Here is a 109,871-nt window from a genome sequence, read left to right on the forward strand (position 1 = left end):
GACGGGGGTCTTGGACTTGCGCAGCGCGTTCAGGAACAGGTCCTGGAGCGAGGTCTGCTTGTCGGCCATGGATGCTTGGTCCTTCTTATTGGCGGGAGGTTCCCCGCGGATGCGCCGTTGCCGGCGTCGATGAAGGCCGCTCGAAGCGGCAGGCCCTAGCTAGGATGCCGGGGACGCGGCGTCCAGATGCGCGCGATCACATCGTCGCCCCGGCCGTAAGCCGGGGTGACGCCGTTCTGCGAGCACGGTCGGAAATCCTGCTCGTTCCCCGGCGCAGGCGGGACCTTTGCAACAGGCTACACCGTGCTCCTGCGAAGGCAGGAGCCCAGAGTTGCAGTTCCAAAAAGGCGTTGTTCTGCGTGGCCCTGGGCTCCTGCCTACGCAGGAGCACGGCGTGGCGTCGATGCCGTTGCACCTGTTTTGCAAAGGCCCCGCGCAGGCCGGGGTCCGGCTGGGCAACATTGCGGGATCGTATGAGCCGATCGTCAGTGGATCGCTTCGGGTCGAGCCCGGGGTAACGGTGGCCTACTCGTCCCGCGTTTCCGTGATCCCCAGCAGCTTCAGCTTGCGGTGCAGCGCGGAGCGCTCCATCCCGATGAAGCTCGCCGTGCGCGAGATATTGCCCGAGAAGCGCCGGATCTGGACGCGCAGATACTCGCGCTCGAACGTCTCGCGCGCCTCGCGCAGCGGCGCTCCCATGATCGCGCTGGCGCCGGCCGCGCCGTCGTTCCCGCCCAGCACCTCGGCCGGCAGCAGGTCGAGGTCGATCCGCCCGATCCGGTCGCCCGGCGCCAAGATGATCGTCCGCTCCACCACGTTGCGCAGCTCGCGCACGTTGCCCGGCCAGTCGTAGGACTGGAGCGCGACCAGCGCGTCGGTCGCGATCTGCGGCACCGGCACGCGCCGCTCGGTCGCGTAATGCGCGACGAAATGCTCGACCAGCGCGGGGATGTCCTCGCGTCGCTCGGTCAGCGGCGGGATCGTCACCGGCACGACGTTGAGACGGTAATAGAGGTCCTCGCGGAACCGCCCCTCCGCGATCTCGTGCGACAGGTCGCGCGCGGTCGCGGAGACGACGCGCACGTCCACCTTCACCACGCGCGTGCCGCCGACGCGGGTGAAGCTCTGGTCGGTCAGCACGCGCAGGATGCGCGCCTGCGTCGCGGTCGGCATGTCCGCGATCTCGTCGAGGAACAGCGTGCCGCCGTGCGCCTGTTCGAGCAGCCCGGTGCGGACGAGGTCGCCCCCCTCCTCCACCCCGAACAATTCCTCCTCGACGCGCTCCGGGCTCATGCCCGCGGTGCTCGCGATCGCGAAATTGGCGTGCGCACGCTGGCTCCAGCCGTGGAGCAGCCGCGCGGCGACCTCCTTGCCGACGCCCGCGGGCCCCATGATGAGGACGCGGCTGCCGGTCCCCGCCACGCGCTTCAGCGTCGCGCGCACCGCGTTGATCGCGGTCGAGCTGCCGGTGAGGTCGGTCCCCCTGCCCGCCGCGGCGCGCAGGCTCGCGACCTCGGCACGCAGCCGCTCGGTCTCGGTCGCGCGCTCGACCATCAGCAGCAGCCGCTCGGCCTGGAACGGCTTTTCGATGAAGTCGGCGGCGCCTTTCCGGATCGCGGCGACCGCGGTGTCGAGCGTCCCGTGGCCGGAAATCACCAGCACCGGGATCGACGGATCGCGCCGCTTGATCTCCTCCAGCAGGTCCAGTCCGTCGAGCCGCGAGCCCTGCAGCCACACGTCGAGCAGCACCAGGCTGGGGCGGCGCGTCGCGATCGCCTCCAGCGCGGCGTCGCTGTCGCCGGCCATGCGCGTGTCATAGCCTTCGTCCTCCAGCACGCCCGCGACGAGTTCGCGGATGTCGAGTTCGTCGTCGACGACGAGGATGTCGATCGCCATGCTTATCCGATCCGGTTTCTGGTGAGGGCGGCGAGCGCGCGGTCGTCGTCCTGCATGGTGGCATCATCGCCGCTCGCCAGCCGCGCCAGCGGCGCGGTGTCGAACGACAGCGTCACGATCGTGCCGCCCCCGGCACGATCGGCGAAGGTCATCGTCCCCAGATGCTCCTCCACGATCTTCTTGACGATGGCGAGGCCCAGGCCCGTGCCCCGCGCGCGCGTCGTCATATAGGGCTCGACGATGCGGTCGCGCTCGACGGGCAGGCCGACGCCGTTGTCGCTGACGGCGATCGTCACGCGTTCGTCGGTCTGCCCCAGCGCCATCGTCACACGACCCTCGCTGGCATCGGCCGCCTCGACCGCCTCGACCGCATTCTTGACGATGTTGGTCAGCGCCTGGCCCAGCTGTCGCCGGTCGCATACCAATGCCGGGCCGGGATCGTCGTGGTCCAGCACGAAGCGGATGCCGGGGTGCGCGACCTCGTGCAGGAACATCGTCTGGCGCGCGATATCGACCAGCGACTCCTCGCGGAACACGGGTTTGGGCATCCGCGCGAAGCTGCTGAACTCGTCCACCATCCGCCGCAGGTCGCCGACCTGGCGCACGATCGTGTCGGTCAGCCGGCCGAAGGTCGTATCCCCTTCCTCCACCTTGCCGCCGTAGCGGCGCTGGAGGCGTTCGGCGGCCAGCTGGATCGGGGTCAGCGGGTTCTTGATCTCGTGCGCGATGCGCCGCGCGACGTCGGCCCAGGCGGCGCGGCGCTGATCGGTCAGCTGCTGCGTGATGTCGTCGAAGGTGATGATCGGCCCGGTGCCGTCCTGCGCGATCCGCACCGCGAAGGTGCGCGGCTCGCCATGCACCGCCAGCTGCACCGTCGCCTCGCGCGCACCGCCCTCCAGCATCGGGGCGAGGGCCGGGGCGACCTCCGCCAGCGGGCGGCCGACCGGCGATTCGTCCAGCCCCAGCAGCGTCTGTGCCGAGCTGTTGATGAGGCGGATGGTACGGTCGCTGCCGTCGATCGAGATGACGCCCGCCGATACCCCGGACATCACCGCCTCGATCAGCGCGCGACGATTGTCCAGCTGCGCATAGGCGGTCACCAGCGCCGTATTCTGCGTATGAAGCCTGGCCGTCATGCTGTTGAAGGCATTGGACAATGTCCCAAGTTCATCGCGCTCCAGCGTATCCGGCACCCGCGCCGACAGGTCGCCGCCCTCGACCCGCCGCGCCGCATCCACCAGCTCGCCCACCGGGCGCACCAGCCGATCCGCGACCGCCAGCGCGATCCACACCGCGACCCCGACGATCAGCAGCGACACGATCAGCAGGGCGGCGTTGAACTGGAGCTGAAGCGTGCGCGCGCGCGCCAGCAGCTGGCGATAATTGACCAGCGCCGCCTCGGCGCGCGCGGTCTGCGTCGTCATCTCCTTGGGATCGGTCACGCGCGCGGCATAGAGGTAGATGTTCTCCGCGCCCGGCAGCCGCGTGAAGACCTGGATCCGGTCGCCGGTGACGATCACCACGCTGCGCCGCTCGCCGTTCAGCCGCGCGATCGCGGCGGGGGTGATGAGCCGCGCCAGGTCGATCTCGTACGGATTGACCACCGCCAGCGTCTGAAGGCCCCCGCGCGGGTTCATCGCGAACAGCGCGCCCTCCGACAGGCTGCGATAATAGACCTGCCGCCCGAAGAAATCGGGGAAGCGGTTGCTGTCGATCGGCTGCTCGCGCAGGAACGCGGACAGATCGTCCGCCATCGTCACCGTCGCCTCGTCCCAGCGCTGGATGATCTGGTCGTAGGAGGTGCGGGTCAGCGACGCCGCATTCTCGAACATCCCGCGCGCGCGGTCGGAATACCAGAATTGCACGCCGTACTGGAACAGCAGCGACGCGAAGATCGTCACCAGCAGCGCCGGCACCGCCGCCACCACCGAGAACAGCAGCACCAGCCGCACGTGCAGCCGCCCCGCCCCGCCGATCGGCGAGCGCGCCGCGCGGCTGCGCGCGATGCGGCGGCCCAGCAGCATCAGCAGCGCGATCCCCGCCACCAGGTTGGCGACCAGCATGAGCGCGACGATTGGGGGCGCCAGCAGCCCCGCCGGATCGCCCTCGCCCTGCACGATGAAGTAGCTGCCGATCCCGATCCCCACCGCCAGGCTCAGCACCGCCAACTCAAGCGCGGGGGTCACGCGGAAGCGGGTTGCCGGTGCCGGTACGGCCAGGGAGGCAGGCGTCGCTTCCGCAGTCATTCGTCCCCCGCTACAACATCGGTGTTGCATGGAGAACACATATTTCGGCGGATCAGTCCTCCGCTGCGACGGGTGGGCGCGCGGTCGCGTCGATCCCCAGCACGTCGAGCCGCTTGCGCAGCGTATTGCGGTTCAGCCCGATCGCGCGCGCCGCGCGCAGCTGGTTGCCGCCGTGCCGCGCCAGCATCGCCTCGATCAGCGGGCGTTCCACCTCGCCGATGACGCGCTCGTAGAGCGAACCGTCCTCCAGCGAACGCGGCTCCTGCCGGGCGAGCCGGTCGATCAGCGCGCGCACCGCCACCTCCAGCCCCGGGTCGGGCGCTGCGGCCGGCGCGGGCGTCGCCGCCCCGCCCCCGATCGTCGCATACACCTCCGCCGCGCCGACATGATCGTCGCGCGACAGCGCCGCGAGCCGGCGCATGACGTTTTCCAGCTCGCGCACGTTGCCGGGCCAGTCATGCCGCTCCAGCACGTCGATCGCTGCGGCATCCAGCGTCTTGCGCGGCAGCCCCGCCTCCGCCGCGCGGTCCAGGAAGTGCCGCGCCAGCTCCGCCACGTCGCCGCGCCGCTCGCGCAAGGCGGGCAGCGCGATCGGCACGACGTTCAGCCGGTAATAGAGGTCCTCGCGGAATTGCCCCGTCGCGACCGCCTGGTGCAGGTCGCGGTTGGTCGCGGCGACGATGCGGACGTCGGCGCGGATCGTCCGCGCGCCGCCCACGGTGGTGAACTCGCCCGATTGCAATACGCGCAGCAGCCGCGTCTGCGCCTCGACCGGCATGTCGCCGATCTCGTCGAGGAACAGCGTGCCCCCCGCCGCCTGCTCGAACCGACCGGCGTTGCGCTGCGCCGCCCCCGTGAAGGCGCCGCGCTCATGCCCGAACAGCTCCGCCTCGATCAGCTCGCGCGGGATGGCGGCCATGTTGATCGGCACGAACGGCGCGGCGCGGCGCGCGCCCAGATCGTGGATCGCGCGCGCCACCAGCTCCTTGCCCGTCCCCGATTCGCCCGAGACGAGCACGGTCAGATCGTTGGAGACGACGCGCGCGATCACGCGGTACACCTCCTGCATCGCGGGCGAGCGCCCGATCAGCGGCAGCGAGGCGTCCTCGCTCGCCTCGTCCGCCGCCTCGCTCCCCGCCCGCCGGGCGAGCGCGGCGGCGACGGTGCGGGTCAGCGTGTCGAGATCGAACGGCTTGGGCAGATAGTCGTAGGCGCCCGCCTCGTTGGCGCGCACGGCGGTGGTCAGCGTGTTGCGCGCCGACAGCACGATGACCGGCAGGCCGGGATGATCCGCCAGCACCCGCGCCGCATTCTCGATCCCGTCGCCATCGGGCAGGACGACATCGGTCAGCAGCACCTGCGGCGGGTGGCTGCGCATCTCGCGCTCCAGCTCAGCCAGGCTGGCGGCGGTGCGCACGTCGTGCCCGGCGCGCCGCAACGCCTGCGCCACGACGGTGCGGATCGAATCGTCGTCGTCCACCAGCAGGACGCGGCCTGTCGCCCCGGACATCAGGCGCGCCGCAGCAGCAGGCGGAAGACGGTCTGATGCGGGCGTCCCTCGCGCGCATATTGCACGATCCCGCCCATGTCGCGGATCAGCTTGTCGACGAGCGCCAGTCCCAGCCCCTTGCCCTCGGGCCGGCTGGAGACGAACGGGTCGAACAGATGCTCGGCGATGTCGTCGGGCGCGCCCGGCCCGGTATCGATGACGCAGATCTCGATCGGCAGCGCCACGCGCGCGCCGTCCTTGCCCGCGGGCACGGTGATGCCGTGGCGGTACGCGGTCGCCAGCGTGATCTTCCGCTCGCCGCGATCGCCGAGCGCGGCGGCGGCATTCTTCAGCAGGTTCAGGATGATCTGGAGCAGCGCATCGCCATTCCCCATCGCCTGCGGCAGCGACGGGTCGTAGCGTTCCTCGATCGTGATGCCGCGCGCGAACCCCGCCAGCGCCACGCCGCGGGCATGCGCCAGCAGCGGGTAGATGTTGAGCGGTTCGACCGCGCGCGGGCGCGTGTCGGTGAAATCCTGCATATGGTCGATCAGCGCCGCGATCCGGTCGACCTCGGCGATCATCAGCCGGGTCAGTTCCTCCTGCGCCGCGCCGTCCGCGATCAGCTGCGCCGCGCCGCGGATGCTCGACAGCGGGTTCTTGATCTCGTGCGCCAGCATCGCCGCCGCCCCCACCGCGCTGCGTGCCGCCGCCGCGCGCTCGGAGGAGATGCCCAGCCGGCGCGAGGCGGCGGCATTGTGCAGCGTGATCGTGCGCCAGCCCGGATGGTCGACCACCTCGGTCTCGATCAGGTCGACGCGGATGCGCACCCCGCGCGGCGTCACCATCTCGGTATCGAACACGGCAAAGGCGTGGCCTTCGCGCCGCTGCGCGGGCTCGGGCAGGTTCAGGATCGTCTGCACCGGCTGCCCCAGCATCGCGCGCTCGGACAGGTTGAGCAGCGTCTCGCACTCGCCGTTCGCGCGCGCGACGCGGTCGTCGGGGTCGACCACCAGCAGCGCCACCGGCAGCGCGGCGAGCAGCTCCGCCTCGTCCGGGCCGCGCATCGACAGCATCACGCCGCGTCCTGCATCCGGTGCGGCGCGTAGAATTCGGCCAGCATCGCCTGCACGCGCCCCGCGTCGGGCTCCTGGTTCACCTTGTTGCGGAACTCCGCCGATTCGGCGATGCCCTTGGTGTACCAGCCGATGTGCTTGCGCGCCATATTGACGCCCGTCACGGTGCCATAGTGCGACAGCATGGCGTCGTAATGCTCGGTAATCACGCGATATTGCTCGTCGATCGACGGGTCGGGGCGTTCCTCCCCGGTCGCCAGCCAGTGCATCACCTGCCCCAGCAGCCACGGGCGCCCATAGGCGCCGCGCCCGATCATGATACCGTCGGCACCCGACTGCTCCAGCGCGGCCTTCGCATCCTCCACGCCGCAGATGTCGCCATTGGCGATCACCGGCACGCGCACCGCGTCCTTCACCCGGCGGATGAACGCCCAGTCGGCCGAGCCCTTGTACATCTGGTTGCGGGTACGGCCGTGGACCGTGACCATCTTCACCCCCAGGTCCTCCGCGATCCGCGCCAGTTCGGGGGCGTTCAGGCTGTCGTGGCACCAGCCCATCCGCATCTTGAGCGTCACCGGCGCATCGACCGCCGCGACCACCGCGCGGATCAGCTCCGCCGCCAGCTTCAGGTCGCGCATCAGCGCGGAGCCGGCGTCGCCGTTGGTCACCTTGCGCACCGGGCAGCCCATGTTGATGTCGATGATCGCCGCGCCCCTGTCGCGCGCCAGCTTCGCCGCCTCGCCCATCTCATAGGGCGTGCAGCCGACCAGCTGCATCGACACCGGCTCCTCCGACAGGTGCCAGGCCGCCTTCTGGATCGACTGGCGCGTCTCGCGGATCGCGGCCTGGCTGGCGATCATCTCGGTCACGTTCAGCCCGCTGCCGTAGCGGCGCACGAGCGTGCGGAACGGCTGATCGGTGACGCCGGTCATCGGCGCGAGCACGACCGGCTGGTCGATCCGCACCGCGCCGATCTGGATGGGGGAAAGCCGTTGCATCACATGACTGCCTGAAAAACGGGCAGGTAGTCGACGCGCGACGCTCTGGCAAGGCGCGCGCGGAACCGCTAGGCGCGGCGCGCATGACAAATGTCGCCCTTATCGTCGCCGCCGGCACCGGCTCGCGCAGCGGCAGCACGCTGCCCAAGCAGTTCGCGCCCGTCGCGGGCCGCGCGATGCTGGCGTGGAGCCATGCCGCGCTGTCGGCACACCCCGCGATCGACCGCGTCCTGGTCGCGATCGGCGCGGGGCAGGAGGCGTTGCTGGAGGCCGCGGTCCCCGGCGCCGCCGCCGTGACGGGCGGCGCGACGCGGCGCGACTCGGTCGCGGGCGGGGGCTCGCGGCGCTGACCGGGCCGGGGCGAATCCTGGTGCACGACGCCGCGCGCCCCTTCCTGTCGGCCGCGGTGATCGATCGCCTGCTCGCCGCGCTGGACGATCATCATGCCCGCGATTCCCGTGCTGCCGGTCGCCGACACGCTGGTCGACACCGCCGGCACGGTCGTACCCCGTGCCGGCCTGCACCGCGTCCAGACCCCGCAGGCGTTCCGTCTCGACACACTAGCCGCCGCGCACGCCGCGTGGGCGGGCGGAGAGGCGACCGACGATGCGCAGATGGTCCGCGCGCTGGGCCATGACGTGGCGCTGATCGAGGGAGATTCGATGCTCGAGAAGATCACCTATCCTGCCGATTTCGCGCGCGCGGGGGCCGCCGTGGAGACGCGCTCCGCCAGCGGCCTTCGACGTCCATCGCCTGGAGGATGGCGAGGAGCTGTGGCTCGGCGGCGTGCTGATCCCGCATCATCAGGGGCTGTCGGGGCACAGCGACGCCGATGTCGCGCTCCACGCCATCACCGATGCGGTGCTCGGCACGATCGCGGCGGGCGATATCGGCACGCACTTCCCGCCCAGCGACCCGCAGTGGCGCGGCGCGGAATCGGGCCGGTTCCTTGCCCATGCGCGCCGCCTGGTGGAGGCGAAGGGGGGCCGCATCACCTTCGTCGACCTGACGCTGATGTGCGAGGCGCCGAAGATCGGCCCGCACCGTGCCGCCATGCAGGCGCGCATCGCGGAACTTCTCGGCCTCACGACCGATCGTGTCAGCGTGAAGGCGACGACGACCGAGCGACTGGGCTTTACCGGACGCGGCGAGGGGATCGCGGCGCAGGCGGTCGCGACCGTCACCGTGCCGCTGGTCGCTGCATGAGGGCGGCGTTCGCGCTCGCCGCCGCCGCGCTGCTCGCCGCGCCCCCGGCGCTGGCGCAGACGCCGTGCCTGTCGTCCGCCGACGCCGAGTCGATCGCGCTCGTGGCGATGCCGGAGATCATCCGCGACGCCGGGCGCGTCTGCGCCGCGCTGCCCGCGCGCAGCCTGCTGCGGCGCATCGACGGCCCGTTCCTCGCCAAATATGACGCGGAGGCGGACCGCGCCTGGCCCGCGGCGCGTACCGCCATCGCGAAGCTCAGCGATCCCGCGGTGGAACTGCTGCTGATGAGCGATTATGCCCGCACGATGCTCACCTCGATCTTCGCGCCGCAGATCACCGGCCGGATCCAGCCGGCCGACTGCCCCACGCTGGACCGGCTCGCCACGTTGCTGGAGCCGCTGCCCGCGCGCAACACCGCCGGGATCGTGGTGGCGACGCTGCAATATCTGAAGGCGGAGAAGGCGCGGGGCAAGCCGGCCAGCATCCCCGACCTGCCGGTCTGCCCGGCCGACGCGAAATGAGCGACCTCACCCTTCCCGCCGCGCTGGTCGACGCCGCGCGCCGCGTGGTGGAGGCCAACCGCGCCGCCGGCCGCCGCATCGCGGTGGCGGAGAGCTGCACCGGCGGGCTGGTGTCGGCCGCGCTCACCGAGATTCCGGGCTCGTCGGATGTGTTCGAGGCAGGCTTCGTCACTTATTCCAACGAGGCCAAGCGCAAGCTGCTGGCGGTCAGCGGCGACGTGCTCGATACGTTCGGCGCGGTGTCGATCGCGGTCGCCTGGAGCATGGCACAGGGCGCGCTGGCGAAGTCCGACGCCGATGTCGCGGTCGCGATCACCGGCGTCGCCGGTCCCGGTGGCGGCAGCGAGAAGAAGCCGGTCGGCACCGTCGTCTTCGCCCGCGCCGAGCGCGGCGGCGACCCGGCGGACGTGGTCGCGGACAAGCGCTTCTTCGGCGACCTGGGCCGCGGCGGGGTCCGGCTACAGGCGGCGCTGTGCGCGCTCGACCTGCTGCTGCCGCCGGAACCCACCTGACCCCCCTCCCTTTCAAGGCAGGGGTCGGGGGTGGGTGGAGGCCGGGTGACACGGCTTCCCATGTCCCCGCGGCATCCATATCGCGAGCACGCCACCCAACCCCCAGCCCCTCCCTCGAAGGGAGGGGGGCAGGAGCTCACACCGCCCGCAGCGCCTGCTCCATGTCCGCGATCAGATCGTCGGCATCCTCCACCCCGATCGAAATCCGCACCAGATTGTCGGTGATGCCCAGCGCCCGCTTGCGCGCGTCGGGCACCGACAGATGCGTCATCGCGGCGGGCGCGCTGGCCAGCGTCTCGGTTCCGCCCAGGCTCACCGCCAGCTTGGCGATCCTAAGCGCGTCGAGGAAACGGAACGCCTCCGCCTCGCCGCCCTTCAGATAGAGCGAGAAGGTCGACCCGCCCCCGCTGCAATGCCGCCGATAGATGTCCGCCTGCCGCCCCTCCGCCTCGGCCAGAAAGCCCAGATACCCGACATGCTCCACCTTTGGGTGGTCGCGCAGATAGGCGCAGACCCTGGCGGCATTCTCGCCCGCGCGGCTCATCCGCAGCTCCAGCGTCTCCAGCGAGCGCAGCAGCATCCACGCGGTGTTGGGGTCGCAGATGGTGCCGATCGTGTTGCGCATCGCGCGGATCGTGTCCATCAGCGCCTTCGACCCCAGCACCCCGCCCGCGACCAGATCGGAATGACCCCCGGCATATTTGGTCAGGCTGTAGACGACCGCATCCGCTCCCTGCTGCAACGGCTTGGCCCACAGCGGCCCCAGGAAGGTGTTGTCGATCGCGATCGGCGGCTTCTCCGCGGCGTTCGCGAAGATCGCGTCGCGGCCCGCCGCCACCGCCTCCACGTCGACCAGCGCATTGGTCGGATTGGCGGGGCTTTCCAGATAGATCAGCGCGACCCGCCCCGATGCCGCCTTGGACAGGACGGCATCGATCTCGTCGCGCGTGGCGCCCGCCGGAAAGTCCAGCCAATGCACCCCGAACCGCCCCAGCACGCGCGCGATCAGCGTTTCCGTCGCGGCGTACAGCGGGCCGGAATGGACGATCGTGTCGCCCGGCCGCACCAGCGACAGGAACAATGTCGCGATCGCGGCCATGCCGCTGGAGAAGATCAGCGCATCCTCCGCGCCTTCCCAGATGCCGAGCCGATCCTCCAATATCTCCTGGTTCGGTCCGTTGAAGCGCGAATAGACCAGACCTTCCGCGCCGCCCGGACGCTTGCCCGTCACCCCTTCGAAATGGCGCTTCCCCGCCGCGGCATTGGGAAAGACGAAGGTGGAGGTCAGGAACACCGGCGGCTTCAGCGCGCCCTCGGACAGCGCGGGGTCGTAGCCGTGCCCCATCATCAGCGTCGCGGGTTTCAGCCTGCGCCCGCCGATCGTGTCCGTCTCCGGCTTGGGCGACACCCGCGCCACCTCGACCCCGGTCAGCGCATCTTCGGTCGGTTCGTCCACGGTCATTGCGCCCGATAGGGGGTGAACGATCCCAGCGCGCAGCTGCCGGTCGGCATCCCGGGCGGCACGCTGACCGTCTGCGCGATGTCGCCGCGGCACAGTCTGGACTGGAACTGCCGCGTCACCAGCACGTCGCCGCGCGCGACCCCCTGACACCCGCCGGTGCTCTGGTTGACGTAGACCAGCTCGTTGCTGACCCGGTAGATCAGCTTGTCGCCGTATGCCGACAGCGACGGCGGGTCGAACCGCGTGTCGATGCAATCGACCGGCTTGCCCGGCGTCTTGCCCGCGATCAGCTTCTGATACTCCGCCTCGGGCGTCTCGCGCCCGGCATGCGCGGTGCCGACCGCCACGGCGCTCAGCGCCGCCGCGACCGCGAAATGGGTGAGGAACCGCATGTCACTCTCCATGAACGTGTCCGCTTCAAACCAACGTCACCCGGAACTTGATCCGGGGTCCCGCTCCTTCCGGGTCGAGAGGGAGAAAGCGGGACCCCGGTTCGAGGTCGGGGTGACGGCTGGAACGTCACCCCTTGAACGCGTCCTTCCCCGCACGCAGCCGCGCCAGTTCCTCCGCACTCCCGGCACGCAGGAACGGGTTCGTCGCCCGCTCCGCCCCGATCGTGGTCGGCACCGTCGCCTCGCCCTCCGCGCGCTGCGCATCCACCTGCGCCATCCGCTCGACCAGCGCCGCATTCGCGCCGTCCACCGACAGCGCGAACCGCCCGTTCGACTGCGTATATTCGTGCCCGCAATAGACCGCGGTGTCGTCCGGCAGCGCGGCGAAGCGCTGCATATTGGCGAACATCTGCGCTGCGTCGCCCTCGAACAGGCGCCCGCACCCCATGGCGAACAACGTATCCCCGGTGAAGATCACGCCGTCCGCGACGAAGTGGAACGCGATATGCCCCGCGGTATGCCCGGGCACCGTCATCACGCGCGCCTCGTGCGCGCCCAGCGACACCGTATCGCCCTCGCCCACCCCGTCGTCCAGCGTGTCGATCCTGGCGCGCTCTGCCTCCGGCCCGGTCACGCGCGCGCCGGTCGCGGCCTTGATCGCGGCGTTCCCGCCGACATGATCGGGGTGCCAGTGCGTCGCCCAGATCGCATCGATGGTCCAGCCGCGCGCGGCGGCGGCGTCCAGCACCGGCTGCGCCTCGCCGGCGTCGACCACGAGCGTCCGCCCGCTGTCGGCATCGTGCACCAGCCAGCTGTAATTGTCGCTCAGGACGGGGAGGCGAACGATCTCCAGCACGTCACCACGTCCCCGTGTTCGGCATCGACACCCACGGTTCGGCGGGTTCCAGCACGCCGTCCTGCAACAATTCGATCGAGATGCCGTCCGGCGTCTTCACGAAGGCCATGTGCCCGTCGCGCGGGGGGCGGTGCACGATATGCCCCGCATCCAACACCCGCTGGCAGGTCGCGTAGATGTCGTCGACGCGGTACGCCAGATGCCCGAAATTGCGTCCCCCGGCATATTCCTCCGGGTCCCAATTGTAGGTCAGCTCCACCTCGGCACGCGCGCGCTCGCCCGGTGCCGCCATATCCTCCGGCGCGGCCAGGAAGATCAGCGTGAACCGCCCCTTCTCGTTCTCCATCCGCCGCACCTCCTTCAGCCCCAGCAGCTCGAAGAAGGCGATCGTCGCGTCGGGATCGGTGACGCGGATCATCGTGTGCAGGTATTTCACTGGGTCGCCTCCGGAAATTGCTTCAGCGCATTGGCGGCCGAACGCCCGGCGGGGGCATCGGGTGCCAGCCGCACCGCCTCGCGCCACGCCGCCGCCGCCTTCGTCGCATCCCCCGACTGCGCGGCGATATTGCCCGCCTCCAACTGGACCGATGCATCGTCGGCCGACCGCCGCAGCGCCTGCGCGATATCGGCGCGCGCGCGGGTGATGTCGCCCTGCCGCCGCGCCAGCGTGGCGGAGAGCAGCCACGCGAGCGGATCGTCTCCCGCGCCGAGCAGCGCCTGGTCCAGGTCGGTGCGCGCGGCCTTCACGTCCCCCACCGCGACCAGCGCCCGCGCGCGGTCCAGATACGCCTCTCCGCGCGGCAGGCCGGTGAGCGTCCCCGCCGCCAGCGCGGCATCCAGCGCCTGCCGCGCCTTCGTCGCGTCACCCGCCGCCAGCCAGGCATTGCCCGATTGCGCCCAGTAATCGGCGGCCGCCGGGTCCTTGGCCAGTTCCGCCGCCCGCGCGGCCTCCGCGAAGACGACGGCCGCCTCGGAGAAGCGGTCCTGCCCCACCAGCGCCAGTCCCAGGCACTGGCGCAGCCGCGGGCTGGCCCCGATCGCACCGCGCGCGACCTGCTCCGCCGCCGCCGGATCGCGCCGCGCCTGTGCCAGGCACGCCTGCTCCGCGGGCGCCAGCGCCTGGGCGGCGATCCATGCCAGCAGCATCATGGCACCACATCCTCGACCGCGCGGATCAGCATCGCGATGTCATCCTCGCGCGACAGGCGGTGGTCGCCGTCCTTCACCAGCCACGTCTGGACGTGCGGCGAGCGGAAGAGCTCCGCCAGATGCACCGCCCGGTGCCACGGCACGTCCGGATCCTGCTGCCCCTGCAACAGCCGCACCGGGCCGTCGAAGGCGATCTGTGCGCCGTGCATCAGCCGGTTGGCCTCGCCCGACTGCCAGAAGCGGCGCGTGTAGACGGTCGGCTGCGGACCGTAAGCGTTGGGGCGCTCCAGCCGGCCATATTGCAGCAGGTACAGTTTCTCCTCCTGGCTGAACCCCCAGTCGGTGAAGTCCGGGGCCGGCGCGACCCCCACCAGCGCGGAGACGCGCTCCGGGCGCGTCAGCGCGGCGAGCAGCATGATCCACCCGCCCATCGACGAGCCGACCAGCACCACCGGCCCCTGCACCGCATGGTCGATCATCGACAGCGTATCGTCGCGCCAGTCGGCCAGCGACTGATCCTCGAACGCGCCCTCGCTCGCGCCGCAGCCGCCATAGTCGAACCGCAGGAACGCCCGCCCGCTCGCCTTGGCCCACGCCTCCAGCGCCAGCGCCTTCGTCCCGGTCATGTCGCTGGCATAACCGGGCAGGAAGATGACGGTGGGGCCGCGCCCCTCGGTAAGATGATAGGCGAGCCGCGGACGCGCGGGCGGGGTCAGGTCGTTCATCCCCCGCGACATAGTCACGCCGTTCGCGTCCGGGAAGCGAGCGCGGCCACCATCTCACCCGCCAGCAGCGTCAGCGTGTCGTCCCGTGCCCCCATCACGACGATCCGGTCGCCCGGGCGGGCCTGTGCCACGCAATGCGCGGCCGCCGCCGCGCGATCGGCGATATGGATCGCCTCGCGCCCCGCCAGCGTCACGTCGTGCACCACGTCCGCGCTGCCGACCTCGCGCGTCACCGTGCCCCCCTGATATACCGGGTCCGGCAGGACCAGCAGATCGCCGTCGCCGAGCTTGGCCGCGAACATCGCCGCCAGTTCGGCGCGCATCACCTTCAGCGGGCCGTACCCGTGCGGCTGGAACAGCGCGATGACGCGCCCCGGAAAGGCGTGCAGCGTGTCCAGCGTGGCCGCGATCTTGTCGGGATTGTGCCCGAAATCGTCGATGACCGCGACGCCGCCCCCCGCGCCGACCATGTCGAACCGGCGCCGCAGCCCCGAAAAGTGGGCAAGGCCATCGATCGCGCGGTCCAGCGGCACGCCCGCCGCCAGCACCGCCCCCAGCGCGGCGAGCGCATTGGCGACATTGTGCCGCCCCGGCACCCGCAACGCGACGCGGCCCTGCCCCACACCACCGCGCGCCAGGTCGAACGACACCGCGAACGGCGCCTCCTCGATCGCGCCCACATACAGGTCGGCGCTCGCGTCCTGCACCGAAAAGCGCGTCACGCGGTCGCGCGGCAATGTCATCGCCAGCCTTGCGGCATCCGCATTGTCGGCGTTCACCACCGCGTGTCGCGCGCGCGACAGGAACCCGCCGAAGAGCACGTTCAGCTCCTCCAGCGACTTGTGGTCCAGGCTGACGTTGTTCAGCACCGCCACCTGCGCGCGATACAGCGCGATCGACCCGTCGCTTTCGTCGACCTCGCTGACGAAGGCATCGCCCTGCCCCACCAGCGCGCTGGCGAAGGGGCGGTCGGGGGCGGCGAAATCCTTCATCACCGCGCCGTTCATGACCGTCGGATCGGCCCCGGCGCGATGCAGGATCGTCGCGATCATCCCCGTCACGGTCGACTTGCCGCTCGTTCCCGCGACCCCTACGGCCAAGCGACTGGCGTTGAACAGCGCCGCGTTGAGCCCGGCGCGCGTCATTCGCCGGCAGCCGAGCCGCGCGGCGGCGACCATATCGGCCACCGTCTCCTCGACCGCGGCGGAGGCGACGACGACCTGCGCCGCATCGGTGATGCCGCTGCCGTCCTGCGGGAACAGCGCGATGCCCCGTGCGCGCAGCTCGTCGAACTTCGCTGGCACCCGCCCCTGATCCAGCCCGCGGTCGCTGCCCGCCACCTCCGCGCCACGCCCTTGCAGGATCATCGCCAGCGGCATCATCCCCGATCCGCCGATACCGACCAGGAAGAAGCGCTGGCCGCGCACGTTGCCGTCATGCATGACGCGGGGCTATCGACGTTTCGGCGCCGGGTGGCAAGTTGTGCGGGAAGGGTCGGACATGCGGATCGGAGTATTGGCGGCCAGCAGCGTGGCGAATCCGGACGTCATCGCCCCCGTCTCCGCCTTCGCCGCGATCGCCTACCCCGACGTCGACCTCGTCTTTCACCCGCAATGCTATGCGAACGACGGGCATTTCGCGGGATCGGACGCGGTGCGTGCCGCCGCGTTCCTGCAATATGCCAACGATCCCGCGTTCGACGCGATCTGGTTCCTGCGCGGCGGCTACGGCTCCAACCGCATCCTGTCGACGATCATGCCGCAGCTGGGCGCGGCGGCGCGGACGAAGGCGTATCTCGGCTATTCCGATGTGGGTTTCCTGCTGGGCGCGCTCTACGCGCGGCGGATCGGCCATCCGGCGCACGGGCCGATGTGCGCCGACATCCGCCGCACGCAGGGGGATCAGACGGTCGCCCGCGCGCTCGGCTGGATGGCGCGACGCGACCGCACCGCGCTCGAACCCGCGCTCGACAACCGCCCCAGCGCCGCCTTCAACCTGTCGATCCTGACCGCGCTGATCGGCACTCCCTATCTGCCCGACCTCGCCGACCATGTCCTGATCGTGGAGGAAGTGTCGGAGGCGATGTACGCGGTCGACCGGATGCTGTTCACGCTCGGCAATGCCACGCAGCTGCGCTCCGTCGCCGGCGTGCGCCTGGGTGCGGTCAGCGCGGTGAAGGACAACGAGCCGGCGTGGAACGAGCCGCTCGACGACATGATGACGCGCTGGTGCCGCGACCTGGGCGTCCCCTATCTCGGCCGCGCGCGGATCGGCCACGTTCAGGACAATTGGGTCGTCCCCTTCGGCGTCGCCTGACGCCGGTCGAGCGACGACAGCGAAAAACCTCCCGGCTTCAGCCGCCTGGCGCCTCCTGCGGATGATGCGGGGTCAGGATCAGCGTCTGCCCCTCGACCCGCAACGATTTCAGCCGCGACAGAAAGTTCATCCCCAGCACGTCGACGTCGCCGAAGGCGGGCGACACCACCACCGCCAGGTCGCGCGCGACCACGTTGCCGAAGCGCAGCTCCGCCACCTCCCCCGTCTCGGCGCGGATGGTTCCGTTGGCGGTCTTCAGCATCACCGGAAACATCGCGGGCTTCACCTCGACGCCCGCGGCCTGCGCCGTCCCGGGCGACAGCGCGGTGATCGTGGCGCCGCTGTCCACCAGCAACCGCCGTTCGACCGCGCCGATCCGCGCCCGGACGTAGAAATGGCCGTCCGGGCTCATCCGGATGCGCGTCTCCCCGCCCGCGACCTGCTGGCTTTCGATGTTCAGCGCCGCGGCGACGCGCGCGAACCACGGATCGAACCGCTCGCGCTCGACCACCAGCACGAACAGCAGCCCTGCGACCACGACCCAGATCGCGACGCTCACCAGCGTCCGCAGCACCGGGACCCGCCGCGCCGCCAGGCTGGCGAGGAACAGCGCACCCAGCAGCATGTAGAAGTGCGGGTTCGCGGTCATCTCCGTCGGCATGACGGACATATAGGATGGCGCCTCCCGCCCCGCTACGCTATGGAGCGCGCGTGATGACGATCGCACCGCTCACCACCAGCACCCGCTGACGCGCGCGCCGCCCGGCGCGACCGCGCACGGGTGCCCCCTTTTCGTCGTTCCCCCATGGCGCTACGCCGCCTCCCGCACAGCACGCAGGAAGACCTTCGATGGAAATGCTCTCGATCACGCTGCCCGACGGTTCGGTCCGCGAGGTCGCCTCCGGCACCACCCCCGCCGACATCGCCGCCGCGATCGGGCCCGGTCTCGCCAAGGCGGCGATCGCCGCGCGGGTGGATGGCGAACTGCGCGACCTGTCGCGTCCGCTCACGTCGGACGCCGCGCTGGCGCTGGTCACGCAGAAGGACGAGGCCGATGCGCTGGAACTGGCGCGCCACGACTTCGCGCACGTCATGGCGGAGGCGGTGCAGCATCTCTTCCCGGGCACGCAGATCACCTTCGGCCCCGCGACCGAGGATGGCTTCTACTACGACTTCGCGCCGAAGGATCGCCCGTTCACCGACGAGGACCTGCCCGCGATCGAGGCCGAGATGCGCCGCATCATCGCCAGGAACGAGAAGTTCACGCGCGAGGTCTGGTCGCGCCAGCAGCTGATCGACACGTGGAAGGCGCAGGGCGAGACGTTCAAGGCCGAATGGGCCGCCGAACTGCCCGAGGGTGAGGAGCTGACGATCTATCGCCAGGGCGCGTGGCTCGACATGTGCCGCGGCCCCCACATGCCCTCGACCGGGCGGCTCGATCCCAACGCCTTCAAGCTGACGCGCGTGTCCGGCGCCTATTGGCGCGGCGATCAGAAGAACGCGATGCTCAGCCGCGTCTACGGCACCGGCTGGCTCAGCAAGAAGCAGCTCGACGCGCATCTGACGATGCTGGAGGAGGCCGCCAAGCGCGACCATCGCAAGATCGGCGCGGAGATGGACCTGTTCCACCTCCAGCCGGAGGCGCAGGGCTCCGTCTTCTGGCACCCCAAGGGCTATATCCTGTGGCGGCAGATGGAGGCGTATATGCGTCGCCGCCTCGACGCCGCCGATTATGCCGAGGTGAAGACGCCGCAGCTGATGGACGCGCGCCAGTGGGAGCAGTCCGGCCATTGGGGCAAGTACCGCGAGAACATGTTCGTCGTGCCGGACGAGATTCCCAATACCGAGGATGAGGGCGCGGTCATCAGCGGCGATGCCGACATGATGGCGCTGAAGCCGATGAATTGCCCGGCGCACGTCCTGATCTTCAAGCAGGGGATCAAGTCCTACCGCGACCTGCCGATCCGCATGGCGGAATTCGGCTGCTGCCATCGCAACGAGCCGCATGGCGCGCTCCACGGCATCATGCGCGTCCGCCAGTTCACGCAGGACGACGCGCATATCTTCGTGCGCGAGGATCAGCTGGTCGAGGAGGTGCGCAAGTTCTGCGAGCTGCTCCACTCGGTCTATCAGGATCTGGGCTTCACCGATTATGCGGTGAAGCTGGCGCTGCGCCCCGAGAAGCGTTTCGGCTCGGACGAGATGTGGGACACGTCGGAGCAGGAACTGCGCGAGGCGGTGCAGGCGTCCAACCTGCCGGACGACATCAAGGCGAAGTTCGAGGAGTTGCCGGGTGAAGGCGCCTTCTACGCGCCGAAGCTGGAATTCCACCTGACCGACGCGATCGGCCGGACGTGGCAGGTCGGCACGATCCAGTCGGACCGCGTCCTGCCCGACCGGCTCGACGCGAGCTATGTCGGGGAGGACGGCAACCGCCATCGCCCCGTCATGCTCCACCGCGCGATCCTGGGCACGTTCGAGCGGTTCATCGGCATCCTGATCGAGCATCACGCCGGGCGCTTCCCGCTGTGGCTGTCGCCGGTGCAGGCGGTGGTGGCGACGATCGTGTCGGATGCCGACGATTACGCGCACGAGGTCGCGGCGAAACTGCGGGCGGCGGGCATCCGCGTGGACACCGACCTGCGCAACGAGAAGATCAATTACAAGGTGCGCGAACATTCCGTCGCCAAGGTGCCCAACCTGCTGGTGGTCGGAAAGCGCGAGGCGGAAGAGGGCAAGGTCGCCCTGCGTCGCCTCGGCAGCCAGGCGCAGACCTTCCTGACGCTCGACGAGGTGGTGGCGATGCTGCGCGACGAGGCGCTGCCGCCGGATTGTCGCTGACGGCATCTTTCAAAATCATCCACGATGCCCTATGTTCGCCGGGCAACCGCTACAGGAGACATACCCATACGTCCGCCCATGATGCGCCGACCCAATCAGGCGCCGCCGATGAACGGCCCCCGCTTCAACGAGTGGATTCAGAGCCCCAAGGTCCGCGTGATCGATCACGAGGGAGAGAACCTTGGCGTGATGTACACGCGCGAGGCGATGGAGCAGGCGAGGGAGCTGGGACTCGACCTGGTCGAGGTGTCGCCCAACGCGGACCCGCCCGTCGCGAAGTTCCTGGACGTGGGCAAGTTCAAGTACGAGGCGCAGAAGAAGGCGAACCTGGCCCGCAAGTCGCAGAAGACGCAGGAGATCAAGGAGATCAAGATGCGTCCGAACATCGACGACCATGACTATGACACCAAGATGAAGAAGGTGGCGGAGTTCATCGGCGAGGGCGACAAGGTGAAGGTGACGATGCGCTTCCGCGGTCGCGAGCTGAGCCACGGGCAGCTGGGCATGAACGTGCTCCAGCGCGTCGCGGAGCAGGTCGCCGAGGTCGCCAAGGTGGAAGCCTATCCGCGCATGGAAGGCCGCCAGATGCTCATGGTGCTCGCGCCCAAGTGATGTGAGGCACCGGGGCGGTGGGCGCCGCCCCGACCCTCCGCTATCTGCCGCAAAGGCGGGGACCCACAGCAGTTGCCGTCTCCCAGCCAGCGGCGGCCGCGGTAGATCCGGCCCCGCGTGTCCGGCATCCATCGCGTCGCGAGACCCACATCCGCGGTCGACAGCGGGGCCTTCGCCAAAGGATCACCCCAAGACACTTGCAGGAAGCCCCTGCGCCCCGGCAAAGGCGCGACCTTTGCAAAAGGCTACACCGTGCTCCTGCGAACGCAGGAGCCCAGAGTTATAGGTCCCATAAGGCGTTGTTCTGCCTGGCCCTGGGCTCCTGCCTGCGCAGGAGCACGGCGTGGGCTCGGCGTCATTGCACCTGTTTTGCAAAGGCCCCGCGAAGGCCGGCGTCCAGTTGGGCGACTTGCCGGCATCTCAATAAGCCGTTCGTCACTGACCCCGGCCCTCCGCGGGACCTTTGTAAAAGGCTACACCGTGCTCCTGCGAAGGCAGGAGCACGGCGTGGGCTCGGTGCCGTTACACCCGCTTTGCAAAGGTCCCGCCTCCGCCGGGGAACAGATTGGACGCTCGCGGAACCCCGCGACCTTCAGGTTCGCACCCAGCCGCGCCCCGCGATCCGCCCACTCCGGCCCCATCGTGGCGGCGAGACGACACCGCATCCTCAAAAATATTACGCGTTACGTAAATCTACTAGACGCCGGAAATCAGCACGTTACAGCGCCCCCGATACCGGACCTTCGAATCCGGATTCATCCGCAAAGCCCTTCGGGAGAGGCCTGTCGACATGCGTCTGACCAACATCCTTCTGTCCACCGCCGCCGCCACCACCGCCTTCATGATCGCCGCGCCTGCCATGGCGCAGGACCAGACCAGCCCCGTCACCACCAATGCCGCGGTCGACGGACAGGCACCCACCGCCGGTGCGCAGACGGGCGATACGCAGGAACTGGGTGCGGGCGACATCGTCGTCACTGCGACCCGTCGCTCGGAGCGGCTGGCCGACGTGCCGATCTCGATCAACGCGGTGAACCAGGAGGCGCTGCAGAACTCCGGCGCCACCGACATCCGCCAGATGGCGCAGCTGGCGCCCTCGCTCAACGTCTCGTCGACCGGATCGGAGGCGAACGCCTCGGCGCGCGTCCGCGGTATCGGCACCGTCGGCGACAATCCGGGGCTGGAAAGCTCGGTCGCGGTCTTCATCGACGGCGTCTATCGCAGCCGCACCGGCTCCGGGCTCAACGATCTGGGCGAGGTCGACCGGATCGAGGTGCTGCGGGGGCCGCAGGGAACGCTGTCGGGCCGCAACTCGTCCGCCGGCGCGATCAACATCTATACCAAGGCGCCGTCGTTCGACCTGGGCGGCTATGGCGAGGCGACCTACGGCAATTACGACGCGGTGCGCGTCGCGGGGGCGCTGACCGGGCCGATCGTCAGGGACGTGCTCGCCTTCCGCGTCGACGGCGTCTACGCGCGCCGCGACGGCTTCTTCCGCGATGTCGTCAACGACACCGATTACAACGATCGCAACCGCTGGTTCGTCCGCGGCCAGCTCTTGTTCGAGCCATCGACCGACTTCTCGGTCCGGCTGATCGGCGACTATACCTTCCGTGACGAGAAGTGCTGCGGCGCGGTCCATGTCGACACGCGCGAGAAGCTGGACCCGACCCCCGGTGTGCCCGGCGACTATACGATCAATCCGAACGGCAATCGCATCGTCGACGTCATCAACCAGATCGCAGGCCTGCGCGGCTATCCCGCCGGCAGCACCTTCCCCGCGGGCAACGATCCCTACAGCCGCCGCATCGCCTTCACGCCGGGCCGCGCCTATTCCAACGTGACGAAGGACTATGGCGGGTCGGCGCAGGTCGACTGGAACCTGGGCGGCGCGTCGCTGACCTCGATCACCGCATACCGCGAATACAAGTCGGGCGGCGCCAGCGACATCGACTATAACGTCCTCGACATCGGCTATCGTCCCGCGGACGGCAACAACTACCGCCAGTTCCACACCTTCACGCAGGAGCTGCGCCTCAACGGCGAGGCGCTGGACAATCGCCTCGACTGGCTGGTCGGCGGGTTCTTCTCGAACGAGGATCTCGAGGTCGTCGACAATCTGAAGTTCGGCCGCGACTATGGCGCCTTCGCCGCGTGCCGCATCGTCGCGACGATCAATCGCGAGGCTGCGCTGCGCGATCCGTCGCAGCGGGGATGCCTGGGCAACACCCCTCTCGCCGCGCTCGGCGGCGCGACGGGGCGGCAGGCGATCGCGGCGGGTCTCGGCGCGGCATCGGGTGTTATCCTGCCCGCGATCGACCTGCTCGGCACCGTCAACGACGTCGGCACCACCCGCGACGTGTACCGCCAGAACAGCAAGAGCTTCGCGGTCTTCACGCACAACATCTTCAAGCTGACCGACACGCTGTCGCTGACCGGGGGCCTGCGCTGGACGCATGAGCGCAAGCGCTTCGACGCGACCTTCGGCAACAACAACACCGTCTGCCCGCAGATCCAGGGGCTGCTGGGCGCCGGCCCGGCGGGCAATCTGTTCAACAACGCCCAGCTCGCCGCGCTGACGCGCGGGATCGCGACGCTTGCCTGCACCGGCAATTCGTCCGCCGCGCTGGGCGGCCGGACGCTGAACGATCGCTTCGACGAAAGCCAGTTCACCGGCACCGCGGTCCTGTCGTGGAAGCCGACCGACCGCATCATGACCTATGCCAGCTATTCGCGCGGCTACAAGGCGGGCGGCTACAACCTCGACCGCTCGGACCTGGGCGATGCCTACAACCCCGCGACGATCGCCAATCTGGACGTCCGCCGGCTGCGCTTCGACCCGGAGACGGTCAATGCGTACGAGGTCGGCTTCAAATATTCGAGCCGCCCCTTCACTTTCAACCTCGCGGCGTTCCGCTCGGAGTTCAAGAACTTCCAGCTGAACACCTTCAACGGCACCAACTATGTCGTCGAGAATATTGGATCGTGCTCGCGCGATCTGGGCGGTGCGGATCGCGACAATTCGGCCACGACCGGCGCCTGCACCGGCGGCGACGTGAAGTACGGGGTGCGCAGCCAGGGTGTCGAGGTGGAAGCGGGCTTCTACCCGGCGCGCAACCTCGCGGTGGCGCTCGGCTATACGTTCGCCGATACGAAGTTCCGCAACAACCTGGTCGGCTCGGACGCGGGCGCGCCGCTCGACCCCGCGCTGTTCCTGCTGCCCGGCGCACAGATGTCGAACGCGCCGCGCAACGTCATCACCTCGTCGGTCAGCTGGACGCCGGACATCGGCAGCAACGGCATGTCGGCGCTGTTCTACGTCGATCAGCGTACCTCGTCGGATTACAACACCGGCTCCGACCTGTTCGTGGAGAAGATGCAGGACGGCTTCACAGTAGTGAACGCGCGCGTCGGGCTGCGCGGTCGCGACGATCGCTGGGCGCTGGAGCTGTGGGCGCAGAACGTGTTCGACACCGATTATACGCAGGTCGCCTTCAACACCCCGTTCCAGGGCGCGGGCAGCCAGCAGCAGGTGCAGGCGTTCGGCGGCGTCGGCAACCAGCTGTTCTCCGCGTTTCTGGGTGAGCCGCGGACCTATGGCGTGACGGTGCGGACGCGCTTCTGATCGACGGGTAATGCGCGGGGGCGGTCGGTGCCGGCACCGGCCGCCCCCTTTTCGTCACGGTCCATCGGCGCGCCTCCCCGAAATGGCGCGCACGTGGTTGACCCGTTAACCACATCGCCCCTCTAAACGTTTGCAGGCGGCATCGTGCCGACTCGAACGATCGCCCTTTGGGGGGGTGACACCATGACGAACCAGGCTACGTCCCTGTCGGGACAAGTGGAAACGATCCTTCTGTCCGCCCGCAGCGCCGGATCGACTCTCATCGTCTCCCGCGGGCACGATCCCGCCACGATCCGGCTGCTCCTGGCGGAGGGTTTCATCCGCGAGCGGCTCGGCCACCTCGTCCTGACCCTCAAGGGCCACGAACGCCGTCGCGCCTGTTCGCGGGGGTAACGCTTTGATCCGTTCGCGCTGAGCGACGTCGAAGCACGGCCACGACGGTTGGCGCTTAGCCTTCGACTGCGCTCAGGCCGAACGGCTGTTCGATTGTCACCCTACAATGCATCGAAATCGATCGGCTGGTGTCGGTCGAGCCGCTGCTCCGCCGCCGGCATCGGATATTTCAGTCCCGTGGCGCAGTTGAACAGCACGACGTCCTCATCCTCGTCCACCTCACCGTCGCGCAACGCCTGGCGGTAAGCCGCCAGCGTCGCGCCGCCCTCAGGACATAGCAGCAAGCCGTCGCGGCGCGCCGCATCGTCCACCGCGCGCAGGATCGCGGGGTCGCCCACCGCCAGCGCCTTGCCGCCACTCTCGCGCACCGCACGCAGGATCAGGAAATCGCCCACCGCGCGCGGCACCCGGATGCCGGCGGCGACGGTGTGCGCATCCTCCCACCGTTCGGCATGTTCCTCGCCTGCCTCGAACGCGCGGACGATCGGGGCGCAGCCCGCCGCCTGCACCGCATACATCCGCGGCCGCTCGCGCCCGATCCACCCCAGCGCTTCCAGCTCGTCGAACGCCTTCCACATTCCGATCAGCCCGGTGCCGCCGCCGGTCGGATAGAAGATCGCCTTGGGCAGCCGCCAGCCCAGCTGCGCGGCCAGCTCCAGCCCCATCGTCTTCTTGCCCTCGATCCGGTACGGCTCCTTCAGCGTCGAGAAATCGAACCAGCGTCCCTCCGCCGCGCCCTTCCCCACGATCGCGCCGCAATCGTCGATCAGCCCGTTCACCCGCCACACCCGTGCGCCCTGCGCCGCGATCTCGCGCACGTTCACCTCGGGCGTGTCCTCGGGGCAGAAGACGATCGTCTCGATGCCGACGCGCGTGGCATAGGCGGCGAGCGCCGCCCCGGCGTTGCCGTTGGTCGGCATCGCGATCCGGGTGACGCCCAGCTCCTTCGCCATCGCGACCGCCATCACCAGCCCGCGCGCCTTGAAGCTGCCGGTGGGCAGCCGCCCCTCGTCCTTCACGAGGACGTTCGCGCCGCCGCTGCGGGTCAGCGGGATCAGCGGCGTCTCGATCTCGCCCAGGCTGACGACATTCTCCGTCCGCCGCACGGGCAGCAGCTCGCGCCAGCGCCACAGGTCGGTCTCGCGCGCCGCCAGCACGTCTGGCGACAACGCCGCGCCGACGCCGGCCAGGTCGTAGCGCACCAGCAATGGGCGACCGACACGCGACAGGTTGTGCAGCGTGTCGGCCGCGTAAAGCTCGCCGGTCATCGAACATTCGAGGTGGGTGACGAAGGTCGGGCGCTCGGCGCAGAGATTGTCGTTCATGTCGGGCGACTTACGCGGCCACATCAGCGAGCGGAAGCCACCGTGATGGGAAGGAAGCGTCATGTCGCACGCCAGGCGACCATTTCGTCATACGCCGCCGCGGGGCGCCACATGACGCGCCCCGCCCGGCCGATCAGTCGGGCTTCTTCGCCACGCCCACCAGCGCGGGGCGCAGCAGGCGGTCCTTTATCATGAACCCGGCCTGCATTTCCTGCACGATCGTGCCGGGTTCGGCATCGCTCGGTACCTCCATCATCGCCTGGTGACGGTTCGGGTCGAGCGGCTGGCCCATAGCCTCGATACGGGTGATGCCGTGGCGCGCGAAGATACTCGCCAGTTCGCGTCCCGTCGCGTCCAGCCCGACGACCAGCCCCTTGAACTTATCGTCCTCGCGCAGGTCCGCGGGGATCGCGGCCAGCGCGCGCTCAAGATTGTCGCTCACCGACAGGACGTCGCGCGCGAACGCGGTCGCGGCATAGGCGCGTGCGTCGGCCGCTTCCTTCTCGGCACGGCGGCGGACGTTCTGGGTGTCGGCCTGCGCGTACAGCGTCTCCTGCTTCGCGGTCGCCAGCTGGTCCTCCAGCTCGGCGATGCGGGCGGCGGCGGCATCATGCTCGGCCACTTCGGGCGCGGCCCCGGCCGTCTCGTCGCGCAGGTCGTCCGCGGCGGGCTTTGCGGTATCGGTCATTCTGTCCCTATCTTTTGGCTCTACGGGCGCCGTCTAGCCCATCAGGCGGGCGAGTGTCGCGGCGGTGAAATCCACCATGGGCACGACGCGCGCGTAGTTCAACCGCGTCGGCCCGATCACCCCCACGACACCCACCACGCGCCCGTCATGTCCGCGGAACGGCTTGGCGATCACCGACGATCCGCTGAGCGCGAACAGATTGTTCTCCGCCCCGATGAAAATCCGCGTCGCATCGCCCGCGCGTGCCGAATCGAGCAGCGCCGCGACTTCCTGCTTGCCCTCCAGGTCGTCGAGCAGCCCGCGCACCCGTTCGACATCGGCGACATCGGCATCGTCCAGCAACCGCCCCTGCCCACGCACGATCAGCACCGGGCGCCGCGCACCGTCCTCGCTCCACACCGCCAGCCCGCGCTCCACCAGCGCCCTGGCGGCGGTGTCCAGCGCGCTGCGCCCTGCCGTCAGCTCGCGCTCCAGCCGCCCGCGCGCCTCGCCCAGCGTCAGCCCGCCCAGCGTCGCGGTCATGTAATTGCCCGCCTCGACCAGCGCGCCCGGCGTCACCCCGATCGGCAGGTCGATGACGCGGTTCTCGACCGCACCGTCCTCCCCCACCAGCACCGCCAGCGCCTGCGTCGCGGCGAGCGGGACGAAGCCGATCGAGCGCAGCACCACCTCGCGCTTGGGCACCATGACCAGCCCCGCGCAGGCCGACAGGCCGGACAGCGCCGCAGTCGTGGCGGCCAGCGCTTCCTCGACCGGCCCGTGCTGCCCGGCGCGCAATTCGATCTGCGCGCGCTCCTCGGCGGAGGGCTCGTGCGCCTGCATCATGCCGTCGACGAACAGGCGCAGCCCGCGCTCGGTCGGCACGCGCCCGGCGGAGGTATGCGGCGCGGCCAGCAGCCCCAGCGTCTCCAGCTGCGCCAGTACGTTGCGGATGGAGGCCGGCGACAGGTTCAACCCCGCCTGCGCCAGCGTCTTCGATCCCACCGGCTGCCCGCTCGCCAGATAGCCGTCGACGACGCGGCGAAAGATGTCGCGGGCGCGATCGGTCAGTTCGGCGATAGGCGGCGAACGGTTCACGCCCTGCGATGTATGACGCCCGCCGCCCCCGCTCAACCACGCGGTTCATCTTTCAGCAACCAACCGGGATCAAAGAAGCGGGATCGGGGAAAACCTATGATCTACGATTTCAGCTTCGATCGCCAGGCGCATCTGCTGACCGTCCGGTGGCACCGCATCTTCACCGCGGCGGACGTGCTGTCCTACGGTAACGATTACATGCGCGGTTTCGTCGCCGCCGATTTCCGTTCCGGCTATCGCCTGCTGATGGACATGGGGTCGGTCGGGGCGCAGCCGCAGGAGACGCTGGAGCCGTTCATGGACCACATGCGGCGCATCCCCAAGGCGAGCAGGATCGCGGTGTCCGCGACCGTGCCGCTGATGCGCGCGCAGGTCGCGCGCCTGATGACGCAGCCCTATCTGCGCCTGTTCGAGAACGTCGGGGAGGCGCGCCGCTGGGTGCTGGGCTGACGGCACGCAAGGCGCTGGCGCGGTGCGCGCAACCTCGCTAGGGCCGGTCCGTTCCGTCCCTCAGGAGAAGACAATGCGCCCCAGCGGCCGCGCCCCCGACCAGATGCGCCCCATCACCATCGAGCCGCGCTTCACGCGCCATGCGGAAGGGTCGGTGCTGATCGGGTTCGGCGATACGAAGGTCCTCGTCACCGCCTCCGTCGAGGAACGCGTGCCCCCGTTCCTGCGCGGCAAGGGTCAGGGCTGGGTGACCGCCGAATACGGCATGCTCCCCCGCGCCACGCACACGCGGGGCAGCCGCGAGGCGGCGAAGGGCAAGCAGTCGGGCCGCACGCAGGAGATCCAGCGGCTGATCGGCCGCAGCTTGCGCGCCGTCACCGACATGGCGCTGCTGGGCGAGCGCCAGATCACGCTCGACTGCGACGTGATCCAGGCCGATGGCGGCACCCGCACCGCCGCCATCTCCGGCTCCTGGGTCGCGCTGCGCCTCGCGATCGACGGGCTGCTCCAGTCGGGCAAGCTGACCGCCGACCCGCTCAGGCAGAAGGTCGCGGCGGTGTCGTGCGGCATCCATCAGGGTCAGCCGGTGCTCGACCTCGACTATATCGAGGATTCGGGCGCCGATGCGGACGGCAATTTCGTCCTGCTCGAAAACGGCAATATCGCCGAGGCGCAGGCCACCGCCGAGCACGCCACCTATGACGAGGAAGCGCTGCTCCGCCTGCTGCGCCTCGCGCGCATCGGTTGCGCCGAGATCTTCGCGGCGCAGGCGAAGGCGGTCGCATGAGCGGAGAGGGCGCCGAGCCGCAGGCGATCCGCAAGCTCGCCCCCGGCAAGCTGGTGATCGCCAGCCATAACGCCGGCAAGGTACGCGAGATCGGCGCGCTGCTGGAGGGTTACGGGCTGGAGGTCGTCTCCGCCAAGGCGCTCGACCTGCCCGAGCCCGAGGAAACCGGCACCACCTTCGTCATGAACGCGGAGCTGAAGGCACGCGCCGCGGCCGACCTGTCGGGGCTGCCCGCACTCGCCGACGACAGCGGGCTGTGCGTGGATGCGCTGGGCGGCGATCCCGGCATCTTCTCCGCCCGCTGGGGCGGCGAGGCGCGCGACTTCGGCATGGCGATGCAGCTGGTCGAGGACAAGTTGCGCGCGATCCCCGACGCACCGCGCGACGCGCATTTCATCTGCGCGCTGGCGCTGGCATGGCCCGACGGTCATGTCGAATGGTTCGAGGGCCGCGTCGACGGCACGATGGTCTGGCCCCCGCGCGGGGACAAGGGCCATGGCTACGACCCGACCTTCCGGCCGATCGGCCACGACGTGACCTTCGGCGAGATGGACGAGCCCGAAAAGAACGAGATCAGCCACCGCGGCGACGCTTTCCGCCAGCTGGTCGCCGCCGTCTTCTGATCCCTCTGATCGAAACTCCCGTCATTCCCGCGAAGGCGGGAATCCAGAAACCCAGGCGGTGCGGCTTATGGACCGGCGGCAGCGTATCTGGATCCCCGCCTCCGCGGGGATGACGGACGCACTGCGAAAGGCGCCTCACGCCAACATGACCAATCCTTAAGGGTGACGCTCCGCCGCCGCCGCAGTACAGCGCGCGTATGGGCCACGGTCATCATCACCACCACGATCACGACCATCATGGTCACGGTCATTCGCACGGCCACGTTCACGCCACCCCGCCGGAGCGCTGGGACCGCGTCTTCGCGATCGGTATCGGACTGAACCTCGGCTATGTCGTGGCGGAGGGGGTGGCCGGCTTCGCGTTCGGATCGGTCGCGCTGCTGGCGGATGCCGGCCACAATCTGTCCGACGTCCTGGGGCTGGCGGTCGCCTGGGGCGGTGCGGCGCTCGCGCGGCGCGGTCCGTCGAAGCGCTTTACCTACGGGCTGAAGGGCTCGACGATCCTCGCCGCCCTCGCCAATGCCCTGCTGCTGCTGGTCGCGATCGGCGCCATCGCGATGGAGGCGGTTCAGCGGTTCGGCGATCCCGCCCCCGCCCCCGTCGCCGGCCTCTCGGTCTCGATCGTCGCGGGGCTGGGGATCGCGGTCAACGCCTTCACCGCCTGGCTCTTCGCGCGCGGGCGCAAGGGTGACGTGAACATCCGCGGCGCGTACCTGCATATGCTCTCCGACGCGGTGGTGTCGGCCGGCGTGGTCGTCGCCGGCATCGCGATCTGGCTGACCGGCGCCGGCTGGATCGATCCGCTGGTCAGCCTCGTCATCGCCGCGGTCATCTTCTGGCAGACCTGGGGCCTGCTGCGCGAGACGGTGGAGATGTCGCTCGCCGCCGTCCCGCGCGGCGTCGACTACGATCGCGTCCGCGACGCGCTGGCGACGCTGCCGGGCGTGGCGGAGGTGCACGACCTCCACATCTGGCCGATGTCGACCACCGAGCCCGGGCTGACCGCCCACCTGTGCATCCCCGCGGGCCATCCCGGCGACGCCTTCCTCCACGACGCGCAGGAGATGCTTCACCATCGCTTCGGCATCGGCCACGCGACGATCCAGGTGGAGACCGGCGGTGTGTGCGTGCTGGCGGACGAGACGCGGGTCTGACACCGCCATGCTCCTGCGCACGCAGGAGCCAAGGGTGGCGAAACGCGACGATCGTCACTCCGCGTAGGAACCGCGACGGCAAAGCCGCCGCGTGACGTCGGACGGGCTCGGCTGCGCCGCCCCGCCGGCCGTGCCGCCCGATGGGCTTCGCCCAGCGGCGCGGGCGTGGCCGCGCCTTCGGGCGTCAGTAAGCCCGCGCCACCGCGAACTCGACCGCCTCGACCATCGCATCCTTGACCGCGCCGTCCCCGAAGATCGCCAGCGCCTCGATCGCGCGCTGCCCGTAATGCCGCGCGCGGGCGAACGTATCGTCCACCGCGCGGCTGCGCCGCACCAGCTCCACCGCATGCGCGAAGTCCGCGTCGCTCGCGCGGCGCCCCTCCACCGCATCGCGCCAGAACGTGCGCTCGCCCTCGTCGCCGCGCGCATAGGCCAGGATCACCGGCAGCGTCATCTTGCCTTCGCGGAAGTCGTCGCCCGCGTCCTTGCCCATCGTCCCGGCGTCGCTGGTATAGTCGATCGCGTCGTCGACCAGCTGGAACGCGATGCCCAGATAGCGCCCGTACGCATCCAGCGCCGCTTCCTCCGCGGCGGAGCGGCCGGCGATCACCGGCGCGACGCGGCACGCCGCCGCGAACAGCGCCGCGGTCTTCGCCCCGATGATGTCGAGGTAGCGCTCCTCCGCCAGGTCGACGCGGCGCACCGCGGTCAGCTGGTTCACCTCGCCCTCCGCGATCACCGCCGAGGCGTTGGACAGGATCTCCAGCGCGCGCAGGCTCCCGCCCGCCACCATCAGCTCGAAAGAGCGCGAGAACAGGAAATCGCCCACCAGCACGCTGGCCGGGTTGCCCCAGATGATGTTGGCGGTGCGCTTGCCGCGGCGCAGGTCGGAGCCGTCGACCACGTCGTCGTGCAGCAGCGTCGCGGTATGGATGAACTCCACCGCCGCGGCGAGCAGGTGGTGCCGGTCGCCGTCATACCCCACCAGCCGCGCGCTCGCGAGCGTCAGCATCGGGCGCAGCCGTTTGCCGCCGCCCGCGATCAGATGCCCGGCCAGCTCGGGGATCAGCGGGATCTCCGACTGCATCCGCTCGACGATCACGGCATTGACCTGTTCCATGTCGCGCGCGACCAGCCCGATCATCGGGTCGAGCGACGGCGCATGGCCGGGGAGGCGGTGGAGCGAGGCGATCATGTGCCCCGCCCTTTGCGGCGGGACGGCGCGCAAGGCAAGCGCAGGCTTGCCCTGACGGCGTCATGCCCGCATGAGGCGCGCGTGATCCATGGGGAGGCGGGCATGACCGACGAGACGCTGAAGCGCTATCGCAAGAGCATCGACAATATCGACGCCGCGCTCGTCTGCCTGCTCGCGGAGCGGTTCAAGATCACGCAGGCGGTCGGCGAGCACAAGGCCGCCACCGGCCTCCCCGCCGCCGATCCCGGCCGCGAGGAGGCGCAGATCGCCCGCCTGCGCGCGCTGAGCGAGGATGCCGAGCTGGACCCGGAATTCTCTGAGAAGTTCCTCCGCTTCATCATCGACGAGGTGATCCGCCATCACCGGGCGGCCGCGAAGGCCTAGTCGGCTCCTCCTGCCCGTTATCGCGGCATTCCCGCCACCACCTCGGCATATTCGCGCATCGTCTCCTCGAAGATCTCCGCGACCGGCTTCACCGATTCGATCCGCCCCGCGACCTGCCCGGTCAGCGCAACCCCCGCCTCCAGGTCGCCACCGAAATAGACCGCCTGCGTGTTCGCGAACTCCGCGAAGATCCCGTCCGGCGCCCCCTCGCGCTCGATCCGCGTCGTCCGCTCCGTCCGTAGCGCACGCAGCGCCGGCCCCGGGCCCGCGCGGTTGAGGAAGACGGTATCGGTCGTGTCCGCCGCGATGATCGCCCGTTTCCAGTTGTCGTGCACCGGACATTCCGTCGCGGTCAGCATCCGCGTGCCCATCAATATCCCCTCGGCGCCCAGCGCGAACGCCGCGGCCATGCTGCGCCCGTCGACGATCCCGCCCGCCGCGACCACCGGCACGTCGACCGCGGCGACCACCTGCGGCACCAGCACCATCGTGGAGACGTCCCTGGGGTTCTTGAACCCGCCGCCCTCGCCGCCCTCGACGATCAGCCCGTCGACCCCCGCCTCGACCGCGCGCAGCGCACCGGCCAGGTTCGGCACGACGTGGAACACGGTCAGCCCCGCCGCCTTCAGCATCGCGGTATATTTCATCGGATCGCCGGCGGAGGTGGTGACGAAGCGCACCCCCTGGTCGATCACGAACTGCACGATCGAGGGATCGCGCACGAACGCCTGCGCCACGTTCACCCCGAACGGCCTGCTCGTCAGCGCGCGCATCTTGACGATCTCGTCGCGCACCGCGTCCAGCTCGCCCGACGACGTCTCGATGATCCCCATCCCGCCCGCGTTCGACACCGCGGACGACAAGGGCGACCGCGCGATCCAGCCCATCGCCGCCTGGATGATCGGCTTCTCGATCCCCAGCATCTGCGTGATCCGCGTCCTCATGCGAACACCTCCTCCAGGAAGTGGCGCATCGCCTGCCAGCTGCGCCGGTCCGCGCGCGGTTCGTAGGCGACGCCCGGCATGGTCGAATCGCGCCGGCTTTCGTCGGTGAAGGCGTGGCCGGCATGGCCGTAGGCGTGCAGCTGCCAGTCGGCCTTCGCGGCGGTCAGCTCCTGCGCCAGCGCGACGGTGGTCGCGGGCGGCGCCAGCGGGTCCTCCCAGCCGTGACAGACCAGCAGCTTCATCGCGATCGGGTCGACCGCCGCATAATCCGGCCGGTCGTAGACCCCGTGGAAGCTGACCCCGCCCAGCGTCTCCAGCCCCGCGCGCGCCATATCGAGCACGCATTTGCCGCCGAAGCAGAAGCCGATCGCCGCGGTCTTCGCCGCATCGACCTCGTCCTGCGCCTTCAGCACCGCCAGGCTCGTCGCCAGCCGGTCGCGCAGCAGCGCCCGATCCGCATTCATTTCGTTCATATAGCGGGCCATGTCGGGCCCCGGCTCGCCGCGCTTTCCCTGTCCGAAGACGTCGCAGGCGAACGCGGCATAGCCGAGCGCGGCCAGATCCTCCGCCTTGCGGTTGTCGGACTCCTTCTGGCCGAGCACGTTGGGGATCACGAGCACGCCGGGCCGCGCCCCGGCCCGCGCGTCGTCCCATGCGAATACGCCCTCGAACCGCCCGCCGGGGCCGTCATGCACGATGGTGCGGCGCTGGATCGTCATCGCCCTCTCCTGTTGTCTCGTTCGCTCCATTCGCTAGAGCGACACGCGAAGGGGGGCAAGGCGATGGACGTGCGTGTCGACGATCCGAACAATCCGGCGCTGGCCGACCTGCTGCGCGCGCATGTCGCCGAACAGCACGGCAACGTGCCCCACGGGTTCGCCTTCGCGCTCGACGCCGATGCGCTGAGCGGGCCTGACATCACCTTCCTGTCCGCCTGGGACGGCGACACGCTGGCCGGCATGGGGGCGCTCAAGCAGCTCGACGCCACCAGCGGCGAGGTGAAGTCGATGCGCGCCGCCCCCGACTATCTCGGCAAGGGCGCTGGTCGTGCGGTGCTGGACCGCATCGTCGCCACCGCGCGGGCGCGCGGTTATCGCCGGCTCTACCTCGAAACCGGCACCACCGCCGCTTATGACGCTGCGTTGGCGCTGTACCGTCGCGCCGGCTTCGTCTCCTGCCCGCCCTTCGCCGATTACGCGGCCAGCCCGCACAACCAGTTCTTCATGCTCGATCTAGGGGAAAACTGAATGCCCACGCTCGTCCTGATCCGCCACGGCCAGTCCGCCTGGAACCTGGAGAACCGCTTCACCGGCTGGTGGGACGTCGACGTCACCGAAAAGGGCGTCGCGGAGGCGCGTGCCGCGGGCGAATTGATGGCGGCGAAGGGCCTCGACTTCGACCAGACCTTCACCAGCCTGCAGACCCGCGCGATCAAGACGCTGAACCTCGCGCTGGAGGCGATGGGCCGGCTGTGGCTGCCGGTCGAGAAGGACTGGCGCCTCAACGAGCGTCACTATGGCGGCCTGACCGGGCTCGACAAGGCGGAGACCGCGGCGAAGCACGGCGACGAGCAGGTCCATATCTGGCGCCGCAGCTTCGACATCCCCCCGCCCCCGCTCGACGCGGGCAGCGAGTTCGACCTGTCGTCCGACCGTCGCTACGCCGGTATCGCCATCCCCGCGACCGAAAGCCTGAAGGACACGATCGCGCGCGTCCTGCCCTATTGGGAACAGCGCATCGCGCCCGCGCTGAAGGACGGCCAGCGCGTGCTGATCTCGGCCCACGGCAACTCGCTGCGCGCGCTGGTGAAGCATCTGTCGAACATCCCCGACGACGAGATCACGGGGCTGGAAATCCCCACCGGCCAACCGATCGTCTACGAGCTGGACGACGCCCTGAACGCGACCGATCGCTATTATCTCAGCGAGCGCTGAGCGGCGCACTCGCCTCAAAAAGCAACGTCATCCCCGCGGAGGCGGGGATCCAGACGCGCAGGTCATGGAAGCAAGCGACACGGCGGCGTTTATGGATTCCCGCCTTCGCGGGAATGACGAGTAGGGCGTTGCGACGAACACTTGCGGCCGGGGATCAGCCCCGCCACACTCCCCGCATGACCCGCCGCGCGCTCATCCTCCCCCTCGCCCTCCTCGCCGCGTGCGACGATGGCGGCGACACCTATGCCGATGCGAAGCTCGTGAAGGCGGCGCGCGCCGGCATGATGGCGGTACAGGGCGTCCCCGGCGGCAAGACATCCACCTTCACCGCGGTCCGCCTCATCGGCGGGACGACGGTGTGCGGGATGATCGACGGCAACGACGGCGACGGCCCGCGCGCCTTCAGCGCGAAGGGGCAGCAGGTCCTGGTCGAGGACAAGCGCGACCCCGCCACGAAGGCCGCGGGCGAGAAGTCCTGCGTCGGGCAACCCGTGTACGAGATCGTCAGCCGCAACGAACAGTTCACCGATCTGGCGGTGAAGCACTGACCCCCCGACCATCGTCATTGCGAGCGAAGCGAAGCAATCCGGGGCACCGAGCGGACCACTGGATGGCGTCGCCACGCTCGCAATGACGGATGCCGTCTGACCGTAGTCGGCACTCTCACCCCGCCATCGGCAACCGCAGCCGCACCAGCAACCCGCCCAGGTCCTCGCTTTCCTCCAGCGTCACCGTCCCGTCGTAGATCTCCGCCACGTCGCGCACGATCGCGAGACCCAGCCCGGTCCCCGGCTTCCCCGTGTCAAGCCGCACCCCGCGATCGAAGATCCGGATGCGATCCGCCTCCGGGATGCCCATGCCGTCGTCCTCGACCATGATCTCGACGAAACCGGCCTGCGCTCCCACCGTCACGAACACGCTGCCGCCGCCGTATTTGGCGGCGTTCTCGACCAGATTGCCCATGATCTCGTCCAGATCCTGACGCTCGATATGCGCGATCAGGCCCTTGCCGCCGTCCATGTCGATACGGACATGCGGATAGAGCCGCCGCACCGCGCGCTCGACCGACTCCACGCTGGGCCATACCTCCGCGCGGCTGTGCGCCGATCCCCGCCGCCCCACCGCGCGCGCGCGCGCCAGATGGTGGTCGACCTGCCGGCGCATCGTGCGCGCCTCGCGGATCACGGTGTCGGCCAGATCGTCGGACTGCGCGGTGGCGGCATTCATGATGACCGTCAGCGGCGTCTTGAGCGCATGTGCCAGGTTCCCGGCGTGGCGCCGCGCCTCCTCCGCCTGCGTCTCGTTGTGCGCGACCAGCGCGTTCAGCTCCTCGACCAGCGGCAGCACCTCCAGCGGCATGTCGCCGACGATGCGGTTGGCACGACCCGCGCGCATCTTCGCGATCTCCAGCCTTACCTTGCGCAGCGGCCACAGCCCGTAGAACGTCTGCAACGCCGCCAGGATGATGAGCCCCACGCCCAGCAGCACGAAACTGCGCACCAGCGTCCGCCGCAGGATGCCGATCTGCGCGTCCAGCCCCTCGCGGCTCGACGCGACCTGGAACCGCCAGCGCACCGCCGAGCCAGGCAGCTTCACGTCGCGCTCGACGATGCGCAGCTTCTCGTCGCGAAATTGCGTGCTGTCGTAGCTGTGGACGGTGCGATCGTCGTGCGGTGCACCGTACGCCAGCAGCCGGTCCCACAGCGAGCGCGAGGGAAACGCCTCCCGCCCCGGCGCCGACACCTGCCAATACAGCCCCGAATAGGGCTCCAGGAACCGCTGATCCGCGGGTTCCCGGTTGAAGATCACCTCACCCTCCGGCCCGATTTCGGCCGAGACGAGCAATGATCGCAGCACATATTCCAGCTGATCGTCGGCGTTGCGCGTCACCGCCGCCGCCAGCACGCGGTCCAGCGCGAACCCGCCGCCCGCCAGGAGCAGCGAAATCCACAGCGCCGCGATCAGGATCATGCGCCGCGACAGCGACCCGCGCGCGCGCAGCGCGATGGTGTCCGGCGCCGTCATATCTCGATCGGACGTCACGCGATCAGGCGTCCGGGTCGTCCAGGCTGTAGCCGAGCCCACGGATCGTCGTGATGACGTCCTGGCCCAGCTTCTTGCGGATGCGCGTCACGAACACCTCGATCGTGTTCGAATCGCGGTCGAAATCCTGATCGTAGATATGCTCGATCAGCTCCGTCCGGCTCACCACCTTGCCCTTGTGATGCAGCAGGTAGCTGAGCAGCTTGTATTCCTGCGCGGTCAGCTTCACCGGCTCGCCCGCGCGCGTGACCTTGCCCGAGCGCGTGTCGAGGCGAACGTCGCCCGCGGTCAGCTCGGAGGAGGCGTTGCCCGACGCACGCCGGATCAGCGCGCGCAGGCGGGCGATCAGTTCCTCGGTCTGGAACGGCTTGGCGACATAGTCGTCGGCGCCCGCGTCCAGCCCGGCGACCTTGTCGGACCAGCTGTCGCGCGCGGTCAGCACCAGCACCGGGGTCGTCTTCCCCTCCTTGCGCCAGCGGTCGAGGACGGTAAGCCCGTCGATCTCGGGCAGCCCCAGGTCGAGCACGATCGCATCGTAACTCTCGGTAGAGCCCAGGAAATGCCCTTCCTCGCCGTCGGTGGCGAGGTCGATGGCATAGCCCGCTCCCTCCAGCGTCGCCTTCAGCTGCTGGCCGAGGTTCGGCTCGTCCTCCACGATGAGCACGCGCATATCGTCTCCCTGTCCTGTTAGATCTAGCGGCCGGTCCGGCCGATCACCTGCCCCGAGCGGCCGTCGACGTCGACCCAGATCACCTCGCCCTCGCGCAGGAACTTCAGCGTGTAGATGCCGCTCGGCATCTCCAGGTCGAAACCGATATACTGCGCGCCCTTCATCTGCGGCACCACGCGCCGCTCGATCTCCTTGAGCGGCAGGATGCGGCCCTGCCGCGTCGCCTGCAATGCGGCCAGTCCGTCGCGCTCCTGCTCCACGCCCGCCGCCGCCACGGGAGCAGCGGGCGCCACGACGGCACCGGCCCCGGCAAGGACGATAGGGAGGAGGGACATCGGCATTCTCACGATTGCTGGCATAGGCGGGGCGCGTTGAACAGCCTGTGAATGGTCGCGACCCGTCGAATGGCCCCAACAACGTCGCGGCGCCGCCGCGGTTGCCGGATCGGGCCTCACGCCCTAGGTGCGCGCGATGGCTGCACCCCTTCTTGCTTACGAGAATCTCGGCGTCGTTCAGGGCTCCGGCTGGCTGTTCCGGCACCTGAACGTCTATATCGGCGCGCGCGACCGGCTGGCGCTGATCGGGCGCAACGGTGCGGGCAAGTCCACGCTGCTCCGGCTGATCGCGGGCGCGATCGAGGCCGACGAGGGTCGCCGCGCGATCGTGCCCGGCACGAAGGTGGTCATGCTGGAGCAGGACCCCGACGTGTCCCGTTTCGCCACGCTGGAGGATTACGTCCTCGACGGCGCCGGCGCCCCCGCCCGGTACGAGGCGGAGGCGATCGCCGGCCAGCTCGGCATCGACCTGTCGCGCGAGGCGGCGACCGCATCGGGCGGGGAGCGCCGCCGCGCCGCGATCGTCCGCGCGCTGGCGATGGATCCCGACATCCTGCTGCTCGACGAGCCGACCAACCACCTCGACATCGCCGCGATCGAGTGGCTGGAGGATTGGCTCAAGCGCTTCACCGGCGCCTTCGTCGTCATCAGCCACGACCGCACCTTCCTCACGCGCCTGACGAAGCAGACCTTGTGGATGGATCGCGGGCAGCTGCGCCGGGCGGAGGTCGGGTTCGGCGGCTTCGATGCCTGGACCGAGGCGGTCTATGCCGAGGAGGAGCGCAATGCGCAGCGGCTCGACGCGAAGCTGAAGATCGAGGAACATTGGCTCCAGCGCGGCGTGACGGGCCGTCGCCGTCGCAACCAGGGCCGCCTGGCGAAGCTGAAGGACATGCGCGCCGAGCGCGCCGCGATGATGGGGCCGCAGGGCGCCGCCGCGCTCCAGGTCGCGTCCGACGACGTCAAGACGAAGATCGTGATCGACGCCGAGCATGTCACGAAGGCTTACGGCGACCGCACGATCATCCGCGACCTGACCTTGCGCGTCGCGCGCGGCGACCGCATCGGCATCGTCGGGCGCAACGGCGCGGGCAAGTCGACGCTGCTCAAGCTGCTGACCGGGGAAATCGAGCCCGACAGCGGTCAGGTGAAGCGCGCGAAGACGCTCGACGGCATCGTCATCGACCAGCAGCGCAGCCTGATGGCGCCGCACAAGACGGTGCGCGAGGTGCTGGCCGACGGCGGCGAGTGGATCGACGTGCTGGGGGTGCGCAAGCACCTGCACGGCTATCTCAAGGAATTCCTCTTCGACCCCAATCTGGCCGAGGCGAAGGTGGGTACGCTGTCGGGTGGCGAGCGCTCGCGCCTCCTGCTGGCACGCGAGTTCGCGCGCGAGTCCAACCTGCTGGTGCTCGACGAGCCGACCAACGACCTCGACCTGGAAACGCTCGACCTGTTGCAGGAGGTGATCGCGGATTACGGCGGCACCGTCCTGATCGTCAGCCACGACCGCGACTTCCTCGACCGCACGGTGACGGTCACGCTCGGGCTGGACGGCTCGGGCACGGTCGACGTCGTCGCTGGCGGGTACGAGGATTGGGAGGCCAAGCGCACCCGCCGCCACGAACCGCGCAAGTCGGCCGCGTCGAAACCCGCTGCCGCCCCGCCCCCGCCCCCGCCGCCGCCGTCGCGCGCGAAGCTCAGCTACAAGGACCAGCGCGACTTCGACCTGCTGCCCAAACGGATCGAGGCGATCGATGCCGAGGTGGCCGCGGCCGAGACGAAGCTCGCCGACCCCGCGCTCTACATGCGCGACTTCGCCACCTTCGACCGCCTGTCGAAGGAGGTCGCGGCGCTGCGCGAGGAAAAGGACGCGGCAGAGATGCGCTGGCTGGAACTGGCCGAGATGGTCGAGGGGATGGCCTGAATCGCAGGATCCCCGATCCAACCTCCGTTCGGCCTGAGCGAACGGGACGGGAGCTACCTTGTCACCCGCTCCCCCGCGCGCAGCGTCAGTACCTCCACCCCGGTCGCGGTCACCGCGACGGTATGCTCGAACTGCGCCGACAGCTTCCCGTCCGCGGTCTCGACCGTCCAGCCGTCGTCGCGCGTCACCGTGCGCCGCGTCCCCTGGTTCACCATCGGCTCGACCGTGAACACCATGCCCTCGCGCAGCACGACACCCGTGCCCGGCCGCCCGAAGTTGAGCACCTCCGGCTCCTCGTGCATCTCGCGCCCGATGCCGTGACCGCAGAACTCGCGCACCACCGAATAGCCGTTCTTCTTCGCATGCCGCTCGATCGCCGCGCCCACATCACCCAGCCGCGCGCCGGGGCGCACCGCGGCAATGCCCTTCCACATGACGTCCTGTGCCACCTTCACCAGCCGGCGCGTGGCGGGCGGCACCTCGCCGACGATATAGGTCTTGCTGGAATCGGCGATGAAGCCGCCCTTTTCCAGCGTGATATCCAGGTTGACGATGTCGCCGTCGCGGATGATCTCCGCCGCATCCGGCACGCCGTGGCACACGACCTGATTGATCGAACAGTTCAGGACGAAGGGGAAATCATATTGCCCCTTGCTGGCGGGACGCGCGGCCAGATCGTCGGTGATGTACCGCTCGACCAGATCGTTGACCGCCAGCGTCGACATGCCGGACAGCGTGGTGCGGTCCAGCATCTCGAACACGGACGCCAGCAGCCGGCCGGAGACGCGCATCAGCGCCAGTTCGTGAGGGGTCTTGACCATCGCGGCGCTATGCGGCGCAGCGCCTTGTCACACCAGCGCTTTTCCTTCGCGCCCGGCCAGCTCGACGACATATTGCCACGCGACGCGCCCCGACCGGCTGCCGCGGCGCGTCGCCCATTGGATCGCGTCCGCCGCGTCGAAGGGCAGCCCGTAGCGCTCGGCATAGCCGCGCACGATCGCGCAATAGCCGTCCTGATCGACCACGTGAAAGCCCAGGCTGAGCCCGAAGCGATCCGCCAGCGCCATCTGGTCGTCGATGGAATCGCGCGGGTTGATCGCGCTCTCCTGCTCGCGGATGTCGCGGGTGACGAGGTGGCGGCGGTTCGATGTCACGATCAGCCGCACGTTGGCGGGCCGCGCCTCCGCCCCGCCTTCCAGCAGCGAGCGCAGGACACGCGCATCCGCCGCCGCATCGAAGCCCAGGTCGTCGAGGAACACCGCAAAGGCGCGCGGTGCCGGTGCCAGCGCATCGAACAGCCGCGGCAGCGTGTCGAGCCGATCCGCCGCCACCTCCACCAGCGCGATCGCGCCGCCGTCACGCTGGACCTGCGCGACCGCCGCCTTGACCAGCGCCGACTTGCCGGTGCCGCGCGCGCCCCACAACAGCGCGTCCTGCGCGGCATGCCCCGCCGCCAGCCGCCGCATGTTGGCGACCAGCGCGTCCTTCTGCGCCTCCACCCCGTGCAGCATGTCCATCGGCAGCGGACGAAAGTCCCGCGCCGCCACCAGCGCGCCTTCGCGCCAGACATAGGCGGGGTGCGCGGTCGCGTCCGCCTGCGGCGGCGGGGGGGGCGACAGCCGCTCCAGCGCGGCGGCGATACGGTCCATCGGGTCGGTCATCCCCCTTCCGCTACGCGTCCGGCGCGGACGGCTCAACCCGCCGGTGTGATCGCCGCGGCCTTCTCGAGCAGCGTCGCGCCGCGCGCGCCGTCGCCGCTCGCCGACAGCGCCGCGCCCCAGGCGTGGCTCGCCCGCCTGCTCATCGGTTGAAGGCGGTAGGCGGCACGCGCGATCGGCAGCGCCGACGCCGGATCGCCCGCCGCGACATAGGCGTCGGCCAGTCCCGCCAGCAGCAACGCGTCGCGCCCGCCCAGATCGCCGCGCAGCCGCTCCAGCGTATCGATCGCATCGTCGTCGTCCGCCGCGCTCTGCAACCCGGCCAGCGCCCGCCGCGCGACGATATCGCGCGGGTTCTGCGCCAGGTACAGCGCCAGCGTATCGGCCGCCCCCGCGGCATTCCCCGCCAGCACGCGCGCCTCCACCAGTCGCAGCATGACCGGCTGGTCGAAGCGCAGATCGGCGGCGCGCGCGTAGCTCGACGCGGCGGCGCCGGCCCGGCGCTGCGCCATCAGCACGTCGCCCTCCAGCACATGCGCCGCGGGCGCGCCGGGCGACTGTCGGACTAGCGCCTGCGCACCCTCCAGCGCCTCGCCCGTGCGCCCCTGCTCCAGCAGCCCGCGCATCAGCGACACCGCGGCGCGCGGATCGCCCGGCGCCTCCACCACGGCCTGCGCCAGCACGGCGGTGCTGTCGTCCTGTCCGAACGGCGCCGCCATGGCCGCCACGGGATCGGCCGCGCGGTCGAGGAAGCGCGCCGCCCAGTCGCGCTTTCCCTGCGCCTCGAACGCGCGCCCGACCAGCCCCAGCGTGTAGCTGTCGGCATCGGCACGCAGCGCGATCGGACGCAGCACGTCGAGCGCGCCCGCCGCATCCCCCGATCGCAGCAGCGCCGCTCCCAGCAGGCGGCGCGCGGGCACGTTCATCGGCTGCGTCCCGACCAGCGCCCGCCACTTGACGACCGCCTGCTCGTAGCGCCCCGCGACATAATCGACCCCGCCCGACAGCAGCAGCCCGCCCGGCAATCCGTCCAGCGCCCCGCCGGTGCGCTCCAGCAATTGCCCCGATAATGCGATATTGCCCGCACGCGCCGCCATGACCGCCAGCACATATAGCGCCTGCGGGCTGTCGCGCCGTGCCGCCAGCGCGCGCCGCGCCGCCGCCAGCGCGTCCGCGTTGCGCCCCACGTCTCCCAGCGTCGCCGCATATTCGATCAGCGCGGGGTGGAAATACGCGTCCAGCCGCAACGCCGCCTCGAACCACGGCAGCGACGCGATCAGGCCGTAGCGGCTGCGCATCACCTCGCCCGCCAGCACCAGCGCCGCGGGGTAGCGCCGGTCCAGCGCCACCGCGCGCGACACCGCCTGCGTCGCGCCGCCGACATCTCCCAGGGTCAGCTGCACGCGCCCCAGATCGGTCCACGCCGCCGCGTCATCGGGCGTGCGCGCCAGCAGCGCGCGCAGCGTCGCCACCCCCGCCGCCCCGTCGCCCATGTCGGCCAGCGCCATCGCCTTCGCGCGCAGGGCCACCGGCGCCTCCCCGGCCGCCTGCGCGGCGGTCAGCGCCCCCTGGTCATCGCCCTGCGCCAGCGCTGCCGCGGCGCGCCACGGCGCCAGCGCCTCCCGCGTCACGCCCGCGCTGGCCGCCCGATCGATCGCGCCCTGCGCTGCCAGCCCCTCCCCCAGCAGCAGCCAGGTCCGCGCCAGCGCCAGCTGCGCCCCGCCGTCTGCGGGCGCGGCCTGCACAGCCGCCAGGAAGTGGTTGCGCGCCGCGGAGTAATTCCCCCGCGCCACCGCTGCCTGACCCTCGCGCATCGCGACTGTCGGATCGACGCGCGCGGGGCGTCGCATCGCCCACACCGCGACCAGGCCGACGATCGCCACCATCGCCACCGGCCACCAGCGCAACAGCGTCCGTTTCCGCCGCGCCGCCCTGTCACGCATGCAGGTCATAGCCCTTGAGCAGGTCGTACAGGGTCGGCCGGCTCACCCCCAGCAGCCTCGCCGTGCCCGAAATATTGCCGTCCGCGTGCGCCAGCGCGCGCCGGATCGCAGCGCGATCCGCCACTTCGCGCGCGGCGCGCAGGTTGAGCGGCATCGCGCCCGCTGCCGGCTCTGCCAGATCGAGGTCGATCGCGGTGGCGAGCTTCCCCTCCGCCATGATGGCCGCCCGCTTCACGCGATTTTCCAGCTCGCGCACGTTCCCCGGCCAGCTCCAGCCATCGATCGCCGCCAGCGCATCCGCCGAAAACCCCGTGACGCCGCTTCCCGAGGCGCGCGCAAACTTCGCCAGAAAGTGCCGCGCCAGCAGCGCCGCATCGCCGGATCGCGCCGCCAGCGACGGGATTCGCACCACGATCTCCGCCAGCCGATAGTAAAGGTCCTCGCGGAACCGGCCATCGGCGACCATCGCGTCGATATCCTGATGCGTCGCGCAGACGATCCGCGTGTCGACCGCGATGGCCTTGCGCCCGCCGATCCGCTCGACCACGCGTTCCTGCAGGAAGCGCAGCAGCTTTACCTGCAACGGCAGCGGCACGTCGCCGATCTCGTCCAGGAAGAGCGTACCGCCGTCGGCCTGTTCGATCTTGCCCGGCGTGGTCTTCACCGCCCCCGTGAACGCGCCTTTTTCGTGCCCGAACAGCTCGCTTTCCAGCAGCGTCTCGGGGATCGCGGCGCAGTTGATCGCGACGAAGGGCCGGTCGCGGCGCGCCGAGGCGTCGTGCAGCCCGCGCGCCAGCACCTCCTTGCCGGTGCCGCTCGCCCCCAGCAGCATGACCGTGATGTCCGCGCGCGCCAGCCGTTCGATCGTACGCGTCACCTTCAGCATCTCGGGCGCGGCGGTGATGAGCCCGCCCAGCCCCTCGCTCCCCTCGACCCGTGCCGCCAGTCGGCGGTTCTCGGCCTCCAGCGCCTGGACGTGAAAGGCGCGTGCCACGATCAGCCCGAGCTGGTCGATATCGATCGGCTTCTGATAGAAATCCCATGCCCCGCCCGCGATGGCGGCCACCGCGGAGTCCCGCGCGCCGTGGCCGGAGGCGACGATCACCTTCGTATCCGGCTTCAGCGCCACGATCTCGGCCAGCGTCGCCAGCCCCTCGGTCGTGCCGTCGGGATCGGGCGGCAGCCCCAGGTCGAGCGTCACCACCTGCGGCTCGTGGAGGCGTAGCGCCTCGATCGCGGTGGCACGATCGCTCGCCACGACCACCTCATACCCCTCGTACGCCCAGCGCAATTGTCGCTGGAGCCCCAGGTCGTCCTCGACGATCAGCAGCGCCGGCTTCGCCTCACTCATGCCGCCTCCTCCATCTCTTCGGCGCGCGGCAGGACGACGCGGAACGTCGTCCCCACCCCTTCGCGGCTCTCCACCTCCAGCCGGCCCTGCATCGCCTGCACCAGCTGCCGCGCCTCGAAGGCGCCCAGCCCGAAGCCGGTCGGCTTGCTGGAGACGAACGGGCGGAACAGCCCGTCGCGTACGAAGGCCGGCGCCATCCCCGCGCCACGATCCGTGACCGCGATGATCCCCTCGCCGCCCCGCTGCGCCACCGTCAGCGTGACCGCCACGTCGGCCGGGCTCGCCTCCACCGCATTCTGGATCAGGTGCCCCAGGACCGTCTCCAGCGCCGCACGATCGGCCAGCGCCCAGGTCGCGCCGTCGCCCGTCGCCGTTACCGTTACCGGGTGCTGCGCGCGGCGCCCCGTCGCGAGCCGCCGTGCCAGTTCGTCGAGCGATACCGCGCCGCGCTCGCTCCCTGCGCTCCCCGCGGGCCGCTGCGACAGGCGCGCCAGCAGCGTCGTCATGCGCTGCGCGGTGTCCTGCAACGTCGCGATCATGTCGGCACGGAATGCGGGATTGTCGGCGTGCCGCTCCGCATTGCGCGCCACCAGCGCCATCTGGCTGACCAGGTTCTTCATGTCATGCAGGATGAACGCGAAGCGGCGGTTGAACTCCTCGAACCGCTGCGCCTCCGCAAGTGCGCCGTGCGCACCGTCCTCCGCCAGATAGCTCGCCACCTGCCGCCCCGCGACGCCCAGCAGGTCGAAATCCTCCCAGTCGAGCGCACGGGCCAGCGGCGGACGCGCCAGCGCGATCGCCCCCACCAGCCGGTCGACATGGATCAGCGGGATCAGCGCCCATGCCGCCTCCCACTCGCGCAGCCACGCCGGGATCAACCCGGCCTCGGCGTCACCGGAGTCTCCGGCGCGTATGGCATCCAGATCGACGATCCGGCGCGACGTCTGGAGATGATCGACCAGCGCCTCGCTGCCCGCACGGTCCGGCGCCTCGTCGCACCGCCACGCGGCGCGCGCGGCCAGCGCCCCGTCGCGTACCGTCAGCAGCACGCCCGCGGGCGAGGCGGTCATGTCCGCCATCGCCTTGATGACGCGCACCTCCAGCGCCTCGGCCGCTCCGCCGGGCACCCCCAGCGTGTCGGTGAAGCGCAGCCATTCGGTGCGATAATCGTAGCGGTGACGGAACAGATGCTTGGCGACCACCACCTTCGCCCACCCGCGCAGCCAGGGGGTGGAGGCGAGCGTCAGCGTGCTGGCCGCGCTGCCGAAGACGAACGCGGTCTGCACCGTCCGCGCATTCTCGCCCGCCAGGGAGCCGAGATAGCCCATCACGATCCCGCTGACGACGACATACAGCCCGACGCAGACCGCCACGATGGCGCGCAGCGTGATCGTGCGCGAGGCGCGGATCGTCCCCTCGTCCCCGCGGTGCGCGGCGAAGGCGATCAGCGGCGCGACCGCCACCATCACCGCGCCGCGCGCGACCGTCAGCACCGCCGGGCGCGCCTCGATGATCCATGCCAGCAGGTCGATCGTCAGGTCGGTCGTCCACATCAGCGCCAGCGCCGCGACGACCACCTGGCGCCCCGACGCCCCCTCCTCGATCGAGGCGCGCTGCACCAGCACCAGCGCGGATACCGTCCCCAGCATCCGCAGCGTCAGCGCGGTCGACTCGAGCAGCGCGGTCGTATGCGCATCCGGGGCCAGCTCGGCGGCGATCGCCGTGGCCGCGGCGAGCAGGATGCAGCCAGCGGTCGCTGCATAGACGCCCAGCCGCGCCCGCGCCGCCCCACCGTCCGCCGCGCGCGCGACGACCGCCAGCACCGCGAGCCAGGCGAGATCGCGCGCCGCCCCCGCCGCGCGCGTGGCGACGTCATGGCTGCTGATCCCCGCCGTCGACAGCGCCCATGCCGCACTGGCGGCGACCGCGGTCAGCATCAGCCACCGCGGCACCGACAGCGCCTGCGTCCGCGGATAGGTCGCCACCACGCCGCAGAACAGCAGCGCCACCAGCGCGTGGATCCAGATGACCGCGGTCGCGCTCACCATGTCAGCGCGCACCTTCCGGCCACAGGATCACCCGCAGCGTCTGCACCAGGATCAACAGGTCGAGGAAGGGCGAGTAGTTCTTGGCGTAATACAGGTCGTATTCCAGCTTGTGGCGCGCATCCTCGATCGACGCGCCGTAGGGATAGTTGATCTGCGCCCAGCCGGTGATCCCCGGCTTCACCATATGCCGCTCGGCGTAGAAGGGGATCGCGCGCGACAGCTCGGCGACGATCTCGGGTCGCTCGGGCCGCGGGCCGACGAAGCTCATCTCGCCCTTCAACACGCTCCAGCATTGCGGCAGTTCGTCGATCCGCACCTTGCGGATGAGGCGACCGACGCGCGTGATCCGCGGATCGTCCTGCGCCGCCCACACCGGAAATCCCGCCGCCTCCGCGCCGACATGCATCGAGCGCAGCTTCACGATCTCGAACGTCTGCCCGTACAGCCCCACCCGCCGCTGACGGTACAGCGCGGCACCCGACGTCTCGATGCGGATCGCGACGGCGGCGAGCAGGACGAGCGGCAGCGACATCGCCAGCAACAGCAGGCTGACGACGATGTCGAACGCGCGCTTGGCCGCGGCGGACAGCAAACGCCCCGACGAGAAGCCATCGGAAAAGATCAGCCAGGACGGATGGACGCTCTGCAGGTCGACCCGCCCCGTCTCGCGCTCCAGGAAGGTGGAGATCTCGCAGACCACCACCCCGGTGGTCTTCACCCGCAGCAGGTCGCCGAGCGGCAGCGCGTTGCGGCGCTCCTCGATCGCCAGCACCACCTCGGACGCGCGCAGCGCGAGCACGTGGTCGGCCAGATTGGCGATCGCGTCGCGCGGCCGTGCCTCGCCGACGATCACCTCCGGCGTCTCCATCGCGACATAGCCCGCGACCGAGAAGTTCGCCCCCGGCCGCGCCGCCAGTTCCCTGATCCGCGCCGCGCGCGGCCCCGCCCCCAGCACGACGACACGCCGGCGCAGCGCCTCGCCCCCGATGACGCTGCCCGCCGCCAGCCGGATCGCGATCAGCGCCGATATCGACACGACCATCGCGTAGAACAGGTTGGATCGCCAGAAGGTGATCGCGGGCAGCAGGAAGAAGATCACCGACAGGAAGATGATGCCCAGCGACACCGCGACCAGCAGGCGCGAGGTCGCGAACCGCACCGATCGCAGTGCCCCGGGGCCATAGGCGCCCACCGCCACCATCGCGACCTGCAACGGGATCGCGAAGGACAGCAGCTGCGGGATGCGGGTGTGCAGGCTCTCCGGGTCCATGCCGATCTGCCATGCGCGGACCTGCCATCCCGCCTCCGCCGCCATCAGCAGCAGCGCGAAGTCCAGCACGCCCAGCAGGAGCACCGCGTTCGGCACGTAATGCTTGAAAAGGCGAACCATCCGGAAACGGGATCCTGCGGGCGACGAGGGGCACCTCCGCTATCGCCGGAAATGGCAAATAAAGGTTGAAGAGCGGGGAGCATGTCGCGCTCCGATCCGTTATGGCGGTCGCGATCGAGGCAGGTCGTCAGGGGGAAAATCATTGTCGAACATCGTGCCGGTGATCCTCTCGGGTGGATCGGGTACCCGTCTGTGGCCGATGTCGCGGCCGGAACGTCCCAAGCAGTTCCTCTCGCTGACCGCCGAGGAAACCATGCTTCAACTGACCGCGGGGCGCGCCAGGGGTGAGGGCTTCGCAGAGCCGATCGTCGTCGCCAACGCCGCTCACGCCGACGAGCTGGAGGAGCAGCTGACCAGCGCCGGGATGCCGGCGCAGGCGCTGATCCTGGAGCCCATGGGGCGCAACACCGCCCCCGCCATCGCGCTGGCGGCGCTCACCGCGCCCGCCGACAGCGCGCTGCTGGTCATGCCGTCCGATCATGTCATCAACGACGTCGACGCCTTCCACGCCGCGATCCGCGCCGCGCATCCGATGGTCGACGACGGCTGGCTCGTCACCTTCGGCATCACGCCCGACGCGCCGGAAACCGGATACGGCTATATCCGGGTCGGCGACGCCATCGCGCCGGGCGTCCACCGCGCCGCCCGGTTCGTCGAGAAGCCGAAGCGCGACGTCGCGCAGGAAATGGTCGCGTCGGGCGATTATGCCTGGAACGGCGGCATCTTCCTCTTCCGCGCCGATGCCTTCGTCGAGGCGCTGCGCACCTTCTGCCCCGAGATGCTGGACGCCGTCACCCGCTCGCTAGACGCCGCCCGGCGCGAGGGCGTCCGCATCTTCCCCGACAAGGACGCCTTCGCGGCGTCGCCCTCCGATTCGATCGACTATGCCGTCATGGAAAAGGCCGACCGCGTCGCCGTGGTGCCGGTATCGATGGGGTGGAGCGACGTCGGCAGCTGGGACGCGCTGCACGCGATCAGCGAACGCGACGAGGGGGGCAACGTGCACGGCGGCGAGGTGGTGATGCTCGACAGCCGCAATTGCCTGGCGCGTAGCGACGGGGTCAAGATCGCGATGGTCGGCGTCGAAGACCTGATCGTCGTCGCCAGCGGCAACGACGTCCTCATCGTCCCCCGCGGCCGCAGTCAGGACGTCAAGCTGCTGCTCGATGCGATGAAAAACGGCTGAGGCCGCTGAGGCGCCTCAGCCGCTCAACAGCCACGCCCAGCATGCCGCCAGTCCGGCGCAGCCCAGCAGCAGCTGCGGCGGGCGCAGCCGCGCGAAATGCGTCGGCGCATTGCCGGCGAGCGCGGCGCGTCGGTCGAGCAGCGCCGCCAGGGCGTAGCCCGCCGCCAGCAGCGCCACCGCGATCGCCGCCCGGCTGACGACCAGCGACAGGCCGGCGATCGTCACATAGGCCACCGCCGCGGCGATCTCGACCGGGGTGGAGGCGCCCGGCGTCGCAAAGCCGAACCCGCGCCTCACGCCGCCGATGAACGACAGGATCAGCGCGGCCCAGACGATCGCCAGCTGGACGACGATGACCGGCCAGCCGCCCGGCAGCACCCAGACCCCGATGCCCGCCGCCACCAGCGGAAGCATCGGGCCATAGCCGAAGATGACACTGTCGGTCGAAATGCGCGCGGATCGATCCATGCGCGCGCAACGCGCGACCCGCGCGTTCAGTCGCGTGCGAAGATCTCGTCGTGCGGAATGGTCAGGTCGAGCGACGGAAGATGCAGGTCGCTGCCCTCCGGCAACCATCCGTCGTGCCACACGCCATCGGGGGTCCGATGGACCCGGCGAACGCGCTCGGCATCGGGATCGACCAGGACGATCTCGGTCGTACCGGCCAGCGCCTTGTATTCCTCCAGCTTGACCCGCTGATCCTTCATGGCGGTGGAGGGGGAGAGCACCTCGAAGACCACCCGGGGATCGCCGAGCAGCTTCTTCCTGGCGTTCTCGGGGGCCGATGGATTGCCGCAATAAATGCTCACGTCGGGGATCCGGGCAGTGAAGTCGGCGGTCTGCAAGGCAAAGTCTGAATTATATGGCCGACATCCGGTGCCGCGAAGCCGGACCCGCAAAAACGCGAAGATGTTGCCTGAGATACGCGCGTGCTGCTCGCTGCCACCGGCCATCATATAGATGACCCCGTCTTCGAGCTCCGTTCTCGCGTCGCCGAAATCCATGTCGAGGAACTCCTCGACACTGATGCGCTCGTAGGCTGGATCGAGGGCGTGCGTGGCCATGACCTCAGTCTAGAGGTTTTTCATATGCAAACAAAGGGCCGACGGATCGCTCCGCCGGCCCTTGTTTATGTGGCTCATAGCAGCGAAGCCGCCGCTGGACGTCAGACCGGACAGGCATCGCCTGCCGGCTACCCAAGCCGGTGCGAGTCCTGCGCCAGCCCGGCTGGCGCAGGCCGCATCCGGCTTAGAAGTCCATCCCGCCCATGCCGCCGCCGGGCATCGCCGGCATCGCGGGCTTGTCCTCGGGCAGCTCGGCCACGGTCGCTTCCGTGGTGATGAGCAGGCCCGCGACCGACGCCGCGTTCTGCAGCGCGGTGCGCACGACCTTGGTCGGGTCGATCACGCCGGCGCTCACCAGGTTCTCGTACGTGTCGGTCGACGCGTTGAAGCCGAACGAGGTGTCCGACTGGTCGAGCAGCTTGCCCGACACCACCGCGCCGTCATGACCGGCGTTCGACGCGATCTGGCGCACCAGCGCGGTCAGCGACTTGCGGACGATGTCGATGCCGCGCGTCTGGTCGTCATTCTCGCCGTCGACGCCGTCGAGCGACTTGGTCGCGTACAGCAGCGCGGTACCGCCGCCCGGGACGATGCCTTCCTCGACCGCGGCGCGGGTCGCGTGCAGCGCGTCGTCGACGCGGTCCTTGCGCTCCTTCACCTCGACCTCGGTCGCACCGCCGACCTTGATGACCGCGACGCCGCCGGCCAGCTTCGCCAGACGCTCCTGGAGCTTCTCGCGGTCGTAGTCCGAGGTCGTGACCTCGATCTGCTGACGGATCGCCTCGGTGCGGCCCTTGATCGACTCGGCATCGCCCGCACCGTCGACGATGGTGGTGTTGTCCTTGTCGATGGTCACGCGCTTGGCGGTGCCCAGCATGCCCAGCGTCACGGTCTCGAGCTTGATGCCCAGATCCTCGCTGACGACCTCGCCCTTGGTCAGGATCGCGATGTCTTCCAGCATCGCCTTGCGACGATCGCCGAAGCCCGGCGCCTTGACCGCCGCGACCTTCAGGCCGCCGCGCAGCTTGTTGACCACCAGCGTGGCGAGCGCCTCGCCCTCGATGTCCTCGGCGATGATGAGCAGCGGACGCCCCGACTGCACGACCGCTTCCAGGATCGGAAGCATCGACTGCAGGTTCGACAGCTTCTTCTCGTGGATCAGGATGTACGGGTCGTTCAGCTCGACCTGCATCTTCTCCGGGTTGGTGATGAAGTACGGCGACAGATAGCCGCGGTCGAACTGCATGCCCTCGACGACGTCCAGCTCGAACTCGAGGCCCTTGGCCTCCTCGACGGTGATGACGCCTTCCTTGCCGACCTTCTCCATCGCCTCCGCGATCTTCTCGCCGACCTCACGGTCGCCGTTGGCGGAGATGATGCCGACCTGTGCGACTTCCTGCGAGCCCGAGACGGGCTTCGAGCGCGCCTTGATGTCCTCGACGACCTTGCCGACCGCCAGGTCGATGCCGCGCTTCAGGTCCATCGGGTTCATGCCCGCCGCGACCGAGCGCATGCCCTCGCGGACGATCGCCTGCGCCAGAACGGTCGCGGTGGTCGTGCCGTCGCCGGCGACGTCGTTGGTCTTCGAGGCCACCTCGCGCACCATCTGCGCGCCCATGTTCTCGAACTTGTCCTTCAGCTCGATCTCCTTGGCGACCGACACACCGTCCTTGGTGATGCGGGGCGCGCCGAAGCTCTTGTCGATCACGACGTTGCGGCCCTTCGGCCCCAGCGTGACCTTGACCGCATCGGCGAGGATGTCGACGCCGCGCAGGATGCGCTCACGCGCGTCGCGGCCGAATTTTACGTCCTTGGCTGCCATGTGGCTACCCTTTCAGCATACTATTGGTTCGAAAGTTTACGAAGTTGACGGCACCTAAAGGCGGGTCATCCCGCCATACCGGCCGTTCGAACGTCTCAGGCGATGATGCCGAGGATGTCCGATTCCTTCATGATGAGCAGGTCTTCGCCGTTCACCTTCACTTCGGTGCCCGACCACTTGCCGAACAGGATGCGATCGCCGGTCTTCACGTCCAGCGGCGACACTTCGCCCTTTTCGTTCTTGGCGCCGGCACCGGCGGCGACGACCTCGCCCTCCTGCGGCTTCTCCTTGGCGGTGTCGGGGATGATGATCCCGCCGGCCGTCTTCTCTTCCGCTTCTACGCGGCGGACGAGAACACGGTCGTGCAACGGACGAAAGTTCATTGCTGTTACCTCATGCAAAAAGGCGTGTGACACTTTTTTGGCACTCCCCCGCGGAGAGTGCCAGCGGGGCGCATATGTGGACACCGACACGGCCGGTCAACGGCGCCGGGAAAATTTTCCGGAACTTTTTCGTCAGGGCGTGTGCGGGACGAGGCCGAGCCGTTCGCGCCGCGACCAGCGCCACAGCAGCAGGACCGAGACCACCAGCAGTCCCGCCGCCAGTCCGATCCAGATGCCCAGCCCCTCCATCCGGAAGTGGAAGCCGAGCAGCACCGCCACGCCGAAACCGACGATCCAGTAACCCGCGCCGGCGATCACCATCGGAACGCGTGTGTCCTGCAATCCGCGCAACGCGCCCGCCGCGACCACCTGCACCCCGTCGAACAGCTGGAACATTGCCGCGATCGCGAGATATTGTACCGCCAGCGTGACCAGCCGCGCATTCTCCGCGGCATCGGCATCGACATAGGCGGAGACGAACAGCCGCGGCGCGATCCACAGCGCCAGCGCCGCCAGCGACATGAACGCCACGCACACCGCCACCGCGGTCCATCCCGCGCGTGCCACCCACGCCCCGTCGCGCGCGCCATAGGCCATGCCGACGCGGATCGTCGCCGCCTGCGCCAGACCGAACGGCACCTGGAACGTCACCGCCGCGATCTGGAGAGCGATCGCATGCGCCGCGACCTCGATCACGCCGATCAGCCCCATCAGGAACCCCGCGGAACTGAACAGCGCGCCCTCGAACGTCAGCGTCAGCGCGATCGGAACGCCCAGCACCACGATCTGACGCAACCGGGCCCATTCCGGCCGCCACCATTTGCCGAACAGGCGATAGCGACGCAGCCTGGGATCCAGCAGCAGGATCAGCCCATAGGCGCCCAGCATCGCCACGGTCGTGACGACGCTCGCCACCGCCGACCCTTCCAGCCCCAGGGCGGGAAAGCCGCCATGGCCGAAGACGAGCAGCCAGTTGCCCAGGATATTGACCCCCAGTGCCATCGCGGTCACCGCCGTCGCCCAGCCCGGCCGCCCCAGCGCCGCGGCGGTCACGCGCATCACCGATGCCGCCACCGCCGGGATCATCGCCAGCAGCAGGATCGACAGGAACGCGCCGGTGCGCGCCGCGACCGCCGGATCCTGCCCGGCCATCAGCAGCACGCGCTCTCCGTGCGCCAGCACCAGCACGAACGGGATGCTGGCGGCCACCGACAGCCACAGCGCCATGCGGAACGACCGCCGCACCTCGCGCACCGCGTGCCGGCGCCGCCCCAGCTCGGCGGCGATCACGGGTGCGGCCGCGCCGACCAGACCGATCAGCGCCCACATCATTACCGAATAGAGATAGACCCCCAGCGTCGCCGCCGCGAGCTCGCGCGCGCCCAGCCGCGCCACGAAGATGACGTCGACGGCATAGACACCCATCTGGAGCAGGTTCGCCCCGATCAGCGGCCCGGCGAGCCGCAGCAGCCCGCGCAGCTCGCCCCCGCCGTCACGCGGCGGCGCTTCGGTGAGCGGAGTGGGCAGAACGGCATCCATGATGGCCGCCGCGATAGTCGGGAATGCGACGGAAGGCCACCTCCGGGCGTATTGCTCGATTGACACACGCCGGGCTAGAGCGGCACGGCCCCTGATCGAGGATCGACGAGACGATGAAGCTGGTACGCGCGGCATGGAAGCTGCTGGTCGGGATCAAGGATGCGCTGGTGCTCGCCGCCATGCTGCTGTTCTTCGGCGCGCTGTTCGCCGCGCTGAACAGCCGCGCGCGCCCGGGCACGATCCGCGACGGCGCGCTGGTGCTCGATCTCGACGGCCCCATCGTCGAGCAGCCGCAGGAGGTCGCGCCGCTCGCGCTCATCAGCGGGCAGCAGATCGGCAACCAGTATCGCCTGCGCGACGTGCTGCGCGCGATCGACGCGGCGCGCACCGATGCGCGGGTGAAGGCGGTCGTGCTCGACCTCGACCGCTTCGGCGGCGCCTATCCCGCCGCGCTGGGCGAGGTGCAGGACGCGCTGGTCCGGGTGCGCGCCAGCGGCAAGCCGGTGCTGGCCTATGCCACCGCCTATACCGATGGCGGCTATCGGCTGGCGTCGGCGGCGAGCGAGGTGTGGATGGACCCGATGGGCGGCATCCTCTTCACCGGGCCGGGCGGCAGCCAGCTGTTCTACAAGGGGCTGATCGACAGGCTGGGCGTCAACGCGCACGTCTATCGCGTCGGCCGCTTCAAATCGGCGGTCGAGCCCTATCTGCGCACCGACCAGAGTCCGGATTCGCGCGCGGCCAACGAGGTGCTGTACGCCGGGCTGCTCGACCAATGGCGCGACAGCATCGCGCGCGCGCGTCCCAGGGCGCAGGTGCAGCCGCTGCTGACCCGCCCCGACCTGGTGGTGCAGTCGACCGCGGGCGACGTGGCGCAGGCCAATCTGCGCGCCGGCCTGGTCGACAGGCTGGGCGACCGCGTCGCCTTCGGCAAGCGCGTGCGCCAGATCGCGGGCTTCGATCGCTCCAAGCCGGTCGGCACGTTCAACAGCATTGCCTATCAGGCCTATGTCGATGCCGCGCCATTGCCGTCGAAGGGCAGGATCGGCGTCCTGACCGTCGCGGGCGACATCGTCGAGGGCGAGGCGGGCCCCGGCCGCGCCGGCGGCGATACCGTGTCGAAGCTGCTCTACGCCGGGCTGGCGGATCAGGATCTGAAGGCGCTGGTCGTCCGCGTCGATTCGCCCGGGGGCTCGGTCCCGGCGTCGGAGAAGATCCGCCAGGCGGTGCTGGCGGCGAAGCGGCGCGGCCTGCCGGTCGTCATCTCCATGGGCGGAATGGCCGCATCGGGCGGCTATTGGGTGTCGACCGCGGGCGATACCATCTTCGCGGAGCCGGGCACGATCACGGGATCGATCGGTATCTTCGCGGTGCTGCCCACGTTCGAGGGGACGCTGGCGAAGATCGGGCTGTCGACCGACGGCGTGAAGACCACCCCGCTGTCGGGCCAGCCCGATGTGCTGGGCGGCACCAACCCCGTGCTCGACGCCGTCCTGCAATCCAGCATCGAGCACGGCTACCGCCAGTTCATCGCCCGCGTGTCGCAGGCACGCAAGCTGCCGCCCGCCCGCGTGGACGAGATCGGTCAGGGGCGCGTCTGGCTGGGCGGCACCGCGCACCAGCTGCGGCTGGTCGACCGTTTCGGCGGGCTGGACGCCGCGATCGCCGAGGCGGCGCGGCGCGCGAGGCTGCCCGCGGATGCGGATGTCGTCTGGCTCGAGAAGAAGCCCGGTTTCGCCGCCGAACTGGCCAGGCGCATGGCCTCCGGCGACCGCGACGACGCCAATGCGCCCAGCGACGCGATCGCGCGGCTCGCCTGGATGCGGCAGCAGGCGATGGCGACCGCGCTGGGCGACGTGCGACGCCTGCTCACCGGCGCGTCGGGCGCGCGGGCGGAGTGTCTGGAGTGCGCCGGGCTCGGCCCGATACGCGCCAGCGCGGAGGATCGCACGCTGCTGCAATTGGTGCTGGCGAAGGTCGGGCTATGATGTAAGTCGGTCGGCGATGCCTACGGGACCGATCACCATCCGCCCCGCGACGCCGGCCGATGCCGCCGCGATCGCCGCCATCTATGCCCCCTATGTCCTGTCGGGCACCGTCTCGTTCGAGACCGAGGCCCCCGACACGCGCCAGATCCGCGCGCGCATGGGCGCATCCGACGGGCTGTATCCGTGGATGGTGGCGACGTCCGGTGACGATGGCGACGGCGCCGGCGTGCTCGCCTACGCCTATGCCACGCGCTTCCGCGACCGTCCGGCCTATCGCTACGTCGTCGAAACCTCGATCTACGTCGCCGCCGATACCCACGGCAACGGCGTCGGCCGGCTGTTGTACGAGGCGCTGGTCGACACGCTGCGCGCGCAGGGTTTCACGCAGGCGATCGGCGTCATCGCGCTGCCCAACGACCGCTCGATCACGCTGCACGAGGCGGTCGGCTTCCGCCGCGCCGGCGTCTATCGCGAGGTCGGCTACAAGCAGGGCCGCTGGATCGATGTCGGCTTCTGGCAGTGCGAGCTGAACCCCTCCTCCACCCCGCCCGTCGAGCCGCGCCCGTTCAGCGAAACGGGAGTGGTGAGGGACTGAATCCTCCCGTCACCCCGGCCTACCTACCGCCCCCCGTAGGCCGGCAACGCCAGCTTCCACCGGATCGCCGCCGCGCGCAGCGCGAAACCTGCCGCGCCCGCGCCGCCTGCCGCGAGCCAGGCGTCCGCGCCCAGCACCCGCAGCGCGACATACAGCCCCGCCGCCAGCGCCGCCGCGGTCACGTACAGCTCGGGCCGCATCAGGATCGACGGTTCCTGCGCCAGTACGTCGCGGATGATCCCCCCGACGCATCCCGTCACGACCCCCATCAGCGCCGCCGGCAGCGGCGGCACGCCATATCCCAGCGCCTTCGCCGCGCCATAGACCGCATAGGCCGCCAGCCCGACCGCATCGAACCAGTCGAGCGCCGCGCCGCGCCACCATCGCTCCGGCGTGCTCCAGATGATCGCCGCCATCGCCAGACACACCCCGGACCAGCGCGCATCGTGCACCCAGAAGACCGGCGCCCCGATCAGCAGGTCGCGCACCGTGCCCCCGCCGACCCCGGTGATGAGCGCGAAGAAGGCGAGCGTCACCGGCGTCTGTCCGCGCCGCGCCGCCGCCAGCGCACCCGACGCGGCGAACACGCCCAGCCCCGCCATGTCGAGCCACGGCGCGAAGGCGGGCAGCAGGACGTCGGGGGTCAGTACCGGCGGCGGCATGTCGCGCGCCGCCTCAGTCGCGCTCGATCAGATAGTTCATCCGCGCCGCCGCGATCGGTCGCGCGCGATCGTCCTGCCATGCCACCGCCTCGACGTTGGCGACGCGGTTGCCCAGCCGGGTGATGATCCCCGCCGCCAGCGTGTCGCGGTCGCGGCCGCCGCGCATGAAATCGACCGTGGCGTTGATCGGCTTGATCCGGCCCCCGCCCTCTTCCGCGAGCGCGTGACGCAACGCGGCGATCGCGGCGACCTCCAGCAACCCGGAGATCGCGCCGCCCTGCAGGAAGCCGGGACGGCCCAGCACGTCCTCGCCGAACGGCATCCGCATGATCGGGGTGCCGTCCCCGGCGAACTCCAGCTGCGCGCCCAGCAATGCGGCATAGGGGGGCAGCTTCATCGCGGCACCTTGGGATAGGTGCCGCTCGGCACCATGAACGTCGCGGTCACGTGCGCGATCGGATCCTCCAGGTCGCCGTCGTGCGCGATACCGCGGGTGAAGGAGATGGAGCGCGCGACGCGCAGGCACTCCGCGCGCCCGATCACGTCGTGTCCGGGGCGCGCGGGGCGCAGATAGTCGACCCGCAGGTCCAGCGTGGCATGCGGTGCGAACGCCTTCGTCCGGTTCCACACCGCCAGGCTGGTCGCGATGTCCATCATCGCGATGATCGGGCCGGACGCGATCACGCCGCTGTCCTCGTCACCGATCAGGTCGGGCGAATAGGGCAGCGCCAGCTCGATCCAGTCCTCGCCGCGCGCATGGAAACGGATGCCCAGCCGCCCGCCGTGGCCGCCGAACGTGCGCGTCTCGATCGCCTGCAGCGCCATCGTCTTGGGGTCGAATTCCATGTCCTCGTCTCTACACGCCCGGATCGCGCGCGCAACGTTGCAGCGTTTTAACTAACGCCCGGCGCGCGCGGCGCGTGATGGTTCCTCCACTATTTTGGGGGGAACGGACATGGACGGATACGGCATCGACATCGCCGAGATCGAGGAACTGGACACCCGCGTCGCCAATGCCGGCGCGATCCGCGCGCTGGAACAGGTCGCGGATCACACCTGCGAATATATCGTCGGCATCGTCGTCATCATCTCCAACGCATGATCCCCTCGCGCGCCGTGCTGGCGGCGTCGACCGAGCGGTCGCACAGGGTGGCGCAGAGCTGGCGATCGACGGAGACGATCGCTTCCCTCGCCGACGCCTTCGCCGGGTGCGATCCCCATGCGGCGGATGCGGTGGCCGACGTGGCGGAGGCGGTGCTTGCCGACGCCGGCTGGATCGCACCGTTGCTGGCACCGCTCCTCGATGCGCTCGCCACCGACCCGTGGTTCGAACCGCCGATCCGCGTGACGCGCGACACGCTGCGTACCACCGCGCTGCTGCTCGAACTGCCCGCCGCGACGCTGACCGCAACCATCTTGTCGGCGAAGGCCATGGCCGATGCGCCTGCCGCGCAGACGCTGGCCGCATCCGGTCGCCTGTCGGTCGCGCGCTACCATCATGCGGGCGGCGCACGATTGTCGCGCTGGTCGGCGGGGGAGATCGAGCCGGGCTTCACGACGGCCACCGCGCCGCCGCTGATGCCCCTGCCGCCGCTGCCGCTCCACGACGGCATGGTGTGCCGCATCGACGGGCGGCGCTTCGCGCACCTGATCCACGACGCGGCCAGCGACGTCGCGATCCTCACCTTCGCCACGCGCGGCGGCGGGCTGACCCGCGAGTATGACCGCGCGACCGGCCGGCTCGTGCGCGCCGCGACCAGCGACGACGCGGCGTCGCGCACCCGGCTGCTGCTGACCTTGCTGCGGGTCGACGGGCGCCGCGATGCCGGCGCGCATTTCGCGACGGCGACGCGCGATTCCGCCTTCCACTTGCGCTGGGATGCGATGCGCGAGTGGCTGGCGCTCGACCTTTCCGCCGCCGTGCCCCGCCTGCGCGAGATGGCCGCGCACGACCCGCATGACGAAGTGCGCGCCGCCGCCGCGCGCACGCTGCCGATCGTGGAGGCGCGGCTGTGCCTCGCGTGATCGCCGACACCGACGACGGCGTCGCCATCACGCTCGACGAACTCTGCGATGCGCTCGACGCCGCGTCGTGGGATCCGCGCGACGAGGACGCCTTCGCGGAGATGGGCGTGTGGCTGGCGCGGCTGGGGCGCAACCGCACCTTCCTCTCCGACCTTGCGATCGGCGAGCTGGAGCGGCGCTTTACCGGGCAGGAGGGCAACAGCTACGGCGCGCAGGTGCTGATGCTGCGCCCGCCCGGCCGGCGCTACGCGCTGCGCGCCAACTTCTGGCCGGCGCTCGACGACGCGGTCGTGCGCGCGGGCGGGACCGCCCCCTTCTTCTACGACCTGCCGCACGATCACAATTTCTCGTTCCTGACGGTCGGCTATCTGGGCCCCGGCTATTGGAGCGACTATTATCTCTTCGACGGGGAATCCCATGGCGAGGCGGGCGACCCCGCGCGGCTGGTATTCGACGAGCGCGCGCGGCTGGAGCCGGGCAAGCTGATGCTCTACCGCGCGCACCGCGACGTCCATGTCCAGCTGCCGCCCGACAGCTTCTCCGTCTCGCTCAACGTGCTGGGCTACGACCGGGCGCAGCCGTGGCGGACGCAATACCGCTTCGATGTCGAGCGCAACACGATCGCGCAGGCGATGACCGCCACCCCGTCGGAGGCGCTGGTGACGATCGCCGCGCATCTGGGGGGCGATGCCGGCATCGCGCTCGCCGCCGAGCTGGCGGTGCATCACCCCCATCCGCGGATGCGCCGCACCGCCCGCGCCGGCCTTCCCGCCGGGGATCATCGCGACCTCGACGCGCGGATGGCCGACGATCCCGATCCCCGCCTGGCCCGCGCGGCACGCGCGCGGCTGCGCTGACCGATCCGTTTCGGACCAGCCCGCGCCCCCGCATCGTCGCAGGCGGGATATGCCGGATGCATGGCCGTACTGCTCCTCATCGATCGTCCCGGGCTGGAGGACGTGCTGCGGCTCCACGGCGTGCCGATCGCCGGAGCGGAGGAGGCGCCGACGCTGCTGATCGCGCCGGCCGCGCATCGCGCGTCGCTCTCGGTGCGGTTTCCGGGCGTCAAGCTGCTGGCGGTGACGCACGATGCGGCGGAGGAACGCGCGGCGCTCAACGCCGGGGTGGCCGATGTCGCGGCGGCCGACGACGACGTGATCGCGGTGCGCGCCGCGCGGCTGCTCGCCCCCGATGGCTGGTGGCACGTCGGCGAACTGGCGATCGACCGCGTCGCGCGCCGCGCCACCCGTGCCGGCCGCCCGCTGGCGCTGCTGCCGCGCGAATATGCGATGCTGGTCCATCTGGCGCGCCACGCCGGACGCACCGTCGCGCATGCGGAGCTGCGCCGCGCGGTGTTCGGGCTGGCGTTCGATCCGGGCACGAACCTGCTGGCGGTCCATGCCTCGCGGCTGCGCGCCGCGCTGGACCGCGGTTTCGGCTGGTCGATGCTGCAGACGGATCGCGGGCGGGGCTATCGGCTGGTTGCGACACCGCCCGTCAGCGGCTAGCCAAGTCGAAAGACTTAGCAAGGATGTGCCCGATGAACGACCGCGTCTCGATAACCGTCGCCGATGGTATCGCCGATGTCCGCCTGATCCGCGCCGACAAGATGAACGCGCTCGACCCCGCGATGTTCGCCGGGCTGGCGGAGGCGATCGAGACGCTGAAGGGGCGTCAGGACGTCCGCGTCGTGGTGCTGTCGGGTGAGGGACGCGCCTTCTGCGCCGGGCTCGACATGGCGTCGATGGCAAGCGGCGGCTCGGGGCTGAAGCTGAACGAGCGCAGCCACGGCACCGCCAATCTCGCGCAATATGTCTGCACCGGCTGGCGCGAGCTGGGCGTCCCCGTCATCGCCGCGATCCACGGCGTCGCGATGGGCGGCGGGTTCCAGCTGCTGTCGGGCGCCGACATCCGCGTCGCGCATCCCGCCACCCGCATGGCGATCCGCGAGACCTATTGGGGGCTGGTGCCCGATATGGGCGGCTTCGCACTGTGGCGCGGGATGGCGCGCGAGGACATCCTGCGCGAGCTGGTCTATACCAGCCGCGAATTCACCGCCGAGCAGGCGCAGCCCTGGGGCCTCGTCACGCATCTGGCCGAGGACCCCCGCGCCCATGCGATGACCATCGCGCGCGAGATCGCGGGCCGCAATCCGCATGCCGTGCGCGCGTGCAAGCGGCTGTTCGCGGAGGTGGCCGATGGCGACACCGCCAGCATCCTGCTCGCCGAAAGCGCCGAACAGATCAAGTTGATGGGCAGCCCCAACCAGCGGGAATCGGTGGTCGCCAACATGGAGAAGCGCGCGCCGGTCTTCGTCGACTGACGAGGCGCGCCGCGCACCTTGTGCCAGACTGAACATCAGGTTGTTTCAGGTTCATGCAACGACGCTAGACTGCGGACGTTTCGACCCCAACACGACTTTCTAGGGAGAAATCGTCATGCGTAAGTTCCTGCTCGCTCTGGGTGCCACCGCGATGGTCGCGCCGACGCTGGTCGCCACCACCGTCGATGCCGATGCACAGCGCCGCTACAAGTATCGCGAGTGGCGCGGCAGCGACGGCCGCATCCGCTGCCGCCGGTCCGACGGCACCACCGGCCTCGTCGTCGGTGCGGTCGCCGGCGGCCTGCTGGGCCGCACGATCGACACGCGGGGCGACCGGACGCTGGGCACCGTGCTCGGCGGCGTCGGCGGCGCGCTGGCGGGCCGCGAGATCGAGCGCAGCAGCAGCACGCGCCGCTGCCGTTGAGCCTTTCGGGCCGATCTGCGTTGCGCAGGGGCGCGATCCATCCGGGTCGCGCCCTTTTTTATCGCCTATCACGGAGACGCCAGATGACGACCCGCACGGGTTCCGCCCGCTACGAAGGCCTGGGCAAGGACGGCAAGGGATGGGTGTCGACCCAGTCCGGCGTGCTGAAGGACCAGCGCTACGGCTTCGGTTCGCGGTTCGAGAGCGAGCCCGGCACCAACCCGGAGGAACTGATCGCGGCGGCACATGCGTCGTGCTTCACGATGGCGCTGTCCTTCGCGCTGGCCGGGGCGGGCCATGGCGAGGGCACGCTGGAGACGACCGCGAAGGTCACGCTGGAAAAGGACGGCGACGGCTTCACCATCACCGCCTCCGCGCTGCACCTGACCGCGAAGGTGCCGGGCATCTCCGCCGAAGAGTTCGCGACGATCGCCGAAGGCGCGAAGGCGAATTGCCCGGTGTCGAAGGTTCTGAGCGCGAACATCTCGCTGACCCACGAACTGTCGCAGTGATGAACCGAAGGTAGTTTTGCGTTAACGAAACCGAGGCCCCGCCCGCCCGTTCTGCCGTCACCTTGAGAGACAGGAGAGTTGTTATGCGTATCATCATGGGCATGGCACTGGCGGCGACTACGCTGGCGGCAGTCCCGGCATCGGCGCAGACCCCGCGGCAGGCGAACCGCGAATATCGCGAGGACGTGCGCGATGCCCGCCGCGAGTATCGCGAGAATATCCGTGACGCGGATTCGCGCCGCGACGTCCGCGACGCGCGTCGCGAATATCGTGACGACGTCCGCGAGGCGCGCCGCGACCGCAACGACGACATCCGCGACTGGCGCCGCTCCTCGCGCTACGACTGGAACCGGCTGGAGCCGGGGCAGCGCCGCTACGACCCCGCCCGCTACTATCGCGACGGCCGCTATTATCGCGAGCGCGCGCTGACGCGGAACGACCGCATCTATCGCGGATACGACGGGCGCTATTATTGCCGTCGCAACGACGGGACGACCGGCCTCATCGTCGGCGGCCTGGCCGGCGGTGCGCTGGGCAGCATCATCGCGGGCGGCGGCTCGCGGCTGCTCGGCACGGTGATCGGTGCCGGCGGCGGTGCGCTGCTGGGTCAGTCGATCGACCGCGGTCAGGTGCGCTGCCGCTGATCCCCCTCGGCGACGGGACGCAGGAAGGGGCTCCGGGCGACCGGGGCCCCTTTCTCTTCGGGTCAGATCAATCCGCCGCCCAGCATCAGCCGCAGCCCGAAGATCAGGATGAGGATGAGGTTGAGGTTGCGCCCGCCGTTGCGCGACGACAGCGCGCCGATCGCCGCGCCCACCACGGCGATGGGGATGACGAACCAATAGCCCCAGGCGAAGAACGGCAGGAACGGGACGATCCCGAGGACCAGAGCCACGAGCCCGATCAGGACGGAGATGATGTTCAGCATGTCCCCAACATGCGGTCGCTCCCGGTGTCGTGCAAGACCATGACACGAAGGCTTCCTTAACCGGCCGTATCGCATAGGCACGCTGCCCATCTCGTCTGGCGGAGCCTCATGCGGCGATTGACCTTCCCGGCCCTTGCCTTACCGGCCCTGACCCTTTCGATCGCGCTGCTGCTCGCCGCGTGCGGCGCGTCGGACCCGCAGGCGACGAATGCGCAGGACAATGCCCTCGACGCGCTCGACGCGGCGTTGGTGGGCAATGCCGCCGCCAGCGAGGGCGACCCGGCGCTGACCGCGGCGCTCCACGATCAGATCATGGTCGATCCGGCGCTGGTCCAGCAGGCCAACGACGATGTGGTGCGCCCGCCCTCCATGCCCGTGACGGGAGCGGTCCCGCCGGACGGTATCGCGATCGCCGCGATGAAGACGATCCCCCTGCCCACCGGCCTGCGCAGCGCCCCGCCGCCGTCCGCGGATTGCCCCGCCTGCGTCACCGCACGCCGCGCCCTGACGCTCGGCGCGCTGGCGCAGTCGCAGGGGGGCGGCACCGCCCGCTGTGCGCAGCGGCTGGCCTATTCCACCGTCTGGGCGAACCGTCTGCCCGACGCGCTGCCGCTCTATCCGGACGCGCGCGTGGCGGAGGCTGCCGGCGCCGATGGCGACGGTTGCGCCCTGCGCGTGGTCAGCTTCGTCAGCGCGCAGCCGATGCAGGCGCTGCTCGACTTCTATTACACCCGCGCCGCCGCCGCCGGCTTCCCCGCCGGTCATCAGGCCAACGGCGGCGAGCATGTCCTGGCCGGTGCGAAGCCGGGCGCGGGCGCCTATCTCGTCACCCTGCGCCCCCATCGCGGCGGGGGGACGGAAGTGGACCTGATGGTCGACGCCCACTGACGCGGTCGCGGCCGACGGCTATGGTCGGACCATGCCGTACCTGCTCCTGTCGATCGCCATCGTCGCGGAGGTGATCGCCACGTCCGCGCTCAAACGCTCCGATGGCTTCACCCGCCTCGTCCCCGTCATGCTGAGCGCGGTCGGCTATGCCACCGCCTTCTACTGCCTGTCGCTCGCGCTGCGCACGATCCCGACCGGCATTGCCTATGCGATCTGGTCCGGGGTCGGGATCGTCCTCATCACGGCATGGGCATGGTGGGCCGACGATCAGCGGCTCGACGCACCGGCGCTTGCCGGCATGGCGTTGATCGTCGCGGGCGTGGCGGTGATGAACCTGTTCTCGCGTGCGGCGGCATGAGGCGCGCGGCACGATCGGCGCCATGGCGACGACGTGAAACGGTGGGAGCCGGAACGACCCGCGGCGAAATCGTTGCGGCTGCTTCCTTCCGGACCTGACCGGGTTGGCGACGACCACGTCCGCCCGACTCCCGCGCGCCCTATGGCGGAGCCGGGCGATACGATCAAGTGTCCGTCGTCACCGCGTCTGGAAGCAGCGGCGGACCGGGCCGTAATAGCTGTCCTGCCAGCGGCAGACGGTCCGTACGCTGCCCCATTGGCGCCCGCGCGCCCAGCGCGGGCCGCGGTCCCAGCGCGCGCCGCGATTCCAGTGGCGGCCACGGTCCCATCCGCGCCCGCGGTCCCAATGCCGACCACGGTCCCAGTGCCGACCACGATCCCAGCCGGGGCCGCGGTCCCAGCCCGGGCCGCCACGATTCCAGCCGTGATCGCGCGGGTGCGCCTGTGCGGCGACGGGGGTCATTGCACTCGCCGCGACGACGCCGGCGATACTCAGGGCCATCAGTTTCATGTGCATATACTCCTGCTCATGTGCTGTGTTCACAGCCTACGCACAGGGCCCTGCATCGATCCTGAACCTCATGGTAAGCTGACGGTCAGCTTGTCCATCCGCTCGGTCAGGCGGATCTGGCACGACAGCCGGCTGGTCCGCCGCGCATCGGGGACGAGGTCGAGCATATCCTCCTCCTCCTCGCTCGCGGGCGGCAGCCGGGCGGCATCGTCCGCCGCGACGACCACGTGACAGGTGGCGCACGCCAGCTCGCCCCCGCACGTCCCCTCCAGCGGCATGCCCGCACGCTGCGCCACGTCGAGCAGCCGCTCGCCCGGCACCGCCTCCGCGTCGCGCTCCTCCTCCGCGGTGACGAACCGGATCCTCACGCCGCCACCCGCTGCGCATCCGCCGCCGCCACGATCCGGTCGAGCGCGGCGACGAGCTCCTCCTGCGCGGTGTAGCGCCCGAACCCCAGCCGGATCGACGATCGCGCCTGCGCCTCGCTCAGCCCGATCGCGCGCAGCACATGGCTCGCGCGCCCCGATCCGCTGGCGCAGGCCGACCCGGCGGAGAAGGCGACGTCGCGCAGGTCGCTCATCAGCCGGGCGACGTCCAGCCCGGCGCGCCGGACGTTGAGGTTGCCGAGATAGCGCCGCTCCCGCGCTCCGTTCACCGCCCATCCGCGCAACCGCTGCGTCGCCACCTCGTGCAGCCGGGCGACGTGCGCCGCATCCTCGTCCCCGCGCAGCCGCATCAGCCGCGCCGCCGCGCCGAACCCCGCGCACAGCGCCGGCGACAGCGTTCCCGAACGACCGCCTTCCTGGTCGCCGCCATGCATCAGCGGCGACGGCGCGACCCCGTCCCGGATCCACAATGCCCCCACGCCCTTCGGCCCATGCACCTTGTGCGCGGAAACGGCGATCATGTCGGCCTCCTGCGGCAACGGCACGCGACCGTACCCCTGCACCGCATCGCACAGGAACAGCGCGCCCGCCTCGTGCGCCATGCGCGCCAGCTCGGCGACGGGCTGGAGAACCCCGATCTCGTTGTTGACCAGCATCGCGCAGACCAGCGCCGTCCCCGGCACGATCGCGCGCGCCGCCGCCGCCGGATCGACGATGCCGTCGCCATCGACCGGCAGCACCACCGCTTGCCCACGCGCCGCGACCGTGTCGAGCACCGCGGCATGTTCGGTCGCGATCGTCACCACACGCCCGCCGGGAACGCCCTTGATCGCCCAGTTCAGCGCCTCGGTCGCGCCGCTGGTGAACGCCACCCGCCCGCCCGGCGGCAGCAATGCGGCCACCTCGTCGCGCGCGACCTCCACCGCGGCCCTGGCCATGCGCCCGGCGCGATGCGGCGAATGCGGATTGGCGAACTGATCGCGCAGCCACGGCACCATCGCCTCGAACGCCTCCGGCGCGAGCGGCGTCGTCGCCTGATAATCCAGATAGGTCATGCCGCGATGCGCCGCGCCGCCTTCGCCACCCCGCGCCACGCCGCGACGAACCGTTCCACCTCGGCCTGCGTCGTCGTCCGGCCGAAGCTGACGCGCACCACCTCGCGTGTCCGCTCCTCGCTCCATCCCATCGCGCGCAGCACATGGCTGGGCTTCAGGCTGCCGCTGGCGCAGGCGCTGCCCGCCGACACCGCGATCCGGTCCAGGTCGAAGCGGATCAGCTGCGCCGCCGCCGCCACGCCCGGCATCCGGTACGATCCGATCGCCGGATGCCGCTGCGCACCATCGGCCACCACCTCGCCGCCCGAGCGCCGGATCGCGTCGTCGAGATAGGCGCGCAGGCCCGCGTGATCGGGTTCCGGTTCCGCTATCGCGGCGAGATAGCCGAGCACGCCGGGCACGTTCTCCGTCCCCGCCCGGTATCCCCGCTCCTGTCCTCCGCTGGGCCGAAGCACCGCCAGGTCGCGCACCAGCAGCGCCCCCACCCCCGGCGGTCCGCCGCGCTTGTGCGCCGACAGCGCGACCAGATCGGCATGCTCCGCCAGCGCGGCGGAGGCCGGCATCTGCGCCGCATCGACCAGCAGCGTACCGCCGCCGGCGCGGACCGCCGTCGCGATCTCGGCGATCGGCTGGATCACCCCGGTCTCGCTATTGCACCATTGCACCGCCACCAGCGCGTCGCCCACGTCGCCGATCGCCGCCGGATCGACGCGGCCCAGCGTATCCACCGGCAGCGTTTCGGCCTTCCCCGCCGCGCGCAGCGCCGCATCATGCTCCACCGCAGAGACGATCCGGCGCGCCCGCATCGTACGCGCAACGCCGATCGACAGCGACTCGCTCGCCCCGCTGGTGAACAGAACCTCGCCGCGCCATGCATGGACGTCCGCAAACCGCCCCCGCGCCGCCTCCAATGCCGCCCGCGCGGCCCGTCCCGCGGCGTGGGGCGAGGAGGGATTGGCCCAATCCGCCATCGCATCGGCCACCGCGGCCCGCGCCGCGGCGGTCATCGGCGTCGTCGCGGCATGATCCAGGTAGGTCGTCTCGGCCAAGAAAAGTTCCCTTATTGCGCCGGGCACCTATATAGCGCGCTTTCCGCGGGCCCCAACGCCCGCCCCAAAGATCAGAGTGACCATGCCCGACGTCATCTTTCCCGGACCCGAAGGCCGTATCGAGGGCCGCTTCGCCCCCGCCCCCCGGCCCCGCGCACCCGTCGCGATGATCCTCCACCCGCACCCGACCGCGGGCGGCACGATGAACAACAAGATCGTGCAGGAACTCTACAAGACCTTCCAGCGCCGCGGCTTCGCCACGCTGCGCTTCAATTTCCGCGGTGTGGGCAAGAGCCAGGGCACGTTCGACAACGGCATCGGCGAACTGTCGGACGCGGCCGCCGCGCTCGACTGGGTACAGAGCTTCCATCCCGAGGCGCAGACGACCTGGATCGCCGGCTTCTCCTTCGGCGCGTGGATCGGCATGCAGTTGCTGATGCGGCGCCCCGAAATCCGCGGCTTCATCTCGATCGCGCCGCCCGCGAACCTCTACGATTTCAGCTTCCTGGCCCCCTGTCCGTCGTCGGGCATCATCATCCAGGGCGCGGAGGACGAGGTCGCGACCCCGCTCGCCACGCAGAAGCTGGTCGACAAGCTGCGCACGCAGAAGCACATCACGATCCACCACGACGTGATCCCGCGCGCCAACCACTTCTTCGAGCACGAGATGCCCGACCTGATGCGCTCGGTCGACAATTACCTCGACATGCGCCTCGATCCGAATTCGCCGATCCGCTGAGCCCCCCCGTCATCCCCGCGCAGGCGGGGATCCAGACACGCAGGGCGACGCATGCGCCGGAACTGCGCCGCGTACCGGCCGTGCTCCTGCAAAGGCAGGAGCCCAGCGCCAGGCAGAACAGCACATGCAAGGACTTGCAAGCCCGGGCTCCTGCCTGCGCAGGAGCACGATGGCGATGGGCATCGCCTTCGCGGGAGTGACGGACGGCGCGCGGCACGTAACGGCGCGACGTGTCCCTCACATCGTCCAGATCAGCACGTTCCCGACCAGCACCGCGGCCATCACCAGCAGCAGCGCGCCCTTTGTCCGGTCGCGCCCGCTCCCGATCATCCACCCGCCGCCGATGACGCAGGCGATCGCCCCCAGCATCGCGATCGCCGGGGCCGCACTCGCGATCCCGCCCAGCGCGCCGTTCATGCCCCGATCGCCTTCGCATAGGCATCCACGTCGACGTTCCCGCCGGACAATACCACCAGCATCCCCGGCGCCACCGGGACCTTTCCCGCCAGCAACGCCGCCAGCGCCACCGCGCCGCCCGGCTCGACCACCAGTCGCAGCTGCTCCGCGGCCCAGCGCTGCGCCGCGCGCACCTCCGCCTCGCCGACCGCGACGCCGGTCGCGTCGCGGCGCGACAGCACGTCGAACGTCAGCGGCGACACGATCGTCGTCTGCAACGCATCGCACGCGGTGGGCGGCGGGTCGTCGCCGACCGGCTCGATCCAGCTCGCCTCCAGGCTGCGGCGCATGTCGTCCCAGCCCTCCGGTTCCACCACGGTGATCGCGGCGTCCTTCAGTGCCAGCGCGATCCCCGCCGCCAGCCCGCCGCCGCCGCAGGGAATGACGACATGCATGGGCGTACCCATGCCCGCCGCCGCCATCTGCGCCGCCGCCTCGATCCCGGTCGAGCCCTGCCCCTCGATGATCCAGGGATCGTCGAAGCTCGGCACCAGCGTCGCGCCGCGCGCCTCCGCCAGCCGCGCCGCGATCGTCTCGCGGCTCTCGGTCGCGCGGTCGTAATCGACCACCTCCGCGCCCAGCGCGAGCGTCGCGTCGCGCTTCGCGCGCGGTGCGTCCGACGGCATCACGATCGTCGCGGGCATCCCCAGCCGCCTCGCCGCCCATGCGACGCCCTGCGCATGGTTGCCGGACGAGAAGGCCACCACGCCGCGCGCGCGCGCCTCCGTGCCCAGCTCGGTGAGTCGGTGCCAGGCGCCGCGAATCTTGAACGCGCCGATCGGCTGGAGCGACTCCGCCTTGAAGACGACGTCCGTGCCCCTGATCGAACGCACGAAAATGGGGGTCGGCGGTAAGATCGCGGCAACCTTTGCCGCCGCCTCGCGGACCCCTGCCCGAGTCGGGTGTCGCATAATCGTCACAATGCCACCTTTCGTCGCAGCAACCACTTTACATCCGCGATCACCGACCCTAGTTCGCGCCTCCGCTGCCCCATGGGACTTCCAACCGCAAGGCAGCTTTTGTCACCGTATGCCGCAAGGCAATTGGAGGTCCCTTGAGTTGCACCAGCATCATCGCGCGCTGGGGCTAGCTGCCCCCTCGACTGCTTCCGCCACCATCGTTGGTGGAGCCATCGACATTGCCGCCCGTCGTCCGGTCCAGCCGGTGACGATCGTCCGGCCGCACGCCGCGGCACGGGCCGCCCGCTTCTTCACGGAGAAGTTTCCGGGCCGGTCCATGTATGCGGTGAAGGCGAATCCGTCGCCGGAGCTGATCCGGATCCTCTACGACAACGGGGTGACGACGTTCGACGTCGCCTCGATCGCGGAGGTGCGGCTGGTCGCCCGCGCGGTGCCGGAGGCAACGCTCTGTTTCATGCACCCGGTCAAGGCCGAGGAAGCGATCGCGGAGGCGTATTTCACGCACGGCGTGCGCACCTTCTCGCTGGACAGCATGGAAGAGCTGGACAAGATCGTGCGCGCCACTCGCGGTGCCGCCGACCTGACGCTGTGCGTCCGGCTGCGCGTGTCGTCGGAACATTCGAAGCTCAGCCTGGCGTCCAAGTTCGGCGTGTCGCCGGACGAGGCGAAGGACCTGCTGATCGCGACGCGCCAGGTGGCCGATGCGCTGGGCATCTGCTTCCACGTGGGCTCGCAGGCGATGACGCCGACCGCTTATTCGGATGCGATGGAGCGCGTGCGGCAGGCGATCGTCGGTGCGGCGGTGACGGTCGACGTCATCGACGTGGGCGGCGGTTTCCCCTCGGCGTACCCGGGCATGACCCCGCCGCCGCTGGAGCTGTATTTCGAGACGATCCACCGCGCGTTCGAAAGCCTGCCGATCAGCTATTCCGCCGAATTGTGGGCGGAACCCGGTCGTGCGCTGTGCGCCGAGTACAGCTCTGTCGTTGTGCGCGTGGAGCGTCGCCGCGGCGAGGAACTGTACATCAACGACGGCGCCTATGGCGCGTTGTTCGACGCGGCGCACATCGGCTGGCGCTATCCGGTCGCGCTGCTGCGCGAGCCCGAGTCGACGGTGCGCGATCATCCGTTCAGCTTCTGGGGGCCGACCTGCGACGACCTCGACCACATGCCAGGCCCGTTCCCGCTGCCGGCGGACGTGGTTCCCGGCGACTATATCGAGGTGGGGATGCTGGGGGCGTATGGCGCCGCGATGCGCACCGCGTTCAACGGCTTCACGTCGGACGAGACGGTGATCGCGACCGACGAGCCGATGGTGTCGCTGTACGACGCGGCCACGCCGCAGGTCGCCAGCAACGTCGTCAAGCTGTAACGCAACCCCATCACTGATTCGACGGCGGTACGGGCATCCCGTGCCGCCGTCGTGCGGGTCTTCGCGTCCCCTTTGAACGACGTGTCCTACCCTGTGGGAGCCACCCATGACCGACACCCTTTCCAAGACCGCGGCGTCCAACGCCCCGATCAACGACACCCGCAAGGCGGAGCTGCTGTCGAAGGAAGTGAAGCACATCGACATCAAGAGCTTCGACGCGCGCCCGATCGTCGATGCGATGGCCGACATGAGCTTCACCAGCCGCGACCTGGGTCGCGCGACGAAGATCTACAACGACATGCTGGCCGACAAGGACTGCACCGTCTGCCTGGTGATCGCCGGATCGACCTCCGCGGGCGGCTGCATGGACCTGTATGCCGACCTGGTGCGCAACAACATGGTCGACGTCATCGTCGCCACCGGCGCGACCATCGTCGACATGGATTTCTTCGAGGGACTGGGCCACAAGCACTATCAGGCGCAGGAAATTCCCGACGACGACACACTGCGCTCGCTCTACATCGACCGCATCTACGACACCTATATCGACGAGGAGCAGCTCCAGCACGTCGACCACACGATCTTCGAGATCGCCGAGTCGCTGGAGCCCAGGGCGTATTCGTCGCGCGCGTTCATCCGCGAGATGGGCAAGTATCTGGTCGAGCACGGCAAGAAGGAGAACAGCCTCGTCAAGCTCGCCTACGAGCATGACGTGCCGATCTTCTGCCCGGCGTTCGTCGATTCCTCGGCCGGGTTCGGCCTCGTCAAGCATCAGGTGGATGCCGCCAAGGAAGGCCGCCCGTACCTGATGATCGACGCGGTCGCCGACTTCCGTGAGCTGACCCAGATCAAGATCGAGGCCGGCGTCACCGGCCTGCTGATGATCGGCGGCGGCGTGCCGAAGAACTTCATCCAGGACACCGTCGTCTGTGCCGAGATCCTGGGTCATGACGATGTCGAGGTGCACAAATACGCGGTGCAGATCACCGTCGCCGACGTCCGCGACGGCGCCTGCTCGTCCTCGACGCTGCAGGAGGCGGCAAGCTGGGGCAAGGTGAACACCGCGATCGAGCAGATGGTGTTCGCGGAAGCCGGCTCGGTCATGCCGCTGCTGGCGTCGGACGCCTATCACCGCGGCCTGTGGAAGGACCGCGGCGTACGCGGCTGGGCGAAGCTGTTCGCCTGAGCCGCGCGCGGATAGCGACGCTATCCGCGAGTCGGCGAAAGGCCGGCCGGCGCGGGTGCCGCGTGGCACCCGCGTCCGACGTCACGGGGTCCATCCCCGTGATGTCGGCCTTTTTGGGAGATACCGTATGGCAAAAGGCGAAACGTTCGAACGCCATCGCCAGCCCTGGACGACGGACGAGATCCAGAAGCTGCACACGCTGGCCAAGAAGGGCATGGCGCTGAAGGCGATCGCCAAGGCGCTGAAGCGGTCGGAGGAGTCGACCAAGGATCGCGCCAAGGCGGACGGCCTGTCGATCGCCAAGCTGCGCTGAGTTTCCGCTACCAACCGCCCCCTTCCGCCAGATACGCCAGTTCCTCCGCGGTACTCTCGCGCCCCAATGCCGCGTTGCGCGACGGAAAGCGTCCGAAACGTGCGAACACCGCGGCATGATCGCGCGCGAAGGCGGCGTTTTCCGCAATTCCCAGCGCCTCGAACAGCCGCACGCTGGTCGCCTGCCCCTCCGCATGCTCGGCATGCATCATGGGCATGTAGAGGAAGACGCGCTCCTCGGGCGACAATGACGCGTCCCACCCTCGCACCAGCGCCGCGTTCGTCAGCTCCTGTGCCAGTTCGTCGGTCGCGAACGCCGCCGCCTGCCCCCTGAACAGGTTGCGAGAGAATTGGTCGAGCACGATCACGGCGGCCAGCAACGTGCGCGGATCGCCGCGCCACCCCACCGCCCGCGTCTCCGCCACGCGGTCGCGCAGCGTACCGAACCGTTCGCGGATGCGCGTGTCGAGCGCCGGATCCTTCGCGAATTGTTGCTCCGTCGTCAGCGCGAACCAGAAGTCGAGCACTTCGCGCGCCCAAGTATCGACTTCATCCGCGGTCATCCCTAGATCGCCCGCCATGCTCGCTCCTTCCGCGCCGGAGGTGGTCACCCTCGGCTGCCGCCTCAACATCGCCGAAAGCGAAACGATCCGGCAGCTGGCGGGCGCGAACGTGGCGGTCGTCAACGGCTGCGGCGTCACCCATCAGGCGGTAAAGGACACCCGCGCCGCGATCCGCCGCCTGCGCCGCGCCCGGCCCGATGCGCAACTCGTCGTCACCGGCTGCGCCTCCGAGATGGACCGCGCCGCCTTCGCCGCGATGCCGGAGGTCGACCGGATCGTCGCCAATGCGGCGAAACTGCTCCCTGCCAGCTGGGGTGCCCGCCCCAATGCGCTGCCCCCCCGCCGCCAGACTCGTACGTTCCTGGGGGTGCAGAACGGCTGCGACCACCATTGCACCTTCTGCGCCATCCCGCAGGGGCGGGGCCGCAACCGTGCCGATCCCGCCACCCAGGTCGTGCTGCGCGTCGCCGCCGCGGTAGAGGCGGGCGCATGCGAGGTGGTGCTGAGCGGGGTCGATCTCGCCAGCTACGACGATCATGGCGCCGGGCTGGCGACCTTGCTGGAGCGTGTCCTGGCGGAGGTCCCCGCACTCGAGCGGGTCCGTCTGTCCTCGCTCGACCCTGCCGCGATCGACGATGCGCTGTTCGCCGTGCTGACGCAGGAGCCGCGGGTGATGCCTCACGTCCATCTCTCGCTCCAGGCGGGCGACGACCTGATCCTCAAGCGGATGCGCCGCCGTCATACCCGCGCCGGGGCGCTGGCGCTGATCGACCGCCTTCGCGCCGCACGCGCCGACCTGACGATCGGCGCCGACCTGATCGCGGGCTTCCCAACCGAGGACGAGGGGATGTTCGCCAACAGCCTCGCCGCGATCGGGCAGGGGCAGATCGCATTCGCGCACGTCTTCCCCTATTCGCCGCGCGCGGGCACCCCGGCGGCGCGGATGCCGCAGGTCGATCCCGCTGTCGTCCGACATCGCGCGGCGCGGCTTCGCGATGCCGCCGCGAACGTCCTCTCGCATCACCTCGCCGCACAGGTGGGGACACGCCAGCGCGTCCTGATCGAGCGCCCCGGCGACCGTGGCCACGCGTCCGATTTTTCGAGCGTGCGCCTTGACGCCCCCTCTCCTTCCCACCCGATCGGCAGCGTGGCCGTGGCGACCATCACCGCCGCCGCCGCCGATCACCTCATCGGAACCATCGCATGAGCACGAGCTGGCACGACAAGCTCCTTGGCGGCTTTCGCCGTACCTCCGACCGGCTGGTCGGCAATCTCGCCGGCCTGGGCGGCGCGCGGCTGGACGACCAGACGCTGGACGATGTCGAGGAAGCGCTGATCGCCTCCGACCTCGGCCCGCAGACCGCGGCGCGTGTCCGCGAGCGGCTGGCGGAGGGCCTGTTCGAGCGCAACATGGAGGAGCTGGGCATCCGCCTCGTCGTGGCGGAGGAGGTCGAGAAGGTGCTGCGCGAGGTAGCACGCCCGATCGGGATCGACGCTTTCCCCCGGCCGCAGGTGGTGCTGGTGATCGGCGTCAACGGCTCGGGCAAGACGACCACCATCGCCAAGCTGGCGCATCTGTTCATGGAGCAGGACTATCAGGTGATGCTCGCTGCCGGCGACACCTTCCGCGCCGCCGCGATCGGCCAGCTGAAGACCTGGGCGGAGCGGATCGGCGTGCCCATCGTCACCGGGCCCGAAGGCGGCGATGCCGCGGGCATCGTGTGGGATGCGGTGAAGCAGGCGACCGCGATCGGCACCGACGTGCTGATCGTCGACACCGCCGGGCGCCTCCAGAACAAGCGCGAGCTGATGGACGAGCTGGCGAAGATCCGCCGCGTGCTGGGCCGGCTGAACCCCGCCGCGCCGCATGACGTTCTGCTGGTGCTGGATGCGACCACGGGACAGAATGCGTTGAACCAGATCGAGGTGTTCAAGGATGTCGCCGGCGTCACCGGACTGGTCATGACGAAGCTGGACGGCAGCGCGCGCGGCGGCGTCCTGGTCGCGGCGGCGGAGCGCTTCGGCCTGCCGATCCACGCGATCGGCGTGGGCGAGAAGATGGATGACCTGCGCCCGTTCGACGCGCGCGAGGTCAGCCGCATCATCGCCGGCGTCGACGACAGCGGACGCGGTCGATGAGCGGCCCCGCCGGCGACGGCAAGGCCGGCGTGCGCGCGCTGGTCGACTATGGCCCGCTCGCCGCCTTCTTCGTCGCCAACTTCCTGCTGCCCGCCGAGGTCGCGCGCCGCATCGTCGCCACTTTCACCTCCACCTTGTCCGGACTGGGGCAGGTCGAGGCGCTGCTCCTGGCGCGCGTCATCGTCGCGACCGCGGTGTTCGTCCTCGCCAGCATCGTGGCATTGCTGATCGCCCGCGCGAAGCTGGGCCGCGTTCCGCCGATGCTGCTGATCTCCGCCGGTCTGGTGATCGTCTTCGGGGGGCTGACGATGTACTTCCGCGATCCGCGCTTCATCCAGATGAAGCCGACGATCGTCTACGTCCTGCTCGCCGCGGTCCTCGGCTTCGGCGCGGCGACCGGGCGCCCGCTGCTCCAGCAGCTGATGGGCAGCGCCTATCCCGGCCTGCGCGAAAGCGGGTGGCGACGGCTGACCATCAACTGGGTGTGGTTCTTCGTCGGCATGGCGGTGCTGAACGAGGCGGTGTGGCGCGGGGCCGCGGTCGCGCTGGGCGCGTCGCGCGGCTGGGACCTGTGGGCGATCTACAAGGTCTGGGTGGTGATCCCGATGACGCTGCTGTTCGCGGTCGCCAACGTGCCGATGCTGATGCGCCACGGGCTGACGCTGGGCGACGATCCGCCCGTCCCTCCGGAGGGTTGACCATGGCCCGGTGCCTCATGCTCGCGATGGCCGTAGTCCTGCCGGGCACCGCCCACGCCGATGCGCTCCAGAGCGACCTGCTGGCCACGATGCAAGCGACGCGTGCGGACGGCTTCGCCTTCCAGCGGCGGATCACGGTCGATCGCACCGGCGCGGCGCGCAAGGTCATCGTGGACCGATACGATCCCCGCCGTCCGGAGGCGCAGCGCTGGTCGATCGTCAGTATCGACGGGCGCCCTCCCACCGCCAAGGAGCAGTCGAAGTCGCTGAAGGACCGGCGCGGGCAGGTGTCGTCCTATGCCGAGCTCGCCAAATGGTTCGGTGCGCCCGCCACGCGGATCGATGCCGCACCCGGTCAGGTTCTCTATCGCTTTCCCCGCCTCCCCGACGACGTCGTAAAGGTCGGTCCCCACGATGCCTCGCCCGATACGCAGGCCGAGGCCACGGTGAACACAAGCGGGAAGATACCGTTCGTCGAACGGGTCCGCTTCGTCACCGCCAAGCCGTTCCGGATGATGCTGGTCGCCTCGGTCCAGGGGATGACGGTGACCGCGCGCTATCGCCAGCTGCCCTCGGGGCAGGTGGTTCCCGCCACCATCGCGAGCAGCATCACCGGGTCGATGCTCGGCAAGTCGGGCAGGATCGACACATTGGTCGCGATCGAGGACATCCAGCCGGTCCGCTGACCCGCGCAAGGAAAAGGCCCGGTCGCCCGGGCCTTTCCTCATAGACAGGCCGTCCGCGTTCAGCCCACCGCGGCGTCGTAGCGGCGCCCGGCCTCGTCCCAGTTCACGATGTCCCACCACGCCTTCAGATAGCCGGGACGGTCGTTCTTGTAGGTGAGGTAATAGGCGTGCTCCCACACGTCGTTGCCCAGGATCGGCGTGCCCTTCTCCTTGGCATCGTCCATCAGCGGATTGTCCTGGTTCGGGGTCGAGGTCACCTTCAGCGCGCCCGACGAATCAGCGATCACCCAGGCCCAGCCGGAGCCGAACTGCCCCGCGCCCTTGGTGTTGAACTCCTCCTTCAGCTTGTCGAGCCCGCCGAACGCCTCGATCGCCTCGGCCAGCTTGCCCGACGGCTGGGTCGAGCCCTTGGGCGCCATGATCTTCCAGAAGAAGTCGTGGTTCCAATAGCCGCCGCCGTTGTTGCGAACGAGCGGGGGCAGCTGGGAAATCATGCCCAGGATGTCCTCGATCGACTTGCCTTCCAGCTTCGGATCGGCCGCGACGCCCTCGTTCAGCTTGGCGGTGTAGGCGGCATGATGCTTGTCATGGTGGAAGGTCATCGTCTCCTTCGAGATGACCGGCTCCAGCGCGTCATAGTCGTAGGGGAGCGGCGGGAGTTCGAAAGCCATGAAATCCTCCTTAGGTTCGCGTCGAGCAACGCGATGGACCCCAAATGGCTCCGGATGCGCCGGCGCGCAACCTCGTTACGCTGTCGCTCCGATCAGGTCGTGGCGGCGCAGCGCGTGTCGCAGCTGGTCGTAGCTGAGCCCCAGCGTCTCCGCGGTCGCGCGCTGGTTGAAGCGATGATCCGCCAGCGTCTTCGCCAGCAGCTCGCGTTCGAACCGGGCGACCCGACTCTTGAAGTCCGACGGCCCCTCCTCGCACGCGACGACGGGCGCGTCCTCCGGCAGGTCCTCCGCCGGGGCCGCAGGCGCCGGTTCAGGCCTGCGGCCGCCGCGCAACGACGCGGTGGGGCGATAGGGCGAGGCGAACGGATCGAACTCGACCGCCCCGACCGGGCCGGGGCGGTCCCAGCGGTACACCGCGCGCTCGACGACGTTGCGCAACTCGCGCACGTTCCCCGGCCAGCGATACTCACGCATCGCGTCCGCCGCTTCCTCCGAGAAGCCGGGCCATTCGTCGCGCCCCAGCTCCGCCGACATGCGCCGCCCGAAGAATTCCGCCAGCACGGGAATGTCGCTGCGCCGCGCGCGCAAGGGCGGCAGCGTCACCACCTCGAACGACAGCCGGTCGAGCAGATCGGCGCGGAACGTATGATCCTCGACGCGGTCGGGCAGATGCTCGTTGGTCGCCGCGACGATCCGCACGTCGACCCGGATCGGTCGCGACGATCCGATCCGCGTCACCTCGCCATATTCCACTGCGCGCAGCAGCCGCTCCTGCGCGCCCATCGACAGCGTGCCGAGCTCGTCGAGGAACAGCGTGCCACCGTCCGCCTCCTCGAACCGCCCGACGCGCGCCTTGGTCGCGCCGGTGAACGCGCCCGCCTCGTGCCCGAACAATTCGGCCTCGATCAGCGTCTCGGGCAGGGCGGCGCAGTTCATCGTCACCAGCGGCTGCGACCAGCGCTGCGACAGATGATGCAGACGTTCGGCAACGAGCTCCTTGCCGGTGCCGCGCTCGCCGATCACCAGCACCGGGCGATCGAGCACCGCCGCGCGGCTGGCGCGCTCCAGCGCGTCCAGAAAGGCCCCCGATTGGCCGATGACCTGCGTCGCGCGATCCATGCGCCAACATGTGGCGCAAATCGCCAGAGGATGGCAACGGCAAAGATTCCCAGAAGCGCCGCAACGCGGAAAATCCCAGCATTTCCGCCATTTTTGAAACTGGCACGCGTCCTGCAAGGCTGTTGGCATGTCGCCGCAAAGACGGCGCCAATCGTTCTGAGGAGACACACCATGATGCAGTCCACCACCTTCGGCAGCAAGCTCGCCGCGATCGCCCTCACCGCCCTCGTCAGCGCCACGCTGGTGCTCGGCGCGGTCGGTCCCGCGACCACGCTGGGCCATGCGCCGATCACCACCGCGCACGCCGTGGCGTAAGCGGGGGCGGGGCGCGGGACGACCCTCCCCGCGCCCCGTTCGATCCGCTACAGTGGGTGCGTTACCTTCGGAGTCCTGATCGAATGGGCATCTTTTCCCGAACCCGCGACATCGTCGCCGCCAACATGGCCGAGCTGCTCGACAGGGCGGACGACCCGGCGAAGATGGTTCGCATGATTATTCTCGAAATGGAGGAGACGCTGGTCGAGGTCCGCGCCTCCGCCGCGCGCACCATTGCCGACCAGAAGGAAATGCGCCGCCATATCCAGAAGCTGGCCGACCTGGAGGCCAACTGGACCGAAAAGGCCGAGCTGGCGCTGTCGAAGGGCCGCGAGGACCTGGCCAAGGCGGCGCTCGTCGAACGCCGCAAGGCCGCCGACATGGGGGCGCAGCTGCGCTCCGAGGTGACGGTGCTGGAGGACGCGCTGCGCGGTTCCGAGGAGGATATCGCGAAGCTGCAGAGCAAGCTGCGCGAGGCCCGCGCCAAGCAGAACGCGATCGCCACCCGGCTGGAGAGCGCCAACACCAAGGCGCGGCTGCGCGAAATGTGGAACGGGCCCAAGACGCACGAGGCCTTCAGCCGGTTCGAGGTGTTGGAACGCCGCGCGGACGAGGCGGAGGGTCGCGCCGAGGCGATGGGGCTTGCGCCCAAGTCGCTCGACGAGGAGATCGAGGGCCTGCGCTCCAGCGACAAGATCGATGCCGAGCTGGCCGCGCTGAAAGCGCGATTGAACAAGGACGCCTAACTCATGGATTTTGCACCCTTCATCGCGATCATTTCGCTCTTCGTCGCGCTGCCGTGGCTGATCCTGCATTATGTCACCAAGTGGAAGACGGCGCCCAAGATGACCGGCGAGGACGAGCGCCTGCTCGACGAGATGTACAATCTCGCCCGCCGGCTCGAGGACCGCGTCAACACGGTCGAGCGGATCGTCGCCGCCGACAATCCCGATTTCCGCCCCGGTCTCGGCGACTATCGCTCGCAGCCCGACTATCGTCTCGACCCCCCGTCGCAGCGGAGGAACTGATGTCCGACAACAGCCGCACCAAATTCTACCTGGATAAGCAGGACGCGAAGTGGAAGGGCGTCTGCGCCGGGATCGCCGATTACACCGGGATCGAGGTCATCTGGGTCCGCATCGCGATGATCCTGCTGACGCTGGCGGGCGGATTTCCCTGGACGCTGATCGCCTATGCGCTGGTCGCGTGGATGGCGGAGCCCAAGCCGGTCGGGCTGTACCAGGACCGCGACGACCAGAAATTCTGGCAGGGCGTCCGTTCCAACCCGACCCGCTCCACCACGGAGGTCCGCGCCAAGTTCCGCGAGCTCGACCGGCGCCTGGCCGACATCGAGCTGCACTATACCAGCCGCAACAGCGCGCTGGCCAACGAGATCGAAAGCCTGCGCTGAGCCGCGCGCCGAAAAGGGTCACTACCGATGCACGGTCCGAACTTCGTCCTCGCGATCATCGCCATCTGCATGACGGCCTGGGTCATCAACAATCTGATCCGCGCCCGCCACGGCTATCCCGTCAGCGACGACTGGGGGCGCAATCTGAAGAAGGGCGATGCCGATCAGGACCGGCAGGTCCGGCTGCTGGCGAACGAGAACGAGCGACTCGCCGGGCAGGTCGGCCGGCTGGAGGAACGGATCGCGGTGCTGGAGCGCATCGCGACCGATCCCGCCGTCCGCACCGCGCACGAGATCGACGCGCTGCGCGACCGCTGAGGAAGGTCAAACCATGCAAAAGTCGAACTTCGTGATCCTGTTCTTCCTGATCGTCGTGGGCCTTCCCGTGATCCTCGGGGTCGTCGGCGACATGTTCAAGCGCTGGCTCAAGCACAAGGAGCGGATGGCCGAGGCGCTGAACGCCCAGACCGCGGAGAAGGCGGCGCAATATGCCGCCCACACCGAGCGGCTGGAACAGCGCGTCCGCGTTCTCGAACGCATCATCACCGACAAGGGCGTGGCGCTCGCCGACGAGATCGAGAGCCTGCGCACCCTTCCCGACCCCATGGCCACCCGGCCGCTCAACTAACGCTTCCTTCAGGAGAAATGCATCGTGCCGTGGTCCATAGCCTTCATGGTGGTCATGATCGTGATGATCGTCACGATCGGAAAGGTGAGCCGCGAGCGGCATCGCGCCATCGGGCGCGCCGGTCATCCGCCCCAGCCCTGGTTCGGCGCCGACAATCCGGCGCAGAGCGAGGAGATCAAGCAGTTGCGTGAGCGCATCCAGGTGCTCGAACGCGTCATCACCGACCAACACGGCGGCAGCGCCGATCTGGAGCGCCAGATCGAGCAGCTGCGCGACCGCTGACCCCATCGCCGGAAGGAGACGGCCATGATGTCCGACCCCAGCCTCTATCTCACCACCGCCGTCGCCGCGCTCGCGGGGCTCGCGATGCTCTGCTACGCCGCGCTCAACGGCTGGCGCGGCTGGCTCCAGCTCAAGCAGCAGGAACTGCGTGCCGACGCCCCCGCGATCGCCGCCGCCCCCAGCGCCAGCGCGCGGATCGAGATCGCGGACCTGAAGGAGCGCATCCGCAAGCTGGAGGCGATTGCGGCGGGCGTCGACCTGTGACGGTTGCCGGGGCGCGGCGGGCACGGTAGCGCGCGCGGATGACCGACACGCTCGACGACATCCGCGAGGAATATGGCTTTCTGGAGGGCGACGATCGCTACCGCCTGCTGGTGGAGCTGGGCCGATCGCTGGAGCCGATGCCCGATGCGCTGAAGACCGACGCGACGCTGGTGCGCGGTTGCTCCGCCTCGGTCTGGGTCTATCCCACCGTGGCGGACGACGGCACGCTCCACTTCCTGGCGGACAGCAACGCCGCCATTACCAAGGGGATCATCGCCCTGGTCCTGCTGACGGTGCAGGACCGTAACCCCGCAGCGATCCTGGCGACCGATATCGAGGGGGAACTGGCTCCGTTCGAACTGAAGGCGCAGCTCAGCTCCAATCGTACGCAGGGCATCCCCAACATGATCGCGCTGATCCGCGAGACGGCGCAGCGCTACGCCGACTGAGCCGGGCGCTATTGCCGCCGCGCCTGCGCATGGATCTGGGCGCGCGACAGAAGCGCGTCCAGATCCTCGCGGCTGATATCGAAGCCCTCGTGCATTTCCGCCAGCGCGGCGTCGATGTCGACGAGGTGGATCCCGGCCGGGATCGGTGCCGGCGGCGGCGGCGCGCGATGCGGATAGGAGCGCCGCGTCAGGCGGTGCCACGCCACCCCCAGCGCGACCAGGGCGATCGAATTGATCCCCACGGGGGCGGCGGCGAAGGCATAGCCCGCCGCGTGAATGCCCTGACTGCCGATGACCGCGGTCAGCGCCGCGGCCCCGCCGGGCGGGTGGAGGCACCGCAGCAGCGACATCGCCAGGATCGCCGCGCCCACCGCCGCCCCCGCCGCCAGCGTGGTGTCGGGGATCAGGTGGAAGGCGCCGACCCCGACCAGCGTCGAGACGACGTTGCCGCCCACCACCGGCCACGGCTGCGCCAGCGGGCTGGCCGGCACCGCGAAGACCAGCACGGCGGACGCGCCCAGCGGCGCCACGATGATCGGCAGGTCGGCGATCGACGGCGGCACCTGCGCGCACGCGACGATCGTCAGCGCGATCCCGATCGCCGCGCCGACGCACGCGATCAGGCGCGCGGGCCACTCGGCGCCCGCGACGATCGGCCGGAAGAAGCCTGTCATGCCGTGCGCGTGCCCCAGGCACTCTCGCGGAACCACTTGGTGATGATGTACTTCGTCCCCTCGACCACGGACATGCCCTCGTGCATCGTCATCGTATTGGGGCTGCCGTCGGGCGCCATGTTGTTCCAGACCAGCAGCAATCCCTTTCGCGGCATCACGCGCAGTCCCCCTTGCGGGAACCAGGTCGCCCCGCCCTCCTCCACCTCGTTGAGGTAGATCATCGCGGTCCAGGTGCGCTGGCCCCCGGTCACGCGCATCCGCGGCCAGTAGCTCTCGCCCTCGTGGAAATAGTCGTGATGCGCGCGAAAATGCTGACCCTGAGCATAGCGCTGCCCCTGCATCGTCTCGCCATTCTCCGGCGGGATGCCCAGCGTGCCCGAGATGTAGCGGTCGATCTCGCGGATGCCGTCCGCGTTGCGATCCATGTCGCAACTGTCGCTGGTCCGGTTCGCGTTCGATCCCTCGTCCGACAGCAGGGTGGACGGCCGACGATTCGACTCGATCAACCCGACCAGCCAGTCGCAATTCGCCTCGTCGAGGAAGCCGGGACATCTCCACGCCTGCACGCTGTCGCTGGGCAGCCGCTGCATCCGCGGATCGGCATCGAGCCGCGCGGCGACCGCGCGCCCGATCGCGGCACGCGTGGCGGAGGGATAACCCGGAACATTGGTGGTGATCGGCATGGCGCCTGCTTTTGCAAGCCCGGCGCGCCGCTTCAAGAGCGACGCGCCGTCCTCACTTCACCAAAACAATCCCGGGATCAGGTCGACCACCTGCCCGGAGTAGATATCGACCAGCAGCGCGTCATTGTAATAGCGCACCCAGCGATACGGGCCGTAGGCGTCGGGCAGGCGATAGGACCACGGATCGTCGATCCAGTAATTCTGTCCGAACAGCTGCGGCGCGAGCCTCACCCCGACCGAGAAACGCGTATAGCCGCGATCCCAGCCATAGGGCGCGTAATAGCGCGGCAGGCGATACAGCTGGCGGTTGGCGGCGCGGTACCGGGTCCAGTCGTAGCGGCGATCCTGCCGCCAGCCGCGATCCCAGTTGCGGTCGCCCCGGTTCCAGTCGCCCCGGTTCCAGTCGCCCCGGTTCCAGTTCCCCCGGTCCCAACTACCGCGATCCCAGGCACCCCCGCGGTTCCAGTCGCGATCGGGCCGACGCCCGTCCTGCCATGCGCGGTTCGCCTGGTCGCGCTGCTGCCAGCGCCCCGCATCCCATCCCCCGTCGCCACGCCGGTCGCCGCGGCGATCGTCGCGCCACTCGCCGCGTGGCCGGTCGGGCCGCTGCTGCCAGTCGCGTCGATCGTCGCTGCCGATCGGCGGCGCCGGCGGAGGCGTCACCGGGCGGTCGGCACGCCAGTCGCCGCCGGGGCGACCCGGCTGCGCATCGCCAACGGGCCGATCGGGGCGGTTCGGCGCCCAGCCGCCGAGCGGCCGATCCGGGCGCCCCGGCCGCCACTCGCCCGCGGGACGATCCGGTCGCCCGGCTCCCTGCGGACGGTCGGGGCGGGCGCCACGATCGCGCTGCCACCCGCCGTCGCCACCACGCTCGCCGCCCTGCGCCTGCATCCGCGCCTCCATGCGGGCGCGCATCGCGTCGCGCACCGACACGTCCTGCGCCCAGGATGCACCCGGCAGCATCGCCACCGCGGACATCAACGTCGCCACCATCGCCTTCATCATCGTCAGCGTCTTTCCACCTGCCGGCGCACGAGCCGGCCCCACGATGACGAATGTATTGCGACGGTGCCGGGGAACAATCGCTGAACCGGGTCGTCAGCGAACCGACAGGATTCAGCCTGCCGCCGCCAATTCCTTGGCCTTGCCATAATCGGCCTTGCCGTTGGGTGCGCGCAGCGTATCCGCGGTGGCGACCATCAGCTTGGGCAGCTTGTACCCCGCCAGATGCCGCCGCAACTCGTCGCGAATCGTCCCCTCGTCATAGCCCGCGCCGGTGCGCACGACCGCCGTCACCGACTGGCCCCACCGCGGATCGGGCGTGCCGAAGACCAGAGCGTCCTCGACACCGGGGCACAGCTTCAACGCCTCCTCGACCTCTTCGGGAAAGATCTTCTCGCCCGCCGAGTTGATACAGGCCGAGCCACGGCCCAGCAGCACCAGCGAGCCATCGGCATTCACCTTCGCCAGATCGCCCGATACGACATAGCGTACCCCGTCGATCACGCGGAACGTCCGCGCGCTCTTCTCAGGGTCCTTGTGATATTCGATCGGCCCCGGCGGCGCGAGCACCACCTTGCCGGTGACGTCGCTGCCCGGCACCACGTCGCGATCGTCGTCGTCCAGCACGCGGCAACGCGTACCGACCATGAAGCGCGCGGTTTCCACCGTGCCGTCACGGGTCGTCACCGCGGCTCCCATGCCGATCGCCTCGGACGAGCTGAAATTGTCCTGGCATACGGCGTCGGGCATGTGGCGGATCAGCCCGTCCTTCACCGCCTGCGTCCACATCACGCCCGACGACGAGATCAGCCGGACCGACGACACGTCCCAGCGCGCCGGCTCGTTGTCCAGCGCCTCCAGCACCGGGCGGGCGAAGGCATCGCCCACCACGATCAGCCGGTTGGCCTGCCAGCGGTCGATCGCGTCCAGTGCCTCCTCGGCGCGGAAGCTGGTGGACGGCAGCGTCGCCACCATCCCGCCCGCCAGCAACGATCCGTAGGACGACAGCAGGCCGGTACCGTGCATCAGCGGCGGGCCGCAGACGGTGCGCGGAAAATCGGGGTTCGCCGCGGCATGGGCGGCCGCCTCGTCCACCGTGGCGGGGATCGGCAGGCCTTGCGAGGCGGCGACCGCCAGCCCGATCGCGTTCAGATCCGAATGTTGCCATACCACGCCCTTGGGCATGCCGGTGGTGCCGCCGGTATAGATGAAGAAGCGATCGGCCGGATCGCGCGCGATCCCCAGCGGCGTCGCATCGCCCGCCGTCAGATCGTCGAACCGCTCCGCGAAGGCGGGCGCGTCCCCCTCCCCGCCGATCTCCACCCAGGTGCGCACGCCGGGGGCGCCCGGCACCACCTGCGCCACCGCATCGCGCAGCCGCGCGTCGTACAGCAGCACCGTCGCGTCGCTGTCCGCCAGGATATAGGCCAGTTCCTCGGCGACATAGCGATAGTTGACGTTGACGTGCGTCCCCCGTGCCTTCCAGCAGGCGATCAGGCCGACCAGATAGTCCGCGGAATTATAGGCGTAGAAGGCGAACCTCTCCCACGGTGACAGACCGCGATCGACCAGCGCCCGCGCCAGGGCGTTGGAGCGCCGCGCCAGCGTGGCCCAGTCGACCACCTGATCGCCATGCGCCAGCGCCACGCGGTCGCCGGGCACCGCCCGCTCGACCGCCTCGATCATGTCACCGAAGTTGAAACTCATCCCGCAACACCTCTCACCAATTGGGTTTTTCCCCAATACTCGTCGCGGAGCAGGCGCTTGTAAAGCTTGCCGGTATCGTGCCGCGGCAGTTCGGCGCGGAAGTCGATGCGGCGCGGCGTCTTGACGTGGCTCAGGTTCGCGCGCGCGAACTCGGTCAACTCCGCCGCCAGTTCCGGCCCGGCGCTCTCCGGATCGCGCGGCTGCACCACCGCCACCACTTCCTCGCCCATCTCGTCGTGCGGCGCGCCGATCACGGCGACGTCGGCGACCTTGGGATGCGTGACGAGCAGGTTCTCGATCTCCGCCGGGTAGATGTTGACCCCGCCCGAGATAATCATGAAGCTCTTGCGATCGGTGAGATAGAGGAAGCCCTCCTCATCCACCCAGCCCACGTCGCCCAGCGTCGTCCAGCCACGCGCATTGGTCGAATCCTGCGTCTTCGCCGGATCGTTGTGATAGGTGAAGATCTGCCCGCCATCGGGGCTCTCGAAATAGATCGCGCCCTCGGTCCGCGGCGGCACCTCGTCGCCGTCCTCGTCGCAGATATGGGTGATCGTGGTCAGGTTGCGTCCCACCGACCCCTTGTGCGTCAGCCAGTCGGCCGCACCGATCGCGTGGAAACCGTTCCCCTCCGTACCGGCATAATATTCGCCGATGATCGGCCCCCACCACTCGATCATCTTCTCCTTGACCGGGATCGGGCACGGCGCGGCGGCATGCCACACCGCCTTCAACGAGGAGAGATCGTAGCGCGCGCGCACCTCTTCGGGCAGCTTCAGCATGCGGATGAAATGCGTCGGCACCCATTGCGCGTGGGTGACGCGGTAGCGCTCGATATATTCCAGCGCCTTTTCCGCGTCGAACCGCTCCATCACGATCACGGTGCCGCCCAGCTGCTGCACCGCCATCGACCAGCGCAGCGGCGCGGCGTGATAGAGCGGTGCCGGGCTGAGATACACCATGTCCGGGCCGAAGCCGTAGAGCGCCTGCCCCAGCGTCACCAGCGGCGACAGGTTGGTGCCGAACGGCTCCTCCGACAGCGGGTGCTTCACCCCCTTGGGCTGGCCCGTCGTGCCGGACGAATAGAGCATCGTGCCGCCCGGCGACGGGTCCGCGATCGGCGTCGCGGGCTGCGCATCGCGCGCCGCCTCGTACGATTCGAACCCCGGCAGCTCGCCATCGGCGATATAGCGCTTCAGGTCGTCGATCTCGGGCAGCAGCGCTGTCGCGCATTCCGCCGTCCCGCGCGACACGATCAGCGCGCGGCAATTGCCGTCGCGGATGATGTAATGCGCCTCCGACACGCTCAGCTTGGAGGAGATGCAGGTGCAATAGACGCCGGTACGCTCCGCCGCCCACATGATCTCCAGGTAGCGCGGCGAATTGTCCATCATCACCGCGATGCCGTCGCCGCGCTTCAGCCCCAGCGACCGGATCAGCTGCGCGCCCTGGTTGGCGCGCGCGTCCAGCTCGCCATAGGTCACCGTCTCGCCGGAACCGGCCATGATATAGGCAGGCTTGTCGGGCATCGCCTGGGCGTGGGCGACCGGGTGCAGCATCATTCTCTCTCCGTCTGGGGCGATCGGGGCCGCGTCTTCCCGCGCGACCCCTTCCGTTCGTTCGTTCAGGCCTGGATGCGCTCGACGATGATCGCCGGCGCCATCCCGCCGGCGGCGCACATCGTGACCAGGCCGTAGCGCTTGTTCTGGCGCTCCAGCTCGTCGACCACGGTGCCGATCAGGATCGCGCCGGTCGCACCGATCGGATGGCCGAGCGCGATCGATCCGCCGTTGACGTTCACCTTCTCGCGATCGAGGTCGAGGTCGCGGATGAACTTCTCCGCCACCACGGCGAACGCCTCGTTGATCTCCCACAGGTCGATGTCGTCGACCGAGAGACCTGCCTTCGCCAGCACCTTCTTCGCCGCCGGCACCGGGGCGTTGAGCATCAGCGTGGGGTCGTCGCCGACGTTCGCGGTCGCGACGATGCGCGCGCGCGGCTTCAGCCCGTGCTTCTCGGCATAGTCCTTCGACGCCAGCAGCACCGCCGCCGCGCCGTCGACGACGCCCGACGAATTGCCGGCATGGTGGAAATGCCGGATCTCCAGATCGGGGTATTTCGCATTGATCTGCTTGCGGAACGTGTCGCCCTTCTTGTTGTAGGGCATGTCCGCCATCGCGGCGAAGCTGGGCTTCAGCGCGGCCAGTCCCTCGGCGGTCGTCTGCGGGCGCGGATATTCGTCGCGGTCGAGCACGGTGTTGCCCGCATCGTCGACCACCGGCACGATCGACTTCCGGAAGCGGCCTTCCCGGATCGCGATATCGGCCTTGCGCTGGCTCTCCAGCCCCAGCGCGTCCAGATCCTCGCGGCTGATCCCCTCCATGCTGGCGATCGCGTCGCCGCAGATGCCCTGATGGCTCTGCGGATGCGACGCGTTCAGCCGCTCGTTGCCCGATCCCATGCCGAGCATCGGCTTGCCGCTTTCCATATCCTCCTGCGCCATGGCGGCGGTCAGGCTCATCATCTCGGTGCCGCCGGCGATGACCAGGTCTTCCATCCCGCTCATGATCTGCGCCGCAGCGAAGTTCACCGCGGTGATGCCGCCGCCGCAGAAGCGGTCCAGCGTCGTGCCCGAGGCCTTGACGTCGTAGCCCGCGTCCAGCGCCGCCATCCGGCCCAGGTCGCCGCCCTGCTTGCCGCGCTGGGTGGAGGTCGACCAGATGATGTCGTCCACCTCCTCGGTATTGAGATTGTTGCGCTCCTTGATCGCCTTCAGCACGGTCGCGGCCAGATGCTGCGGATGCATGTCCGCCAGCGCACCCTTGCCCTGCTTTCCGATACCGCGCGGCGTCCGCACCGCGTCGATGATATAGGCCTCACCCATGACGATCCTCTCCGACGTTCCCGAACCGATGTCGACGGCCCTTTACCGCCGCCGAATTCCGGCATAACCTTCGTTATGGTCGATGGGATGTCAAGCGTTTCGCCGCCGGTTGCCCCGTCGCCACGGGGAACGGACCTCACGCCGCGCGACTGGCTGGAGGCGGGGCAGTCACTGTTGCGGCGGGGCGGACTGCGCGCGCTGAAGCTGCGCCCGCTGGCCGAGGAGCTGCGCGTGTCGACCGGCAGTTTCTACCATCATTTCGCGGACTTCGACGCCTATCAGGGGCAGCTGGCGCGCTATTTCGCGGGTGCGCAGCTTGCCGCGCTGATCGAGGCGCTGGAGCGCGCGACCGACGACCCGATCGACCGCATCCGCCTGCTGGGGCAGACCGTGCGACGCCGCGGCTCGTCACGGATCGCGATCGCGATGCGCGCCTGGGCGGAGAGCGATCCGCGGGCGCGGCATGCGGTGGAGCAGCATGATGCGATGATGCTCGATTTCCTCGCCAGATGCCTGACCGCTGCGGGGTTCGAGCGTGACGATGCCGAGGTGCGCGCCTATGGCCTCATCACCCTGGGGCTCAGCAAGGTGCACGCCCCGCACCTCGATATGGCGCAATTGTTCGATCGCCTGCTCGACATCGTCTGCGCGCGGCCGGCGTCGTCGTCGTGAAGGCGGTCGTCGTCTCCGCGCTCTCGCCCGATCTGTCGGGCACGGCCCTGATCGACATCCCCGAGCCGGTCGCACGTCCCGGGCAGGTGACGATCCGGGTGCGCGCCGCGGCGCTCAACTATCCCGACCTGCTGATGACCCGCGGCGAATATCAGCTCAAGCCGCCGCTCCCTTTCGTGCCCGGACTGGAGGTCGCGGGCGAGGTGATCGCCGGCGACGGCTTCGCCCCCGGCACCGCGGTGGTCGCCGGCACGCGCACCGGCGGGTTGGCGGAGGTGGTCGCGGTCGACGCCGGCGCGGTGCGCCCCAAGCCCGATCACCTGTCATTCGCCGAGGCGGCGGGGGTCGGCGCGGCGTATCTGACCGCCTATGTCGCGCTGGTCCGGCTGGGCAAGGTCGAGCCGGGCGAGTGGGTCGTCGTCCACGGCGCGACCGGCGGCGTGGGCCTCGCGGCGGTCGATCTGGCGAAGGCGCTCGGCGCGCGCGTCATCGCCACCTCGCGCTCGGCGGAGAAGCTGGCGATCGTCGCGGACGGATATGGCGTCGACGCCACCTGCCCGGCGCCCGGTTTTCGCGAACGTGTCAAGGAGCTTACCGGGGGCGGCGCGGACGTGATCTACGATCCGGTCGGCGGCGACGTCTTCGACGAATCGGTGCGCTCGATCGCGTTCGGCGGGCGGCTGCTGGTCGTCGGCTTCACCTCCGGCCGGATCGCAACGGTGTCCACCAACATGCCGCTCATCAAGGGTTTTTCGGTCATCGGCGTTCGCGCCGGCGAATATGGCCGGCAATTCCCCGAGCGGGGGCGCGAGAACCAGGCGGCGATCTGGGCGCTTGCCGAAGAGGGGCGCATCCGCCCGCGCGTCCATGCCGAATATCCGCTGTGCCGTTGGCGCGAGGCGCTGCTGGCGATGGAGCGGAGCGAGATGGTCGGCAAGCTGGTGCTGGTGCCATAGCGGTTCTGCCCTGCCCCGCCGGCCAGAGAGCGGGGATGGGCCATCAAGGAGAGGTCGATGTCCGGTTACGATTACGTCATCATCGGTGGCGGCTCCGCGGGCTGCGTGCTGGCCGCGCGGCTGAGCGAGGATCCCGCGGCGCGCGTCTGCCTGCTGGAGGCGGGCGGCGCCAACAAGGAACTGCTGGTGCGGATGCCGGCCGGGGTCGGCAACCTCATCAAGTCGAAGAACAAGCACAATTGGGGCTTCTGGACCGAGCCGGAACCGCACATGGACGGTCGCCGGCTGTGGTGGCCGCGCGGCAAGGGGCTGGGCGGATCGTCCTCGATCAACGGCATGATCTACACCCGCGGCCATCCGCAGGATTACGACGAGTGGCGCCAGATGGGACTGGGCGGCTGGGCCTGGGACGACGTCCTGCCCTACTTCCACCGGCTGGAGGGGCATCACCGCGGCGAATGCGACGGGCTGCACGGCGCCGCCGGCCCGCTGTCCATTTCCGGCGGGGAGAGCGACAGCCCGTTCCATGACGCACTGATCCAGGCGGGCCAGCAGGCCGGCTACCCCGTCACGACCGACTTCAACGGCGCATCGCAGGAGGGGTTCGGCCGCTACGACCTGACGATCTCCAACGGTCAGCGCTGGTCGACCGCTGCGGCATATCTCCGCCCGGTACTGGGGCGCCGCAACCTGACCGTCGTCACCGATGCCCGCACCGCGCGCGTCGTGGTCGAGCGCGGGCGCGCGGTCGCGGTCGAGTATCTGCGCGGCAGGACGCGGGAGCGCGTCGAGGTCGCGGGCGAGGCGATCCTTAGCGCGGGCGCGGTGCAGAGCCCGCACCTGCTCCAGCTGTCCGGGATCGGCGACCCCGAGCGGCTGCGCGCCGCGGGGATCGAGACGGTCCACGCGCTGCCCGGCGTGGGCGAGAATCTGCAGGATCACCTCGACGTCATCATGAACTGGTCGACCCGCGGGCTCGTCACCGCCTTTTCCGCGACGCGCGGGCTGGCGCAGCTGAAGACCGGGCTCAACTATCTGTTGCGCGGGCAGGGGCTGGGGCGCCAGCAATTCCTCGAATCGGGCGCATTCGTCCGCTCGCGCGAGGGGCTGTCGCGGCCGGACGTCCAGATCCACGGCGTGCTGGCGATGATGCGCGACCACGGCAAGCAGCGCGTCGATCAGGACGGCTTCTCGCTCCACCTGTGCCAGCTGCGTCCCGAAAGCCGCGGGCGGATCATGGCCGCCTCGGCGGACCCGCTCGCCGATCCGCTGATCTACGCCAATTATCTCGCCGCGCCGGAGGACCGCCGCGTCATGCGCGAGTGCGTGAAGATCGGGCGCGACGTGGCCAGCCAGGCCGCGCTCGACCCGTACCGGCAGGACGAGCTGTTCCCCGGCGCGTCGGTGCGTACCGATGACGAGATCGACGCCTGGGTCCGCGCCGCCGCCGAGACGATCTATCATCCGGTCGGCACGTGTCGGATGGGGGCCGACGGCGACCAGCGCGCGGTCGTCGACGGACAGCTGCGGGTGCGCGGGATCGAGGGGCTGCGGGTCGTCGACGCCTCGGTCATGCCCACGCTGGTGGGATCGAACACCAACGCGCCCACGATCATGATCGCGGAAAAGGCGGCGGACATGATCCGCGGCGCGGGGTCGAAGGCCGCAATGGCCGCATGACCCACGCGGGAGGGCGCGCGGCGTTCAGCCGGCGTCGCCGCCCTCCAGCATCCGGCGCACCCGCGCGAGCAGATCGGCGCGGGTGAACGGCTTGCGCACGATCTCCTCCTCCGGGACATGCGCGATCGCGGCCAGATCGGCATAGCCGGTGACGAACAGGACCGGCAGCGCCGGTCGCAGCGCCGCCGCGCGCTGTGCGAACTCGACGCCGCTCATCTGCGGCATGGCGACGTCGGCCACCACCGCGTCGATCCCCGGCTCCGCCGCCAAAGCCTCCAGCGCCGCCTGCCCGCTCGCCGCCTCGACCACGCGGCATCCCGCCTCGCGCAGGATGCCGGCGGTGATGTCCCGCACCGCATCCTCGTCATCCAGGACCAGGATCGCGCGCCCCGCGATCGATGCGCCTTCATTCGCGCCGCGATCCACGGCATCGACGGCGCGCACGCCGGCCTGCGCACGCGGCAGATAGACGGTCACCGTGGTCCCCTGCCCTTCCGCGGTGTCGATCCGCACCCCTCCCCCGGATTGCTTGGCGAAGCCGTAGACCTGCGCCAGCCCCAGCCCCGATCCCTTGCCGACCTCCTTGGTGGTGAAGAACGGCTCGAACGCGCGCGCCAGCACCGCCTCGCTCATGCCCGTGCCGGTATCGCTCACCGCGACGCTGACATAGTCGCCGCTGCACGGTTCCTCGACGCGCCGCGGCGTGCCCAGGGTCACGTTGCCGCTCGCCACGGTCAGCGTGCCGCCCCCGGGCATCGCATCGCGCGCATTGATCGCCAGGTTCAGCAGGATCAGCTCGATCTGCGTCGGATCGACCATCGCCGGCCACAATTGCCGGGTCAGCCGCGTCTCGATCGCGATCGACCGCCCCAGCGTGCTCGCCATCAGCGGGACCAGCCCGCCGATCGTCTCGTTCAGGTCGACGACCTTCGCCTGCAACCGCTGGCGGCGGGAGAAGGCGAGCAATTGCGCGGTCAGCGTCGCACCACGCTCCGCCGCCGTGCGGACATGCGCCAGCCGTTCCAGCGAGCGCGCGTCGAGCGGCCCCGCCGCCGCGGCGCGCGTCAGCATCTCGACGTTGCCGAGGACGACGGTGAGCAGGTTGTTGAAATCGTGCGCCACGCCGGAGGTCAGCTGCCCGACCGCCTCGAGCCGCTGCATCTGGTGCAGCGTCTCCTCCATCCGCTCGCGCTCGGCGATCTGGCGCGTCAGCTCTGCGGTACGCTCCGCCACGCGCGCCTCCAGCGCGGCGCCTGCCAGATGCCGCTCGGTCACGTCGATCGCGCAGCCGACGTAGCCGACGAACACGTCCTGTTCGAACCGCGGCTGGACGACGCTGAACATCCAGCGCTCGCGGCCGTCGATCCCGGTCAGCTTGTAGTCGCCGCTGCGCGCGCGCGGATCGGTGAACCAGCTGGCGTAGAAGGCGCGCGCCGAGTCGCGCACGTCGGCGCGGATCAGCGGCGTGAACCCTTCCGCCATCACGCGCGCCGGGGGGATGCCGAACAGCAGCTGGAAGCCCTGGCTGGCGAACAGGATCGCGCCGTGGGCGTCGGTGGTCCACACCAGCGCCGGCAGGCCATCGGCGAGCGTGCGGAAGCGCCGCTCGCTCTCGCGCATCGCCTCCGCCTCGCGGCGGCGCACGGTGATGTCGATCGCGGTGCCGATCGCGCGGACGCATCGCTCGCCCTCGAAGATGCCGCGACCCTTGACCGCGATCCAGCGCGGCGCGCCCAGGTCGGCGTCGACGCGATACTCGACGTCGTAGATCGCGCGGCGGGCGGGATCGATCGCGGCCTGGAACGCAGCCGTCACCGCGGCGCGATCGTCGGGGTGGACGCGGCGCAGGAACGCCCCGATCGTCCGTCTGGACGGCGGCGGGACATCGTACATCTCCCACAGCCGCGCGGAGCCTGCGAAGACTCCCGTCGTCAGGTCGCAGTCCCAGGTGCCGATCCCGCCCACCTCGGTCGCGAGTTCCAGCGAGTCGCGGCTGATCGCCAGCGCGGTTTCCGCACGATGCCGCTCGGTCTGGTCGTTGCCCTGGACGAAGACCGCGGTGATCGCACCCGTCGCATCGGCGATCGGCTGATAGATGAAGTCCAGCCGCCGTTCGTCCTCGCGCCCGGTCGCCGGGTCGATCAACCGGACCGGCACGTCCACCCCGCTGTACGGCGATCCGGTGGCGACGACCTGGTCCAGCCGGTCCACGAACCCCTGCGCCTCCAGCTCCGGCATCACCTCCGCGATCGCGCGCCCGGTGACGTCACGATCACCGATCAGCGTGCGAAAGGCCGCGTTCGCCATCTCCACGACGTGCCCGGGCTGGCGCAGCACCGCGACGAATCCGGGCGCCTGATCGAACATGCGGTGCAGCCGCTGACTGTCCTCCGCCACGGCACGCGCGGCGCGCACGCGCTGCGTCGTCTCCGACACGATGCACAGCACCCCGCCGATCTCGCCCGAGGCCAGCGGCACGGCCGAATAGGAGATATCGAAATATACCTCCTCGCCGGACCCCGCGCGCTCGATATAGAAAGGGCGATCGCGCGCGGCGAACGTCCGGCCGGTGGTGCGCACCCCCTCCAGCAGCGGCCCCAGATCGTCCCACAATTCCGCCCAGCCCTCGCGCGCGGGGCGGCCCATCGCGCGCGGATGCTTGTCCCCGATCGTCGGCGCATAGGCATCGTTATAGAGCGCGACGTGGTCCGGGCCCCAGAACAGCACGATCTCCGCCCGCGTGGGCAGCATCAGCGCGACCGTGTGGCGTAAGGCTGCGGGCCAGCCATCGATCGGCCCCAGCGGCGACATCGTCCAGTCGTAAGCGGCGATCAACCGCCCCATCTCCCCGCCGTGGCGCAGGAACGCGAGCGGATCGTCGGCGCTGGCGAGCGGTTGTGTCATGGACGTCAGCCTAGCGCGATCAACGGGTTGCGCGAAGGTGGCAAAATCCCCGCCGCACAGGTATTTCCCGCATTATGACCTCCCCGTTCCGCTCGATCCATCATCACGGCATGATCCGCGTCGCGGCCGCCACCCCGGTCGCCACCGTCGGCGATCCGGCGCGCAACGCCGCGGAGGCGATCGCGCTGGCGAAGGAGGCCGATACGCGCGGCGTCGACCTCGTCGTCTTTCCCGAGCTGAACCTCAGTTCCTATGCGATCGACGACCTGCATCTGCAATCCGCGCTTCAGCGGGCGACGCTGGACGCGGTCGAAGCGGTCCGCGCGGGCAGCGAGACGCTCCGCCCGCTCCTGCTCCTCGGCGCTGCCTTGGAACGCAACGGCCGGCTCTACAATTGCGCGGTCGCCGTCGCCCGGGGCCACGTGCTGGGTGTCGTGCCCAAGACGTTCCTGCCCAATTACCGCGAATATTACGAGAAGCGCTGGTTCGCGCCCGGCACCGGCCTGACGGGGCTGACCATCGCGCTCGGCGGGGTAGAGGTGCCGTTCGGCACCGACCTGCTCTTTGCCGCGCGCGACCTGCCGCACTTCGTCGTCCATGCCGAAATCTGCGAGGATTACTGGGCCCCCACCCCGCCCTCCACCATGGGCGCGCTGGCGGGTGCGCTCGTCTGCGCCAATCTGTCGGCGTCGAACGTCGTGATCGGGAAGTCGCGCGAGCGGATGATGCTGTCCGCCGCGCAGTCCGCCCGTGCCGCCTGCGCCTATGTCTATTCCGCCGCCGGCCCGGGGGAGAGCACCACCGACCTCGCCTGGGACGGACAGGGCACGATCCACGAACTGGGCGAGTTGCTGGCACAATCCAGCCGCTTCTCGCATCGCGCCGAACTGGTCGTCGCCGACGTGGATGTCGGGCGGCTGGTGCAGGAACGGCTGCGCAACGGCACCTTCAACGACGCCGCCGTGGCGGCGGGCCATCCCGAAACGCGCTTCCGCCGCATCGCCTTCGATCACGCGCCCCGCACCGACGACACCGGCATGGAGCGCGAAATCCGCCGCTTCCCGTTCGTCCCCAACACCCCCGAAAAGCTGGACGAGGATTGCTACGAGGCGTTCAACATCCAGGTGGAGGGGATCGCCAAGCGGCTGGTCGCGGCGAACGCGAAGCGACTGGTGATCGGCGTGTCGGGGGGGCTGGACAGTACGCACGCCATGATCGTGGCGGCCAAGGCGCTCGACCGGCTCGGTCGTCCGCGCGCGGATATCCTGGGCATCACCATGCCCGGTTTCGCGACCAGCGAGGGGACGCGCGCCAATGCCTGGAGGCTGATGAACGCGCTCGGCATCACAGCGGAGGAGATCGACATCCGCCCCGCCGCGACCACGATGCTGAAGGACATGGGCCATCCCTACGGCCGCGGCGAGCCGGTCTACGACGTCACCTTCGAGAACGTGCAGGCCGGGCTGCGCACCGACTATCTCTTCCGCATCGCCAACCAGCGCGAGGGGCTCGTGGTCGGCACCGGCGATCTGAGCGAGCTGGCGCTGGGCTGGTGCACCTATGGCGTCGGCGACCAGATGAGCCATTACGCCGTCAACGCGGGCGTGCCCAAGACGCTGATCCAGTTCCTGATCCGCTGGTGCATCGCCACCGAACAATATGACGCCGACACCGACGCGGTGCTGGGCGCCATCCTGAACCAGGAGATATCGCCCGAGCTGGTGCCCGGCGAGGAGATGCAGAGCACCGAGAGCAGGATCGGTCCCTATGCACTCAACGACTTCTTCGCCCATTATGTCATCCGTCACGGGCTGGCGCCGTCGAAGATCCTGTTTCTGGCGTGGCATGCGTGGCGCGATGCCGACGCCGGGCGCTGGCCGATCGGCTATCCCGATGCGGCGCGCACTGCCTATGATCTGGAGACGATCCGGATGTGGCTGGAGCGGTTCCTGATCCGCTTCTTCCAGACCAGCCAGTTCAAGCGGTCCGCGATCCCCAATGGACCGAAGGTATCGGCCGGCGGGGCGCTGTCGCCGCGTGGCGACTGGCGCGCCCCCTCCGACGGCACCGCCGCGGCCTGGCTGGCGGAACTCGCCGTCAATGGACCGTAGACGCCGCTGAACCTCCGTCGCGCTCGCCCGTTCGGGCGATACCCTCGGGAGAACAGCGACATGAGCGACAAAGGAACCACGCGCCGCACGGTGTTGGGCGGTGCGGCGATGGCGGCGGGCGCCGCCGCGATCGGTGGCAGCGCGGCGGCGCAGGACGCCGCGCCAAAACTGACCGATCCGCGCCGCAAATACACCAGCCAGCCCTTTCCCGAACAGCGTCAGCCATGGCCCGCGCTACAGTCGAAGATGACGCCGCGCCCCGACTGCGGCGAGACCAGCTATCGCGGCTCCGGGCGGCTCGCGGGTCGCAAGGCGCTGGTCACCGGCGGCGATTCCGGGATCGGTCGTGCCGCCGCCATCGCCTTCGCGCGGGAGGGCGCGGACGTCGCGATCAACTATTACCCGACCGAGGAACCCGACGCGCGCGAGGTGAAGGCGCTGATCGAGCAGGCCGGGCGCAGGGCCGTCCTGCTCCCGGCCGACATTCGCACCCAGAAGGCGTGCGAGACGCTGGTGGCGGACGCCGTGCGCGCGCTCGGCGGGCTGGACCTGCTGGTCAACAACGCCGCCTACCAGCAGAGCAAGGAAAGCATCGCCGACATCAGCGACGAGCAATTCGTCCGCACCTTCGAAACCAACATCTTCGCCACCTTCCGCATCAGCAAGGCGGCGATCCCGTCGATGCCGCCCGGCGCGGTCATCATCAACACCGGCTCGGTCAACAGCTACGACCCCGGCGAGGAATTGCTGGATTATGCCAGTACGAAGGGTGCGATCCTGATCTTCACCAAGGGATTGGCGAAACAGCTCGCGAAGAAGGGCATCCGCGTCAACATGGTCGCCCCCGGCCCGATCTGGACGCCGCTGCAGGTGGCGGGCGGGCAGCTGCCCGGCAAGATGGGCGAGTTCGGACAGGAAACGCCGCTGGGGCGCGCGGGGCAACCCGCCGAGCTGGCGCCGCTCTACGTCATGCTGGCGGAGGATGGCAGCAGCTTCTCGACCGGGACGGCGGTCGGCGCGCATGGCGGCAAGGGCAATCCGTGATCAGATCGGATTAACTCAACTCAAACACCATAGCCTTTCCGTCTTCGCAGCGACGTAGCGGCGCCCGTCACCCCGGCTCGCCCGCCGGGGTGACGCGACCTCAATCCCCCGCGAACCCCCAGGCGGACACGCCGCGCTCCCGCTCGTTGACCAGCAGCGCGCGCCCCGCCGGCGCGGCCGAGCGTTGCGGGCATTCCGCGCGATAGCAGGTCCGGCACCCCGTTCCGATCGGCGTCGCGGCGCCCGCGACATCCACCCCCCGCGCCGCCGTCAGCGTCACCGCCTGCGCCGCCGCGACGCCCAGCCCGATCGCGAACTCCGCCGTTACCGCTGACGCCCCCGCCCCGATGCTGCCGCCCTGCGCCGCCACCGTCCGGGCAAGCGTGAACCAGCGCGTGGCGTCCTCCATCTCGACCAGTTGCGTCACGGTCGCACCGGGACGGTCGAAGGCGTGATGCAGCCGCCACAGCGGGCAGCGCCCCTCCGCCTCGACGAGCACCGACTGGCTCGCCCCGGCGTAACGCTTCGACGACTGGCCTGCCCGGTCGATGCGGATCATGAAGAAGGGCAGCCCCCGCGCGCCCACCCGCTGCAACGTCGTCAGCCGGTGCGCCACCTGCTCGTATCCCGCCCCGAATCGCCGCTGCAGGATGTCGAGATCGTATCCCGTCGCCTCGCCCGCGCGTAAAAAGCGGGCATAGGGCATCATCAGCGCCGCCGCGAAATAGCCCGCCAGGTGTCGACGGAACAGTCGCTCCGCCGCACGATCGGCAAAGCCCGCACCGCGCGCCAGCGCCTCGATCTCGGCGCGCGCCTCCAGCTGCGCCAGCTGTACCGCCAGCGCGAAGGTCCGCGACGACGCGTCCAGCCGCTCGCTCAACTGCAACTGGCGCGCATGCAAGTCGAGGCGGCGGAGCAGGTCCGGCATCACCTCGACCGGCAGCACCCGGATCGCCAAGCCGTGCTTGACCCGCAGCCGCTCGACCAGCGCGCCGTACAGGTCGGCCGCGACGAGCCGCAGTTCGTCCGACAAGCCCTCCGCCGCCGCATCCAGATCGGGGAAATGATTGCGCCACCGCTCGATCTCGCGGCGCACGGTGCCGCCGGTATCGTCGGCCGCCGCCGCCACGGGCCCGACGCCGCCCACGCGATCGAACGCGCGTGCGAACGCCTCCGCGCCGCCGGGCGCCGCGGCGAGCCATTCCTCCACCTCGGCGCGGTCGACCTCCAGGTCGGCGAACATCGGATCGCCCAGTCGCCGCCGGATCGCCTCCGCTCCGCCCCCCGGCTCGCCCGCGGTCAGCGCGCGCGGATCGAAGTCGAACCGCTCCGCCAGCTGCACCAGCAGCCCCGCGGGCAGCGCGCGCTGGTTGCGCTCGATCAGGTTCAGATAGCTCGCCGACACCCCCAGCGCCTCGGCCATCGCCGCCTGCGTCAGTCCGCTGCGCCGCCGTAGCCGCTTGACCGCATGTCCCGCCAGCAGCTTCTCCCGCGCCATTCCTCACCTGTAAATGGATTTACAAAACGACCTCCATTTACCGCATTGAGGCCGACCGTGCGACACGAAACTTGAACGATGCCGGTTAGTCGGCACGCGATTCGTGGATTATCACACTGGCATCCGGCGACGCCCGACCATGACCGGCCGTCGCCTCGAAAGGAGAGACCATCATGACCACCGAACCGCAACGCAGCCGCGCCGTCTTCTCCACCGAGGACTTCGGGCTGATGAAGGAAGCCGTCGCGCACTACGTCCGCCAGATTGCCGACGATCCGCGCTCGTCGAAGTTCTCGAACCTCTATCACCGCCTCGGCCGGCTTGGCTGACGCACCAGTTCCTGGGGAGGAAAGGTGTCCGCCGATGCAGGTTCGCCTGCGTCGGCGGTCATTTCCGACACCCGCCGCATCTCACAGAACACGAAGGATCCCGCCCGTGACCTATCAGGACAACATCGCCTCCACCGCGCAGCTGATCTCCAGCTTCAACGGCACGTGGGACGGGATCGACGCGGAGTCGGTGGCGCGGATGCGGTTGCAGAACCGCTTCAACACCGGGCTCGACATCGCCAGGTACACCGCCGCGATCATGCGCCGCGACATGGCCGCCTATGACGCCGATCCCGCCAACTACACCCAGTCGCTGGGCTGCTGGCACGGCTTCATCGGGCAGCAGAAGCTCATCAGCATCAAGAAGCATTTCGGCAGCACGAAGGGGCGCTACCTCTATCTCTCCGGCTGGATGGTCGCCGCGCTGCGGTCCGACTTCGGCCCGCTGCCCGACCAGTCGATGCACGAGAAGACCAGCGTTCCCGCGCTGATCGAGGAGCTCTACACCTTCCTGAAGCAGGCCGATGCGCGCGAACTGGGCATGATGTTCCGCGAGCTGGACAAGGCGCGCGACGCGGGCAACGAAGTCGAGGCGCAGCGCCTGATCCATGCGATCGACAATTACGAGACGCACGTCGTGCCGATCATCGCCGACATCGACGCCGGATTCGGCAACGCCGAGGCGACGTACCTGCTGGCGAAGAAGATGATCGAGGCGGGCGCCTGCGCGCTCCAGATCGAAAACCAGGTGTCCGACGAGAAGCAGTGCGGCCACCAGGACGGCAAGGTGACCGTCCCGCACGAGGACTTCCTCGCGAAGGTCCGCGCCTGCCGCTACGCCTTCCTGGAGCTGGGCGTCGACGACGGCATCATCGTGACGCGAACCGACTCGCTGGGCGCCGGGCTGACCAAGCAGATCGCCTATTCCAAGGAAAAGGGCGACATCGGCGACCAGTATAACGCCTTTCTGGATTGCGAGGAGGTGACCGACCTGTCGACCCTGCGCGGCGATGTCGTGATCGAGCGTGACGGCAAGCTGGTCCGCCCGAAGCGGCTGGCCAGCAACCTGTTCCAGTTCCGCGAAGGCACCGGGGCCGACCGCTGCGTGCTCGACTGCATCACCTCGCTTCAGAACGGCGCCGACCTGCTGTGGATCGAGACGGAGAAGCCGCATATCGAGCAGATCGCCGGCATGGTCGACCGCATCCGCGAAGTGGTCCCGAACGCCAAGCTGGTCTACAACAACTCGCCCAGCTTCAACTGGACGCTCAACTTCCGCCAGCAGGTGTTCGATGCCTGGAGCGAGGCCGGTCGCGACGTCAGCGCCTATGATCGTGCCCGCCTGATGAGCGTGGACTATGACGCGTCCGAGCTGGCGCAGGAAGCGGACGAGAAGATCCGCACCTTCCAGAAGGACGCAGCGGCACGCGCCGGCATCTTCCACCACCTCATCACGCTGCCGACCTATCACACCGCCGCGCTGTCGACCGACAATCTCGCCAAGGAGTATTTCGGCGAGGCCGGGATGCTGGGCTATGTGAAGGGCGTGCAGCGTCAGGAAATCCGCCAGGGCATCGCCTGCGTGAAGCATCAGAACATGTCGGGCAGCGATATCGGCGACGATCACAAGGAATATTTCGCCGGTGAGGCCGCGCTGAAGGCGGGTGGCGCTCACAATACGATGAACCAGTTCGCCGCCTGAACCGACTAAACTCGAATGCAGGGCGCCCGCGGGACTTGGGTTTCGCGGGCGCCATTTTGTGTCTGATATGTGACACCGGCAGATTTCTCGCCGGACGTCGCATGATCGCACCAGTTTGGCGGTCCAGGCATTGCGCGACGCGCACGTTCATGGAACAGCCATCTCTCCTGTCAGGGAGAGTGCATATGAAGTTCGGTACGTACCTGGTCGCCGCTGCGGCCGCCACGATGGCCGCCGCTCCGGCGATGGCCGCTCCGGCGAACCCCGCCGCCAGCCTGTCGGTCGCGAAGTCGGCGCGCGCGTCGACGTCGTCGGCCAAGAAGAACGAGCTGGCCGGTGGTGGCCTGCTGGTCGCGGTCCTGGCGGCTGCCGCCGTGGTCGCCGGCATCGTCATCATCGCCGACGATTCGGACAGCAACTAAGTCTTGCTGACCGGGGAAGGGGAAGGAGAGCCATCCTCCCCTTCCCTTTTCTCTTCTACCCGACCTTCGGCTCCGCCACCGCGCCCGGCGCCGGTTGCAGGTCGCGCGCGCCCTCGTCGGTTACGAACACACGGCGATGGCCCGCCCATCGCCCCGCCGCCTCGCTCGCGGTCCAGCGCACCACGAACGGCGAGGCCAGCCACCCGATCGTGATCGGCGCCAGCCACGCCGCCGCCATCGGCATCCACGGCGACAGCGCCAGCAGCACCAGCCCCGCCCCGACGTGCCAGCGGTACCGCGGCATGATCTCGCCGAGCGTCAGCCCGTCGCTGCTGCGGTTCTGCGGATGCCATTCCGCGCGTCGCTGCCGCGCGATCCCGATCAGCTCGATCGTCTGCGTCAGCGCGATCGCAGGTGCGGCCAGCATCGACAGCGGCACATCGACCGCGACCGACCGCAGGATCGCCCGCTTCCCCCCCAGCGCGGCGCGGCGGTCCGGATCGCCGATGACGTGTAACACCCCCATCAGCTTCGGCCCGAACAGCAGCGCCAGCGTCACCCCCAGCACGGTGCCCGACGCGTCGGCCGCCAGCAGCCCTTCGTCCCCGCGCACCGCCAGCGCCACGCTGACCGCGATCAGCAGCAGCCACAGCGGCGACGCCAGATAGCCCGCTGCACCCAGCAGCAATTGCAGGCGGTTGATCCAGTGGAAGCCGGAGGCATGGAGCAATCCCAGATGCTGGAGATTGCCCTGCGCCCAGCGCCGGTCGCGCACCGCCGCATCGATCAGCGTCGGGGGATATTCCTCGAACGTGTCGTCCGCCATCACCATATGGACGCGCCAGCCGCGCCGCCGCAGCAATGCCGCCTCCAGCACGTCGTGGCTCATGATGGTGCCCCCGAACGGCGGCTTGCCCGGCAGTTCCGGCAGCCCGCAGCTCTGCGCGAACGCCGCCACGCGGATCAGCGCATTGTGGCCCCAGAAGGTCGCCTCCGATCCCGACCACCACACCAGCCCGGCGGTCGAGGCGGGGCCGTAGACGCGGCTGGAAAACTGCATCCATCGCTGGAACAGGGTATGGGCGCCGATGACCTGCGGCACGGTCTGGAGCAGCGCGACATCCGCGCGGCGGTCGAGGATCTGCGCCATGCCGATGATCGTCCGCCCGCCCATCAGGCTATCCGCATCGAGCATCAGCATATAGTCGTAGGCGGCGCCGAACCGGCGCAGCCACTCCGCGATATTGCCCGGCTTGCGCCCGATGTTGCGCTCGCGCCGCCGGTAATAGACCGCGCCGTCGAGCCGCCCGGCCAGTGCCCGCCACGCCGCGCGCTCCTCCGCCTCACGCTCGGGCGCGGAGTCGCTCAGGATGAAGAGGTCGAACGCCGGCGCGGCCCCCGCCGCCGCTAGCGCGCGCGCCATATGCCCCAGCCGCTGGCAGACCGCGACGATATCCTCGTTGTGCACCGGCATCAGGATCGCGGTGCGCCCCTCCAGCGGGTCGGACCATTGCGGAACCGGCGTGAAGCCGGGATGCAGCCCGGTCGCGAGCAGGATATAGCCGATGGCGGTGTTGATGAACCCGAACGCGATCAGCGCGAACAGCGGGAAGAAGGTCGTCAACAGGACGACGTCCATCACCCCCAGCCCGTCCGCCAGCACCGCCTCCTTCAGCGCGGTGGATGCCGCCAGCGCCACGACGCCGGTCAGCAGCACCAGCAGGATACGCCGCGCCAGCATGTCGTTCGCCGATCCGACGCGCTCGACCGGCCCCGACGGGGCGCTTTGCGGCGGCGGCGGTCCGTCGAAGCGCTGCACCGGCATCGCCAGCGGCGCCTCGGGCGGCAGATCGCGGATCATGTCCGTCACGTCAGGTCGAGCGGGAACAGCAGGGTTTCCCCCAATGCCGCAGCGCCGCGGCGAAGGAACAATCGTACGTCGGCGGTCGCATTCGGGTCGGGCGCGATATCCGCCGTGACGCGCCAGCGGTCGCGCTGCCCGACGACGGGATAGGCGGCACTCGCCAGCAGACGCCCGTGCGCTATCGACAGGTCGGCGACGACCCCGCTGTCGCGCGTCAGGCCGATCAGACCGTCGCCCTGATAATCCACCACCAGCTTGCGCGCACCGGCCACCGCCGCGGCGCCCGGACGCCCGGCGTCGCCGACCCGCGCGTCGACCACCCGCGCGCCCCGATCGGCGCTCGGATCCTGCGACGTCCAGCGCAGACGATAGTCGAATTGAAGCCGCTGCCCGGCCCGTGCCGGCGCCGCGGGCACCCAGAAGGCCGCGACATTGTCCACCGTCTCGCTTGTGGTCGGAAAGGCGTACAGCATGATCTCCCCCGCGCCCCATGTTCCGCGCGGTTCGACCCACAGGTCGGGGCGGCGGTCGTAGAAGGCGCCGTCGTCCTGATAATGATCGAACGCCCGGTCGCGCTGGATCAATCCGAAGCCGCGCACGTCCGTCGCGTCGAAACTGTCGGTCGTGGGACGCGCTGGATTGCGCAGCGGTCGCCACAGTCGCTCGCCCCCGGCGGTCCATATCGCCAAGCCGTCGGAGTCGTGGATTTCCGGACGCCAGTCGGTCGCACCGCGCTGGGCGCGATCGTCATACCAGAACATGCTGGTCGCCGGCGCGATGCCCAGCCGCGCGATGTCGCGGCGCAGGTGGAGCACCACCGACACGTCCTGCATCACGCCCCCGTCATGCGTCGACGTGAACCGGCATGCGCCCGTTACGCTCTCCCCGTCGAGCAGGGCGTAGATGACGTGGCGCGTGCCCGTGGGCTCGATCCAGAATTCGGTGAAGCGCGGAAACTGCTCCCGCCCGTCCAGCCCGGTATCGATCGCGACGGCGCGCGCGGACAGGCCGTATTGGTCCTGCGACCCCGCCGCGCGGAAGTAGGTGGCGCCCAGGAAGGCGAGCCAGTCGCTCTCGCGTCCCGCTTCCATGATGCGGAACCCCGCAAAGCCCGGCGGAACGGATGCCTTGGCCTCGAACAGGTCGGGCGAGAACGCGACCGCCCGCGCGCGGCCACCCTCCACGATGTTGATCGCGACCGGCAAGGTCGCGCCATTTCCCAGCGGGAACAGCCGGATGCCGCCCGCCAGCGTACGATCGGGGCGGAAGCGGATCGCACCGACCGCATCGAAATCGATGGCCGCCGCCGCGGCCACGGGGGTCGGGGGGCGATACGGCTGGCGGGCCAGCGCGGCGGCGCGTTGCTGAACGATGTTCCACGAGAAGGGCGTCCCCGCCCCGGGAGCGGCACGCGCGGCGAAGGGAAGCGCGGTCAGCGCGCCGCCGGCGATCATCAGGCTGCGTCGGTCGATCAATGGCATGGGCATGCCAACCGGCTAGACGCCGCAATGTTGCGTTGCAAAATCGGCGCGACGAGCCGCACTCCGCGCGCGGTCAGAGCGACTGCCCGTCGTCCAGATCGATCACGCTGCCCGTCACATGCGCGCTGGCGTCGCTCGCAAAGTACAGCAGCACGTCGTCCAGCGCATCGATCGGCAACACTCGCCGGCGGTGGAACGCCGCGATCTGCGCCTTGCCGCCCTCGGTCCGGAACCAGTCGCCGTTGATCTCGGTCTGGATATAGCCGGGCTGGATGACGTTGACGTTGATCCCCGCCCGCACCCACTCGCGCGCCAGATTGCGCCCCAGATGCGCGACCGCCGCCTTCGACGCGGCATAGGCGCTGTCCCCCGTCGCGGTTTGATGCGCGGTGATCGACCCGATCAGGACGACCCGCCCCTTCCCCGTCTCGCGCGCGCCGGCCGCGATCAGCCGGCGGGCGGCCTCGCGCGCGGTCAGGAACACCCCCATGAAATTGACGTCGATGGTCGATCGCAGCGCCGCCAGGTCGACGTCGGTCGCGCGCCCGGCGTTGCTCTGCCCCGCGTTGGCCACCACCGTGTCGATGGTGCCGAACGCCGCCTCCGCCTGGTCGAACGCCGCGCGCACGGACGCCTCGTCGGTCACGTCCATCGCCAGCGGGAGCGCCGCCGCGCCGAGCCGCTCCGCCAGCGCCGCGACGCGGTCGACCCGCCGCGCTGCGATCGCGACGCGTGCGCCCGCGGCGACGAACCGCTCCGCGAAATGCGCGCCCAGCCCGGACGATCCCCCGGTGATGAGCGCGACGCGCCCGGTCAGGTCGAATGCCATCGATCAATCCTCCGTAAATCAGGCGCGACCCAGGCCCATCCGCCCCAATTGGCGACGCCGGTCGATGAACTGATGCTTCAGCGCACCCGCCACGTGCAGGACCAGCAGCGCCAGCATCAGCCAGCCACCCAGACCATGCAGCGTCTCCAGCCGCTCGTGCACGTCGCGCTGCCCGGCCACGCCCTCCGGCGCGCGGCCCATCTCGTTGATCGGGCCGATCAGCGGCAGCGGCACGGCGTTCCAGATCATGATCGGCCCCCGCTTGCGCACCGGCTTGCCCGCCGCCGCATAGGCCGCGCCGGGGGAGCCGGCAGGCGGATTGGCCGATACCATCGCCCAGCCCGTCAGCGGCAACGCCAGCATCGCGACATACAGCAGCGCATGGACGCCATGCGCCAGCGCGCGCTCGGGGGCCGACATCGGCAGGAACGGCGGCGGCCGGTGGGTCAGGCGCCACAGGACCCGAACCACGGTCAGGACCAGAATGGTGATCCCCGACGAGATATGGAAGGCGAACGCGCCGTCCGGCAACCATTCGCCGAACAGCCCGGTCGCCAGATTGTAGAGGATCAGCGCCGCGATCGCCCAATGCAGGACGATCGCCACGTTGGAATAGCGCAATGCTCGCCCCTCATCCCGACCCGCCATTCGTTTCGCCTCCGCATCCGTGTCGCCTTGCTTGACGAAAGCGGCGTCGACGTCAATCGCGGTGCACGGAGGAACCGATCATGACCTCGAGCGCACTCGTCCTGCTGACCCTGCTCGCCGCGCCCGTCGCCGCCCAGACACGCCCCCCGGTCGAGCATATCGCGCGCCCGGGCTCGCGCGCGCCATTTTCGCCTGCGGTTCGGGCAGGCGATACGATCTATCTGTCCGGACAGATCGGCGCCCTTCCCGACGGCACCATACCAAAGGGTATGGACGCACAGGCGCGCGCCGCGATGACCAACCTGGGCGATGCCGCGCGGATGGCCGGCGTCGGGTTCGACGACATGGTCAAATGCACCGTCATGCTGGCCGACATGTCGCAATGGGCGGCATTCAACGCCGTCTACGTCACCTATTTCGCGCCCGGCCGCCTGCCCGCGCGCTCCGCGTTCGGCGTCAACGGCCTCGCGATGGGCGCCGGCGTCGAGATCGAATGCATCGCGATCGCCCCGTCCCGCCGCTGATACCGCGACGCAGCGATCATCAGGGTCGGCGATACCGCTTGCCGAGCGCTGCAAGCCCTGCCTCGAACCCGCGCCATGATGCGGATGACGAACGCAAAACGACCGGGCGCGGCCTGTGCCGCACCCGGTCGCCGGTATCGGATAAGCGCGGACGCTTACTTGCGCAGCGTGAGCCCGCCGCCGAAACGCTTGTTGAAGCGCGCCACCTGACCGCCGGAATCCAGCACCTGGCCGCGACCGCCGGTCCAGGCCGGGTGCGCCAGCGGGTCGATTTCCAGCGTCATCGTGTCGCCTTCCTTGCCCCAGGTCGAGCGGGTCTCGTACACGGTGCCGTCGGTCATCTGCACCTTGATCGTGTGGTAGTCGGGATGGGTATCCTTCTTCACGTCGCAAGCTCCTGTCGCGGCTGGTTACCGACCAGCCAAAAGGGAAAGGCGCGCGCCTAGAGGAACGCGCGCCCAAAGTCAAAACCAGATGCGAAGGTCAGCCCGCCTTGGGCGGATCGGCGATCATCGCGGTGAAATGCGCTTCCGCCGCGACCTGTCCGTCGATCTTCGCCACGCCGGCGAACTTGCAGACGCTCGACCGTTTCTGGACGAACTCGACCTCCAGCGACAGCAGGACGCCCGGCTCCACCGGCTTGCGGAACTTGGCATTCTCGATCGCCATGAAATAGACGAGCTTGCCCGATCCGGCGAGTCCCAGGCTTTCCACCGCCAGCACGCCGGCGGCTTGCGCCAGCGCCTCGACGATCAGCACGCCCGGCATGATCGGACGGCCGGGGAAGTGCCCCTGGAAGAAGCCTTCGTTGATCGTCACCGCCTTCGTCGCGCGGATCGAGCGGTCGAGGACGATCTCCTCGACCCGGTCGACCAGCAGCATCGGATAGCGGTGCGGCAGCGCCTGCATCACGCGCGCGACGTCGAACGGGCCGATCGACCCGCGCGCCGTCGCGCCTTCGCTGCCCGCGTCGCTCACCGGCCGGTGGGGGCGCGGTTGCTGGCGGGGGCCGCTGCGGCCGGGGCCGCCGCCTGCTGGCCCTGCTGACCCGGCTGCCAGTTGGCCGGGGGCGTGATGCCGACGGTCGGCACGGTACGGTCCAGCTCGGCGGTGATCGCGGCGGTGATGTCCGCAGTCGGCTGCGCGAACAGCGCGGCATTCGGACGCAGCAGCAGGCTGACGTTCTTCGCGCGCACTGCGGCGTTCACCGCGTCGGGCAGCTTGGCGGAGATCTGCTCCAGCGCATAGGCCTGCGCCCGGCTGGCGGGGGCGGTCAGGCGCTGCAGCTCGGCATTGCCGGCCTGCTCGCGGGTCTGGATCGCGGTGGCCTGCGATCGCAGCGACGCCTCGGTCGCGCCGGGTGCCGCGGCGGCGGTCTGATAGGCGGTGACGAGCGGCTGCAGCTCGGTCGAAATCGCCTGGCGACGCGCGTTCGCCTGATCGATCTGCGCCTTGTAGGTCGTCTGGATCTGGGTGCGGGCGGTCGCCCACGCCTTCGAATTGGCGACCGCGGCCTCCGGATCGGCCACGGCGACGCCGCCGACCTGGGCGGTCGCCGCACCGGCGACCAGCGCGCCCGGCGCGATCATCGCGGCGGCGAGCAGAATGTGATGCAAGGTCTTCATCAGAACTGTGTCCCTACGTTGAACGTGATGAGCTTGGGGTCGTCGCCCGGCTGCGTGACCACCGCCTTGGCGAGGTCGATGCGCAGCGGACCGAACGGAGAATTCCAGTTGACGCCGACGCCGACCGACACGCGCGGCCGCGCGGAGCCGCCGAAGAACGTCTCCTTGAACGGGTTCGCGGCGATCAGCGCGCTGTTGGGCACGATGCCGTTACAATTGCCCGACGCATCGGGGATGCCCGTGGCGCAAATGGTCTGCACCGACAGACCGGCGGCGTTGACGTAGCTGTAGAGCGGTCGCCCCGACGAATCCGTCTGCGGCAGCGGCAGCACGACGGTGTTGCCGTTCGCATCCACCGTGGTGGGGAAGGTAGCGGTCGGCAGCGGCTGCGTCACGCTCCACAGGCTGCCGACCTGCGCATAGATCGACGGCCGCAGCCCCAGTTCCCGCGCGCCGGAGCCCAGCGGAATCTCCAGCTCGAGCT

General features: G+C 69.7%; 118 protein-coding genes, 1 other RNA gene and 1 pseudogene (2 of these 120 running past the window's edge). 56 read left to right on the plus strand and 64 right to left on the minus strand.

Features of this window, described 5'->3' with window-relative positions; all coding sequences use genetic code 11:
- From hfq to dusB, 6 genes are all read right to left on the minus strand, one after another.
- Positions 1 to 111: the beginning of an RNA chaperone Hfq gene (gene hfq, locus PGN23_RS11180; RefSeq protein WP_335304578.1), read on the minus strand. The gene continues 426 nt to the left of window position 1, outside the view; the window shows 111 of its 537 coding nt (coding positions 1–111); the start codon lies at positions 109 to 111; its stop codon lies beyond the left edge, outside the window.
- A 414-nt stretch (positions 112 to 525) separates the two neighbouring features.
- Positions 526 to 1,896 carry a nitrogen assimilation response regulator NtrX gene (ntrX, locus tag PGN23_RS11185; RefSeq protein WP_335302951.1) on the minus strand — a complete coding sequence of 457 codons (1,371 nt, stop codon included), beginning with the start codon at positions 1,894 to 1,896 and terminating at the stop codon, positions 526 to 528.
- Positions 1,897 to 1,898: 2 nt separating this feature from the next.
- A complete protein-coding gene (locus PGN23_RS11190; RefSeq protein WP_335302952.1) occupies positions 1,899 to 4,142 on the minus strand; it encodes a sensor histidine kinase in 2,244 nt (747 codons plus the stop codon).
- Between the two features lie 52 nt (positions 4,143 to 4,194).
- A complete protein-coding gene (gene ntrC / locus PGN23_RS11195) occupies positions 4,195 to 5,652 on the minus strand; it encodes a nitrogen regulation protein NR(I) (RefSeq protein ID WP_335302953.1) in 1,458 nt (485 codons plus the stop codon).
- Entirely contained in the window at positions 5,652 to 6,707 is a 1,056-nt protein-coding gene (locus tag PGN23_RS11200) for a two-component system sensor histidine kinase NtrB (protein WP_335302954.1), read from the minus strand. Before PGN23_RS11200 ends, ntrC begins: the two co-directional genes overlap by 1 nt.
- On the minus strand, positions 6,707 to 7,705 hold the full coding sequence (dusB, locus tag PGN23_RS11205) for a tRNA dihydrouridine synthase DusB (protein WP_335302955.1): 999 nt from the start codon (positions 7,703 to 7,705) through the stop codon (positions 6,707 to 6,709). The genes PGN23_RS11200 and dusB overlap by 1 nt, the downstream gene beginning before the upstream one ends.
- An 83-nt stretch (positions 7,706 to 7,788) precedes the next feature.
- Between dusB and PGN23_RS11210 the strand changes: the two are divergent.
- The 3 genes and pseudogenes from PGN23_RS11210 to PGN23_RS11220 all read left to right on the plus strand — a co-directional run bounded on the left by PGN23_RS11210 (position 7,789) and on the right by PGN23_RS11220 (position 9,944).
- Positions 7,789 to 8,911, plus strand: a pseudogene (locus PGN23_RS11210) (bifunctional 2-C-methyl-D-erythritol 4-phosphate cytidylyltransferase/2-C-methyl-D-erythritol 2,4-cyclodiphosphate synthase).
- Entirely contained in the window at positions 8,908 to 9,432 is a 525-nt protein-coding gene (locus PGN23_RS11215; RefSeq protein ID WP_335302956.1) for a hypothetical protein, read from the plus strand. Before PGN23_RS11210 ends, PGN23_RS11215 begins: the two are co-directional and overlap by 4 nt.
- Entirely contained in the window at positions 9,429 to 9,944 is a 516-nt protein-coding gene (locus PGN23_RS11220; protein ID WP_335302957.1) for a CinA family protein, read from the plus strand. Before PGN23_RS11215 ends, PGN23_RS11220 begins: the two co-directional genes overlap by 4 nt.
- Positions 9,945 to 10,080: 136 nt before the next feature.
- On the opposite strand, the gene PGN23_RS11225 is transcribed toward PGN23_RS11220, so the two are convergent.
- The 7 genes from PGN23_RS11225 to PGN23_RS11255 form a co-directional block, all read right to left on the minus strand.
- Positions 10,081 to 11,406, minus strand: a complete 1,326-nt coding sequence (locus PGN23_RS11225; RefSeq protein WP_335302959.1) for a cystathionine gamma-synthase family protein — start codon at positions 11,404 to 11,406, stop codon at positions 10,081 to 10,083.
- Positions 11,403 to 11,798, minus strand: a complete 396-nt coding sequence (locus PGN23_RS11230; RefSeq protein ID WP_335302960.1) for a hypothetical protein — start codon at positions 11,796 to 11,798, stop codon at positions 11,403 to 11,405. The genes PGN23_RS11225 and PGN23_RS11230 overlap by 4 nt, the downstream gene beginning before the upstream one ends.
- A gap of 127 nt (positions 11,799 to 11,925) precedes the next feature.
- Positions 11,926 to 12,654, minus strand: coding sequence for a hydroxyacylglutathione hydrolase (gene gloB / locus PGN23_RS11235; protein WP_335302961.1), 729 nt, complete (start codon positions 12,652 to 12,654; stop codon positions 11,926 to 11,928).
- Between the two features lies 1 nt (position 12,655).
- On the minus strand, positions 12,656 to 13,090 hold the full coding sequence (locus PGN23_RS11240; protein ID WP_335302962.1) for a VOC family protein: 435 nt from the start codon (positions 13,088 to 13,090) through the stop codon (positions 12,656 to 12,658).
- The gene (locus PGN23_RS11245) at positions 13,087 to 13,803 is read right to left on the minus strand and encodes a tetratricopeptide repeat protein (RefSeq protein WP_335302963.1); all 717 of its coding nucleotides are present in this window, start codon (positions 13,801 to 13,803) and stop codon (positions 13,087 to 13,089) included. The genes PGN23_RS11240 and PGN23_RS11245 overlap by 4 nt, the downstream gene beginning before the upstream one ends.
- On the minus strand, positions 13,800 to 14,528 hold the full coding sequence (locus PGN23_RS11250) for an alpha/beta hydrolase (protein WP_335302965.1): 729 nt from the start codon (positions 14,526 to 14,528) through the stop codon (positions 13,800 to 13,802). Before PGN23_RS11250 ends, PGN23_RS11245 begins: the two co-directional genes overlap by 4 nt.
- A gap of 14 nt (positions 14,529 to 14,542) precedes the next feature.
- Complete coding sequence (locus PGN23_RS11255) at positions 14,543 to 15,970, minus strand: glutamate ligase domain-containing protein (RefSeq protein ID WP_335302966.1); 1,428 nt, start codon at positions 15,968 to 15,970, stop codon at positions 14,543 to 14,545.
- Positions 15,971 to 16,028: 58 nt separating this feature from the next.
- Here PGN23_RS11255 and PGN23_RS11260 point away from each other — a divergent pair, with 58 nt between their 5' ends.
- Positions 16,029 to 16,844 (plus strand): LD-carboxypeptidase, encoded by an 816-nt coding sequence (locus tag PGN23_RS11260; RefSeq protein ID WP_335302967.1) that lies wholly within the window; start codon positions 16,029 to 16,031, stop codon positions 16,842 to 16,844.
- 37 nt (positions 16,845 to 16,881) lie between these two features.
- Here PGN23_RS11260 and PGN23_RS11265 read toward each other — a convergent pair whose 3' ends face one another.
- Entirely contained in the window at positions 16,882 to 17,493 is a 612-nt protein-coding gene (locus PGN23_RS11265; protein WP_335302968.1) for a retropepsin-like aspartic protease family protein, read from the minus strand.
- Positions 17,494 to 17,699: 206 nt separating this feature from the next.
- Here PGN23_RS11265 and thrS point away from each other — a divergent pair, with 206 nt between their 5' ends.
- From thrS to PGN23_RS11285, 4 genes are all read left to right on the plus strand, one after another.
- The gene (gene thrS, locus PGN23_RS11270) at positions 17,700 to 19,685 is read left to right on the plus strand and encodes a threonine--tRNA ligase (protein ID WP_335304580.1); all 1,986 of its coding nucleotides are present in this window, start codon (positions 17,700 to 17,702) and stop codon (positions 19,683 to 19,685) included.
- 78 nt (positions 19,686 to 19,763) lie between these two features.
- Positions 19,764 to 20,297, plus strand: a complete 534-nt coding sequence (infC, locus tag PGN23_RS11275) for a translation initiation factor IF-3 (protein WP_335302969.1) — start codon at positions 19,764 to 19,766, stop codon at positions 20,295 to 20,297.
- Between the two features lie 790 nt (positions 20,298 to 21,087).
- Complete coding sequence (locus PGN23_RS11280) at positions 21,088 to 23,922, plus strand: TonB-dependent receptor (RefSeq protein WP_335302970.1); 2,835 nt, start codon at positions 21,088 to 21,090, stop codon at positions 23,920 to 23,922.
- 216 nt (positions 23,923 to 24,138) lie between these two features.
- Positions 24,139 to 24,315 (plus strand): hypothetical protein, encoded by a 177-nt coding sequence (locus tag PGN23_RS11285; RefSeq protein WP_335302971.1) that lies wholly within the window; start codon positions 24,139 to 24,141, stop codon positions 24,313 to 24,315.
- A gap of 101 nt (positions 24,316 to 24,416) precedes the next feature.
- Here the strand turns inward: PGN23_RS11285 and PGN23_RS11290 are convergent, their stop codons facing one another.
- The 3 genes from PGN23_RS11290 to hrcA all read right to left on the minus strand — a co-directional run bounded on the left by PGN23_RS11290 (position 24,417) and on the right by hrcA (position 27,405).
- Complete coding sequence (locus tag PGN23_RS11290; RefSeq protein WP_335304581.1) at positions 24,417 to 25,640, minus strand: threonine synthase; 1,224 nt, start codon at positions 25,638 to 25,640, stop codon at positions 24,417 to 24,419.
- Between the two features lie 133 nt (positions 25,641 to 25,773).
- The gene (gene grpE / locus PGN23_RS11295) at positions 25,774 to 26,328 is read right to left on the minus strand and encodes a nucleotide exchange factor GrpE (RefSeq protein ID WP_335302973.1); all 555 of its coding nucleotides are present in this window, start codon (positions 26,326 to 26,328) and stop codon (positions 25,774 to 25,776) included.
- Between the two features lie 33 nt (positions 26,329 to 26,361).
- Positions 26,362 to 27,405, minus strand: coding sequence for a heat-inducible transcriptional repressor HrcA (gene hrcA, locus PGN23_RS11300; RefSeq protein ID WP_335302974.1), 1,044 nt, complete (start codon positions 27,403 to 27,405; stop codon positions 26,362 to 26,364).
- A 96-nt stretch (positions 27,406 to 27,501) separates the two neighbouring features.
- Here hrcA and PGN23_RS11305 point away from each other — a divergent pair, with 96 nt between their 5' ends.
- The 4 genes from PGN23_RS11305 to PGN23_RS11320 all read left to right on the plus strand — a co-directional run bounded on the left by PGN23_RS11305 (position 27,502) and on the right by PGN23_RS11320 (position 30,419).
- Positions 27,502 to 27,855 carry a hypothetical protein gene (locus PGN23_RS11305; RefSeq protein WP_335302975.1) on the plus strand — a complete coding sequence of 118 codons (354 nt, stop codon included), beginning with the start codon at positions 27,502 to 27,504 and terminating at the stop codon, positions 27,853 to 27,855.
- A 73-nt stretch (positions 27,856 to 27,928) separates the two neighbouring features.
- A complete protein-coding gene (gene rph, locus PGN23_RS11310) occupies positions 27,929 to 28,642 on the plus strand; it encodes a ribonuclease PH (RefSeq protein ID WP_335302976.1) in 714 nt (237 codons plus the stop codon).
- Positions 28,639 to 29,265, plus strand: a complete 627-nt coding sequence (gene rdgB / locus PGN23_RS11315) for an RdgB/HAM1 family non-canonical purine NTP pyrophosphatase (protein ID WP_335302977.1) — start codon at positions 28,639 to 28,641, stop codon at positions 29,263 to 29,265. The genes rph and rdgB overlap by 4 nt, the downstream gene beginning before the upstream one ends.
- A 197-nt stretch (positions 29,266 to 29,462) precedes the next feature.
- Entirely contained in the window at positions 29,463 to 30,419 is a 957-nt protein-coding gene (locus tag PGN23_RS11320; protein WP_335302978.1) for a cation diffusion facilitator family transporter, read from the plus strand.
- 184 nt (positions 30,420 to 30,603) lie between these two features.
- Here the strand turns inward: PGN23_RS11320 and PGN23_RS11325 are convergent, their stop codons facing one another.
- Positions 30,604 to 31,614, minus strand: a complete 1,011-nt coding sequence (locus PGN23_RS11325) for a polyprenyl synthetase family protein (protein ID WP_335302979.1) — start codon at positions 31,612 to 31,614, stop codon at positions 30,604 to 30,606.
- A gap of 102 nt (positions 31,615 to 31,716) precedes the next feature.
- Here PGN23_RS11325 and PGN23_RS11330 point away from each other — a divergent pair, with 102 nt between their 5' ends.
- Positions 31,717 to 31,998: a chorismate mutase gene (locus PGN23_RS11330; RefSeq protein WP_335304582.1), complete on the plus strand. Its 282-nt coding sequence runs from the start codon at positions 31,717 to 31,719 to the stop codon at positions 31,996 to 31,998.
- Between the two features lie 17 nt (positions 31,999 to 32,015).
- Here the strand turns inward: PGN23_RS11330 and PGN23_RS11335 are convergent, their stop codons facing one another.
- Positions 32,016 to 32,942, minus strand: a complete 927-nt coding sequence (locus PGN23_RS11335; RefSeq protein ID WP_335302980.1) for an NAD(P)H-dependent flavin oxidoreductase — start codon at positions 32,940 to 32,942, stop codon at positions 32,016 to 32,018.
- Positions 32,939 to 33,661 (minus strand): dienelactone hydrolase family protein, encoded by a 723-nt coding sequence (locus PGN23_RS11340; protein WP_335302981.1) that lies wholly within the window; start codon positions 33,659 to 33,661, stop codon positions 32,939 to 32,941. Before PGN23_RS11340 ends, PGN23_RS11335 begins: the two co-directional genes overlap by 4 nt.
- A 63-nt stretch (positions 33,662 to 33,724) precedes the next feature.
- Here PGN23_RS11340 and PGN23_RS11345 point away from each other — a divergent pair, with 63 nt between their 5' ends.
- From PGN23_RS11345 to PGN23_RS11355, 3 genes are all read left to right on the plus strand, one after another.
- Positions 33,725 to 34,189 carry a GNAT family N-acetyltransferase gene (locus tag PGN23_RS11345; RefSeq protein ID WP_335302982.1) on the plus strand — a complete coding sequence of 155 codons (465 nt, stop codon included), beginning with the start codon at positions 33,725 to 33,727 and terminating at the stop codon, positions 34,187 to 34,189.
- Positions 34,190 to 34,876: a 2,3-diphosphoglycerate-dependent phosphoglycerate mutase gene (gene gpmA / locus PGN23_RS11350; RefSeq protein WP_335302983.1), complete on the plus strand. Its 687-nt coding sequence runs from the start codon at positions 34,190 to 34,192 to the stop codon at positions 34,874 to 34,876.
- Positions 34,877 to 35,052: 176 nt separating this feature from the next.
- Positions 35,053 to 35,424, plus strand: a complete 372-nt coding sequence (locus tag PGN23_RS11355; RefSeq protein WP_335302984.1) for a hypothetical protein — start codon at positions 35,053 to 35,055, stop codon at positions 35,422 to 35,424.
- Positions 35,425 to 35,539: 115 nt separating this feature from the next.
- Here PGN23_RS11355 and PGN23_RS11360 read toward each other — a convergent pair whose 3' ends face one another.
- The 3 genes from PGN23_RS11360 to PGN23_RS11370 form a co-directional block, all read right to left on the minus strand.
- Entirely contained in the window at positions 35,540 to 36,847 is a 1,308-nt protein-coding gene (locus PGN23_RS11360) for a sensor histidine kinase (protein ID WP_335305508.1), read from the minus strand.
- A gap of 76 nt (positions 36,848 to 36,923) precedes the next feature.
- Positions 36,924 to 37,589, minus strand: coding sequence for a response regulator transcription factor (locus PGN23_RS11365; protein WP_335299518.1), 666 nt, complete (start codon positions 37,587 to 37,589; stop codon positions 36,924 to 36,926).
- 23 nt (positions 37,590 to 37,612) lie between these two features.
- Positions 37,613 to 37,924 (minus strand): hypothetical protein, encoded by a 312-nt coding sequence (locus tag PGN23_RS11370; RefSeq protein WP_335302988.1) that lies wholly within the window; start codon positions 37,922 to 37,924, stop codon positions 37,613 to 37,615.
- A 136-nt stretch (positions 37,925 to 38,060) separates the two neighbouring features.
- Between PGN23_RS11370 and PGN23_RS11375 the strand changes: the two genes are divergently transcribed.
- Positions 38,061 to 39,851: an ABC-F family ATP-binding cassette domain-containing protein gene (locus tag PGN23_RS11375; RefSeq protein ID WP_335302990.1), complete on the plus strand. Its 1,791-nt coding sequence runs from the start codon at positions 38,061 to 38,063 to the stop codon at positions 39,849 to 39,851.
- Positions 39,852 to 39,904: 53 nt separating this feature from the next.
- Here the strand turns inward: PGN23_RS11375 and map are convergent, their stop codons facing one another.
- Genes map through PGN23_RS11405 form a run of 6 tightly spaced genes read right to left on the minus strand, consistent with a single transcriptional unit; the run spans position 39,905 to position 48,241 of the window.
- Positions 39,905 to 40,672 (minus strand): type I methionyl aminopeptidase, encoded by a 768-nt coding sequence (map, locus tag PGN23_RS11380; protein WP_335302992.1) that lies wholly within the window; start codon positions 40,670 to 40,672, stop codon positions 39,905 to 39,907.
- A gap of 27 nt (positions 40,673 to 40,699) precedes the next feature.
- Positions 40,700 to 41,512: an ATP-binding protein gene (locus PGN23_RS11385; protein WP_335302993.1), complete on the minus strand. Its 813-nt coding sequence runs from the start codon at positions 41,510 to 41,512 to the stop codon at positions 40,700 to 40,702.
- Between the two features lie 32 nt (positions 41,513 to 41,544).
- Positions 41,545 to 43,452, minus strand: a complete 1,908-nt coding sequence (locus PGN23_RS11390; protein WP_335302994.1) for a tetratricopeptide repeat protein — start codon at positions 43,450 to 43,452, stop codon at positions 41,545 to 41,547.
- Complete coding sequence (gene prsR, locus PGN23_RS11395) at positions 43,445 to 44,803, minus strand: PEP-CTERM-box response regulator transcription factor (protein ID WP_335302996.1); 1,359 nt, start codon at positions 44,801 to 44,803, stop codon at positions 43,445 to 43,447. The genes PGN23_RS11390 and prsR overlap by 8 nt, the downstream gene beginning before the upstream one ends.
- Positions 44,800 to 46,851, minus strand: coding sequence for an XrtA/PEP-CTERM system histidine kinase PrsK (gene prsK, locus PGN23_RS11400; protein WP_335302997.1), 2,052 nt, complete (start codon positions 46,849 to 46,851; stop codon positions 44,800 to 44,802). The genes prsR and prsK overlap by 4 nt, the downstream gene beginning before the upstream one ends.
- Position 46,852: 1 nt before the next feature.
- Positions 46,853 to 48,241: a TIGR03013 family XrtA/PEP-CTERM system glycosyltransferase gene (locus tag PGN23_RS11405; RefSeq protein ID WP_335302998.1), complete on the minus strand. Its 1,389-nt coding sequence runs from the start codon at positions 48,239 to 48,241 to the stop codon at positions 46,853 to 46,855.
- Positions 48,242 to 48,383: 142 nt separating this feature from the next.
- On the opposite strand from PGN23_RS11405, the gene PGN23_RS11410 reads away from it, so the two are divergent.
- Positions 48,384 to 49,427 (plus strand): mannose-1-phosphate guanylyltransferase/mannose-6-phosphate isomerase, encoded by a 1,044-nt coding sequence (locus tag PGN23_RS11410; protein ID WP_335302999.1) that lies wholly within the window; start codon positions 48,384 to 48,386, stop codon positions 49,425 to 49,427.
- A 15-nt stretch (positions 49,428 to 49,442) separates the two neighbouring features.
- Here PGN23_RS11410 and PGN23_RS11415 read toward each other — a convergent pair whose 3' ends face one another.
- The 5 genes from PGN23_RS11415 to PGN23_RS11435 all read right to left on the minus strand — a co-directional run bounded on the left by PGN23_RS11415 (position 49,443) and on the right by PGN23_RS11435 (position 54,235).
- Positions 49,443 to 49,895, minus strand: a complete 453-nt coding sequence (locus PGN23_RS11415) for a DUF3429 domain-containing protein (protein WP_335303000.1) — start codon at positions 49,893 to 49,895, stop codon at positions 49,443 to 49,445.
- Between the two features lie 26 nt (positions 49,896 to 49,921).
- Entirely contained in the window at positions 49,922 to 50,491 is a 570-nt protein-coding gene (locus tag PGN23_RS11420; protein ID WP_335303002.1) for a Uma2 family endonuclease, read from the minus strand.
- 184 nt (positions 50,492 to 50,675) lie between these two features.
- Positions 50,676 to 52,313 carry a chaperonin GroEL gene (gene groL / locus PGN23_RS11425; RefSeq protein ID WP_335303003.1) on the minus strand — a complete coding sequence of 546 codons (1,638 nt, stop codon included), beginning with the start codon at positions 52,311 to 52,313 and terminating at the stop codon, positions 50,676 to 50,678.
- A gap of 95 nt (positions 52,314 to 52,408) precedes the next feature.
- On the minus strand, positions 52,409 to 52,696 hold the full coding sequence (gene groES / locus PGN23_RS11430; protein WP_335303004.1) for a co-chaperone GroES: 288 nt from the start codon (positions 52,694 to 52,696) through the stop codon (positions 52,409 to 52,411).
- A gap of 132 nt (positions 52,697 to 52,828) precedes the next feature.
- Positions 52,829 to 54,235, minus strand: a complete 1,407-nt coding sequence (locus PGN23_RS11435; RefSeq protein WP_335303005.1) for an MATE family efflux transporter — start codon at positions 54,233 to 54,235, stop codon at positions 52,829 to 52,831.
- A gap of 113 nt (positions 54,236 to 54,348) precedes the next feature.
- Between PGN23_RS11435 and sppA the strand changes: the two genes are divergently transcribed.
- Both sppA and PGN23_RS11445 read left to right on the plus strand, forming a co-directional pair.
- Entirely contained in the window at positions 54,349 to 56,223 is a 1,875-nt protein-coding gene (sppA, locus tag PGN23_RS11440) for a signal peptide peptidase SppA (protein ID WP_335303007.1), read from the plus strand.
- Between the two features lie 16 nt (positions 56,224 to 56,239).
- Positions 56,240 to 56,818, plus strand: a complete 579-nt coding sequence (locus PGN23_RS11445) for a GNAT family N-acetyltransferase (RefSeq protein ID WP_335303008.1) — start codon at positions 56,240 to 56,242, stop codon at positions 56,816 to 56,818.
- 23 nt (positions 56,819 to 56,841) lie between these two features.
- On the opposite strand, the gene PGN23_RS11450 is transcribed toward PGN23_RS11445, so the two are convergent.
- From PGN23_RS11450 to PGN23_RS11460, 3 genes are read right to left on the minus strand one after another with little or no spacing between them, the layout of a single operon-like run.
- Entirely contained in the window at positions 56,842 to 57,480 is a 639-nt protein-coding gene (locus PGN23_RS11450; RefSeq protein WP_335303009.1) for a trimeric intracellular cation channel family protein, read from the minus strand.
- 13 nt (positions 57,481 to 57,493) lie between these two features.
- Entirely contained in the window at positions 57,494 to 57,877 is a 384-nt protein-coding gene (locus tag PGN23_RS11455; RefSeq protein ID WP_335303010.1) for a PaaI family thioesterase, read from the minus strand.
- Positions 57,874 to 58,326: a PaaI family thioesterase gene (locus PGN23_RS11460; RefSeq protein ID WP_335303011.1), complete on the minus strand. Its 453-nt coding sequence runs from the start codon at positions 58,324 to 58,326 to the stop codon at positions 57,874 to 57,876. The genes PGN23_RS11455 and PGN23_RS11460 overlap by 4 nt, the downstream gene beginning before the upstream one ends.
- Positions 58,327 to 58,435: 109 nt before the next feature.
- Between PGN23_RS11460 and PGN23_RS11465 the strand changes: the two genes are divergently transcribed.
- From PGN23_RS11465 to PGN23_RS11500, 8 genes are all read left to right on the plus strand, one after another.
- A complete protein-coding gene (locus PGN23_RS11465) occupies positions 58,436 to 58,582 on the plus strand; it encodes a hypothetical protein (RefSeq protein WP_335303012.1) in 147 nt (48 codons plus the stop codon).
- On the plus strand, positions 58,579 to 59,505 hold the full coding sequence (locus tag PGN23_RS11470) for a hypothetical protein (protein WP_335303014.1): 927 nt from the start codon (positions 58,579 to 58,581) through the stop codon (positions 59,503 to 59,505). The genes PGN23_RS11465 and PGN23_RS11470 overlap by 4 nt, the downstream gene beginning before the upstream one ends.
- Complete coding sequence (locus PGN23_RS11475) at positions 59,493 to 60,362, plus strand: transposase (RefSeq protein WP_335303015.1); 870 nt, start codon at positions 59,493 to 59,495, stop codon at positions 60,360 to 60,362. Before PGN23_RS11470 ends, PGN23_RS11475 begins: the two co-directional genes overlap by 13 nt.
- Before the next feature lie 60 nt (positions 60,363 to 60,422).
- A complete protein-coding gene (locus tag PGN23_RS11480) occupies positions 60,423 to 61,013 on the plus strand; it encodes a winged helix-turn-helix domain-containing protein (RefSeq protein WP_335303016.1) in 591 nt (196 codons plus the stop codon).
- Positions 61,014 to 61,045: 32 nt separating this feature from the next.
- Positions 61,046 to 61,828, plus strand: coding sequence for a crotonase/enoyl-CoA hydratase family protein (locus tag PGN23_RS11485; protein WP_335303017.1), 783 nt, complete (start codon positions 61,046 to 61,048; stop codon positions 61,826 to 61,828).
- A 115-nt stretch (positions 61,829 to 61,943) separates the two neighbouring features.
- Entirely contained in the window at positions 61,944 to 62,252 is a 309-nt protein-coding gene (locus PGN23_RS11490) for a glycine zipper 2TM domain-containing protein (RefSeq protein WP_335303019.1), read from the plus strand.
- Positions 62,253 to 62,335: 83 nt separating this feature from the next.
- Positions 62,336 to 62,764 (plus strand): OsmC family protein, encoded by a 429-nt coding sequence (locus PGN23_RS11495; protein WP_335303020.1) that lies wholly within the window; start codon positions 62,336 to 62,338, stop codon positions 62,762 to 62,764.
- 83 nt (positions 62,765 to 62,847) lie between these two features.
- On the plus strand, positions 62,848 to 63,408 hold the full coding sequence (locus PGN23_RS11500; RefSeq protein ID WP_335303022.1) for a glycine zipper 2TM domain-containing protein: 561 nt from the start codon (positions 62,848 to 62,850) through the stop codon (positions 63,406 to 63,408).
- A gap of 62 nt (positions 63,409 to 63,470) precedes the next feature.
- On the opposite strand, the gene PGN23_RS11505 is transcribed toward PGN23_RS11500, so the two are convergent.
- Entirely contained in the window at positions 63,471 to 63,692 is a 222-nt protein-coding gene (locus PGN23_RS11505; RefSeq protein ID WP_335303023.1) for a hypothetical protein, read from the minus strand.
- Positions 63,693 to 63,800: 108 nt separating this feature from the next.
- Here PGN23_RS11505 and PGN23_RS11510 point away from each other — a divergent pair, with 108 nt between their 5' ends.
- Positions 63,801 to 64,580: a hypothetical protein gene (locus PGN23_RS11510; RefSeq protein ID WP_335303024.1), complete on the plus strand. Its 780-nt coding sequence runs from the start codon at positions 63,801 to 63,803 to the stop codon at positions 64,578 to 64,580.
- Between the two features lie 31 nt (positions 64,581 to 64,611).
- Positions 64,612 to 64,938 carry a DMT family transporter gene (locus tag PGN23_RS11515; RefSeq protein WP_335303025.1) on the plus strand — a complete coding sequence of 109 codons (327 nt, stop codon included), beginning with the start codon at positions 64,612 to 64,614 and terminating at the stop codon, positions 64,936 to 64,938.
- A 37-nt stretch (positions 64,939 to 64,975) separates the two neighbouring features.
- Here PGN23_RS11515 and ffs read toward each other — a convergent pair.
- The 5 genes from ffs to PGN23_RS11540 all read right to left on the minus strand — a co-directional run bounded on the left by ffs (position 64,976) and on the right by PGN23_RS11540 (position 67,938).
- Positions 64,976 to 65,073: signal recognition particle sRNA small type (gene ffs, locus PGN23_RS11520), an RNA gene on the minus strand.
- A gap of 42 nt (positions 65,074 to 65,115) precedes the next feature.
- Positions 65,116 to 65,448 carry a hypothetical protein gene (locus PGN23_RS11525; protein WP_335303026.1) on the minus strand — a complete coding sequence of 111 codons (333 nt, stop codon included), beginning with the start codon at positions 65,446 to 65,448 and terminating at the stop codon, positions 65,116 to 65,118.
- 68 nt (positions 65,449 to 65,516) lie between these two features.
- Positions 65,517 to 65,816, minus strand: coding sequence for a 2Fe-2S iron-sulfur cluster-binding protein (locus tag PGN23_RS11530; protein WP_335303027.1), 300 nt, complete (start codon positions 65,814 to 65,816; stop codon positions 65,517 to 65,519).
- A complete protein-coding gene (locus tag PGN23_RS11535) occupies positions 65,813 to 66,889 on the minus strand; it encodes a cysteine desulfurase family protein (RefSeq protein ID WP_335303028.1) in 1,077 nt (358 codons plus the stop codon). The genes PGN23_RS11530 and PGN23_RS11535 overlap by 4 nt, the downstream gene beginning before the upstream one ends.
- The gene (locus PGN23_RS11540; RefSeq protein ID WP_335303029.1) at positions 66,886 to 67,938 is read right to left on the minus strand and encodes a cysteine desulfurase family protein; all 1,053 of its coding nucleotides are present in this window, start codon (positions 67,936 to 67,938) and stop codon (positions 66,886 to 66,888) included. The genes PGN23_RS11535 and PGN23_RS11540 overlap by 4 nt, the downstream gene beginning before the upstream one ends.
- 82 nt (positions 67,939 to 68,020) lie before the next feature.
- Between PGN23_RS11540 and PGN23_RS11545 the strand changes: the two genes are divergently transcribed.
- On the plus strand, positions 68,021 to 68,677 hold the full coding sequence (locus PGN23_RS11545; protein ID WP_335303030.1) for an alpha/beta hydrolase: 657 nt from the start codon (positions 68,021 to 68,023) through the stop codon (positions 68,675 to 68,677).
- A 237-nt stretch (positions 68,678 to 68,914) separates the two neighbouring features.
- Here PGN23_RS11545 and PGN23_RS11550 read toward each other — a convergent pair whose 3' ends face one another.
- Entirely contained in the window at positions 68,915 to 69,094 is a 180-nt protein-coding gene (locus PGN23_RS11550) for a hypothetical protein (RefSeq protein WP_335303032.1), read from the minus strand.
- The gene (locus tag PGN23_RS11555) at positions 69,091 to 70,044 is read right to left on the minus strand and encodes a threonine ammonia-lyase (RefSeq protein ID WP_335303034.1); all 954 of its coding nucleotides are present in this window, start codon (positions 70,042 to 70,044) and stop codon (positions 69,091 to 69,093) included. The genes PGN23_RS11550 and PGN23_RS11555 overlap by 4 nt, the downstream gene beginning before the upstream one ends.
- 148 nt (positions 70,045 to 70,192) lie before the next feature.
- Here PGN23_RS11555 and PGN23_RS11560 point away from each other — a divergent pair, with 148 nt between their 5' ends.
- From PGN23_RS11560 to PGN23_RS11570, 3 genes are all read left to right on the plus strand, one after another.
- Positions 70,193 to 71,425, plus strand: a complete 1,233-nt coding sequence (locus tag PGN23_RS11560) for a type III PLP-dependent enzyme (RefSeq protein ID WP_335303035.1) — start codon at positions 70,193 to 70,195, stop codon at positions 71,423 to 71,425.
- A gap of 106 nt (positions 71,426 to 71,531) precedes the next feature.
- Positions 71,532 to 72,611 carry a 1,9-bis(guanidino)-5-aza-nonane synthase gene (locus PGN23_RS11565; protein WP_335303037.1) on the plus strand — a complete coding sequence of 360 codons (1,080 nt, stop codon included), beginning with the start codon at positions 71,532 to 71,534 and terminating at the stop codon, positions 72,609 to 72,611.
- Between the two features lie 127 nt (positions 72,612 to 72,738).
- Positions 72,739 to 72,924, plus strand: a complete 186-nt coding sequence (locus tag PGN23_RS11570; RefSeq protein WP_174192121.1) for a hypothetical protein — start codon at positions 72,739 to 72,741, stop codon at positions 72,922 to 72,924.
- A gap of 7 nt (positions 72,925 to 72,931) precedes the next feature.
- Here PGN23_RS11570 and PGN23_RS11575 read toward each other — a convergent pair whose 3' ends face one another.
- Entirely contained in the window at positions 72,932 to 73,504 is a 573-nt protein-coding gene (locus PGN23_RS11575; protein WP_335303038.1) for a DUF924 family protein, read from the minus strand.
- Here PGN23_RS11575 and PGN23_RS11580 point away from each other — a divergent pair.
- The 4 genes from PGN23_RS11580 to PGN23_RS11595 are packed head-to-tail and all read left to right on the plus strand — an operon-like array spanning position 73,503 to position 77,009.
- Entirely contained in the window at positions 73,503 to 74,693 is a 1,191-nt protein-coding gene (locus tag PGN23_RS11580) for a MiaB/RimO family radical SAM methylthiotransferase (protein WP_335303039.1), read from the plus strand. The genes PGN23_RS11575 and PGN23_RS11580 overlap by 2 nt on opposite strands.
- Entirely contained in the window at positions 74,690 to 75,625 is a 936-nt protein-coding gene (gene ftsY / locus PGN23_RS11585; RefSeq protein ID WP_335303040.1) for a signal recognition particle-docking protein FtsY, read from the plus strand. The genes PGN23_RS11580 and ftsY overlap by 4 nt, the downstream gene beginning before the upstream one ends.
- A complete protein-coding gene (locus tag PGN23_RS11590) occupies positions 75,622 to 76,323 on the plus strand; it encodes an inner membrane-spanning protein YciB (protein WP_335303041.1) in 702 nt (233 codons plus the stop codon). Before ftsY ends, PGN23_RS11590 begins: the two co-directional genes overlap by 4 nt.
- Positions 76,324 to 76,349: 26 nt before the next feature.
- Entirely contained in the window at positions 76,350 to 77,009 is a 660-nt protein-coding gene (locus PGN23_RS11595; RefSeq protein WP_335303042.1) for a hypothetical protein, read from the plus strand.
- A gap of 59 nt (positions 77,010 to 77,068) precedes the next feature.
- Here the strand turns inward: PGN23_RS11595 and PGN23_RS11600 are convergent, their stop codons facing one another.
- Together PGN23_RS11600 and pspF are read right to left on the minus strand one after the other, a co-directional pair.
- Positions 77,069 to 77,680 carry a superoxide dismutase gene (locus PGN23_RS11600; protein ID WP_335303044.1) on the minus strand — a complete coding sequence of 204 codons (612 nt, stop codon included), beginning with the start codon at positions 77,678 to 77,680 and terminating at the stop codon, positions 77,069 to 77,071.
- Between the two features lie 75 nt (positions 77,681 to 77,755).
- Positions 77,756 to 78,799, minus strand: a complete 1,044-nt coding sequence (gene pspF / locus PGN23_RS11605; RefSeq protein WP_335303045.1) for a phage shock protein operon transcriptional activator — start codon at positions 78,797 to 78,799, stop codon at positions 77,756 to 77,758.
- A gap of 171 nt (positions 78,800 to 78,970) precedes the next feature.
- Between pspF and PGN23_RS11610 the strand changes: the two genes are divergently transcribed.
- The 9 genes from PGN23_RS11610 to PGN23_RS11650 all read left to right on the plus strand — a co-directional run bounded on the left by PGN23_RS11610 (position 78,971) and on the right by PGN23_RS11650 (position 82,148).
- Positions 78,971 to 79,114, plus strand: a complete 144-nt coding sequence (locus PGN23_RS11610) for a hypothetical protein (RefSeq protein WP_335303046.1) — start codon at positions 78,971 to 78,973, stop codon at positions 79,112 to 79,114.
- 83 nt (positions 79,115 to 79,197) lie between these two features.
- A complete protein-coding gene (gene pspA / locus PGN23_RS11615) occupies positions 79,198 to 79,860 on the plus strand; it encodes a phage shock protein PspA (protein WP_335303048.1) in 663 nt (220 codons plus the stop codon).
- A 3-nt stretch (positions 79,861 to 79,863) separates the two neighbouring features.
- The gene (gene pspB, locus PGN23_RS11620; protein ID WP_335303049.1) at positions 79,864 to 80,142 is read left to right on the plus strand and encodes an envelope stress response membrane protein PspB; all 279 of its coding nucleotides are present in this window, start codon (positions 79,864 to 79,866) and stop codon (positions 80,140 to 80,142) included.
- Positions 80,142 to 80,525, plus strand: coding sequence for an envelope stress response membrane protein PspC (gene pspC / locus PGN23_RS11625; protein ID WP_335303051.1), 384 nt, complete (start codon positions 80,142 to 80,144; stop codon positions 80,523 to 80,525). The genes pspB and pspC overlap by 1 nt, the downstream gene beginning before the upstream one ends.
- Before the next feature lie 27 nt (positions 80,526 to 80,552).
- The gene (locus tag PGN23_RS11630) at positions 80,553 to 80,843 is read left to right on the plus strand and encodes a hypothetical protein (protein WP_335303052.1); all 291 of its coding nucleotides are present in this window, start codon (positions 80,553 to 80,555) and stop codon (positions 80,841 to 80,843) included.
- A 13-nt stretch (positions 80,844 to 80,856) separates the two neighbouring features.
- Complete coding sequence (locus PGN23_RS11635) at positions 80,857 to 81,153, plus strand: hypothetical protein (protein ID WP_335303053.1); 297 nt, start codon at positions 80,857 to 80,859, stop codon at positions 81,151 to 81,153.
- Positions 81,154 to 81,177: 24 nt separating this feature from the next.
- Positions 81,178 to 81,435: a hypothetical protein gene (locus tag PGN23_RS11640; protein WP_335303054.1), complete on the plus strand. Its 258-nt coding sequence runs from the start codon at positions 81,178 to 81,180 to the stop codon at positions 81,433 to 81,435.
- 27 nt (positions 81,436 to 81,462) lie between these two features.
- Positions 81,463 to 81,699 carry a hypothetical protein gene (locus PGN23_RS11645; protein WP_335304583.1) on the plus strand — a complete coding sequence of 79 codons (237 nt, stop codon included), beginning with the start codon at positions 81,463 to 81,465 and terminating at the stop codon, positions 81,697 to 81,699.
- Between the two features lie 38 nt (positions 81,700 to 81,737).
- The gene (locus PGN23_RS11650) at positions 81,738 to 82,148 is read left to right on the plus strand and encodes a SufE family protein (protein WP_335303055.1); all 411 of its coding nucleotides are present in this window, start codon (positions 81,738 to 81,740) and stop codon (positions 82,146 to 82,148) included.
- A gap of 8 nt (positions 82,149 to 82,156) precedes the next feature.
- On the opposite strand, the gene PGN23_RS11655 is transcribed toward PGN23_RS11650, so the two are convergent.
- The 6 genes from PGN23_RS11655 to PGN23_RS11680 form a co-directional block, all read right to left on the minus strand.
- Positions 82,157 to 82,822, minus strand: coding sequence for an HPP family protein (locus PGN23_RS11655; protein WP_335303056.1), 666 nt, complete (start codon positions 82,820 to 82,822; stop codon positions 82,157 to 82,159).
- Positions 82,819 to 83,505 (minus strand): 2OG-Fe(II) oxygenase, encoded by a 687-nt coding sequence (locus tag PGN23_RS11660; protein ID WP_335303057.1) that lies wholly within the window; start codon positions 83,503 to 83,505, stop codon positions 82,819 to 82,821. The genes PGN23_RS11655 and PGN23_RS11660 overlap by 4 nt, the downstream gene beginning before the upstream one ends.
- Before the next feature lie 57 nt (positions 83,506 to 83,562).
- Positions 83,563 to 84,510 (minus strand): RcnB family protein, encoded by a 948-nt coding sequence (locus PGN23_RS11665; protein ID WP_335303058.1) that lies wholly within the window; start codon positions 84,508 to 84,510, stop codon positions 83,563 to 83,565.
- A gap of 111 nt (positions 84,511 to 84,621) precedes the next feature.
- A complete protein-coding gene (locus PGN23_RS11670; protein WP_335303059.1) occupies positions 84,622 to 86,214 on the minus strand; it encodes an AMP-binding protein in 1,593 nt (530 codons plus the stop codon).
- Positions 86,211 to 87,773, minus strand: coding sequence for an acyl-CoA synthetase (locus tag PGN23_RS11675; RefSeq protein WP_335304584.1), 1,563 nt, complete (start codon positions 87,771 to 87,773; stop codon positions 86,211 to 86,213). Before PGN23_RS11675 ends, PGN23_RS11670 begins: the two co-directional genes overlap by 4 nt.
- Before the next feature lie 65 nt (positions 87,774 to 87,838).
- A complete protein-coding gene (locus PGN23_RS11680) occupies positions 87,839 to 89,098 on the minus strand; it encodes an acetyl-CoA C-acetyltransferase (protein ID WP_335303060.1) in 1,260 nt (419 codons plus the stop codon).
- Between the two features lie 87 nt (positions 89,099 to 89,185).
- On the opposite strand from PGN23_RS11680, the gene PGN23_RS11685 reads away from it, so the two are divergent.
- The 3 genes from PGN23_RS11685 to PGN23_RS11695 are packed head-to-tail and all read left to right on the plus strand — an operon-like array spanning position 89,186 to position 92,406.
- Positions 89,186 to 89,770 carry a TetR/AcrR family transcriptional regulator gene (locus tag PGN23_RS11685; RefSeq protein ID WP_335303061.1) on the plus strand — a complete coding sequence of 195 codons (585 nt, stop codon included), beginning with the start codon at positions 89,186 to 89,188 and terminating at the stop codon, positions 89,768 to 89,770.
- Positions 89,767 to 90,726: an NADPH:quinone oxidoreductase family protein gene (locus PGN23_RS11690; protein ID WP_335303062.1), complete on the plus strand. Its 960-nt coding sequence runs from the start codon at positions 89,767 to 89,769 to the stop codon at positions 90,724 to 90,726. The genes PGN23_RS11685 and PGN23_RS11690 overlap by 4 nt, the downstream gene beginning before the upstream one ends.
- A gap of 57 nt (positions 90,727 to 90,783) precedes the next feature.
- Positions 90,784 to 92,406, plus strand: coding sequence for a choline dehydrogenase (locus PGN23_RS11695; RefSeq protein WP_335303063.1), 1,623 nt, complete (start codon positions 90,784 to 90,786; stop codon positions 92,404 to 92,406).
- Between the two features lie 24 nt (positions 92,407 to 92,430).
- Here the strand turns inward: PGN23_RS11695 and PGN23_RS11700 are convergent, their stop codons facing one another.
- Positions 92,431 to 95,310, minus strand: a complete 2,880-nt coding sequence (locus tag PGN23_RS11700; RefSeq protein ID WP_335303064.1) for a PAS domain S-box protein — start codon at positions 95,308 to 95,310, stop codon at positions 92,431 to 92,433.
- Positions 95,311 to 95,384: 74 nt separating this feature from the next.
- Between PGN23_RS11700 and PGN23_RS11705 the strand changes: the two genes are divergently transcribed.
- The gene (locus PGN23_RS11705; RefSeq protein ID WP_335303065.1) at positions 95,385 to 97,421 is read left to right on the plus strand and encodes an NAD(+) synthase; all 2,037 of its coding nucleotides are present in this window, start codon (positions 95,385 to 95,387) and stop codon (positions 97,419 to 97,421) included.
- 60 nt (positions 97,422 to 97,481) lie between these two features.
- On the plus strand, positions 97,482 to 98,465 hold the full coding sequence (locus tag PGN23_RS11710; RefSeq protein WP_335303066.1) for an SDR family oxidoreductase: 984 nt from the start codon (positions 97,482 to 97,484) through the stop codon (positions 98,463 to 98,465).
- Between the two features lie 100 nt (positions 98,466 to 98,565).
- Here the strand turns inward: PGN23_RS11710 and PGN23_RS11715 are convergent, their stop codons facing one another.
- Positions 98,566 to 99,963, minus strand: coding sequence for a helix-turn-helix domain-containing protein (locus tag PGN23_RS11715; protein WP_335303068.1), 1,398 nt, complete (start codon positions 99,961 to 99,963; stop codon positions 98,566 to 98,568).
- Between the two features lie 173 nt (positions 99,964 to 100,136).
- On the opposite strand from PGN23_RS11715, the gene PGN23_RS11720 reads away from it, so the two are divergent.
- From PGN23_RS11720 to PGN23_RS11730, 3 genes are all read left to right on the plus strand, one after another.
- Positions 100,137 to 100,292 (plus strand): hypothetical protein, encoded by a 156-nt coding sequence (locus PGN23_RS11720; protein WP_335298761.1) that lies wholly within the window; start codon positions 100,137 to 100,139, stop codon positions 100,290 to 100,292.
- Between the two features lie 106 nt (positions 100,293 to 100,398).
- Entirely contained in the window at positions 100,399 to 101,994 is a 1,596-nt protein-coding gene (locus tag PGN23_RS11725) for an isocitrate lyase (protein ID WP_335303070.1), read from the plus strand.
- A gap of 185 nt (positions 101,995 to 102,179) precedes the next feature.
- The gene (locus PGN23_RS11730; protein WP_335303071.1) at positions 102,180 to 102,416 is read left to right on the plus strand and encodes a hypothetical protein; all 237 of its coding nucleotides are present in this window, start codon (positions 102,180 to 102,182) and stop codon (positions 102,414 to 102,416) included.
- A gap of 55 nt (positions 102,417 to 102,471) precedes the next feature.
- On the opposite strand, the gene mdoH is transcribed toward PGN23_RS11730, so the two are convergent.
- The 4 genes from mdoH to PGN23_RS11750 form a co-directional block, all read right to left on the minus strand.
- Positions 102,472 to 104,277 carry a glucans biosynthesis glucosyltransferase MdoH gene (gene mdoH, locus PGN23_RS11735; RefSeq protein ID WP_335303073.1) on the minus strand — a complete coding sequence of 602 codons (1,806 nt, stop codon included), beginning with the start codon at positions 104,275 to 104,277 and terminating at the stop codon, positions 102,472 to 102,474.
- A 5-nt stretch (positions 104,278 to 104,282) separates the two neighbouring features.
- A complete protein-coding gene (locus PGN23_RS11740) occupies positions 104,283 to 105,761 on the minus strand; it encodes a glucan biosynthesis protein (protein WP_335303074.1) in 1,479 nt (492 codons plus the stop codon).
- Between the two features lie 73 nt (positions 105,762 to 105,834).
- The gene (locus PGN23_RS11745; RefSeq protein ID WP_335303075.1) at positions 105,835 to 106,590 is read right to left on the minus strand and encodes an SDR family NAD(P)-dependent oxidoreductase; all 756 of its coding nucleotides are present in this window, start codon (positions 106,588 to 106,590) and stop codon (positions 105,835 to 105,837) included.
- Positions 106,591 to 106,608: 18 nt separating this feature from the next.
- Positions 106,609 to 107,238, minus strand: coding sequence for a cytochrome b (locus PGN23_RS11750; protein ID WP_335303076.1), 630 nt, complete (start codon positions 107,236 to 107,238; stop codon positions 106,609 to 106,611).
- Positions 107,239 to 107,318: 80 nt separating this feature from the next.
- Between PGN23_RS11750 and PGN23_RS11755 the strand changes: the two genes are divergently transcribed.
- Complete coding sequence (locus PGN23_RS11755) at positions 107,319 to 107,762, plus strand: RidA family protein (protein WP_335303077.1); 444 nt, start codon at positions 107,319 to 107,321, stop codon at positions 107,760 to 107,762.
- 155 nt (positions 107,763 to 107,917) lie between these two features.
- On the opposite strand, the gene rpmE is transcribed toward PGN23_RS11755, so the two are convergent.
- From rpmE to bamA, 4 genes are all read right to left on the minus strand, one after another.
- Positions 107,918 to 108,148, minus strand: a complete 231-nt coding sequence (gene rpmE, locus PGN23_RS11760) for a 50S ribosomal protein L31 (protein WP_335303079.1) — start codon at positions 108,146 to 108,148, stop codon at positions 107,918 to 107,920.
- A 97-nt stretch (positions 108,149 to 108,245) separates the two neighbouring features.
- Entirely contained in the window at positions 108,246 to 108,740 is a 495-nt protein-coding gene (fabZ, locus tag PGN23_RS11765) for a 3-hydroxyacyl-ACP dehydratase FabZ (RefSeq protein WP_335303081.1), read from the minus strand.
- Positions 108,737 to 109,387 carry an OmpH family outer membrane protein gene (locus PGN23_RS11770; protein ID WP_335303082.1) on the minus strand — a complete coding sequence of 217 codons (651 nt, stop codon included), beginning with the start codon at positions 109,385 to 109,387 and terminating at the stop codon, positions 108,737 to 108,739. Before PGN23_RS11770 ends, fabZ begins: the two co-directional genes overlap by 4 nt.
- Positions 109,387 to 109,871: the 3' portion of an outer membrane protein assembly factor BamA gene (gene bamA / locus PGN23_RS11775; RefSeq protein WP_335304585.1), read on the minus strand. 2,176 nt of this gene lie beyond the right edge of the window; the window shows 485 of its 2,661 coding nt (coding positions 2,177–2,661); the start codon falls outside the window, past its right edge — the gene reads right to left on this strand; the stop codon is at positions 109,387 to 109,389. The genes PGN23_RS11770 and bamA overlap by 1 nt, the downstream gene beginning before the upstream one ends.

The organism is Sphingomonas adhaesiva, assembly GCF_036946125.1.
Taxonomy (GTDB): Bacteria; Pseudomonadota; Alphaproteobacteria; order Sphingomonadales; family Sphingomonadaceae; genus Sphingomonas; species Sphingomonas adhaesiva_A.

Coding starts and splice junctions, on each gene's coding strand:
- dusB (WP_335302955.1), bottom strand. CDS start 7,705: ATGCAACGGCTTTCCCCCATCCAGATCGGCGCGGTGCGGATCGACCAG.
- PGN23_RS11730 (WP_335303071.1), top strand. CDS start 102,180: ATGAAGTTCGGTACGTACCTGGTCGCCGCTGCGGCCGCCACGATGGCC.
- PGN23_RS11710 (WP_335303066.1), top strand. CDS start 97,482: ATGAGCGACAAAGGAACCACGCGCCGCACGGTGTTGGGCGGTGCGGCG.
- PGN23_RS11360 (WP_335305508.1), bottom strand. CDS start 36,847: ATGATCCTGATCGCGGCGCTGTGGATTTCGCTGCTCCTGGCGGGCGGC.
- PGN23_RS11630 (WP_335303052.1), top strand. CDS start 80,553: ATGCACGGTCCGAACTTCGTCCTCGCGATCATCGCCATCTGCATGACG.
- PGN23_RS11770 (WP_335303082.1), bottom strand. CDS start 109,387: ATGAAGACCTTGCATCACATTCTGCTCGCCGCCGCGATGATCGCGCCG.
- groES (WP_335303004.1), bottom strand. CDS start 52,696: ATGAACTTTCGTCCGTTGCACGACCGTGTTCTCGTCCGCCGCGTAGAA.
- pspB (WP_335303049.1), top strand. CDS start 79,864: ATGGATTTTGCACCCTTCATCGCGATCATTTCGCTCTTCGTCGCGCTG.
- pspF (WP_335303045.1), bottom strand. CDS start 78,799: ATGGATCGCGCGACGCAGGTCATCGGCCAATCGGGGGCCTTTCTGGAC.
- PGN23_RS11515 (WP_335303025.1), top strand. CDS start 64,612: ATGCCGTACCTGCTCCTGTCGATCGCCATCGTCGCGGAGGTGATCGCC.
- PGN23_RS11470 (WP_335303014.1), top strand. CDS start 58,579: ATGATCCCCTCGCGCGCCGTGCTGGCGGCGTCGACCGAGCGGTCGCAC.
- PGN23_RS11610 (WP_335303046.1), top strand. CDS start 78,971: ATGATGCAGTCCACCACCTTCGGCAGCAAGCTCGCCGCGATCGCCCTC.
- PGN23_RS11355 (WP_335302984.1), top strand. CDS start 35,053: ATGACCCGCCGCGCGCTCATCCTCCCCCTCGCCCTCCTCGCCGCGTGC.
- PGN23_RS11390 (WP_335302994.1), bottom strand. CDS start 43,452: ATGCGTGACAGGGCGGCGCGGCGGAAACGGACGCTGTTGCGCTGGTGG.
- PGN23_RS11370 (WP_335302988.1), bottom strand. CDS start 37,924: ATGTCCCTCCTCCCTATCGTCCTTGCCGGGGCCGGTGCCGTCGTGGCG.
- PGN23_RS11250 (WP_335302965.1), bottom strand. CDS start 14,528: ATGAACGACCTGACCCCGCCCGCGCGTCCGCGGCTCGCCTATCATCTT.
- PGN23_RS11455 (WP_335303010.1), bottom strand. CDS start 57,877: ATGAAGCTGCCCCCCTATGCCGCATTGCTGGGCGCGCAGCTGGAGTTC.
- PGN23_RS11580 (WP_335303039.1), top strand. CDS start 73,503: ATGCTCGCTCCTTCCGCGCCGGAGGTGGTCACCCTCGGCTGCCGCCTC.
- PGN23_RS11490 (WP_335303019.1), top strand. CDS start 61,944: ATGCGTAAGTTCCTGCTCGCTCTGGGTGCCACCGCGATGGTCGCGCCG.
- PGN23_RS11320 (WP_335302978.1), top strand. CDS start 29,463: ATGGGCCACGGTCATCATCACCACCACGATCACGACCATCATGGTCAC.
- PGN23_RS11510 (WP_335303024.1), top strand. CDS start 63,801: ATGCGGCGATTGACCTTCCCGGCCCTTGCCTTACCGGCCCTGACCCTT.
- PGN23_RS11565 (WP_335303037.1), top strand. CDS start 71,532: ATGACCGACACCCTTTCCAAGACCGCGGCGTCCAACGCCCCGATCAAC.
- PGN23_RS11290 (WP_335304581.1), bottom strand. CDS start 25,640: ATGAACGACAATCTCTGCGCCGAGCGCCCGACCTTCGTCACCCACCTC.
- PGN23_RS11215 (WP_335302956.1), top strand. CDS start 8,908: ATGAGGGCGGCGTTCGCGCTCGCCGCCGCCGCGCTGCTCGCCGCGCCC.
- PGN23_RS11260 (WP_335302967.1), top strand. CDS start 16,029: ATGCGGATCGGAGTATTGGCGGCCAGCAGCGTGGCGAATCCGGACGTC.
- sppA (WP_335303007.1), top strand. CDS start 54,349: ATGAAGCTGGTACGCGCGGCATGGAAGCTGCTGGTCGGGATCAAGGAT.
- PGN23_RS11720 (WP_335298761.1), top strand. CDS start 100,137: ATGACCACCGAACCGCAACGCAGCCGCGCCGTCTTCTCCACCGAGGAC.
- PGN23_RS11650 (WP_335303055.1), top strand. CDS start 81,738: ATGACCGACACGCTCGACGACATCCGCGAGGAATATGGCTTTCTGGAG.
- grpE (WP_335302973.1), bottom strand. CDS start 26,328: ATGACCGATACCGCAAAGCCCGCCGCGGACGACCTGCGCGACGAGACG.
- PGN23_RS11545 (WP_335303030.1), top strand. CDS start 68,021: ATGCCCGACGTCATCTTTCCCGGACCCGAAGGCCGTATCGAGGGCCGC.
- PGN23_RS11255 (WP_335302966.1), bottom strand. CDS start 15,970: ATGCATGACGGCAACGTGCGCGGCCAGCGCTTCTTCCTGGTCGGTATC.
- PGN23_RS11305 (WP_335302975.1), top strand. CDS start 27,502: ATGATCTACGATTTCAGCTTCGATCGCCAGGCGCATCTGCTGACCGTC.
- PGN23_RS11340 (WP_335302981.1), bottom strand. CDS start 33,661: ATGACGATCCAGCGCCGCACCATCGTGCATGACGGCCCCGGCGGGCGG.
- PGN23_RS11550 (WP_335303032.1), bottom strand. CDS start 69,094: ATGAACGGCGCGCTGGGCGGGATCGCGAGTGCGGCCCCGGCGATCGCG.
- PGN23_RS11385 (WP_335302993.1), bottom strand. CDS start 41,512: ATGACCGACCCGATGGACCGTATCGCCGCCGCGCTGGAGCGGCTGTCG.
- PGN23_RS11265 (WP_335302968.1), bottom strand. CDS start 17,493: ATGACCGCGAACCCGCACTTCTACATGCTGCTGGGTGCGCTGTTCCTC.
- infC (WP_335302969.1), top strand. CDS start 19,764: ATGATGCGCCGACCCAATCAGGCGCCGCCGATGAACGGCCCCCGCTTC.
- PGN23_RS11435 (WP_335303005.1), bottom strand. CDS start 54,235: ATGGATGCCGTTCTGCCCACTCCGCTCACCGAAGCGCCGCCGCGTGAC.
- PGN23_RS11745 (WP_335303075.1), bottom strand. CDS start 106,590: ATGGCATTCGACCTGACCGGGCGCGTCGCGCTCATCACCGGGGGATCG.
- PGN23_RS11230 (WP_335302960.1), bottom strand. CDS start 11,798: ATGCGGTTCCTCACCCATTTCGCGGTCGCGGCGGCGCTGAGCGCCGTG.
- ntrX (WP_335302951.1), bottom strand. CDS start 1,896: ATGGCGATCGACATCCTCGTCGTCGACGACGAACTCGACATCCGCGAA.
- rdgB (WP_335302977.1), top strand. CDS start 28,639: ATGAGCGGAGAGGGCGCCGAGCCGCAGGCGATCCGCAAGCTCGCCCCC.
- PGN23_RS11330 (WP_335304582.1), top strand. CDS start 31,717: ATGACCGACGAGACGCTGAAGCGCTATCGCAAGAGCATCGACAATATC.
- PGN23_RS11660 (WP_335303057.1), bottom strand. CDS start 83,505: ATGCCGATCACCACCAATGTTCCGGGTTATCCCTCCGCCACGCGTGCC.
- PGN23_RS11750 (WP_335303076.1), bottom strand. CDS start 107,238: ATGGCGGGTCGGGATGAGGGGCGAGCATTGCGCTATTCCAACGTGGCG.
- ntrC (WP_335302953.1), bottom strand. CDS start 5,652: ATGTCCGGGGCGACAGGCCGCGTCCTGCTGGTGGACGACGACGATTCG.
- PGN23_RS11715 (WP_335303068.1), bottom strand. CDS start 99,963: ATGGCGCGGGAGAAGCTGCTGGCGGGACATGCGGTCAAGCGGCTACGG.
- PGN23_RS11190 (WP_335302952.1), bottom strand. CDS start 4,142: ATGACTGCGGAAGCGACGCCTGCCTCCCTGGCCGTACCGGCACCGGCA.
- map (WP_335302992.1), bottom strand. CDS start 40,672: ATGGTCAAGACCCCTCACGAACTGGCGCTGATGCGCGTCTCCGGCCGG.
- PGN23_RS11335 (WP_335302980.1), bottom strand. CDS start 32,942: ATGAGGACGCGGATCACGCAGATGCTGGGGATCGAGAAGCCGATCATC.
- PGN23_RS11555 (WP_335303034.1), bottom strand. CDS start 70,044: ATGCGACACCCGACTCGGGCAGGGGTCCGCGAGGCGGCGGCAAAGGTT.
- PGN23_RS11755 (WP_335303077.1), top strand. CDS start 107,319: ATGACCTCGAGCGCACTCGTCCTGCTGACCCTGCTCGCCGCGCCCGTC.
- PGN23_RS11525 (WP_335303026.1), bottom strand. CDS start 65,448: ATGAAACTGATGGCCCTGAGTATCGCCGGCGTCGTCGCGGCGAGTGCA.
- PGN23_RS11365 (WP_335299518.1), bottom strand. CDS start 37,589: ATGCGCGTGCTCATCGTGGAGGACGAGCCGAACCTCGGCCAGCAGCTG.
- PGN23_RS11220 (WP_335302957.1), top strand. CDS start 9,429: ATGAGCGACCTCACCCTTCCCGCCGCGCTGGTCGACGCCGCGCGCCGC.
- PGN23_RS11740 (WP_335303074.1), bottom strand. CDS start 105,761: ATGCCATTGATCGACCGACGCAGCCTGATGATCGCCGGCGGCGCGCTG.
- PGN23_RS11680 (WP_335303060.1), bottom strand. CDS start 89,098: ATGGGTGAGGCCTATATCATCGACGCGGTGCGGACGCCGCGCGGTATC.
- PGN23_RS11570 (WP_174192121.1), top strand. CDS start 72,739: ATGGCAAAAGGCGAAACGTTCGAACGCCATCGCCAGCCCTGGACGACG.
- pspC (WP_335303051.1), top strand. CDS start 80,142: ATGTCCGACAACAGCCGCACCAAATTCTACCTGGATAAGCAGGACGCG.
- PGN23_RS11500 (WP_335303022.1), top strand. CDS start 62,848: ATGCGTATCATCATGGGCATGGCACTGGCGGCGACTACGCTGGCGGCA.
- PGN23_RS11670 (WP_335303059.1), bottom strand. CDS start 86,214: ATGAGTTTCAACTTCGGTGACATGATCGAGGCGGTCGAGCGGGCGGTG.
- PGN23_RS11665 (WP_335303058.1), bottom strand. CDS start 84,510: ATGATGAAGGCGATGGTGGCGACGTTGATGTCCGCGGTGGCGATGCTG.
- PGN23_RS11420 (WP_335303002.1), bottom strand. CDS start 50,491: ATGGCCACGCACGCCCTCGATCCAGCCTACGAGCGCATCAGTGTCGAG.
- prsR (WP_335302996.1), bottom strand. CDS start 44,803: ATGAGTGAGGCGAAGCCGGCGCTGCTGATCGTCGAGGACGACCTGGGG.
- PGN23_RS11485 (WP_335303017.1), top strand. CDS start 61,046: ATGAACGACCGCGTCTCGATAACCGTCGCCGATGGTATCGCCGATGTC.
- mdoH (WP_335303073.1), bottom strand. CDS start 104,277: ATGATCCGCGATCTGCCGCCCGAGGCGCCGCTGGCGATGCCGGTGCAG.
- PGN23_RS11505 (WP_335303023.1), bottom strand. CDS start 63,692: ATGCTGAACATCATCTCCGTCCTGATCGGGCTCGTGGCTCTGGTCCTC.
- PGN23_RS11705 (WP_335303065.1), top strand. CDS start 95,385: ATGACCTCCCCGTTCCGCTCGATCCATCATCACGGCATGATCCGCGTC.
- prsK (WP_335302997.1), bottom strand. CDS start 46,851: ATGGTGAGCGCGACCGCGGTCATCTGGATCCACGCGCTGGTGGCGCTG.
- PGN23_RS11655 (WP_335303056.1), bottom strand. CDS start 82,822: ATGACAGGCTTCTTCCGGCCGATCGTCGCGGGCGCCGAGTGGCCCGCG.
- PGN23_RS11345 (WP_335302982.1), top strand. CDS start 33,725: ATGGACGTGCGTGTCGACGATCCGAACAATCCGGCGCTGGCCGACCTG.
- PGN23_RS11495 (WP_335303020.1), top strand. CDS start 62,336: ATGACGACCCGCACGGGTTCCGCCCGCTACGAAGGCCTGGGCAAGGAC.
- thrS (WP_335304580.1), top strand. CDS start 17,700: ATGCTCTCGATCACGCTGCCCGACGGTTCGGTCCGCGAGGTCGCCTCC.
- PGN23_RS11465 (WP_335303012.1), top strand. CDS start 58,436: ATGGACGGATACGGCATCGACATCGCCGAGATCGAGGAACTGGACACC.
- PGN23_RS11635 (WP_335303053.1), top strand. CDS start 80,857: ATGCAAAAGTCGAACTTCGTGATCCTGTTCTTCCTGATCGTCGTGGGC.
- groL (WP_335303003.1), bottom strand. CDS start 52,313: ATGGCAGCCAAGGACGTAAAATTCGGCCGCGACGCGCGTGAGCGCATC.
- PGN23_RS11645 (WP_335304583.1), top strand. CDS start 81,463: ATGTCCGACCCCAGCCTCTATCTCACCACCGCCGTCGCCGCGCTCGCG.
- PGN23_RS11590 (WP_335303041.1), top strand. CDS start 75,622: ATGAGCGGCCCCGCCGGCGACGGCAAGGCCGGCGTGCGCGCGCTGGTC.
- PGN23_RS11535 (WP_335303028.1), bottom strand. CDS start 66,889: ATGACCTATCTGGATTATCAGGCGACGACGCCGCTCGCGCCGGAGGCG.
- PGN23_RS11685 (WP_335303061.1), top strand. CDS start 89,186: ATGTCAAGCGTTTCGCCGCCGGTTGCCCCGTCGCCACGGGGAACGGAC.
- rph (WP_335302976.1), top strand. CDS start 27,929: ATGCGCCCCAGCGGCCGCGCCCCCGACCAGATGCGCCCCATCACCATC.
- PGN23_RS11700 (WP_335303064.1), bottom strand. CDS start 95,310: ATGACACAACCGCTCGCCAGCGCCGACGATCCGCTCGCGTTCCTGCGC.
- PGN23_RS11245 (WP_335302963.1), bottom strand. CDS start 13,803: ATGATGCTGCTGGCATGGATCGCCGCCCAGGCGCTGGCGCCCGCGGAG.
- PGN23_RS11200 (WP_335302954.1), bottom strand. CDS start 6,707: ATGCTGTCGATGCGCGGCCCGGACGAGGCGGAGCTGCTCGCCGCGCTG.
- PGN23_RS11460 (WP_335303011.1), bottom strand. CDS start 58,326: ATGGAATTCGACCCCAAGACGATGGCGCTGCAGGCGATCGAGACGCGC.
- PGN23_RS11445 (WP_335303008.1), top strand. CDS start 56,240: ATGCCTACGGGACCGATCACCATCCGCCCCGCGACGCCGGCCGATGCC.
- ftsY (WP_335303040.1), top strand. CDS start 74,690: ATGAGCACGAGCTGGCACGACAAGCTCCTTGGCGGCTTTCGCCGTACC.
- PGN23_RS11415 (WP_335303000.1), bottom strand. CDS start 49,895: ATGGATCGATCCGCGCGCATTTCGACCGACAGTGTCATCTTCGGCTAT.
- PGN23_RS11600 (WP_335303044.1), bottom strand. CDS start 77,680: ATGGCTTTCGAACTCCCGCCGCTCCCCTACGACTATGACGCGCTGGAG.
- gpmA (WP_335302983.1), top strand. CDS start 34,190: ATGCCCACGCTCGTCCTGATCCGCCACGGCCAGTCCGCCTGGAACCTG.
- PGN23_RS11405 (WP_335302998.1), bottom strand. CDS start 48,241: ATGGTTCGCCTTTTCAAGCATTACGTGCCGAACGCGGTGCTCCTGCTG.
- PGN23_RS11280 (WP_335302970.1), top strand. CDS start 21,088: ATGCGTCTGACCAACATCCTTCTGTCCACCGCCGCCGCCACCACCGCC.
- PGN23_RS11325 (WP_335302979.1), bottom strand. CDS start 31,614: ATGATCGCCTCGCTCCACCGCCTCCCCGGCCATGCGCCGTCGCTCGAC.
- PGN23_RS11695 (WP_335303063.1), top strand. CDS start 90,784: ATGTCCGGTTACGATTACGTCATCATCGGTGGCGGCTCCGCGGGCTGC.
- PGN23_RS11225 (WP_335302959.1), bottom strand. CDS start 11,406: ATGACCGTGGACGAACCGACCGAAGATGCGCTGACCGGGGTCGAGGTG.
- PGN23_RS11595 (WP_335303042.1), top strand. CDS start 76,350: ATGGCCGTAGTCCTGCCGGGCACCGCCCACGCCGATGCGCTCCAGAGC.
- PGN23_RS11480 (WP_335303016.1), top strand. CDS start 60,423: ATGGCCGTACTGCTCCTCATCGATCGTCCCGGGCTGGAGGACGTGCTG.
- PGN23_RS11375 (WP_335302990.1), top strand. CDS start 38,061: ATGGCTGCACCCCTTCTTGCTTACGAGAATCTCGGCGTCGTTCAGGGC.
- PGN23_RS11675 (WP_335304584.1), bottom strand. CDS start 87,773: ATGCTGCACCCGGTCGCCCACGCCCAGGCGATGCCCGACAAGCCTGCC.
- PGN23_RS11450 (WP_335303009.1), bottom strand. CDS start 57,480: ATGCCGCCGCCGGTACTGACCCCCGACGTCCTGCTGCCCGCCTTCGCG.
- pspA (WP_335303048.1), top strand. CDS start 79,198: ATGGGCATCTTTTCCCGAACCCGCGACATCGTCGCCGCCAACATGGCC.
- PGN23_RS11575 (WP_335303038.1), bottom strand. CDS start 73,504: ATGGCGGGCGATCTAGGGATGACCGCGGATGAAGTCGATACTTGGGCG.